The following is a 115343-nucleotide window of genomic DNA, read 5'->3' as shown; positions in this document are numbered from 1 at the left end:
ATCAACGGTTTTCGGTCATTCCCGAAGATATTCAAACGCTGGCTTATCCGGTATTACGTCACCGTATTTCCCTCAATTTCAGGGCTGAAGCGGAAAATATTACGACCGATGATGTTGTCGCGGAGTTGTTGAAAGGATAAGTATGCTCACGACCGAACTCATCAAATTGAACAACCTTCAAATCGCGGGCAAATTGGTCAGCGAGGAGTTGATGTTGGGAATTCATGGCAGCAAACGTTCGGGCATTGGCATCGAATTTGAACAATATCGGCACTATGAACCCGGCGATGATCCCAAACGCATTGACTGGAAACTCTACGCCCGTACACAAAAACATTTAGTGCGGGAATCAGCCACGGAAAGTAATTTCCACATTCGATTTGTGCTGGATCTGTCGGGGTCGATGAATTATACTGAGAAGGAAATCAGTCGGTTGAATTATTGCAAAATCTTGTTGGCGTCGCTGGCGTATTTGGGGTATCGTCAAAGCGATCAAATGAGCTTGTATGGCTTGCAAAACGGAGGTTTGGAAACGCTCGTTCCCGCAGGAAAACAGGCTTTTCAGCGGATTTTGTACGAATTGGAAAAAGCAGAAGCGGTTGGCGTGTGGCAGAATGAAAATCCCAAGTTTCCGGAGTTTCAGCAAAAGCAAAAAGAGTTATTGGTCTTGGCTTCCGATTTTTTGCAAGTGGGCGATGAATGGCTCAAACTTATTCAGAGTATAGCCAATCCTCGCCGAGAAGTGCTTATTTTTCAGGTACTTGGTGCTGAAGAGTTGAGCTTTAATCTTAACGGTTTTTACCGATTCAAAGATCTGGAAACCGGACACGAACTGGAGTTGGAGGCATCAACCATTAAAGAAGAGGTGCAAAAGAAGTCGCAGGCGTACTTGACCGGTTTGGAAGAAGCTTTGCGGATTCCACATGTGCATTTGATACGCACTACATTTCATGAACCCATTGCGCAGGTGATTTCGGAGGCGTTGCGAAAAAGAAATAGTTAACATTTCGGTGCTTTCCTGTGCTTTCGGTTTTGAGAAACCGAAAGTAGTGATTGTAAGATATGTTCATTGGGGTTTGAGAACCCCAAACGTCAGGTTTGAGAATCTGACGTCACATTTTGGTGGTGTTTTCGGTTTCTCAAAACCGAAAGAAATAACTTAAGAAACACGAAAAGGTAAAGTTAACCCTAAAATATAAAAAATGCAGTTTTTAAACCCTTTGATGCTTTGGGGCGCTTTGGCGGTGGCAATACCTATCGTCCTTCATTTTTGGCACCAAAAAAAAGGGCAATTGCTGAACTGGGCGGCTACACAATGGTTGACGGAAAAAGACCTGCAGCCCTCCAAAGGAATTCGTCTGGATAATGTATTGTTGTTGATAACCAGGTGTTTGCTTGTGCTGCTCGTTGCTTTTTTATTGGCCAAACCACTGGTTCATTGGGCAACGAATACTACCGATTGTCAAAAAATCCATTTGGTACAACCCAATGCATTAGTGGTTGAAAATTATAAGTTTGAACTGGAAGAAGCCTTGAAAAAAGGTGAAAAAATGTACGCGATAGGAGCAGGGACAAAGCCATTAGAGCGTATTTCAGCGATACCGACCGGAGGGAAATTTCAGGCGTTGGAATTGCAAACGTGTATTAATAAAGTATATGCATTGAATCACCAAACCGGTAAACTGCAATTTGAATTCTATGTTGTTAATAATCAGGTATTAAGTCAAGTGACAAACATTTTTGTGCCGAGTAAATTTACCTTACATTCTGTCATTGACACAATTCAGAAAGAACCTAAGCCCTACGTAGAATTTTCGGATCAACAGAAGCTTTTTGTAAACGCTGCCAATCGATTAACAGTTGCGCGCACATTGCCGGTTAATGAAAAATTTGAGAGCCAACCTGTGCATAAAGGGAGTATAAATGTTTTGATAGCTATCGAAGAAAAAGCCGAAAAACAAACCATTCAGGCTGCGTTGAAAGCAATGAATGATGTGTATAGTATCGAATTTTCAATTGACGAAAAGCAGAATGCGCAAAAACAATACGATTGGGTATTTACAGATAAAGCAATAGCAGCCGACAATAAAGCCTTTTCTGCAAAAACGTTATTTCTGTTTTCAGACGAAAATAAAATCCCTCTTCTATGGAAAGCAGAGGGGAAAGCACTAAGCTTTTCTTCCGAAACAGTCTCCAACGGTCAACTTCCCGAATGGTTGGGAGAGGTGTTAGTAAACCGGTTTCAACTAAATCCGTCGCAAATACCGTTAAGTAATCAACAGCTTCATGCGTTGTTTAAAGCAGCGCAAACGGGTAGTCAGGGAAGCGTAAATGCGTCGGAAGAAGCCTGGTCTTCGAAATTGCTGTTTTTGTTTTTTATCATTATGCTGGGTATTGAACGCCTGTTAGCCATCCGAAAAAACGCATGAATCAACTTCATAAAATCATCGCTTGGGTTAGTTACCAACTGTACGCCGGCGCATTGCTGACGAGCGGCTTAGTGGCCGGCTCCGCTTTTTTAGTGATTTCGTTGATCGCACCCACTGCCATCATTCCGATGCTTGCGGCCTTGGGTGCTTTTATGGCCGGTGCGTATTGGACAAAACTTTTTCAAAATAAGCGCACCGAAGCCATTCAACTCATTCACCAAAACCTTCATGACACCGAATATAGCCTTCAATTGCTTGAACTGGAACGTCCAAACATTGCCGAACAGTTACAGTTAGAACGATTGGTGGAGAAAATTCAGGATAGCAAAACGCCACGTGTTTTACCTTCCCAATTATGGATGTATTTAGCTTTATTTCTGGCTTGTTTGGGTTTACGTTTTGGAATACCGTTGCTCAAAAAAGCAAAAGATGAGCAGGCAAAGAGTGAAACAGTGAATGGTCGAACGATAGTAAATCAAGCCGCTGTGCCTTCTTTTGCTTCGGCGAAACTAACCATTACCCCGCCGCCGTATACAAAATTGCCCATCAAAGAAACCGCCGACCTGAATGCGTCTTCGATCAGCGGAGCAAGTCTTAAATGGCAGGTGTCTTTCAGCCATTCAGATCAATTAGTGGTGAAATTAAGCAACAATCGTGGAGAAGAATTGCCCTTCAAAAAAGCAGGCAGTCAATTTGAATACAGCGACCAATTGTACAATTCCGGGTTGTATGGCATCAAGGCTTATTGGAAAGATTCATTGGTCTATCAATCAGATTATTACAGACTGGAAGCAATCCCTGATTTGGCACCCAAAATTGAGCCGACCTCCAAAGAGCTATATCAATACCATTTCCTGAAAGACCCAAAAACGTTGCAAATCTCGGCCAAAATGTCGGATGATTTTTTGGTCAATCAAGCGTTTATTATTGCTACTGTGGCCCGTGGCGCGGGTGAAAATGTGAAATTCCGGGAAGTGAAATTACCCATTACCCAAGCCAATTTTAAAGAAACCAAGATCGTAAAAAACATAGATTTGAAAGCCCTGAATTTTACGCCGGGCGATGAGTTGTATTATTACTGGGCCGCCATTGACAATAAACGCCCTGAATCAAATTATTCTAAATCAGATACTTATTTCGTAGTTTATAAAGACACGGCCAACGTGGAAGAATCTGAATTGGCAACCATGGCGATGAATATCTTGCCTGAGTACTTTAGAAGTCAGCGGCAGATCATTATTGATACCGAGAAATTGATCGCTAAAAAGAAAAAGATAGCAACGAAAGAGTTCAACAGCACTTCCAACGAAATTGGGTTTGACCAAAAAGCACTTCGTTTGCGTTACGGCCAGTATTTAGGTGAAGAATTTGAAAATTCCATTGGTGGCGGAAATGCATTGCCCAAAGACAATCAGGGAGATGCTGTCGTAGGCTTTGCCCTACTGCACGGCTTTGTTCATGCGCATGATACCGGTGAGCCCGGCGGGGAGTCGGGTGGAGGTTCACATGAAGGGCATAATCATGGCGGAGACAAAAAAGTAGCCGACGACAAAGACCCGGTAGCCTCTATTTTGGAGGAATATGTCCACTCGCACGACGACGGCGAGGCCAATACTTTTTATGAACAATCGACGAAAACGCTGTTGAAAATGGCGTTGGAACAAATGTGGCAATCGGAGTTGCACCTGCGTTTATACGAACCCGAAAAAGCAATTCCGTTTGAACACAAAGCCTTAGAATACTTAAAATCAGCGCAGCAAAGAGCACGCACGTTCGTCAAAAAAACGAGTTTTGATCCACCCCCCATTAAAGAAAGAGAGAAGCGGTTGACGGGTGAATTGAAGAACTATAACGAAGCGTATCGAAGCGAAAAAATCTATTCGCAACAACAGCTTGAACGGTTGGTTTCTGAAGTAATGGGAGTGATTGAAACCCGGACAGAAAAGCAAAAATTGAGCGGATCACAAAAACAAAAAATTATTGAACTGGGCAGTTTTCTAACTCCCAAAGTGATGAACAGTAAATTATCTAACTGGTCGGTTTTGAGTTCGTTACAGAAATTAGTGAACGATAAAGAACTTTCAGACGCGGAAAAGCAAACATTAAAAACGAAGCTATATCAACTGATCGGTAGTTCGTTGCCTGTCAAAGAAAACGCGGCAAGTGCATCGTATACCGGTGACAAAAAGTTGGAAAAAGCCTTCTGGAAAAATCTGTAAAGAGACTTTTCATCCCGAAAACGCCTTGATTTTCAAGATGAAAAGTAACTCAATTATAAACTTGCTCTCACCAGCTTGGCACCATCGCACATGGCTTTCAACTTTTGTTTGGTAGCCCAGCGGGCAGTTTGACTCATGCCGCAGTCGGGCGCAACGGCCAACTTTTCGGCAGGAACGTAAGGCAACACCTTGCGAATACGCTCGGCTACATCTTCGGCGGTTTCGATGTAATAACTTTTTACGTCGATCACACCCACGGCAACGTCAACTTTCTCGGCGAATCGTTCCAATAGATGCACATCGGTAAAGTTTAGCACTGTCATTTCGGAATGAAGTTCATCCACAGTCATGTCCAAAAAGTCAGGCAACATGGGCGCAATGGTTTTCTTACCTACTGAACGTCCCTTATAATTGCCAAAGCAGAGGTGCATGGAAAGACGCGTTTTGCCCACGCCCGGCGCAACGGTACGGTTGAAAATATCCACAAAACGCTTAGTATCTTCGCGATAGGCATAGCAACTCATCGAAGGCTCGTCCACGCAGATTTCGGGTACACCAAGGGCAACAAGGTCTTCGATTTCTTTTCTTACCAACGGCAAAATGGCCTCCGTAACTTCCCATCGGTCTTTGTACAAACCGCCCGGGTTGAGCCGCCCCGAAAGCGTATACGGTCCGGGAATTGACATTTTAATTCGCTGTCCTTCAGGTGCAAGACGTTTGAGTCGTTTGTATTCTTCCACTACGCCTAAGCCTTTGGGTGCCGTTAATGGCTCAATAATACTGTTTTTGCCGCGTTGGTCATGGGCCGGTGGGCCGTATTTGCGGGTTTCGGTACCGTCGTTGACAATTCCTTTGATAAAACCGTAAAACGACAGGTTGAAATCTAAACGCGTTTGTTCGCCATCGGTAATGACGTCGAGTCCTGCGGCTACTTGGTCGTGAACGGCGGCAATGACGGCGTCGTCGATCATTTCTGCAATGTCGGCGGGGCCAAATTGGTTGAGGTTCATGCTCGCAAATTCAAGCCATCCGGGAAAAGGCATGGAACCGACAACGGTTGTTTTTATGGGAAGAGGTTGCATATTCTTGGGCGTTTTTTAGGGTGCTGTAAAATCAATGCGGTTTAAAACCGAAAAATGTAAAAGTTTCTTATGTGCTTGAGCATGAGTTTTAGGGAACTTGAAATAGTAAGTCGTTCTCCAATTAATGGTTGGACGGTATTCCGGTCGGGTTGTGAGCAACCCTCCGCACCAAGCGTGTGTCGGGTTGCTCACAACCCGACCGGAATACCGTCCAGAAGTGTATAGAACTTTAAAACTTTTGCTCTTCTACTTAATGCTTTTAATCCAGCCATTGGTACATTACATAAGCGTCGGTCAATCCTAATTCATTGTGCTGAAAGGCTTTGGGCACTGTGCCGATAATTTCAAAACCACATTTCTGCCAAAGACGAACTGCGACGGTATTGGTAGAAATGACGCAATTGAACTGCATGGCTTTGAAGCCTAATCTGCGGGCTTCTTCCAACGAAAACCTACATAATTGTTCCGCAATCCCCTGTCCTCGACACTCAGGATGAACCATATAGCCGGCATTGACCACATGAGAGCCCAGATCAGGTTGATTGGCTTTCAGAAAAAAAGTGCCGACCACTTGCCGTTCTTTTTCGGCGACGTAGGTATATTTTTCAGAATCAAACCAGAGATTCAGCATCTTTTCTTTCGAAGAGTCGGGCGCATACATGTAGGTATCACCCGCTCGAATAACAGGTTCGATAATAGCCCAAACGGCGTCTTGGTCTTCGGTAGTGGCTTTACGGATCGTCATGATGGTTATTTTAAAGCGGCTACGGCTTCAATTTCAATGAGAATATCGGGGCTGTATAAACCTTCTACAAACAGTAATGTACTGGCAGGAGGTTGTTGGGCGGGAATATATTCATCGCGAACTTCCCGAATGATGCGCAACGCGTTTTCCTGTTTTGACCGAACGTAAAAGGTTAATTTTACCAAATTGCTGAAATTGGCACCGCTTGCGGCCAGAACCGTTTTCAGGTTTTCGAAGACCTGCTTTGCCTGTGCTTTCAAGTCTCCTTTTCCGATAATTTCGCCCTTCGAATTGACAGAAACCTGACCCGAAATGAAGGCTGTTTTTCCTTCGTTGATGATCACAACCTGCGAATAATTAGAAACGGGCGGAAGTTCCTTTGGGTTGATGGTCGTTTTAGTTTGGGCAAAAAGTGCTCCTGAAATCAATAGAACAGGGAGCCACAAAAAAAGCTTTTTCATGCTGTTAATGTTAAAGTGAGCTGGCCTTGGAAAGTTTTTGAAACTTTCCAAGGCTATATTTATTCTGATTGATTTTTAGACACATAACTTGGGATTCCCACGTTCGCGTACATTTTTGCGATGCGATGCGCGTGCTCATCATAGGCCCCTTCAAATAGCTCAACGGCTCGTTGTGCGCCTACCACAACAGCCGCGCTTAACACTTTTGGAGGTTGCCCTGCTTCGGTCAGGAGGCGAGCCGTTTCTGCTTTCAAACAGTTGATAAGCGTTGCGCCACCGACAGTGCTGCCGGGAGCAACAGGCGTGTCGAGGTTGGGTACATACACCATAGCATCGCCCACGGGTGCGCCCGTGTCCAGAATCAGATCAGCAAAATCGGTGAGTTTTTTACCGTCAGCACGTTTGGAAACGCTGGCAGCGGAATGTTGAGTCGTGACCAATGCGACCACTTTAATGCCGCGTTGCTGAAAAATCTCGGCCATTTCAACGGGAACAATGTTAGTGCCTGATGAAGAAATAACCAACGCCGTATCAATTTTCGAAAGGTCAAAGTTTCGTAAAATACGTTCGGCAAAACCCGGTACATTTTCCAAAAACATGGCCTGTCGCTGCCCGTTGGCCCCGACTACAAGATTATGAAAGGTAAGTGAAAGCTCAACAATGGGATTGAATCCTGCAAACGAACCATAGCGCGGCCACATTTCCTCGACCATGATCCGACTGTGGCCGCTGCCAAAAACGTGAACCATGCGCCCCGCCAAAATAGAATCGGCAAACCATTTGGCCGCCTGCTGAATTTGAGGCTGTTGCGCTTCGATTGTATCTAATATTCCGCGCGATTTATTGATAAAGTCTTGAATTACTGACATATGTATGAGTTTTGTAGAGACGTAACAGTTGCGTTCCTACGGTTGAGTCTCTACAAATTTTTGATTTTTGATAATGCAAAACCTGCCGCGCCAATGGCTCCGGCCATGTCACCGAAATGGGCCTGTACGATAGGGGTTTGTTTCCCGCCGGGTCGCCACTCGTAGAGATCCATGTATTGTTTAAGAGGTTCAAAAAGTGCACCGTCGGCAAAGGTGATTCCGCCCGCCAAGACAATTAACTCGGGCGAAAAGGCATTGATCAAAGAACTGAGCGCCACGGCTAATTTTTGCAGGGAGGTTAACCAAACAAGCGTTGCCCATGCGTCACCTTTTCGGTAGGCTTCGACCAACTCCCAAGTCGATTCAAAACGTCCTTTAGACCGTTTGGCCACGGAATAATTACCGATGGCGTACTCCAAACTTCCCGGCATTCCTATGATGCTTACTTCGTCGTCGGTTGCATTGAGCGAAAAATGGCCCAAATGTCCGGCCATTTGGTTAAGTCCCTGATACAGTTGTCCGTTGATGAGTAAGCCGCCGCCAATTCCTGTACCCAGCGTTAACAAAACAACATTTTTATAGCCTTTCGCCACGCCGAAAGCTGCTTCAGCCATCAGTGCCGAATGAGCATCGTTCAAAACAAAACTTTTTTCACCCAAATAATGTGTCCAAATAAAATTTTCTAACCCGTTCAACCGATTGGGCAGGAAGGCAATGCAGCTGTTATGCTCATCAGGAAGCCCGGGCGCCGACATTCCGATGGCCGCTACCGGTCCCTGCAACCAACTTTTCAGATAGAGCACCATTTCCAGCACATTGACCCGCCAAGTGGTATCGCCCGTATCCTGCGTGGCTACGTAATGTTGTTTGAGAATGGTTCCGGTCTCGTCAATGACGATTCCTTTTACGTTGGTACCGCCAAGATCTATTCCAATGATATGCATAGTTAATATTGCCCTTCAGAAATGGACCAGCCGCCGTCGACCGATAAAATTTGTCCCGTGGTAAATTTGGAATAGTCAGACATAAAATAGACCGCAGCGCCGTCTAAGTCAGCAGGTTGCCCATTTCGACCGCCGTCCAACGGCTGTTTGGTTTTGACAAAATTCAGAATGACCTCATCGCGCGACGCCCGTTGACTCATAGGCGTTTCGACCAAAGCAGGCGCAAGCACATTGACACGAATATTGTTTTGGGCGTAATAGGCAGCAATGGATTTAGTAAAGCCAATAATGGCCGATTTGGTGGCGGCATAAGCATGCGTTACAAAGTATTGAGGAGAGGGCGAGTACCCCAATACGGAACCCATATTTAGGATAGTTCCGCTTGTTTTTTGCTTTAAAAACTGCCGAATGGCTGCCTGATTGGAAAGCATCAATGATGTAAGATTAAGTTCAAATGTTTTGTTCCAGCCTTCCAATGAAAGTTCGTGCAATGGTCCATCGCCGTATTTTCGGCCGCTTCCACCCGCTACGTGGTATAATCCATCAAAACTTCCGTAGTTCAGGACGGCCTGCTGAATGGCATTTTCGGCCGTAAGTGCGTCGGTGGCATCGCCTTGGAGTGCCGTCGCTCTTGTTTTTCCCAATATCGTTTCGGCTTCCTCGCAGCTTTCGGAATTTCTTCCCACAACCACTACGTTCGCGCCCTGTGTCACAAACGCTTTCGCGGCGGATAGCCCCAATCCCGTTGTTCCGCCAATGATAATAATTGTTTTATTTTCGAGCCACTTTTCAGAAACCATCGCTATTTTTGTCATAAACCCCTACCTTATTTTGACCTGTTGAGAGGGAAGTTTAGGGATAAAAGTATCAACTTATTATAAAAAGTTAAGGAACGTTTTATCTAACGTACAATCTTAAAAAATTAACCAATTTCTCTTTGGAACCGTACCCTTCGTTTGTTTTTGAAATAGCGAATTTGCTACATGCCCTGCCGGAGGTTTCTGCGACGTTTTTTGGAGTTAATATGCCTTTTTCATACTTCTTTCTTTCTGAGAAACGCCTTGTAATTCAATGCGTTCCGGTCCATTTTGATGCAATCGTTCATATGCCTGAAACCTTTGCGGCAATCTCAGACAGATGCGCTGAAAAGGATATAAAAGTGATTCATTTATGGGAGGATGTGTGGCGCACAAAAAAAAACGTTGTTACATCCAGATTGAGGGCACTGCTTGGCCAAACGTATCGCATTCCCGCCCGATTAACACAAGTACGTCGCATTGATAAACCGACGTTGGATTGGTTCTTATCGATCAATCATTTGCAGGGTTCTACCACGGCCAAATACAAGTACGGCCTGTTTTTGCCGCAGCGTTATTTCAGAGTATTGGAAAAATGGCAGCACAAACCTGAGCTCTCTCTTTCGGCTTCTGAACTTCTCGTTGCAGTGGCGTCTTTCAGTGGCGGAAAAAATATCCTTCGTGCAGAAAAAACATACCGTTCGTTTGAGTTGATTCGTTTTGCCAATGTGTTGGATGCGACGGTTGTGGGGGGACTCAATAAGTTGTTGAGTGCCTTTATTAAAGAAGTTCAACCTGACGACATCATGACCTATGCTGACCGCGATTGGTCGACGGGACAAAGTTATGAGCGATTGGGCTTTGAACGAATCGGCATTACACCTCCACAGGAATTTTGGGTGAATCCCGCTACGTTTGAACGCAAATACGCCTCCCCCAAAAACTTGCCTGAAAGCACTCTGAAAATTTACAACGCAGGCAATATAAAGTATTTACTTAACCTCCTGAAGAACCCTAAATGAAGCCACTTGTTGTCATTCTCGGACCCACGGCCTGTGGGAAAACCCACTTGGCCACGCATTTGGCGTATGAATTGGGTGGCGAGATCATCAGTGCTGATTCGCGACAGGTTTATAGTGGCATGGACATCGGTACGGGGAAAGACCTAAGTGAGTATGTGGTTCACGATCAACAGATTCCCTATCATTTGATTGACAATGTGGCGGCAGGAGAGATGTACAATGTGCATCGTTTTCAGCAGGATTGTTATGAAGCGATGGCTGATATTCAGGCGCGCGAACGACTCCCGATTGTATGTGGTGGAACGGGGCTTTACATTGAAGCCGTTTTGAAAGAACATCAATTCACGGCGATTCCCATTGATGAAAACCTGCGCGAAAAACTTCAACAATTATCGGACGAAAAGTTGCTGGAAAAATTTAAAGAAACACCTTCTGAATACACCGCGTTGGCAGATACATCGACACGAAAACGCCTCATCCGCGCCATCGAAATTGCCCTTTATTTAAAAGATAATCCTTTCCCTAAAACAGGCCAAGATAAAGATAGCTTTATTGCCGATTACCGTTTGTTTGGTCTTTCGCTTTCCGTGGAGGAGCGCCGCGAACGCATTACGCGCCGTTTGCACGAGCGGTTGAAGAATGGTATGATCGAAGAAGTGCAGGGACTGTTAACGAAAGGTATTTCCGGCGAACAATTGATTTATTACGGATTAGAATATAAATTTATTACCCAATATCTCCTTGGATTACTGGATTATGGTACGATGGTTGAACGCCTTAACGTGGCTATTCATCAATTTGCCAAACGCCAGATGACGTTTTTCAGAAAAATGGAGCGAGATGGATTGGAGATTCAATGGTTGGATGCGAAATTGCCAACTACAGCGTTGATAGCGCAGATGAGATCGAAAGTGTTTTTATGATAAAATCGATGGAAAATTTCAGGAAAAAAACGAAAAAGTCGAGGCAGTGGCGAGCCATTCAATTGTTCGCATTTTTGCTTGTGCTTACATCAGGAGGAATTTACAGCTGCGGGGAAGCCGAACCGGACCCCTCAACGCAACCTTTACCTGAAGTCTTTGCTCAAAAGATGGAAGATACGCTCAAAGATAGGGGCATAGGTTATGCATTTGCCATTTATGAAGGCACACAATTAATGGCAAAAGGCAGCGGTGGATTTCAATCGCGGTCCAACGATCCCGAGGGGCAAAAAGATTTTACCCCTGATACAAAGATGCACATTGCCAGCATGACCAAAACGCTTAGTGCGATGGCTTTTTTGAAAACAGCGAACCAAAAAGGAGTAAAAACAACCGACTTGATCGCGCCTTATTTGCCGCCGACCTGGCAGCTTGGGGCAGGTATCAGTCAAATTACGTTTGGCGATCTGTTAACGCATAAAAGCGGGATCAAAGGCCTGAGCGGTTCGTGCCTGAACGGGTCTGATAGTGAAAATAACTATGATGGTTTAAAAAAAATAATAGCATTGGGCGTTACTTCCCGGGGCACTTATTGCTATCAAAATGCCAATTTCGGATTGTTTAGGGTGCTGATTCCACGTATTTTAGGGTATACTTTTACGGGAAAGGATGCAACCGACGATGCCCAAACACAACAACGATATTTGGCTTTCCTACAACAGGAAATCTTTGAGAAAGCGGGAATACAAAATGTTGTCACAACCTTTCCCGCCAATAATCCCACGTATACCTACAATGTTCCTATCACTACCGCCCAAAAAGGATGGAATCCGGGAAATTTCAGTCAAGTATTTGGGGGTTATGGAATGTACTTAACGGCTACCGAAGCGGGTAAAATATACGCCTCTGCCTTATCATCAGGTACAAATGAAGTGCTGACTACAGCCTTGGCAGACTCGCTGATAGTGAAGAACTTAGGTTGCTATAAAGCTTCTTCCGGTTTGGGGACAATGGTCTACCATGACGGCTTATGGTTTGATTGGATCAATCCGGTCGGGCGAGGACTTCGTACATTATGGGTTAAATTTCCCAACAACATTACCTGCGTTTTGTTTGTCAACGCACTTCATTATCAAAACAATTCATTGGTTTTCCCTTTCAATAACGGAAATATTGTGAGTTTTATTTACAATGCCTACGCCAAAGCTGTTCAGGCTCGCGGTGCGCGGATCAGCGCGGAAGCAGCGTCGCTTTACATAGAACATCCTGAACCGCATTAAACTATTTTCTATGATCGCTGATTTTGATAGTTGGGAACTTTTGCCGGGGACAAAATGGTTTCCACACTATACATAATCAATCACTAATCGTACCGGCGACCCGGTCATAAATAATACAATGGGAAAGGCAGTCGAAATTACAGACGCAAACTTCAGCGACTTGGTCGCAGGTTCAGATAAACCGGTGTTGGTAGATTTTTGGGCAGAATGGTGTGGCCCATGCCGTATGGTTGGACCGGTAGTGGAAAAAATTGCGGAAGCGTATGAAGGCCAAGCAGTTGTAGGGAAAGTAGATGTAGATATGAATCCCGAAACAGCCATGAAATTTGGTATTCGCAGCATTCCAACGTTATTGTTTTTCAAAAATGGAGAGGTAGTAGACCGCGTAGTTGGTGCTGTACCACAGGTAGTGTTGGAAGACAAATTGAAAGCTCAATTGCCCGTAACGGCTTAATTCCGGTTACATTCGATATTGGTCTATAAAAGAGAAGCCCCGCAATTGCGGGGCTTCCTGTCTATTAGTCCTTTTATGGGGAAAGCTTAACGCTTATTTTAACGTACCGCGCAATGCCCGTGGGATTTCAACTCCCGCGATGGGTAAAGACGCATTGTTTACGATCTTAAATCCTTCAACTTTCAATTGACCTACTTTCACTGATTTACCCAGATCAAGGTCAGCTACCGGAACATCAACGTAATCAGGGATGTTTTTTGCCAACCCTATTACTTTGATCTTACGCAATTTTTGTACCAATTTCCCCCCTTTGGTCACGCCTACGGCAGTTCCAATGAAGCGAACAGGTACTTCAATTTTAATTTCTTTCTCATCATCAACAGCCAAAAAGTCAGCGTGCAGGATGATATCACTTACCGGGTGATACTGAACATCCTGAAGAATGCCGTAATAAATTTGACCTTCGATGTTTAACGTCACTTTGTAGACGTCCGGAGTGAAAAGAAGTTCACGGAATAGGTACATAGGTGCCGAGAAGTGTACTTGCTCAGGTCCACCGTATAATACACATGGAACCATCGCTTCAAGGCGCAGTTCGCGTGCTTCTTTTTTGCCGAGATTCGCTCTTTTAAACCCTACAATCTCTGTACTTTTCATAATTCTTGTATTTTAAAATGTTTGAAAAAAAATGATGGTAATAATGATCCCATCTACCCCTGCTAGGCAGGATTTATAAATAATGAACTAATAGATTCGTGGTCACGGATACGGCCGATGGCTTTGGCAAACAATTCTGACACCGACAATATCTTAATCTTTTCATTTTCTTCCCGCGATGGAATTGTATCGGTTATGATGAGCTCTTCCAAGACAGAAGCGCGAATACGCTCGTGGGCCGGTCCTGACATCACCGGGTGGGTACAAATGGCACGTACTGACTTTGCTCCTTTGCTCATGACCAACTCGGCTGCTTTACAGATCGTGCCTCCTGTGTCAATCAAGTCATCAATGAAGACCACGTTAGCATCTTTCACATCTCCGATTACCTGCATTGAGGCCACTTCGTTGGCACGTTTACGATACTTATCGCAAAGGATAATGTCGGCATTGAAGAATTTTGCAAAATTACGAGCGCGGGCAGCACCCCCCACGTCGGGAGAAGCTACTACCAGATTGTCTAAGTGTAAACTTTTAATGTAGGGTACAAATACACTTGAACCTTCCAAATGAACTACCGGAATATCGAAAAATCCCTGAATGGCGCCGGCGTGCAGATCAAGCGTCATGATTTGCTGGGCGCCTGCCGCTGTGAGCAAATTGGCTACTAATTTGGCGGCAATCGGTACTCTCGGTTTGTCCTTACGGTCTTGGCGTGCGTATCCAAAATAAGGAATGACCGCTGTGATCTGGTGAGCGGAAGCGCGTTTGGCGGCGTCGATCATCAACAACAACTCCATGAAATTTTCGGAAGAGTTAAACGTCGATTGTACCAAATAAACATCGCATCCCCGAATGGATTCTTCAAAGCTGGGAGACATTTCTCCATCACTGAACTTACGTAAACTATAGCCGCCCAAGTCTCTCCCGTAATGACGGGCGATCTTTTCTGCCAGATAATTTGACTGCGAGCCGGAAAATATTTTGATCGGATTAAATGAGGCCATGCCCTGAAAAAATTTCCGCAAAGGTACGGAATTTTCTTTGACTAAAGTCATGAATAGGAAGTTTTTTGAGTAATCTCAGTGCGAACTCTTTTTCAGCGCCAGTATTTTTTCCACACTTTTAACGGCGACAAAGGCCGCAACCACACCGATACAGGCGCCCGTAAGTACGTCAAATGGGTAATGTACACCCACATAAATACGACTGTACGACACGATGAATGCCCACGGAACAAAAAACCATACCACCCAAGGATACTGCTTGCCGACCAATAAATAGAGGGCAGCGGCAAGCCCTACGCTATTGGCGGCGTGCGATGAGGCAAATCCGTACGTGCCTCCGCAACCTTCCACTACCAAGTGTATTTTGTTCTGCAAGTACGTGACATAACAAGGCCGAAGGCGCTCAAAAAGGGGTTTGAGCAACGTAGAGGCCGTTTGGTCGGCGATAACAATGGTAAGTACAAGACTTGCGATCATGCCCGCCGCTCGTTGTTGATATTTCCAAATGAGCCAAATGATCAGTATGGCATAGAGCGGAATCCAGGTATTGCGTTGGGTCACCCAATACATAAACGTATCGGCCCAAGGTGCATGAATGCCATTGAGCGCTAAAAATATTCGGGTGTCTATTTCCTGAATTTGGTGCAACATACAGAAGCTCACTTCTTACTGAAGAGAACATTGAAATGAAATTATGAGAGGCCTATTTTCTCCCGAACAGCGGCAATTTTTTTTGCGGCAATAACACGTGCCTTTTCTTCGCCTTCCTCTAATTTTTGTTCTAAAGCGGCCGGGTTTTCGTGGTAATAATAGTTGAACAACTCACGTTCCTTGGAAAAACGACTTTTCATTACTTCAAACAACGCCTGCTTGGCGTGGCCGTAACCGTAGCCGCCTTTCAGGTAATTCTCACGCATCATTGCTATATCAGATTCGCCGGCGATGAGCGAAAAAAGCTTAAAGGTAATGTCAGTCTCCGGGTTTTTGGGTGCTTCCAACGGCGTGGAATCTGAGATGGTTTTCTTGATGACTTTCTGTAATTCTTTTTCGGGTAAGAAAATATCAATGTAGTTTCCGTACGACTTACTCATTTTTTGGCCGTCAATCCCCGGTATTACCATCAGGCGTTCATCAATGCGGGCTTCGGGAATCACAAAGGTGTCGCCGTAGATACGGTTAAAACGCTCGGCCATGTCGCGGGTCATTTCGAGGTGTTGTTTCTGATCTTTGCCAACGGGAACAAAATTGGCATCGTATAATAAGATGTCCGAAGCCATCAACACCGGATACAGAAACAGACCTGCATAAACATCAGCCAGACGATCAGACTTGTCTTTGAATGAATGGGCATTTGCCAACATTGGATAAGGCGTAACGCACGAAAGGTACCAGGTAAGTTCGGTATGATAAGCCGCCACCCGCGATTGCCGATAAAACACTACTTTTTGGGTATCCAAACCGCAGGCCAACCAAGCCGCTGCTACCGCCCGAATATTGTCTTTGAGCGTGTTCGCATCTTTCAGGCTGGTTAACGAATGCAAATCAGCAATGAACAAAAAGGATTCATTGCCTGATTGTTCGGAGAGTTGAATGGCGGGCAAAATAGCGCCCAAAATATTGCCAAGGTGCGGTTTGCCGCTGCTTTGAATACCGGTTAAGATTCGTGACATGTTTCTCAGTTTACAGGTTGCCATTGCAGGAAAAGAGAGTTTTTTAATCATTAACTCCTACGTTCTTTCCCCGAAGCGGTGCAAAATTGCTATTTTTAAGGCAAAATACGAAATACTATGCTGTCGCAGTCAACCTTAGATTTTTTAAAAGATTTAGCCGAAAACAATAACCGGGATTGGTTTGCCGAAAACCGTAAACGCTATGATACGTCAAAAAAAGACCTCGAAAAATTGGTCGCAGCCTTATTGAAAGGAGTGGGAGAGTTTGAGACATTGCCCAATACTGAAGTAAAAGACTGCATTTTCAGAATCAATCGGGATATTCGTTTTTCGAAGGATAAATCACCTTATAAACAATGGTTTAGCGCCGCCATTGGGCCCGGTGGTCGTCATTCGGGGCGTACTGATTTTTACCTGCATATCCAACCCGGTGAGTCATTTTTGGGCGCGGGAATGTGGGCTCCTACACCCAAGCATCTGGCCAAGTTTCGTCAGGAAATAGACTTTAATCCGCAGGAATTGAAAAGCATTATTGAAGCGCCCGAATTTAGAGATTATTTTCCCGAAATATGGGGAGAAAGTCTTCAGCGAATGCCTAAAGGTTATCCGGAAGATCACCCGGATATAGCGTTGTTAAAACGGAAGCAATTGTTTTTTATGCATAAGTACTCTGATGCCGATGTTACTTCGCCTCAATTTGCGTCAGAGATCATTAAGGGGTGTCGCCTCATTAAGCCCTATTGTGATTTTCTGAACTATTTATTTTTTGACGAGCAGGAAGAAACGTTCGAATTATAAGGAGCAGGAAGGGTAAAATGTGCTGTTTTTTGACAGGTATAAATGACTTTTATTGGCAAATAGTGCATAAAACAAATCACCACCCTTTAAGGTGGTGATTTGCAAAATATCCCGTACAAAAACCAAAATTCATGCGGATTTTATTTCAAAAACAACCACCAGTTGCCTGATGAGACAAATATTTCCTGTCTTAGTTTTGAAACCATCCGGAGATTTTTTGTGAATTTTTCGCGATTTTCTATCATTTCGCTACGCAGCTCACTGTTTTGAAGTACATTTTCTGCGATTGAAACCAACAGATTGTCACTTATGCTTGGGATGAAGTACTGAATGCCCCTGAAACTTTCATCGGGCTTTTTGTAGGGTAAAATCTCTAACCCCGTTATAGGGCAGAGTGATTTGTGTGTAAACATTATTTATGGTTTTTTAAGTAGGGTAATATCATCAAATATATATGCAATAGCGCATTTATTCAAAAAAATTAAGAATTAAATTTTTATTAAACAGAAAATTTCGGAACCCTTTACTTATGAAGTAGGCTCATTTCAGTATACCGAACTTTTTTATTACGTAGGCTTTTGAGTCATTTATTCAAATTCGACAACGGCTTTGATCACGCGTTCCTCCGGTAAATAGAGTTTTGTGAAGCTTTCATTCAGGGTTCCAAACGCCAAACGGTGTGTAATGTAGCCATCAATAGAAACCAAACCTGCTTTTAAGAGCCGAATCAGTTTCGTAAAGTCAGTCGCAACGGCATTTCTGGAAGCCTTCAAGGTGATTTCCTTGCGGTGAAAAAGCGGATCGTGAAAGACGATATCACCGATAAAAAGTCCGATGTAGACAATCGTTCCTCCGGGAGCTACGTATTCTAGGCATTTTTGCATGGATTCTTTATTGCCGGTAGCATCAAGAATAACCGTTGGCAAATCGCCGTTGAGTAAGGTTTTTAAAGAATCTATTACCACATCATTGAGTTGGATACAGGAAACCGACGGAAAATAGGTGTTGATGTAATCCAGTCGGTTTTGATTCATATCAAGCACCACTACTTTAGCGGCTTTCAGCAATGCCATGGCTATGGTCCCGATACCGATAGGCCCCGCACCAACCACCAAAACAATATCATCGGGCCGGATATCGGCTCTTTCTACGGCATGACTGCCAATAGCCAACGGTTCGATCATGGCGATTTGATCAAGCGATAATTCATTGGCCGGAAAAACCTGATCGGCGGGGTAAGTAATGTATTCCTGCATGGCGCCGTCTTCGTGTACTCCGAAAACGCTCAATGTACTGCCGCAATTGGTTTTTCCGCGTCGTACGGCTTGATCTACTTCTTTGTTTCGATAAGGCATTACGGCACATAGGTCACCGATCTTTAAATGATTTACCTGCTCGCCCAAAGCGACCACCTCAGCTGCAATTTCGTGCCCCAATATTCTTGGATAGGAAAAAAAAGGCTGTTTGCCGTTAAAAGCATGGAGGTCGGTTCCGCAGATACCCAGTCTTCTCATTTTCAGCAGAACTTCATTAGGCTGAGGTTGTTGAGGTTGTTCTTTTTGAATTTTTTTGAGAACTCCGGGTTCCTCTAAAACAATTGCGTTCATCTTAGTATTGGTTGTTGATACTATATTTTTATTTGTGGTTTCGGAAAATTTAGAGACAGCAGGAGCTTCTCAGTCGTTAATTTTGTACTGTTGTCTGTGCCAAATTTATTAAAAGCCTTGGCTTTAACATCTCTAATAGAAGGAAAAGTTAAAAAGGAGAAGCAGTTAAAGCGATTTTCTGCCGGAATTATGAAGGAAATTTGCGAAATTTCGGCCAACCAATGGAGTAGAATTGGCGCTATAAGCATTCTATAATAATAGAATCATAGACCAAAATTTAAAAGTGAATCGTCGATAAAAATTTATTCATAATTCAATAAAATCTATTCTAAAATGAAATACACTTTCACTAAAACAACATTTACGCTTCTTCTTTTATCTGTTTGCGGCGTTGGATTTAGCCAACAGGCACCCAATACCCTTTCTGCTGCGGAGAAAAAGCAAGGTGTAAAATTATTGTGGGACGGTAAAACAACAGAAGGTTGGAGAGGCGCGTCGCTTGATAAATTCCCCGAAAAAGGCTGGAAAATCAGCGATGGCGTGCTGAGTGTGGAGCCTTCGGAAGGCAAAGGCGGAGATATCGTGACCACCGAAGCATTCAGCAACTTTGAGCTGAGTGTGGATTTCAAACTCGTCGAAGGTGGCAACAGCGGCATTAAATACTTTATAGATCCCAACCTTCCCACATCAGGTTTAGGCTTGGAATTTCAATTGTTGGACGATGACAAACATCCCGACGCCAAGATGGGGCGCGACGGAAACCGAACCATTGGATCATTATATGACTTGATTCCTGCTGCTAAAAACAAGCCTGTTCGCAAGATCGGAGAGTGGAATACGGCCAAGATCGTTTCAAAAGGCAATCATACCGAGCATTGGCTCAATGGCGTAAAAGTAGTAGAATACGAACGCAACAGCGATGAGTACCGCCGCCTCATTGCCATGAGCAAATACAAAGACTATCCTAATTTCGGAACCGGTGAAAAAGGCAGAATATTACTTCAATACCATGGCGATCAGGTGTTTTTTAAAAACATTAAAATCAGACAGTTATAAGTTGAGAACGGTATAGATGGCCTGAAGTATTGAGCCAATTTTTTCTAAGTAAACTGCCCGGTCAATGAAGACTTTAGTGGACTATACAGCCCGAAAAATTGCGGAATCTATCAATGTGGACGGAGATGTTCGTAAAGACATATGGAAAAGTGCGCAATGGAGTAAGAGATTGGTAGATATGGTCACCGGCGATACCGGAATGTATAACACACAAACGGCAGTTCTTTGGAATGATACACATTTATATATTGCTTTCATTGCCGAAGAACCCCTTGTGGAGGCGTATCAAACTGAACGCGACAGCATTGTTTTTCTGGAAAATGATTTGGAAGTATTCATTGATGGTGGCGATTGTTATTATGAATTGGAAGTAAACGCAGCCAATACGGTTTATGAAGTGTTTTTTATCTGGAAAGATGCTTATACCCAAGGAAGTAAATTTGACATTCCCGAATTTGACGTCCATCAGTCGCAAGCCTACACCTTTGGCGGTGATTATGACCGCAGCGGAGCGTCTTTCTGGAAAGGTACACATCCTCGCGGGGTTCGTTGGGCCTTTACGAATTTTGATATGCCGGGCCTGCAAACGGCTGTTCAGGTGGATGGAACTTTAAACGACAATAGGGATATTGACAAAGGATGGAGTCTGGAAATTGCCATTCCCTGGAGCAGTTTGCAACTGTTGGCCAACGGCCGCTCATTACCTCCGGTCAATGGAGATGTCTGGACTCTTTTTTTAGGAAGATTTCAAAAACTCATGGTTGGCGGCAAAGAAGTGCAGCCTCATCCGGCCATGGCCCTGACCCCTCATGGGATTTATGATACCCATTTGCCCGAAAAATGGAGTCGGATTGAGTTTGTAGAGTAAATACGCTATATCTATATAAGTAGTTCATTAAAAATACTTTGCGTTATTTGTTTGACCCCGGATGGGGCGGTCGGCCGCTGCCGTCAAACAAATACGAAATACATCAAACTATTTTAGCCAATGTACTTATAGTATTTAAGTAAAAGCAAATCCGCATAAAAAAGTATGAAGATCTGATTCCGGGTTTTCTCACTGAAAAAGCCGCTATCACAGCGGCTTTTTCAGTGGAGAATAGATATCGATCAACTGTATAATCTCAAAATGTGGAGGATATAAGGTTCATATTCTTTTAAAGGCTTCAGCTGCCACCCGCGATCATAATTGACAACACAACCATTTGCCATTCCTTTGTCGCCTTCCCACATGCAGAGCTTCCAAACTTTTCCGTTGTTGATGCCAAGCTTTGAAGATTTAGTAAAGACATTTACTTCGAACCGATACTTTCCAATCTTTCCACCATGCCATCCTAGCGCTGCATTTATAGCCTGCTCAGCTTTTAAATTTAAAAAATACTCGCTGTTGATCCTCGAATGTACCACATACTCATGTTCAGCTCGCGAACTTACGAAGTATTCAATTGTAGCCATAATTTTAATAAATTTTTGGGTAGGGTAAATTTGGTAGATAAATCTACGAAAATATTCATTAGTAAATGCCTACAAAATTAATTAACGGTAAAAAAAATTTGGATTATACCAATATCAGTATCCTTTGAGCCGGGGAAAAAATGTAAAATAAGGCGAACCGGTCATGCGTTGGCGAATCGAAAAAAGATAAAATGGCAACAGGAAGGAAGTGTAATTGGTTGTGATGGGAATCAGGAAAGGCATCTAATAGACAAGAACAGCTCCGCCTTTGACCTGCGACTCGTAGATATTTTCGAGGATGGATGAGTAATAATTATTCACTTCTCTCTCATCAATGAACCAGCATGTGCTTATGCTGAAAGGATTTTCGTAGATCCTGCGTATAATTCGTTTTGCAGTTAAATTATTGACAGTACAAACTACTTTTATGGCTTCTTCTCCAAAACGTTCATGTTTGATGATTGCCAAGTCAAAATTTACCTGAGGTAAATACCTTTGGGTACTGTCAAAAATTTCTTCAAGTATCAAATCAGTAGTATTTACGTACAATGTACTGCTAATTCAGGAGAATTGATTGACTTCCGTAAGAATACTTAAAGAATATAAATTCAATAGCCGGTTTTGGCAGATAAATATATGAAAAGAAAAAATCAATCGAAGTGTTGGGTCGAAGGATAGGGGAATCAAAGAGTTTTATGCGACATAAAGAATAAGAGCAGTTTCTATTTGGTAATGCTCCCATTGCCGGGATAGCCGGAAATAAGGAAACTTTACGCCGGAGGAAATGAATTTGAATTTAGTGAAGAAGAAAAGAACCGGCCGTAAAACAAAATAACTGGAATACAGAGTACGACACAGAAAATAGAAAAAATACAGGCTAGCGTTAGGTAAAATGCTAAAAAAAGGCTGATTACAAATTTCATCGCTTTAAATTTATTGTCAGGTTTGGTCGGTTAGGAGATAATGGAGAAAATATAGTATATTTTCATGCGAATATACCAAAAATATAGCATATCAAAAAACTATTTTTTGGTATATTTATTTGCCAAAAACAGATAAATACAAAACCAAAATCACGTTGAATATACTTTCCTGAAAAGAGTGAAGCTCAGAATATGCAATGCTAAAGGCCATAGATTACAATACTTACTTGATAAAAGTCGGATATTTTTTGGTTCTTTTTATAAAAAATTTACAGAGCGGAAAACGAATCCGGATGTGTGGAAGGCTCTGAGAGGCGACCAAAGAACAGGATCAACGGCATAGAGATTATAACACAGCAAATAGAGAGAATACTTGCCAACGCAATGCAGATTGCTAAGAAGAGGTTGATTACGTATTTCATGGCCTTAAGTGTTATTCCTGCATGGCTTTTGTCGTGCGGGAGAATGATGGAAGGACTTTAACTTTATAAAGCAGACAAAAAGGCTGTGCCAATGGGCTAAATGGGGAATTTATTGCCCGTTATACTTCAAGATTTTTTAACGTTTATGGGTCGCATTGGCAAACATTTTTCCATAGCTTTTAACAAGGTAGTGAGAACCATATAGATACCAAAATGGATTTAGAATTTCATTCCGGATGAATAAAGTAAATTGAAGTTTCGAGGCTATTTCCGGACATTGGTTTTTTAGTTAATTTTACTGACATTCTTCACCTTTTCTACTTTTGGCAGTTATGAAATTAACGATCTGCTTTTTTTTAATGTTTAGCTCAAGCGTTTTGTGGGCTCAAATCTATGCACCTGATACTGCATTCAAATTTGAAAACGCCACCTTTGAACTGCCGGCTTATAAAATTCAAGCCATAATAGCGTTCAATTCCAAGACGATGATAGCCCGTGTTGAACGTCCTTTAAAAAACGTTATAGGTAAATACACCGTTGAGTCGGCTGTGATTGATACGGCGGGAAATATAAAAGGGAGTTTTTTAGGAACGTATATTCGTAACAGTCTTACCGAAGAGGGGTTTTGGTTTGTCCCATATTCAAACAGGTCGAGTGACAGTACTTTTAGCGTTAATTATTTTGATTTGAAAACCTTTGGTAAAATCTCACTGGACATCAAAGATCATGCAGTCACCAAGGTTGAGAATGATCGTATCATTACAAATGGTTCTGTCAATACTCAATACGGATATAAAGTACAGACAAATGTTTATAATTTACAGGGAAACAGGCAGTCATTGATTAATACAACTTTCCTCAGCCCGAAAATCACTACAGACAACAATGGCTTTTCTTTACAGGAAATCAGGGTTGATCCTGAAAAAAATGTATGGGTATTGGTCATTAAAGATAATGACAATCAGGCAGATGCGTTGCAATTGTACAAACTAAAACCTCATGAGCAATTGCTGACGACCAATAACTTAGTTTTTGAAAAATCAACTCTACAATTAGGTATGAGTGAAGAAGCTTTCCTATGGCAGCAGTGTACATTTCATGGGGATACTATACTTGTTAAAAGCACTAAAGAATTTGGCACTTTAAGAGAACTCTTAAAAATAGACTTTAAAGGGAATGTGCTTTCCTTTAAAGCGACCTTATCGCTGATCAACAACGATCCTAATACAAATTATATCTATCTGCAATCTACTGCTACTCGGTATGTAACTTTTAAAATTGAAAAGAAAGGCTTTGCTTTTTTGGATGAGCAGGGAAAGCTGTCAATTATACGAATTTCGGATGTAGATGAAGAGTCGATTCATGTTGAAAATAATTATTTATATTATGCCGACAAAGGCTTGAAAACGTACAGATTAGACATTAAAACGCTGGCAATAACTCCTATCAACAGAAAAATTCCAACAGACACGTTTCAGGAAGAAATAACTAATATTCAGTCACTTACAAACTCAGATTTTTGGGTTGGTTACAAAGACCCTTATCCCTATTCAAATATTCAACGTTTCGTAAAGTTTCGTCAAGGCGTAGAAGTATACCGTTTTTCGGAATCTGTAAACCGAATCTTTTATTTGGGAGGAAATCTTGTACTGTTGCAGACCTCGAATGCTGAAAAAGTGGTTATAGATGGTGCGAATAATCAAAACTACCTGACCGGCCTTTCAGGCCAGATAGTATATGTTGATACGCTTCGAAGGCATATTTATACCTCAAATAATGATAAAGTCAATCGGTATTTTTTTGATGGTAAAGCTGATGACGCATTCTTGTGGGAAGGAGGGAAACTTACCACCAATATTGTAGTAAACGATGACGGAAAAATTTATCATGCAGGCGGGCGATTTGAGGCCAATGGAAAGAGAGATAAGCAATTTATAGAAATTATCCTGCGCCAAAGATTCGGAATGGGTATGCCAATTGTGCACATTAAGAAAGTATGGAATAGCTTATTTTTATTTGATGGTGAATGCTTGGAAGGTTGTGGAGGTAGTGTTTATCGTTACGACCCGAGCAATGATAAATACCTTAAATTGGATCCGACATTCACTAGTTTTACGCATTATTACCAAAAATATGAAAGCATTGCAGGAAGGGATTCATTGCTTTTGGTAGGGTTTGATAAAATATTGCCTGATTTAACAAAAGACAGCAGTTTTACTGTTAAGGGAATGTTTCGAACCAGTTTCAATCAAGCGTTTTATACGCCAACCTTGAACAAATACGTGGATGTACTTCCTAATCATGATATATTGGCGGTTTTGGATAATAAAATATATCTGTACAGCACGAAAAATACGCGGTGGGTAGAGGTTAGAAACTTACCTTCAGAAATTATTCTTTCGGATAGTTTGAAGAAAAATGGGATAACATTCGAAACGTATAGTTCGGATGGCTCTGATGTAATTGTAAAAGTCAGAGCTGTGAAATATTCATACTCTGACGGTGGAGTGGAACCTTATTCGGTTGATGGAATTGCTCGTGTAGAAGGAAAGAAATTGGTTTTGGGAGGACAAGAAGGTTCCATAACGTTAACTGCCCAATCGGCAAATGGAGGTGATCTTTTTTATACCGATATACGTGTGGGGTTGCCGACATTACAGAGTTCTATCATTCGAGCTCGTCCTATTGATACCACAATGTATGTCGATTTTAAACCTTTCGCTTTTTCTTATTCGGTTAATATAAATAAAGCCTTAAATGTAACAACGCAAGGAGAGAGCGCTTTCATTAAAGATGGAGTGGTGTATCCAACCGGGAAACCGGGGCCTTTTGTTGTTACGATCAGTCATGAAGCTACCTCTACTCACTCGGCCAATACTCAACGGCTTTTTTGGAGGGTTGAACGCTACGCACAAACCATCACCCTTGAAGGATTAAATGCGAATGAGATAATGTACAATGTATCAACCCTTAGTTTTCCATTTAAGCTCCCTGTGCATGCTTCTTCCAAACTGCCTTTGACGTTTAAAGGTATTGACAACAATGAGATAACCGCCAAACTTTTTTATATCAGTAATGACACTGTCTATTTAAAACCGAATTACGAAAATATATTAAAAGAAGTCGGCTTGAATAAGGTAGGCATACCTATCACTTTGGTTATCAATGCGACACAACAGGGCAATGCAAATTATATTCCCATCAGTACTGATTTTAGTCTTGCATTCAATTATTGGATAGAAAATATAGAAGAGCCGACAGTTTCGGTTTTTCCTAACCCTTTTAAAGACCATCTGTATATAACGTCCGATAACTATAATGTGCCTGAGGCTTATCTGTTTGATGTATCAGGCAAAGAGCTAATGAAACTAAAAATAGAAAATCAGGTTTGGTTGGGTAAATCAGCTACCAAAAAAGAAAGAATTGGCAATTACTTTTCCATTTTTTCGGTTCCCCAAGGCAATTATATATTGGTATTTTTTATTGATGGCAAGCGATATGTGCAGAAAATAACAAAGTAAATCGAACTGTTGCACCAACAAAAAGCGCCGATTGATTCAAAACCAACCGGCGCTTTTTGTTGTATGATATTTATTATCAGACTCTTTCAGAAGTCAATTTTGCGCCCAGATACTCGCGGTTCAGGCGGGCAATATGCTCAAGTGAAATCTCTTTCGGGCATTCTGCCGAGCAGGCACCGGTGTTGGTACATGCCCCAAACCCTTCGTCGTCCATTTGTGCTACCATGCGTTCTACACGCATTTTGCGTTCCGGTTGACCTTGTGGGAGCAACGCGAGTTGCGAAACCTTCGCTGATACAAACAGCATAGCTGATGCGTTTTTACACGCAGCAACGCACGCTCCGCAACCGATACACGCGGCAGCTTCAAAAGCTTCATCAGCATTGTCTTTCGAGATCGGAATACTGTTGGCATCCTGCGCATTACCCGTATTTACCGAAATGTATCCTCCGGCCGATTGAATGCGGTCAAACGCAGAACGGTCTACCACCAAGTCTTTAATAACAGGAAAAGCTTTGGCGCGCCAAGGCTCAACAACAATGGTATCGCCATCGCTGAAACTGCGCATGTGAAGTTGGCACGTCGTAACGGCACCTTTAGGGCCGTGAGGGCGCCCGTTGATGTACATTGAGCATGCACCGCAGATCCCTTCGCGGCAGTCATGGTCAAACGCAACGGGTTCCTGCCCTTCGTTAATGAGTTGTTCGTTCAATACGTCGAACATTTCCAAAAACGACATGTCAGGTGAGATGCCTGTTAATTGATAGGTCGCCATACGACCTAAATCTTTTTTATTTTTCTGACGCCACACCTTGAGGGTCAGATTCATATTTCCTTCCATTTTGTGTTATTCGTTATTTGTTAACTGTTGTCCGTTAACTGTTATCTGTATCGATACTTTTACGCTTTCTAAGATAATTAATATAACCATTAATGAGAGCAAGACATTTTTCAGTCTGTGTATCAATTGATTGATATTCATCATTAGTTATATAGTTTTCTTCAAGAGCAATCAAAAAATGGTCTTGAATTTCTGTAAGAGAACCCCTGCTAATTCTGCAAAATTGAATGTTTTCCTGATAATGATATCTGCCAAACCCTTCAGCAATATTATTAGTAACAGAGCGCAAAGCCCTAATAAGTTGATTCGTTAATCGGTATTTTTCATCCGCCGGAAATCTGTCTAAAAGTGGTTTGGCCATTTTACGAAGATTAACCCCCTCTTTCCAACACTTTAAATCCCGGAAAGAACGAATTTCATCCATTTTTCGGATAACAGTTAACGGAAAACTTTTCTACTTATAACTCCGTTGCGCGATTTTGATGTTATCATAGATCAGATCCTCTTTGTGAAGCTCCCAGGCACTTTCGCCTTTGTGTTCCCACGCCGATACGAACATATAATTCTCGTCGTCACGAAGTGCTTCGCCTTCTTCGGTTTGATACTCCTCACGGAAGTGACCGCCGCAGGATTCGTTACGATTGAGGGCGTCGGTACACATCAACTCTCCTAATTCGATAAAGTCTGCTACGCGGCCGGCCTTGTCAAGTTCAGGATTGAATTCATCGGCATCGCCCATTACTTTTACATCTGACCAAAATTCTTTTTTCAGGGCCTGAATCTCCAGGATTGCTTCTTGTAAGCCTTTAGCATTACGGGCCATTCCGCATTTATCCCACATGATTTTGCCAAGACGTTTGTGGAATACTTCGGGAGAGGTTTTTCCCTTAATGGAAAGTAATTTAGTAATGCGCTCTTTTACTTTGTTTTCCGCATCTACAAACTCTGCCTGATCCGTCGAAATATGAGTTGTGCGTATCTCATTGGCTAAGTATGCCCCAATAGTATAAGGAATAACAAAGTACCCATCCGCTAATCCCTGCATCAATGCACTGGCTCCGAGGCGATTGGCGCCGTGGTCGGAGAAGTTGGCTTCGCCCAAAGCATATAAACCCGGTACAGTCGTCATCAGGTTATAATCTACCCAAAGGCCGCCCATTGTATAGTGGACTGCCGGATAGATACGCATCGGTACTTCATAAGGGTCTTCGCCGGTGATCTGCTGATACATATCAAACAGGTTACCGTATTTTTCTTTTACTACGCCTTTCCCAAGTTCGATGATTTTTTCAGGCGTAGCGTCGTGGATGTTGAGTTTATTCACCTCACCTTTGCCGTAACGCTCAATGGCCGCCGCATAATCAAGATAAACGGCCATTTTGGAAGTACCTACTCCGTAACCTGCATCGCAACGTTCTTTAGCAGCACGCGAGGCGATGTCGCGAGGAACCAAGTTTCCGAAGGCCGGATAACGGCGTTCCAGATAATAATCGCGCTCTTCTTCGGGAATCTGATTGGCAGGACGATTGTCATTTTGTTTTTTAGGAACCCAGATACGTCCGTCGTTCCGAAGTGATTCCGACATCAGCGTCAGTTTCGACTGGTGGTCGCCTGATACCGGTATACAGGTTGGGTGAATTTGCGTGAAGCAGGGGTTACCGAAGAAAGCCCCTTTTTTATGTGCTTTCCATGCGGCAGTAACGTTAGAACCCATTGCATTGGTGGAAAGATAAAAGACGTTTCCGTAGCCACCGCTGCAAAGCAATACAGCATGACCCGAATGGCGTTCGATTTCTCCGGTGACCAGGTTACGGGCAATGATTCCACGGCATTTGCCGTCGATGACCACTACGTCAAGCATTTCGTGGCGAGTATACATTTTGACAGCGCCCAGACCTACCTGACGTTGGAGGCCCGAATAAGCGCCCAATAACAATTGCTGACCGGTCTGTCCTGCCGCGTAAAATGTACGTTGAACCTGTGTTCCCCCGAAAGAACGGTTGGAAAGCAGACCGCCGTATTCGCGGGCAAAAGGTACTCCCTGCGCTACACATTGGTCAATGATACCTGCTGACACTTCGGCCAGACGGTACACATTTCCTTCACGGGCGCGGTAGTCACCTCCTTTGATGGTATCATAAAATAAACGATAAGTAGAGTCACCATCGTTTTGGTAGTTTTTAGCGGCATTGATTCCACCCTGTGCCGCAATGGAGTGTGCGCGGCGGGCAGAATCCTGAAAACAAAAAGCCTTGACGGAATAACCTAATTCGGCCAGAGTGGCTGCCGCCGAAGCACCTGCCAGCCCCGTTCCTATTACGATAATTTCCAGTTTTCGTTTGTTGGCCGGGTTGACGAGCGGAACGGTGGAGCGGTATTTGGTCCACTTCGTTTCCAACGGCCCGTCGGGAGTTTTGGCGTTCAATTTGGGGGAGGTTGCCATATAACAGTGAATTGTTAATTATTAGTCGTTAATGGGTTATTGAGCGCAGGAGAACAGCGCCGATAACCGATTCTTTACATACTTTTAAAGTAGAAATACAGTGGCATCAGTGCAAAACCGATAGGAATGATGATCCCAAATACGCCGATTCCCAGAAAATTAAGTAAGCCGTTGTATTTCAGGTGATTGATGCCCAGTGTTTGAAAAGCGCTTCTGAACCCGTGTACTAAGTGGAAAGAAACAGCAAACATCGAAAGCACATAGAAGAATACCAACAGTGGATTTTTGAAACCTTCCATTACGCTGCGGTACAGGTCTTTGGCAATGACTACGCGGGTGTTGGTGTCTTCACGGACAAATTCTTCCAGTTTATTTTTAATTTCACCTTCGTAAGGAGTTGCCGTCACCTCACCCGTGGCGAGATTTTGCTCATATTGGGTATAAGGGACATATCCAAACTTATATTCAAACCAGAAATTGGACATGTGTACCACGATAAATACCAAAAGTACGGTACCTAAAATGGCCATATTGCGTGAAAACCAAGTGCTGTTCGCTTTGCCGTTGTAAGACACATAGCGTTTTGCCCCGCGAGCCTGACGGTTTTGATACGCCAAATAAAGACCTTCAAAGGCATGAAGCAGAATAAAAGCGTATAGACCGTACGAGATGGTTTTAATAAGCGGGTTGGTCGTCATGAAAACGGCATAAACGTTGAACGCCAAGCCGTCGTCGTGTTTAAATAATTGCAGGTTTCCACTCATGTGAACAATTAAAAAAGAGCACAAAAACAAGCCTGTCAACGCCATGACCAGTTTTTTGCCGATGGAGCTTGTCAGTGTTTGGGTAAGCCAAGACATATCAAAATTTGTTAGATTAAAACGATATTTTATACTGTTTTCAGCGGTCAAAAGTAGGTCTCAATCAATTTAGAAACAATCTAAAGTGTAACTTTTTTTGCCGGATAACTGTCGCTGTTTGAGGGCTTATTTGTTAACCTCCCGTTCATTTTTTTTGTTTGATAAAAAAGCCTGAAATATGCCGGCGAAAAAAGGTCATTCATTTAAAAACAAATAATTTTTACACCATTTACGCAAATATTTCGTTTTTTAATTAATAATTGCGACGACCTAACCGCAAGGTATTTTTGACCCCATTTTATATTTTACTACCGATGAGGCAATTGACTCTACGTTCTCTATTTTTTCTGTTGTGCGCCTTCAGCACATACTATTCTTACGCAACGCACGTTCGCGCAGGTGAAATCACGGCCAAAAGATTATCGGACAAAGATTTAACCTACGAAATCAGACTTACCACGTATCATGACGAAATTGGTGGGCGCATGGCCAGTGACGGACAAAACGATGTTACTTTCTGTATTCGCCCGTTTAGCGGAGGTGTGGGATCTACCTTATTAGCCAAGAGGGGGACCAGAAAAGCCATTACCAATTCAACCTCTATTAATATTTTTACGGCGAACTTTACCTTCTCCTCTCCCGGTGTATATGTAATATCAGTAGGGATTGAAAACCGTAATGATGGGGTAGTCAATATGAGTAATTCACTCAATACCCCGTTTTATGTTGAAACAACCTTGGTGATCAATGCTTCTTTGGGCTTGAACAGAACGCCGGTGATGCTTAATCCTCCGCTTGATTCGGCACGTGTCGGTCAAAAATTCTGCCACAATCCTGCCGCTTTTGATGCCGATGGCGATAGCTTGGCCTATCGTCTGTCGATTCCAAAGCAAGGAACCCAGGCAACTTGTATCAACCGAAACGTTGATGGCTATCGTGATCCTGCTCTGGGACTTGATCCTGCTGCACAAACTGAATTAAAAAACGCCCCCGCTACATTTAGTATCAATCCTATCACCGGCGATCTATGTTGGGATGCTCCCGCAGTAGTCGGTATTTATAACGTTGCCTTTATCATTGAAGAGTGGCGAGACGGAGTCAAGATAGGAGAAGTAGTGCGGGATATGCAGATCGTTGTGGCTGACAGTCCTAACCGGAGGCCGTTGATCGACCCTATTGCGAACACCTGTGTAGAAGCAGGACAAACAGTCACCCAAAATATACGCGCAACTGATCCTGATAATAACAGGATGATCCTGTCGGCTTATGGAGGAGTATTTAACATTGATCCTGACGGAAATGCGTTTGCTCCACCTTTGATCTCCCCGGCGTATGCTACGTTTGCGCCTTCAGTCACTACACCGCTGAGTTCACCAGCAATCGGAACTTTCCAATGGCTGACCAATTGCAACCACATTCGTACTGCAATGTATGATGTTGTATTTAAGGTGGAAGATTTACCGGGGCGTACCAGTTTGCAGTTGGCTTCATTAGAGTCTTTTTCTATACGGGTCGTTGCCCCAAAACCGGTTGGACTTGCCGCAAGGGTTTCTACCGGAGCGGTGCCGGGCTTTGTATTGAATTGGACGTCTTACCGTTGCCAGTTGCCGGGAGCGCAGATCGCCATTTATCGTAAAGAAGGTTGTACGGGTGGAACATTCAGCGGATGTACCAATCCCGGAGACCCGGTAGCGTTGGGATATACCGAAATCGGTCGCGTGCCGGTGGCTACCACGACCTTCACGGATGATAATAACGGAATAGGCCTGCGTCGTGGCGGAGTTCAGTACAGTTATCGGATTCGGGTTATTTATGCTTTGCCACAAGGAGGCAACAGCCCGCTTTCGGATGAAACCTGTTTGGACCTGCCTGCTCAAATTCCGGTGCTGACCAATGTAACGGTTGATACAACAAGTGCCACTCGCGGCGTAATTACGGTGAAATGGACTCGCCCGCCGTTTGCTCCGGGTGATGTGCCCGGTCCATATCAGTATCGCCTTTCCAGAGCAACGGGACTAAACGGAACAACGTACACCGTCATTGCTACCATTAATACAACTCTTGGTAACAACGCCGATACAATTTATGTGGACCGAGGGTTGAATACCGTTCAGAACGGGTATCGCTATCGACTTGAATTTTTTCATACGCTCAACGGTACACTGACAAGTCTGGGAACCACCGAACCTGCCAGCAGCGTTCGGTTGGATGTATCGCCGGCTTCGCAGGGATTGCGATTGAATTGGCAGGCTATTGTACCTTGGCGCAATGAAAATCAACGCCATCGAGTGTATCGCGAAAATCGCGGACGTCCCGGAACATTTAACCTGATCGCCGAAGTAGCTGTTCAGGGGCCGACTACCTTTACATACATTGACGACGGAACCGACCGCTTTTTAGCTGATGGAGATGCTTCAATGAAATTATCGACCGATTCTAACTACTGTTACCGGGTTGAAACTGTTGGTACGTACGACAGCCCGCGGATTCGGGTAGGTCAATTGTTCAATTTCTCCCAAATTGCCTGCGGCGTTCCTTCTGACAGCACCAAACCGTGCCCGCCGGAGTTGAAACTTGATGTGTTGGATTGTGCAACGGTAGCAACGGGCAGTTGCCCTGAAACCGTCAGCAACACCTTGAATTGGACTTCGCCGTCTACCAATGCCGCCAACCAACCGTGCGCAGCCGTCGCAAGTTATAATATCTATTTTGCCCGTTATCCTGAAGATGTTTACAAACGTGTCGGTCAAACGACAGTGCCTGTTACCACTTTCAAACATAACGGATTGGATTCATATGCAGGTTGTTATTACGTAACAGCGATATCAAGGTTTGGAACGGAAAGTGCCAAAAGCAACGTGGTTTGTAATAATAACTGCGAGGCCTTTCAGGTACCTAATGTCTTTACTCCCAACGGCGACGGAAAAAATGACCTTTTCATTCCTTTGACCTGTTCACTTTTTATAGAAGGAATTACCTTTGAAGTATACAACCGTTGGGGAACAAAAGTATTTGAAACCAATACGCCCGGCATTAATTGGGATGGTAAAACAACCGACGGACAGGAACTTCCGACAGGAACGTATTTCTATCAGGCAAAAGTAACGTTTAAAACCTTAGCTCATGAGAGTGAGCCGGTTACGAGCAAAGGGTGGATTCAACTCATCCGATAGATTTGATACAACTGATTAATGAAGAGGGGCTGCGGTCCCTCTTTTTTTGATTATCGTGCCTTCGGTTGCTCACAACCGAAGAAATGACGCAAAGTAGAAAAATGAACAGAAAAACCGTAAAATGTAAAACCGAAAATCTTTGGTTGTGCCTTCGGTTGCTCATAACCGAAGAAATGACGCAAAGTAGAAAAATGAACAGAAAAACCGTAAAATGTAAAACTGCAAAATGTAAAACCGAAAATCTTTGGTTGTGCCTTCGGTTGCTCACAACCGAAGAAAAGGAGGGCGATTCAGGAAGAAAATTGGCGTAAATCAAAAGTAGTAATTGGGCCTGTTCAGCCTTATTATGTTTTAAACCTTAATCAATAAAGAATCATGAAAAAAGTTTTGTCTTTCAGTATACTGATGGTTTTGCTGGCCGTAAGTGTAAGTTTTGCACAAAAAAAGAATAAAGATGGATGGATTTCCATTTTTGACGGTAAATCACTGGATGGCTGGAAAGTGGGAGAAAATGCCTCTTCGTTCAGCATTGATAATGGAACAATTATGGTGGCAGGCCCCCGGGCGCATATCTTTTATGACGGAAAAATCGGAGACCATAACTTTAAAAATTTTGAATTTAAAGCACAGGTAATGACTACACCGGGCTCCAACTCCGGTATCTATTTTCATACGCAATACCAGGAAGGTGGATGGCCGTCAAAAGGTTATGAAGTGCAGGTTAACAACTCACACACCGATTGGCGCAGAACCGGAAGCCTTTACGGTGTTCAGGATGTGAAGGATGTGTTTGTAGAGGATAACGTATGGTATACAGAACACATCATTGTGCAGGGCAAACACATAACCATAAAGATCAACGATAAAACAGTAGTGGACTATGTCGAACCCGACGAAGTTGGAGAAAAAGTAAAAGATCCGGGTCGGAAGATCAGCAACGGAACGTTTGCATTACAAGGCCACGATCCTAAAAGTAAAGTATATTATAAAGACATAATGGTGAAGCCTTTGGGAGAATAAGTCTTATCGACATTTCTTAAAAGTAAAAGCCGCGTCTCCTCTTCAGAGATGCGGCTTTTAGTATCTTTCCTGTCTGTTTATACATTCCAATCCTGCTCGTCCAATAAATTCTCTAAATGAGCGTCGGGCTGTGGCTCGGGGATGGTAGGATGCTCTTCCAAAACAGGTATTTCAGCGTAGAGGTCGTTACTCCAAATGGCTTCTACCGTTTCTATCGGCTCATTTTCAGGCGTTTCTACGGTTTCGATTACTTCTGCCACTTCAAGAGAAGCCTCAATGGGAGGCGCGTTGGGGTCGAGAAACGTGGCATAAAAAGTATCGTTACGGTAGGAGAGCGGTTCACCGCCCGAGAATCGTTCAAACGATGCCGCGACTGTATCCCAATCTTCATTCAATACCGCTTCGGTCAAGGTAGGAAACTTGCTTAATCCCGGATTATAGGCAAAGTCAAACAGAATGTGTTTTTGCTTTTCAGAGAGATTTTCCCACGAGATCATATCATGGGTCACATTCTCATTTTCATCGGCAAATTGAACCAACTGTGACCGTAACCGTCGTTCATATTCATCGACCAACACATGGTCAAACAGCGCCTGCTGTTGTTCATCCGTTATGTAAAGTTCATGATGATGTTCATTCACCCAAGTTTGCGCTTCATCGCCTGTTTTTGAGGCCGCATCCATGAACTTCTGCGCTGTTTGAGGTGGAATGCCTGCTTTCGTTAAATCTTCGTAAATCTCCATGGGAGTGCGGCTTCCCATGTCATAGCCGGGGCCGATGGTGACGCCCGACAAACCGCCCGGAAAATGAGGCACCAGACTTTGGCCTTGATGACCTATTTCCTGCTGATACGTAAATGCATATCTGGACATTTGACACTTCTATTATGGTTATGACAAAATTAATATGCTTTACAGGACAAACCCTAACCGAATACTAAAAAGGTTAAATATCGTTAATTCTTGCAGTAAGTCCATTGGTAATTCGTTGAAAGCCAGTAGGTATTCCGGTTATTAAGAAGTGAATATGGAGTTAGGAGAGTGAACGACTAAAAACTTATATTACCTTTGCGCTGTGAAAAAGTGGCTATACATTGTTTTTTGCGGTTTTTGTTCCGTGGCGGCTCACGGCCAGATTCGGATGCCAACGGGCGGTTCATTGGGCTCCGGTCAGCAGGGAGGTTTCGGATCAGGCGGGCAAGCCAAGATCGATGATTCTACCAAGGTTATTTATGGGCCAAGTACTGCGCGTTACTTTTTGGAAGAGGATATTTTTAATAATCACAAAACCCTCTACCGAATAGATACTTCCTACAACGCGTTCCATCGGTATAATTTCGTACAACGGTCTGATTTTCAATTGGTCGATCTCGGTAATTTCGGGACCGCTTCGCGCAATGTATTCTTTCGGCCCATTGAGCAATTAGGCGCACAGTTTGGCTATGAAGCTTATACCCCTTATGCCTACGCAATCAACGACGTAAAATATTACGATACCAAATCTCCGTACACCAACTTATACCTTGCCTTGGGCGGCTCCGGGCAAAATATAGTTCGTTTCGATCATAGCCAGAACCTAAGTCCCCGACTGAATTTAGGCATCAATGTGCAGCGTTTTACTACTAATAAGCAATTTGGGACGAGTGGGCAAGCTGATAATCAAACGAATTTAACCCAAAACTGGGGATTTGTTTTTCACGGAAATTACCGTTCGGCAAACGACAAATACACCATTTTAGGCCAGTTCAATCACCTGAACCACAATGTACTGGAACAGGGTGGAATGTCGCCCGACAGCCTTAATTTTGCTACAAGCCGAGGAACCGAATACGACAACCCTTCCGCGACCTTTCGAACGGCTCAATCGTGGGAACGGCGCAATAATGTTCATATTTATCAACAATACGTATTGGCGCAGGGTTTTCAGGTATATCATGTGTTTGATTACAAACGCAACATTGATTTTTTTACCGACAGCGACCTGACCAATGCGCGTCTGTACGGATTTTACAATAACTACTATTACGATACCACCCGAACCCATCAGGAGGTAAAGTTCCGCTTATTTGAAAACAAATTCGGCATCAAAGGACGTTATCAGGGGTTTAATTACCGCGCGCATTACCGACAACGGATCGCCAATATGCGCGGAGTCTATTCCAAGATTGACAGCACGACAGGTACTTATCGCCTCAATCGTTTTGAGAATTTTGTGGGATTATGGCTTGCCTACTACCTCAAAGACAGCACCCAACGAGCCACTGCCGAGTTTGAATACCTTTTGGGGCGTGATTTTAAGATCAAAGGAGAAGTGGTGAGCAAATGGTTTACTGCCGGCTATCTTTCCACATTTACTTCGCCTACCTTCCTCCAACTGTTATACGACAGCAATAACCTGCGTTGGTCCAATTCTACACGATTGGTCAACTCGAATAACATTTACGGACAAATAAACATCAATACCAAAAGTATTCGATTTAGCCCGCGACTGGATTATCATTTGATCAATAACTATTTTTATTACGATACAGCCGCCATAGCGCGTCAATACACAAGCGCGTTCAGCGTAGTGCGTATCGGAGGAGAGGCCGAGTTTCGTCCGGGTAAGTTTCAATTCCTGACCCATACGTATTATACATTGGTTTCCAACGATGCCGTTCTGCGCATTCCTCGCTTTTTTGCCAATTTCCGCGCCAGCTTTGACTTCGTATATGCGAAAGTTTTATACTTACAGGTAGGAGCTGAGCTGCACTATAAATCGCCGTACTACGCAGATGCTTATATGCCTCTGACCCAGCAGTTTCATCTTCAAAATCGGATCAAAACCGAGGGGGTTGTCTATACAGAAGTGTTCTTGAATGCACGCATAAATCGCGTTCGATTGTTCGTAAAAATGGCCAATGCCGCGCAGGGCACTTATCAGGGAGCCTTGAATGCCGGTTATTTCTCTACACCTTTTTATCCCGTTGTGGGCCGCACGTTGGGTTTTGGCGTCAATTGGCCCTTATTTGACTGATTTAAGTTCGTCTATGTTTTCCCCCCATTTAGTCGTTTAGACCTTGTATTTGGTCGTTTTTATCCAATTCCTAACTCTTTAGGAGCAACATTTGTGTAGTTTTTATTGTCTGAATGGATAGACATATTATTATAATCAATTTCATAATGAAAAAATATTTTTACGTACTGACAGCCGTTTTAGGAATTTCTTACGCTTCTCAAGCCCAGTTTCCCGGAGGAGGAGGAGGTTTTGGTGGAGGTGGCGGACGTGGAGGAGACCGTGGCCCGGGTGGAATGGGTCAACAACAGCAACAGGCTTTGCCCGACCTGCCCAAAGGGAATGGCCGGGTGTCCGGTTTTATCATTGATTCTGCTTCAGGAAAACCCGTTGAATATGCTACCGTTGCCCTTTTTGAGATCAAGACCGGCAAGCCCGTTGACGGCTCGGTTACTGACCTGAAGGGAGGCTTTTTATTAAAAGGAGTACCCGACGGAGACTTTAAATTTGTAGCCAGTTTTATCGGATATAAAAACTTCGAAATTGCCAAACTGACCATTGGCAAAGGAAGCAAAGAGCAAAATTTAGGAAACGTTAACCTTCCTCCGGATGTACGTACGTTGGCGGAAGTGACCGTAACGGGCGAAAAAGCCATTATTGAAGACAAAGTAGACCGCTTGGTGTATAACGCCGAAAAAGACATTTCAAATGCCGGCGGGGATGCAGGAGACGTACTTCGTAAAGTGCCCTTGCTTTCGGTGGACCTGGACGGAAACGTGTCGATGCGCGGTAGTGAAAATATTCGGGTGCTGATCAACGGTAAACCTTCGACCATTGTTGCCAACAGCGTGGCGGATGCCTTGAAGATGATTCCGTCAGACCAGATCAAAACCGTTGAAGTAATTACTTCTCCTTCGGCAAAATACGATGCGGAAGGCTCGGCCGGGATCATTAACATCATCACGAAGAAAAATACGTTACAGGGTATCACCGGTTCGGTAGATATAGCCGGAGGAAACCGTTCAAGTAACCTATTCGGAAACGTAAACCTTAGAACCAAAAAATTAGGTATTTCCATCAATGCCGGCGGTCGTATGATGTATCCGCCTACGGGAGGCTATATTGACATTAGCCGCCAGTTGACCAACGGAGATGTTGTAAGAACCCGCCAGGAAAATGACGGAAATCAATTGGGTGGTTTTGGAAATGCTCAATTGAGTTTGGATTATTCTCCTACGGCAAAAGATAACATTACGCTGAGTGTACGTAACAGCCGCCGTGCTCAGAATCAATACAATACCCAACAATCGTACAGCTTTTTCGGGGCTACTTCCACGAAAACATTTGCCAATAAGATCGACTCCAAAAACATTGGTAATAACCTTGACATAAACCTTGATTATACGCGTAAGTTCGACAAGGAAAACAAGGAATTCAGCGTTCTGGCGCAGTTAAGCCAAAATAACGGTGATAACAGCTACACACGTGACCAATACCGTGGCTCTACAGATGGAGGAATTTCGTACCGTGAAAATAACCCAAACAAAAGCTTTACGAAGGAACATACATTACAGGTTGACTACCAAGACCCACTGAGCAAATATGTTCAGGTGGAAACAGGTGCCAAGATGATCCTGCGCCATATTGAAAGTGATTATCGCTTCAATTACGATAGTACCGGAAAGGGAGCTTACATTCCGAATCCGCTTCGGACCAATGTATTTAGCTATGATCAAAACGTTTTTGCCGGGTATTTATCGTTCCTGTTTCAAACGCAGAATAAATGGGGTTTCAAACCGGGTTTGCGTTATGAATACACCCAGTTAGGGGCTAAATACCAAGATGCTCCGGCGGTAAATCTGCCGAATTTCTCAACCTTGGTACCAAGCATAACGATCTCAAAAAGCCTGAAAGGAAATAAAACGATTCGTTTCAGCTACAACCGCCGTATTCAACGTCCTTCGATTCAGTTCCTGAACCCGAACGTTTCGCAGAGTGATCCGTTTAATGTATCATTTGGAAACCCGAACCTTAATCCGGAATACACCAACAACTTTGAGGTTAACCTAAGCACATTCATCAAAACAACAACGTTGAATTTCTCAGCTTATACCCGTTTGACAGATGGATCAATTGAAACGGTTCGTTACCGTGGCGGACAGGAATTGTTTAACCAATTGACCAGCCAACAGGGAGTGAACGTAGGAAGTGTGGTTGTAAACAGCAATACATTATTGACTACCTTCCAAAACATAGGAAGCAATCGCGCTTACGGATTGAACGTTTTTGCGATGGTAAAACCGGCCAAAGGCTTGACAATCAACGGTAACGTTGATGTACGTTACATCATGTTGAACAGCCCATCGTTGGGTGTTAAAAACGAAAACTGGACGTTTAACCTTTTCGGGCAAATTCAATACCAACTTGGAAAGGATTGGAGCGCACAGATGTTCGGTTTTGGCCGGGCGCGTGAGATACAGTTGCAGGGTACAAGAGGCGGTTTTATGGGATACAGTTTCAATATCCTGAAAGAATTTAAAAAGAAACAGGCCAGCTTAGGTTTTGGAGCTGAAAACTTCCTGCAAAATGCGTTTCGCCAACGTACCAATTTGAGCAGCAATACGCCCGGAAACGTATTTACCCAAGAGCAGGTCAATTACATGTATAACCGCGGTTTCCGACTTACTTTCCGCAAACGTTTTGGAAAAATGACCTTTGACGGTAACTTCTTCCAACGCAAGAAAAGTGTTAACAATGATGACACTAAACAGGGGGAAAGTTCAGGTGACAACGCAACCCAGGGCCAAGGCCAGGGAGGTGGCGGCGGTGGTCGTCGTCCGGGAAATTAATACCACTGAATAGCTTTTTGATCTATATTCTCACCATGAAAAAAAGTCCCTTCCAAGCAAATGGAAGGGACTTTTTATTGAAAATAGGTTAAGTGTCTGTTCAAAATTTCTTTATTTGCCGGCTGTTTGACCCCGGATGGGGTCACATATTTGTAGCAAGCAATTACTTTTACCTACAAACATGTGACCCCATCCGGGGTCAAACACTACAAGATATAAGAACTCCTTATTTCAGTTTTTTATTAAATAACCCAATGGTTCGTTCCCACGCCAATTTAGCGACAGCTTCGTTGTAGCGCGTTGGGGCTGTATCGTTATTGAAAGCGTGTTGTGCCCCTTCATATACGTAAAGCTCATAATTGACTCCTGCCTTTTTAAGGGCTTCTTCGTATGCCGGAATGCCTGCATTGATACGCTCATCCTGCGCACCATAGTGCAACATGAGGGATGCTTTAATATTAGGCACATCAGCAGCGTCAGCTTGCCGACCGTAATACGCTACTGCTGCATTGAGTGTAGGAACATTGACCGCCAGTTGATTGACCATGCCACCACCCCAACAAAAGCCTACACAGCCCGTTTTACCTGTACAATCGGGGCGAGATTTTAGGTAGTCAAAGGCTTTAATAAAATTGTTCAGGTTCTTTTTGGCGTCCAATTGCCCGAAGTATGTACGTACTTGGTCTGCATCGGTCGGAGTACCGCCAAAAGGCGAAAGTGCATCGGGGGCAAGAGCTATAAAGCCCGCTAATGCCACTCGCCGCGTTACGTCTTCGATGTGTGGATTGATTCCCCGATTTTCATGAATTACTACCACGGCAGGATATTTGCCCGGTGCAACAGGTTTTGCCAGATACCCTTTCATTTGGGTATCATCTCCCTGGTAAGTGATGTTTTCGATGGTCAGCCGTTCGTCTTTGGGTTTGACGGTTGCGGCGTTGGCGTAGTTGATTTCTAACAAAGGAAGCACCGCCATTGCTGCTGCGGTGCTTCCGGTAAGTTTGGTCAATTGCCCGAGAAAATCTTCCCTTTTGAGCGGTTTATGCGTGTATTCGTCAAAAAGATTAATAATGCGCTGGTCCATGTTTGTCAGGAGTGAGAAGTGATTAAGAATAAAGTTTGTAAACAGCTAAAGCTATTTAACGATCTAAACTACTCACTTCCGACTCCTCGCACCTGACTCCGGAAAAACTATCCTCCCGCCAATTTCAAACAATCTTCCAGCGTTAGCGTGGTCGGATCGGTGTCTTTCGGAATCTTTATATTTCTTTTTCCAACAGCTATGTATGGGCCATACGGACCGCGTAATACTTTCACGGTTGTATTTTCAGGAAACTCACGAATGACCTTATTGCTCTCCGCTTCCCGCTTTTTCTGAATGATTTCGAGGGCTTCTTCACGCGTTACGCGTTGCAGACTCATGCCTTTGGGAAGCGAATAGTATTTGTCGTCGTGTTTAAGGAACGGCCCGTATTTCCCCATGCCGGTCGTGATGGGTTTTTCTTCCAAGAAACCTAATCCTTCTCCCTCGCCGGCTAAGTCGCCGCGTTTGAGACGAATGGCTGCAATGCATTGTTCGGCTTCGATGGTATAAGGGTCGTCGCCACGGTCGAGCGAGTAAAATTTGTCGTCGTGTTTGACGTAGGGACCGTATTTACCAACACCTACCACCATTGGTTTGTCTTCAAAGAAACCTACTTCACGAGGCAACGAAAATAGTTCAAGTGCTTCTTCCAAGGTTATGGTCTCAACGAGCTGGCCTTTTTTCAGGTTGGCGTACTGAGGTTTGGCGTCTTCAGTAGCTTCACCGACCTGAACATAAGGTCCAAACTTACCGATCTTGGCAAAAATGGGTTTACCTGATTTAGGATCAAGGCCAAGCTCGCGGGCTTCGGCTTTTTTCAGCACTTTTGACCCTTCTACTTCTCCGATCTTTTGGTGAAAACCTTGGTAAAAGCCATCGATCATTTGTTGCCAAGGCAGTTTTCCTTCCGCAATTTCGTCAAACTCTTTCTCTACATTAGCTGTAAAGGAGAAATCAACGACATTTGGGAATAATTCAACGAGAAAGTCATTGACAACCATTCCTGTATTTGTCGGAAACAGTTTGGCCTTCTCCGCGCCATAGGTCTCTTTGCCTTTGAATTCTTTGATCTCGTTTTGCTTGAGGGTCAATTCTTTATAATCACGTTCCAACCCTTTTTTATCCTGCTTGACAACGTATTCACGCTTGATGATGGTCGAAAGCGTTGGTGCGTACGTTGAAGGTCGTCCAATACCCATTTCTTCCAATTGCTTCACCAAACTTGCCTCGGTAAAGCGTGGTTTGGGGCGTGAGAATTTTTCCGTTGCTTTCAGAATATCCAATAATAATATCTGCCCGATGTTCAACGGTGGCAACATCCCCTTTGTATCTTCTTCCTCGTCGTCTTTGGACTCCAGGTAAACTTTCAAAAATCCGTCAAACTTGATAACCTCGCCTTGGGCAACCAATTCTTCACTTGTGGTAGAGATATTGATCGTGGCAATGGTACGTTCCAACTGTGCATCAGCCATTTGAGAAGCAATGGAGCGCTTCCAGATCAACTCATACAGGCGTTGCTCATTGCGGTCGGTGCTGGCTTTGAGTTCACCAAAATTGGTCGGACGGATGGCTTCGTGGGCTTCCTGTGCCGATTCTGATTTGGTCTTATAAACGCGTTGGTGATGGTATTTATCACCGTATTCCGTCACAATTTGGTCTTTCGCTTTTTGCAATGCCTCTTCCGAAAGATTGGTGGAGTCGGTACGCATGTAAGATATCTTACCTGCTTCGTAGAGTTTTTGAGCAACGGTCATTGTCTGAGAGACCGAAAAACTCAATTTACGAGAGGCTTCCTGTTGTAAAGTAGAAGTGGTGAATGGCGGTGCAGGTGATTTTTTAGCAGGTTTAACTTCAAGGTTTTTGATCTTAAAGGTGGCTCCGATGCATTTCTCCAGAAAAGCACGCGCCTGCGCTTCGGTTTCAAAGTTTTTGGCAAGCTCGGCTTCCAGTACTTTTCCGCCTTCCAGATCAAAACGGGCAGTGACCTTAAAAGACGATTTGGAGTCGTGGGCTTCCACGTCGCGTTCCCGTTCAACGATCAGTCGTACAGCTACTGACTGCACACGCCCTGCTGACAGGGCACTATTATTGCCAATTTTTATTTTACGCCACAAAACAGGCGATAATTCATACCCTACCAGTCGGTCGAGTACACGGCGTGCCTGTTGTGCATTGACCAAATCCATGTCGATAGCGCGTGGATTTTGAATGGCCTTTTGCAGCGCCGTTTTGGTAATTTCCCGAAAAACGATCCGTTTTGTATCTTTCGATAAGCCCAGCGCTTCTTTCAAATGCCACGAAATCGCTTCTCCTTCGCGGTCATCGTCAGTCGCCAGCCAAACCTCATCAGAAGCTTTTGCTAATTTCTTTAACTCACTGATTACCTTGGTTTTCTCCGGAGAAACTTCGTATGCCGGTTGGTATCCATTTTTAACATCTACGCCTAAATCTTTGTCGGGAAGATCGCGTACGTGCCCAAAACTGGATTTAACCGTGAAATCTTTTCCGAGGTACCCTTCGATGGTTTTGGCCTTAGCCGGTGACTCAACTATAACTAAGTTTTTTGACATGGTGGGTGTGTTTAGTCCCAATATTACCGTCAAATATAGGGGGGAATCTAAGTGGAAACAAAATCGAAGCGAAGGGAAGTGACTTTATTTTTTGTAAAATGAGGGTATAATTACTGAAAAATAAAACCTCATTCCTATCTTTACTCGCTTGAATTAACCAAGTACTAACCTACACTAGAGTTATCTTAAACACTTCATGGAACGTTTTACAGGACTTATTGGGATCGTATTGATTTTAGGCATTGCCTATGCATTGTCCAACAACCGCAAGGCCATCAACTATCGAACGGTGGGTGTGGGGTTGGGATTGCAATTTGGATTAGCTGTTTTTATTCTTAAAACCACCATTGGACAAAGAATGTTTGATTGGTTGGGAAAAGGCGTTCAAAAAGTGTTGAGCTTTTCGGATCAAGGAGCCGAATTTGTCTTTAGTCCATTGGTAAAACCCTCGGTCCTGACCAAAGCCTTTGGAGAGGGCAATAACTTTATCTTCTTCTTCAGTATTGTTCCGACAATCATATTTGTAGCAGTCCTTGTTAATATATTGTACCACATCGGTCTGATGCAACGCATTGTAGCGGTGTTGGCTCGTTTGATGAAATGGCTGATGGGTGTCAGCGGAGCCGAAGCCTTGTCTAACGTAGCGTCGGCATTTGTGGGACAGGTAGAAGCCCAGATCATGATCAAGCCTTATTTGAAAGGCATGACCAATTCGGAACTGTTGGCGTCGATGACCGGAAGCTTTGCCTGTATTGCGGGAGGAGTAATGGCTACGTATATTAAATTAGGGGTGCCGGCCTCTTACCTGATCGCGGCAAGCTTGATGGCTGCGCCGGGTGCATTAGTAATTGCTAAAATTGTTTTTCCTGAAACCGAAACCTCAGAAACCAAAGGTGTGGTGAAATTGGAGATCAAAAAATCACACGCCAATTTGTTGGATGCCATAGCCGCCGGAGCAAGTGAAGGGCTCAAAGTAGGTTTTAACGTAGTTGCGATGTTGATCGGTTTTATTGCTCTGATCGGTTTATTGGATTTTCTGTTGGGAAAAGCGGGCGGTCTTTTTGCATTCCCTACTTTAAGTCTTAACTTTTTGCTCGGGAAAATTTTCTCAGTATTTGCCTGGGCCATGGGTGTTCCGTCCAAAGATGTAGAAGTTGCCGGTGCTTTGATGGGCACAAAAATGGTGATCAATGAATTTGTGGCGTATTTGGATCTGGTACATATTAAAGATACGCTGGATGCCAAGACAATTGCCATTACGAGTTTTGCGTTATGTGGTTTCGCCAACTTCAGTTCCATTGCCATTCAGGTAGGCGGTATCAGTGAATTGGCTCCCAGCCGACGTTCCGATTTGGCACGTTTGGGGTTCAAAGCACTTATTTGCGGTACATTGGCTTCGTATATGTCGGCTACGTTGGCAGGGTTACTTTTATAATTTTTATTTGTTTAAAGTAAGAAATGGAAAATAGGAGGCATGATTTTTTACCTATTTTCACTTGCTCATAGTGTGCAAAGTCTCCTTCCCGAAGGAGACGTCTTTTATCACTAAATTCCCCTTCGGGGCGGGGATTTTTTAACTATGGAACGTTCGCGCATTGGTGGGCGGTTGCTGATCGGATTGATCATGGCTGTTGTTGCGTTGTTTGGGTACTTTAATAAGTCGCAGGTGAATCCCATTACCGGCAAAACCCAACATGTAAGCCTTACGCCTGAAGAAGAAATAACCTTAGGCCTGCAAAGTGCACCTCAGATGGCTGCTGAATTTGGTGGATTGTATGAGGATCAAAAAGTACAGGCATTGGTCAAAAAAGTAGGGCAGGGGATCGTGCAGAACACCGAAGTAAAGAACGGCCCTTACCAATTTGATTTTCACGTGCTTGCCGACCCCGAAACGATCAATGCCTTTGCCGTACCGGGGGGGCAGGTCTTTATTACAATGGGGTTGCTCAAACGTCTCAAAAGTGAGGATCAACTGGCGGGTGTATTGGGACATGAAATCGGCCACGTGGTAGGACGGCATTCGGCGCAGCAGATCGCCAAACAGGAATTGGTCGGTGGCTTGGCAGGTGCAGCTTCGATTGCGCTGTCAGACCCTAATTCTCCCAACGGAAGTGCGTATATTGCCCAATATGTGGCTAATTTAGTGAATCTTAAATACGGTCGTGAGGATGAATTGGAGTCAGATGATTTTGGCGTAAAATTCATGGTGGAAACGGGCAGAAACCCCGAAGCGATGGTGGAAGTAATGGAGATACTCGCCGAAGCGGGCGGGCCTGATCGCCCTGCTGAATTTCAAAGTACGCACCCAAGCCCCGAAAATCGTATCGCAAAGATCAAAGCCGCAATGGCAAAATACCGAAACCCGTAGGGGCAGGCCTCGCGTCTGCCCGGTTGCGCCCAAGATATGCCGACAAAATGGGCAGACGCGAGGCCTGCCCCTACGGAAAATATACCTACTCTTTTTACCTCAACAAATTAATAACCTTTTGGAATGAAACGCATCCATTTCGTACTCCTTTTAGTTTTAACACAATTATCGCTTCATGCGCAGTCCAACCGAGGTATCGTGTGGACCGAAGACGGAAATGGTTATCGGCGCATTGAAAACAAAGAGATCGTTCAGTATGCGCTGCCTGATTTACAGAAAACCGTGTTGGTCACGAGTAAACAATTAACTCCTGCGGGACGAAATGAGCCGTTGAATGTTAGAAGCTATGCCTTTTCGGAAGATGGTCGCAAGGCATTGATCTACACCAATACTGCCCGCGTATGGCGTTACGACACGCGTGGTGACTATTGGGTGCTGGACTTGGATAAAAATACCTTGACCCAGATAGGAAAAGCCCGCCCCGTTTCCTCATTGATGTTTGCCAAGTTTTCGCCTGACGGAAAGAAAGCAGCTTATGTCAGTGAGCGCAATATTTTTTCTGAAGACCTGGCAACAGGCAAAGTGACTCAATTGACCAAAGACGGTACGACGCGCCTTATTAACGGTACTTTTGATTGGGTGTATGAAGAAGAATTTGATTGTCGTGATGGATTTCGTTGGAGCCCGGATAGTAAGAATATTGCCTTTTGGCAAATTGATGCGACCAAAATCCGCAATTTTTTGATGATCAATAACACCGATTCAACCTATGCCTTCAACGTACCCGTAGAATATCCCAAGGTAGGAGAGCGCCCTTCACCTTATAAGATCGGTGTAGTAAGCGCCGCCGGTGGAGCTACTAAATGGATGAGTACTCCCGGTGACCCGGGCAATACATATATTCCTCGAATGGAATGGGCGAATGCCAATGAATTGGTGATGGAGCAATTGAATCGGAAACAGAACCAAGCCAAATGCCTGTATGCAGACATAAAAACAGGGAAAATTACCGAATTCTATACTGACAACGACGACGCTTGGGTAGAAACCAAAAGCAGTTATTCATGGGCCGACAGCCCTGCCGGTTGGGATTGGCTCAATGGCGGCAAAGAGTTTTTGTGGGTGGGTGAAAAAGACGGATGGCGCCATCTGTACCGCGTTTCCCGAGATGGAAAAACCGAAAAATGCATTACTGCCGGGGATTATGACGTGATCGGCATTGTACAGATCGACGAAAAAAATAATTACGTTTACTTTATGGCTTCGCCCGATAACGCCACACAAACGTACCTTTTTCGGGCAAAGTTAGATGGAAGCAGCAAAGCAGAGCGGATGTCACCGGCAGGTCAGGTCGGCTCGCATCGGTACGACATTTCACCGAATGGTGCATGGGCATCGCATTCATTCTCGAATGCCAATACGGCTCCCATGAATGAATGGCTACGCCTTCCCGAACACAAAGCGTTGAAAGAAACGGAGGATATTTCAAAGAAATTAGCCGCCCAAACGTCACCAAAAAAGAAAGTAGAATTCTTTAAAGTAAAAACCGAGGATGGCATCGAACTCGACGGTTGGATGGTCAAGCCCGAAAACTTTGATCCAACCAAAAAATACCCAATTGTTTTTTCGGTCTACGGAGAACCGGCCAGTTCGACTGTCATGGATCGTTGGGGTACGGGCCGTAATGGTCTTTACATCGGCGATATGGCCAAAGACGGTTATATTTATGCTTCTGTAGACAATCGCGGGACACCATCACCACGCGGCAGAGCATGGCGGAAAGCAATTTACCGGAAGATAGGTCTTGTAAATATCCGTGACTTAGCCATGGGTGCAAAAGCCCTCTTTGCTCAAAATTCATTCATTGATACGAGTCGTGTAGCGGTTCATGGTTGGAGTGGGGGAGGCTCTTCCACTTTAAATCTTTTGTTTCAATATCCTGATCTGTTCAAAACGGGTATCGCCGTAGCAGCCGTGGCAGATCAGCTGAGTTATGACAATATTTATCAGGAACGTTACATGGGTATTCCACAGGAAAATCGAGAAGATTTTATCAGCGGTTCACCCATCAACCATGCCAAAAACTTACGCTCAACTCAAAATCTACTGTACATTCACGGAACGGGTGATGACAATGTGCATTACCAAAATGCCGAAAAATTGGTGAATGAATTGATAAAATACAACAAGCAATTCCAATTCATGGCGTATCCCAACCGTTCGCACGGCATTTATGAAGGAGAAGGTACTTCTCGTCATTTGAATACATTGTTCACTAAGTTTTTAAAAGAACATTGCCCGCCGGGCGCGAAGTAGAGTGCGATAGGCAATTATTCGTTCATTGGGGTTTGAGAACCCCAAACGTCAGGTTTGAGAACCTGACGGCACGCTTTGTGCTTTCGGTTTCTCAAAACCGAAAGAGTCGGGACGATGAATTTGTGTTTTTGGTTTCTCAAAACCGAAAGAGTCGGGACGATGAATTTGTGTTTTCGGTTTCTCAAAACCGAAAACGCCGAAACGATGAAGTGATTTCTTAAAACCACAAAAAAAACAGGCTAGACCTTCCCGAGTGCGGTTAAACAACGCGTTCGGGATTTTTTGTATTTTTACCAAACCAAAACCTGCATCATTATGGGGCAGCCTGAATACCATCCGCGTTTAAGCATTGAAGAATACCTTACGCTGGAAAAAGAAACAGAAACAAAATACGAATACCACGATGGCGAAGTATATGCCATGACTGGTGGGACACCTACGCACAGCCTGATCGCTAATAACGCAGGGCGTAGTTTAGGAAATGCATTTTTAGGAGAACGTTGTTTTACATACAACAGCGATTTGCGGGTAGCTACCTCCCGTAATAAATATGTCTATCCGGATGTTTCAGTTGTTTGTGGAAAAGTTTCTTTTTTTGACGAACTTAAAAATGCGGCAAACAACCCTGTTTTAATGGTAGAAGTATTATCGGAAGAAACGCAAGCGTATGATTCCTAACTCTCCCCGGTAAGGAGGGAGTTTATTAAACCCATGACTTTAGCCCCGACAAAGCGTACTCCAAAAACTGCCCGGTGTAAATAATATAATCCTTCCGCTTCTTGAAAAAATAAATTTTCCTGCTATTTTTGTTTAGCTATATCAACACTGCTTGCTACCCGTTCGTGAAAGAGTAATTTTCTGTAGATGAAGGGCTTATTGTTTGAAAGGAACGGTGATTCTGCGTGTTGACAACAGAACCTGCAAACCCCCAACGGACTTCATGAAAACTTGGTATCTGTTCTCCCTTCTCTTGGCACTGACTGCGAAAAGCTTTGCCAATTCGCTCCTTATTCCAATGGACGAAACCCAGTCCAACCACCTCAAAGCCTACGGCGTAGCCTATTGGGTATTGAAAGAAGATTTGGAAGTAGACTGGCTCCTTAATTACCGTGGCGGTAGTTTTATGATCAAGTATACCGCTGCCGTAGAAAAGGAATGCCGGCTGAGAGGCGTCTCGTATGATGTTATCTCCGATGCGGCCGTCAATACGTTGATGAGTCAGATCACCAGCCCTGACGTCAACATGGATGCCGTGAAACTGCACAAAGCCGCCAAGATCGTGGTATACAGCCCCATCAAGGTAAGCCATGCCACTTTTGAGGATACCGATGCGGTGTTATTGGTGCTCAAATACGCCGAAATTCCGTTTGAGATCGTGTACGATGAAGAAATTATGAAGGGCGATTTGGCCAAATATGATTGGCTCCACCTGCACCATGAAGACTTTACCGGACAGTTTGGTCGCAATCGCCGCCGCATGAGCCTCGAAGACATTCAGGCGCAGGAAAACATCGCTAAAAAGTTTGGTTATAAAAAGGTATCACAGCTGAAGCTCGACGTGGCACGCACCATCAAAGGTTTTTGTGCGGGCGGCGGCTACCTGTTTGCTATGTGTTCGGGGGCTGAATCGTTGGATGTAGCTTTGGCGGCCGAAGGTGTTGACATCGTCCCTTCCATTTTCGACGGTGACGGCATCGACCCCAATGCCCAATCTAAGCTTGATTTCAGCAAAACGTTGGCATTTGAAGATTTTAAATTGGAACTCAATGACGACGAATACCGGGGCGGAATGTCTTTTTCCACCATCAATTCTTCCTCCGGCCAGGGATGGGGCGGAGATGAATCTAACAGCTTTTTCTCATTGTTTGATTTTTCTGCCAAATGGGACGTGATTCCCGCGATGCTCGTCCAAAACCACGAATCAATGATTCGGGAGTTTTTTGGGCAGACAACGGCTTTCAATAAAAAAACGGTCAAATCCAGTGTGTTGGTCATGGGGCAAAGTAAGTCCTCGGACCGCTACATTTACGGAGAATTAGGGCGTGGACAATGGACATTCTACGGTGGACACGACCCCGAAGGACAACGCGGATTTCACCGTATGCCTACTGACCTTAACCTTCACCCGCACTCGCCGGGCTATCGTCTGATTCTGAACAATGTGCTGTTCCCTTCGGCTAAGAAGAAAAAACGAAAAACGTAGGAGTGAGTATTGGGCATTTAACATTGATCATTCAACATTTTGCCGTTGGTGGAGTTTTTCCCTGGTGTGAAGATGATTCACGCAGAGACGCTAAGAGGCGGTTCGCCGTTGCGGCAAAGTTTTCTGAATTCGTATATTCGTTTTCTTCATGTGGGCATGATTCACGCAGAGGCAACAAGTTGCAACATTTTTTTTGTTTACGGAAACGGCTTTTCTCGAAGTAATTCTTCTGATTCCCGTAATTGTTTTAGTAGAATATCATCAACATCCTCATTTAAACCGGTAAAGTACTGCTCAAATTTTTGCTTATTGTTTAAATAGTAAGCAATGGGATTAAATGTCGCTTCTTCGTGCCGAACAAACTCTCGACACAGGTTCCCTTTTACGCTTTTTTCGGTCAATGCCTTTATTTGAGCTAAATGAGGATAATAGGATTGGCCTTTCCCTTTGTAAAGGAGAAATCGTTCATTGTCTGTCAGAGAAGGCTCAAGCGCTGAAAACCCTCGATGGTCTTTGCGGAGCGAATGCCCCTTGTGTTTGGCAGATATATACGTATTGGTTAGCACAATGGCAATAAATTCTTCAATAGTGTGGTAAAAGAATCCGTCTACTGTAAGCATACCTCGTTGATAGTTGCCGCTCACTATTGAAAGCGCATGAATTAGCTCATGTAAAAGAACTTCATCGGCGCCTGAGCCAGGTCCGTGCTGAACACTGTTGACAAAAGAAGGTGCAATGGCAATTTTGATTCCTCCATTCCATCCCGGAGCGCTTCTTCGGTCTTCTGCGCAAGTTCCCTCTTGAGTGCTGACAGGAACAATATAAATCGGCTTGCCGATTTCTCTTATGTATTGAATAATGCCAAAGCCCGTCCAATTGTATTTCATAATTTCGAGGAGTGCATTCAATACCCCTTTCTCAAACCGTTCCCAATCGCCGGATGCATTGAAAACGTGCTCTTCTCCAATGGCTACAAATATATTCTTGGCATATTTAAAAGGCGTGATCGTAGACATGGCATACCTATTAATTGAGTGGTGGAATAATGTAAAATATTTTTCAAAGGTGCAGTATAATTTTGTAGGATTTATAGCTTATTATTAAGCGGTTTCAGCCTATAATCAGTGGAAAATAATTGACTGCCGTTGGTTGAGTTTTCCCCGCCAACTTTTTTACATTAGGTCAATTCACGCAGAGTCGCTGAGAGGCAAGATTTTGAAAATATTGCCTGTATGATGATTATAATCTTTTCGTTCAAATTTGTTTAATTTATACTATATATATACTGTAGGATTACAGAATTAAAGGGGAGGAATTGAATAAATATCACAAATATGATTTTGGAGGATATTTTTATTGCAAACACGGAAAAAAAGTAGGAATTTCATAGCATTTTTGTAATACTTACCAAATCGTTATGAAATTCACTGCTTTATGCTTCGGCTATTTCTGTATTTTCTTTCATCAAATAGCCTTATGTAGACCTCTTGATTCCTTACAGTCAATTAGAAGTGAGACTTTCCGCATTTTGCCCGAGAACTGGAACCCTAAGCTGGCAGGTGACGACGTTATGAGTAAATTGGTTAAGGTCACCGACCCGGCAGTAAAAGGAGCACATGATGCCGAAATGGTGATCGTAGACGATTTCGCTTATATTGTTGCCGAAGTCAATGAGCAACAAGCGGGAGAAAACGCAAGTTGGCCATTCGTATATTCAGCCATGTCAATTGTCAACTTAAAAACATTACAAGTTGAAAAGATAATTCCGATTGCAAAATCCGGTCAGATATTCCTAAATGGAATTCTTCCACTTGGTTCCTGTTTCGTCCCCCGCATTCTGCGAAAAGATAACAATAATCTTCGATGTTTTTTTGCCAGTGAAAACCCGGGTATACGTCAATCACAAACATGGTACATGGATTTTGACCTCAATAAACAACAGTTTACGAATTTAATTTTCCGTGCAAAAATTAAAACTGCTTCAGGGGTGGAAGATATGATACCTGTAAATTTCTATAGAGATGCAGTTAAGCAGGGTTTTAGGAAGAACCCTGTGGACCATGGTTTTTACATAATAGATTCTTTTAAAGAAATGGACGGGGTAATTTATGTCGCAATAAATAACTATGTTGGGCGGCAAAATGCTCTTTCAAAATTAAATGACGAGAAGGACACATTTGAAATCATCGGACATTTTAACGATCCTCAGGAAATGCAACTGTGTGAATCGGCAGTTAATCGCTTGCCGGATGGTACTTGGATGGCAATTATAAGACAGGATGCAGGTAATTATGTTTTTTCCAAAAGTAATGACGGGAAAGTATGGGGATATGCGGGATACAGTGAGTTGATACCTAACGGTTCTCCATCCAAGCCAACTTTTAATAAATTTAATAATATGTATTACTTAGGTTGGCAGGAAGCACCGGGCCGTTTTATATTTAATATAGATGTTTCAATTGATGGAGTTAATTGGGAACGTAAGTATCGGTTCGAGGCAAGAGGAAGAGGTTCTTTTCAATATCCTTCATTTCACGAATATAAAGGTAGCATCTGGCTGTGTGTTACCCAAGGGGGTACAGAAAGAATCATGTTTGGAAAACTGGAAGACTGCAATTCTAATTTTGCGATCTCCACTTCGGCTTCTTCACAGGTTTGTCCGGGGACGAGTGTTACTTTGTCGACTTCCAATTGCAATGGTTCTGTAAGTTGGAATGTAGGAGCAATAGGCAGTAGTATATCCGTTTCACCAAGTACTACGACTACATATACGGCTACCTGTACTGAAAACAATTGTATCACTGATAAAATCATCACAGTGCCGGTTAGTTCCAATTCATTGATATTAACCGGAACCGCAATCGCGGGAGCTTATAAATCAACCCAAACTCTTATATCTACTCAAGTTATTCCTTTGGGAACTGTTGTTTCATATCAGACAGGTGAAAGTATTACTTTACAACCCAGTTTTCAGATACAAGCCGGCAGTTTGTTTCAGACTGAAATAAAAAGATGTAATTGATTTAAACGATACCTAAAATTTAATTCTCTTGAGATTTTGATGATTAACTATATGGTTATATCGACAATAAGTAGAGAATTTTGCTATTAATAGGGCTCTATTCGCTGGATTTTCTTCATAAAAAGATAATTCACACCTCTTTTCCGGAATGTGGCTTGTTAGATAAAATATCTTCTATCTGTTTATATAATCAGTTGTCTGTCTAAAATAAGTAGGATTTCAGGGGTATTTATGCCAAAAAATATCTTTTTTTAGAATCAGTCTCTACTTTATTGGCTTTAAAAGTAGCATTCTCATCCATTTATCGGTTAATTTTGTGGACTTTTTGCCATTGGTGTGTTATCACAAAATGGCATACGCTAACAACATCGTAAATCCAACATAAAAAATGTCAACAGCAACCGGAACGTACGTACCGTACAAAGTAAAAGACATCACCCTGGCCGACTGGGGCCGCAAAGAAATTCGTTTGGCCGAAGCAGAAATGCCGGGCCTGATGGCTCTTCGTGTAGAATATGGCGAATCAAAGCCGCTGAAAGGTGCCCGCATCGCTGGATGTTTGCACATGACCATCCAAACGGCCGTGTTGATCGAAACCCTTACGGCTTTGGGTGCAGAAGTGACTTGGTCATCGTGTAATATCTTCTCTACGCAGGACCACGCCGCTGCGGCCATCGCCGCTGCCGGTATTTCTGTTTACGCATGGAAAGGCATGACTGCCGAAGAGTTTGACTGGTGTATTGAGCAAACATTGTTCTTCGGTGAAGATCGTCAGCCCCTCACGATGATTTTGGACGATGGCGGTGATTTGACCAACATGGTGTTTGACCTTTATCCTGAATTGATCGCCGGTATCGGTGGGTTGTCAGAAGAAACGACAACGGGTGTTCATCGTTTGTACGAGCGTATGAAAAACGGTACCTTGTATCTTCCGGCCATCAACGTGAACGATTCCGTAACCAAATCGAAATTTGACAATAAGTACGGTTGTAAAGAGTCATTGGTAGATGCGATACGTCGTGCGACTGACTTGATGTTGGCAGGTAAAGTGGCTGTTGTTGCCGGTTACGGTGACGTAGGTAAAGGCTCGGCCGAATCATTGCGTGGCGCAGGTTGCCGCGTATTGGTGACCGAGATCGACCCTATCTGCGCGCTGCAAGCTGCAATGGATGGCTTTGAAGTCGTAACAATGGACGAGGCTGCTACGCGCGCCAACATCTTCGTTACTGCCACCGGTAATATCAATATCATCAAAGACCGTCACTTCAAAACCATGCGCGACAAAGCTGTGGTGTGTAACATCGGCCACTTTGACAACGAGATCGACATGGCTTGGTTGAATACTAACTATGGTCAGACCAAGATTCAGATCAAACCACAGGTGGACCTGTACGAAATAGAAGGGAAAGAGATCATCGTATTGGCCGAAGGACGTTTGGTAAACTTAGGTTGCGCCATGGGTCACCCTTCGTTTGTAATGTCAAACTCCTTCTGTAACCAAACTTTGGCACAGATCGAATTGTACACCAACCCCGGTAAGTACGACAAACAGGTATACATCTTACCAAAACACCTCGACGAAAAAGTGGCAAAACTACACTTGGGTCATATCGGTGCCAAACTTGAGATCTTAGACGAAGAGCAGGCTTCTTACATCGGTGTGACCGTAGAAGGACCGTTTAAGTCTGATTTGTATCGTTATTAGACGGTTAAAAGTAGAACACTTTCATTTACAATACTTCGTTGCGATTCATAAAAACAGGGCCGATTCCTTAGAATCGACCCTGTTTAGTATATTAGTGTAAATACTTCTAATCACATCCTTTTAAATTTGTCTTAAAAGATGCTCCGGCATTCACTGAAAAACCCCGGATCCACTGAATGAACTCCTCTGATAGGTTACTATGATTTGCATGACTGAGAAAGCTCAGACTAAAATAAGTATTACTAAAGCGGGAGCACGTTAAACTACTACTAATTAAGCAGTAAAAAAGATTAAAAACTTGGAGAATGAGTTACGGGTTCTAATGAGTTGGGTTTCTTAAGTTGGTCATAATGGATGATACAAGCGCAAAAGTTTAAAAGAAAAAATACGGCAACTGTACCAACTTACAATTTGTTTCATCTTGCTTTAAGACAAAGTATCAATAATAAAAGAAGACCTGGAATAGCAAAATGTTTTTATTTTTGAAAATTATTGACAACTGAAAAAATAATACAAAAATGCCCTCAAAAAGAGCTCTAATGTGTCTGGAAGCTCTTTTTAAGGGCATTTTTGTATTTTGGCTACGGTACTCTTTGTATACTGTTTTGTAAATTTTTTAAAGATTTTTGGAATAGTTGCTTAACATAAGCGTATATTTGTCCATATTTGTTTTTTACTATTAAGTACTTCTATTCTTGTTATGGTAAAATTAAACGTTATGAATAATATTGTCAGCCCATCGACCCTTGTCTTTTATAATAAAAATACCTTCCCTACTTTCCGCGTTAAAATAATTAATTTGTTTTTTTGGATTATTTTGAAACGTTCTTTTGTGAAAAGAAAAGAAATGTAATAAAAATTAGTCTTTTGGGGCTAATAATGTTATTTTTTATCTAGACTACCCATGGCAAAGCAATTAGAATGCTATCCTTCAGCGGGTAGGGGTTGTTTTAAGTGTTTTGGCTTGCAATGTCCTAATAAGCCATCAAATTGTTAGTGAAAATTATTGAAATAATACAAACTATACATGCATCAATTCTTAAAAAAACTAGGTATTTGGAGTATAACTCTCTGTTTGTTGGGGACAACTTTTTTTTCATCCTGCGTAACCGTTGATACCCGAAAGATCACTTATTTTCAAAGCGCGGATACGCTCCCATATCAGGTGCTGCCACCCATTACCCCGCATGTTACGCGCATTATGCAGGACGACATTCTGGCTGTGCCGGTGAGCAGTTTGAGTGAGGAATCCAATGTAGTTTTTAACTTCCCCAATATAAATGCCCTCAACACAAGTGTTTATCCGGGAGTGGTGGGAGGCGCACAAATGGGGCGCCAACCCTTAGGATATTTGGTTGACCCTTCAGGTCAAATTGAAATGCCTTTGATAGGGAAAGTGAAAGTGGGAGGTTTAACTTTGGAACAGGCAGGAGATACTATCAAAGCAAAATTGCTGAATTTCCTTAAGGAACCTACCGTCAATGTGCGTTACCTAAACCATAAATTTACGGTTATCGGCGAAGTGAACCGCCCGGCTGTTTTTAACCTTTTGGATGATCATACCTCTTTGCCCGAAGCCCTTGGCATGGCAGGAGATTTAACTATCTACGGGATGCGTAAAAATGTCATGTTGATTCGGACAGAAAAAGACAAACGGGAAGTAGTGCGTATCGACTTGACCTCACGTGATTTTTTCAATTCCCCCTATTACTACTTACGTAATAATGACGTGATATATATTGATGTAAGCAAAGGAAAAGTGACCTTTACCGATCAACGTGTGCAACAATTACAACTCATTCCCATTTTCACAGGCATTGCAACAACTGTTGTTGTAATTCTGAATTTATTAAAATAAGTGAAAAGAGTTATGATCTCCCACACAGGGCCGTTTATCAAAAGTGGGATTAAAAAGATATAAAAGCCAAAAAAGATATACAAATGACGAATAATGATTCGCTATTCAGAGAAGAGCAGGAAGAAGATTTCAACTTGAAACTATTCATTGGAAGGTATTTACGCTATTGGTACTGGTTTATTATATCACTGGCAGTTACTCTGATAGGTGCTTTTTTTTATCTGCGGTATGCCACCCCCGTCTACAGCAGCAGCGCCGTTCTACTTATTAAAGATGAAAAAAAAGGCGGCGTAGGCGGTATTGATGCGCTCAAAGACCTGGAACTTTTCTCAGGAAATAAGTTGGTGGAAAATGAAGTGGAAGTGCTGAAATCGCGTGCATTGTTGGAACGCGTAGTGAATGACTTAAACCTGACTGTTTATTATTTTCAGAAAGGCAGTATCAGACCCGTAGAAGAAATATTTGGAACGTCGCCGATTTGGGTTCAGGCGGGAGAATTGAACGAAGCTGCCTATGAAGAGCCAATTTGGATCAGGGTCATTAATAAGAATAGTTATGAACTTCAGAGTGAGGATGGGAAACCTAAAGGACAATTTACGTTTAGTCAAAATGTAAAGATGGATGCGGGTACTTTTCGGGTTTTTATGGTGGACTCTCTCTACAGAAAGGACAACGATCTTATTCAGGTACGTTTTGCCCATAAAGAATCGTTGATTCAGAAATATCAGGAACTGTTACAGGTTGATTTGCTTAACCAAAAGAGCACGGTATTAAAATTGACAATAGAAGATCCCTTGCCTAACAAAGGAAGAGCTATTTTGGCTAAATTGTTGGATGCCTATACCTATTCGGCACTAACCGACAAAAACCGTGAAGCTACCAATACAATGCAGTTCATTGATGACCGTTTGCGCTTAATTACGGGTGAATTGGGAGATGTTGAAAAAGATGTAGAAACGTATAAAAGCAGCCAGGGTATCACTGATTTGAGTGCTGAGGCGAATCTTTTTCTGGAAAAAGTCAAAGACAATGACGGAAAATTGAATGAAGTGGATATCCAACTCAAAATCTTAGACGGAGTTGAAGCTTATCTTCGCAGCAGCCAATTGGGGATTGCACCTGCTACACTCATGGTGACTGACCCGGTGCTGACCGGCTTACTGGGCAAGTTAAATGAATTGGATAACCAACGTGAAAAATATGCTCGTACAACCCAAGCTAATAACCCTTTATTGGAGACCGTCAATACACAAATTTCGAATACTAAAGCTGCTATTCGGGAAAATGTCGCCAATCAAAAACAGGGATTGATCATTACTCGTAACAGCCTGCAAAATCTCAATAATCGTTTTGAGGCATCTATTCGCACCATCCCGCGAAAAGAACGTGAATTCGTGAACATTAAACGCCAGCAAGGGATCAAAGAAAGCCTTTACTTATTATTATTGGAAAAACGCGAAGAAACAGCCATTTCCTATGCTTCAACCGTTACCGATAGTCGCATAGTAGATGAGCCATATAGTACACCTCAGCCTGTGAAGCCGAAAGGGAACATCGTTTATTTAATTGCCTTACTCGCAGGATTAGGATTACCTTTTGCATTTATCAACGTGCGCAGTCTGCTCAATGACAAAATTGAGTCGCGTCTTGAAATTGAAGAGCGGGTAAAAGGAATTCCGATTTTAGGTGAGGTGGGTCAGAAACCTAAAAATGTTGAAGGGCCGCTTTTGGATACCAATAGTCGAAATTTTATTGTGGAGCAATTCCGAATTTTGCGAACTAATTTGACCTATTTACTTAAAACGGAAAAACCTACGAAAAAAATACTCATAACTTCCACCGTCACGGGAGAAGGTAAAAGTTTTGTATCTCTTAATCTGGCCTCCAGCTTGGCTAAAGCAGGACACAAGGTGGTGTTGGTCAACACCGATATTCGTAAGCCTAAATTGCATGAATATCTGGGGATACCCAACGAGGTGGGGGTCGTTAATTACCTTATTGGTAAAAAGAAGTTAGACGAAGTCATTTTGCCTACCAAAGTAGAAAATTTGAGTTTTATTTCCAGTGGACCTGTTCCTCCAAATCCGGCAGAGTTGTTGGGAAGTCCTCAAATGGCTGATCTGGTATTGGAGTTGGAAAGTCGTTTTGAATACATTTTTATCGACTGTTCTCCTAACGGTTTGGTGACAGATGCTTTATTGATTGCTCCTTTAGTAGATGCGACTTTATATATGGTTAGACATGAGGTTACTCCAAAATCAGCCTTAGGGCCTTTGTCTATGCTTTACAAGGAGCAAAAAATGCCTTCAATGGCCATTATTTATAATGGTATAAAGGGAACAGGTAGTTATGGATACGGGTATGGATACGGATATGGGTATGGGTACGGGTACGGGTACTACGGCGATACGCCTAAACCGCTGTGGAAAAGAGTTCTGAACAAAGCATAACGTTGTAGTCAATACTTTGACTCTATAAATAGTAATGCTTTTAAAGTCTGAAAAAATGCCCGGCACAATCGTTGCTGTTAATTAACTAAATATTAAAAAAATACAATTTAATCTTATCTAGTTTTACTTTATACTCTGCAAGATTAAAAATTTGTAATTTTTTTAGAATTTATCTTGACCTTATTACTTTTTTATGTATTTTAGTACAAAAAATAGAGTGAATGAACTTGAAAAAGTACTAATTGGATTCTTAACAACAGTAATATTGTATTATTTTAAGCAGGTGATAATTGCTCAAAAATAACACGAAAAATAATCGAAAATTGCGATAATTTGTATATTAATATCCCAATTAATAAGATAAATAGTTCCTCAATTCTTTCATTACTCTACGTATTTTAGGATTTGTATACTCAAAAAATCCAAAATAAGTTTTAGTAAAAAACGTAAAACGTTATGAAAAATAAAATAGCCCTCATTACGGGTGTCACAGGCCAAGATGGTGCCTATTTGTCTGAACTTTTATTAAGTAAAGGCTATACTGTTCACGGTATTAAGCGGAGAAGTTCCCTGTTTAACACAGATCGCATAGATCACCTCTACGAAGATCCGCACGTTGAAAACCCTCGTTTCATTCTACATTATGGTGATCTGACTGACTCCATGAACCTGACCCGTATCATACAGGAAGTTCAGCCCGATGAAATCTACAACCTTGCAGCTATGAGCCACGTAAAAGTGAGCTTTGACGAGCCTGAATACACGGCCAATGCTGACGGTATCGGGACATTACGTATTTTGGAAGCTGTACGTTTATTGGGGTTAACAAAAAAGACAAGAATATATCAGGCCTCTACTTCCGAATTATATGGACTGGTACAAGCCGTTCCACAGTCTGAAACTACACCGTTCTACCCGCGTTCTCCGTATGCGGTAGCCAAACTGTATGCTTATTGGATTACGGTAAATTACCGTGAAGCTTACGGGATGTATGCCACCAATGGTATTCTGTTTAACCATGAATCTCCTTTACGTGGAGAAACTTTTGTAACTCGTAAAATTACCCGGGCGGCGGCTAAAATTGTATTAGGCTTGCAGGATGCTCTTTATATGGGCAATATTGATGCCCAACGAGATTGGGGACATGCCAAAGATTATGTAGAGGCAATGTATTTGATCCTGCAACAGGAACAACCTGAAGATTTTGTCATTGCGACGGGAGTTACCACACGGGTTCGGGAGTTTATTCGCAAAACATTCGCTTTTCTGGGAGTAGAAGTAGCATTCTCAGGTACGGAAGAAAATGAAATCGGAGCAATTGCCTCAATTGATGCCGCAAGATTGCAGGAATTGGGAATTCCCATCGGCGAACATCTAACAGAAGGTACTGTTATTGTAAAAATTGATCCTCGGTACTACCGGCCAACAGAAGTAGAACTTCTTATCGGCGACCCTACAAAATCAATGGAAAAATTAGGTTGGAAGCCTAAACATACCCTTGACATGCTGATTGAAGATATGGCAACAGCCGATCTGAAGCTCTTCCAAAAAGATCAGTTGTTGTTAAAAGAAGGTTTTGGGGTCTTAAATTATTTTGAATAAAATTGACAAAGTAAAACTCACAGTTCCCTGAATTTTGCTATGTGAATTTTCAAATATTAACTATTTACATTAATGTTTAAAATATTAGACTGTACTCTACGTGACGGTGGATATTATACTAACTGGGATTTTGACAAATCTTTAGTAAAAGAATATATTTCTTCAATGAATAAACTTCCTGTAGACTACCTTGAAGTTGGCTACAGAAGTATTCCAATGAAGGGGTATTTGGGTAAATATTTCTATTGCCCTGTATACGAATTGGAAGATATGAAAAAGAATTCTTCCAAAAAGCTCGTCATTATTTTAAATGAGAAAGATATTAGAGCTGAACATACAGACGCATTATTGTCACCCATTAAAGGATTAGTGGATATGGTTCGCATAGCTATTGATCCGGAGCATCTGGGCAGAGCACTTATATTGGCTGAGAGTGTGAAGAAACTGGGGTTTGAAGTAGGTTTCAATGTAATGTATATGTCTAAGTGGAAGCAATATGGAGACTTTATTAATGAATTAAAAAATGTTGACGGTATAGCTGATTACTTTTACATGGTTGATTCATATGGAGGAGTATATCCTTCAGATGTGATTGATACCATTCAATTAGTACGGGAGAATACAGCATGTAAGTTGGGCTTTCACGGACACAATAACCTGGAATTGGCCTTAATAAATTCATTAACGGCCATTGAACACGGAGTAGACATGATTGATGCTACGGTTTGGGGAATGGGTCGTGGAGCAGGAAATGTTAAAACCGAACTTTTGTTAACAGCACTTAATTCCAAAGAAGGATTAGAAGTTGATTTTAATGCTCTGGGTACAATTGTTAGCGCATTTGATAAATTATTGGAAAAATATCAATGGGGTACTAATTTGCCTTATATGATTTCAGGCTCTAATTCATTACCTCAAAAGGATGTAATGGATTGGGTTACTACACGATTCTATTCGTTTAATAGTATAATTCGAGCACTGCAAAACCAAAAAGCAAAAATTAAAGACAACGAAAGGCTCCCTGTATTTGAAGCAGATGGAAATTCTGATGAAGTACTGATTATTGGTGGAGGTAAAAACGCGCAGGAGCATTCACAAGGAATTATTGAATTTATTAAAAGTAAAAAGGATTTAACAGTTATTCACGCAAGTGCAAAAAACGCATCTTTTTATAAAGATATTCCTAATAAACAAATCTTTTGTTTGGTTGGCAGTGAAGGGTATCGAATGGAAAAAGTATTTGAGAATATAGGCGATTTTAATGGAGTCTGTGTATTGCCGCCTTTTCCTCGTAAAATGGGAACCTATATCCCGACATCAGTGTATAACAAAAGTTTTGAGCTTCCTTCGATTGATTTTACAAATAAATTTAAGGATTCTCATACCGCTTTGGCATTGCAGACTTCAATTGCATTAAAAGCCCAAAAAATATATATAGTAGGATATGATGGGTATCAGGAAGAACAAATTACTCAAAAAGAAAGAGATTTGACTGAAGAGAATGAATCAATGTTCAAGTCGTTTGTGGATTCCTATAAAGTTGACATTGAATCCCTGACAACAACAAAGTATAAAAACTTAATAGTTAAATCTATTTATTCATTATAATGAAAAATGAATTTGTTTTTTTTCTCCCTACCAGAAAAGGAAGTGAGAGGGTTATAAATAAAAATACCCGTTTGTTCTCCGGACAGGAAGGAGGGATTTTATCTATTAAAATTAAACAATTATTAGAAGTTGAATTGGTAGACAAAATTATTGTTTCTACTAATGACCCGGCTACAAAAGAGATAGCCGAGTCATTTAATTCAGAAAGAATTGTAATAATTGACAGACCTGAATATCTCTGCCTTTCTTCCACTGTAATTGAAGATTTTATCAATTATATCCCGACAATAGTGGATGCCGAGCATGTTTTTTGGGTTCATGCCACGGCTCCTTTTGTTACAGCAAGTGACTATACAGAAGCAATTGCGAAGTATAAAGAAGTATTATCAAATGGTACTCACGATAGTCTTTTAAGTGTAACGAAAATACAGCAGTTTCTTTGGGATATAGATACAAAAAACTTTATAAATCACGACCGAACAGTAGTAAAATGGCCTCGTACTCAGGATTTAAAACCTATATTTGAAATTAACCATGCGTTTTATATCAATAGTGTAGAGAATTATGTAAAATACAATGACAGGATAGGGGTAAATCCTTACCTATTTGAATTAAATAGAATTAAATCGTTTGATATTGATTGGGAAGATGACTTTTTTATCGCAGAAATGATCTATGAAAAATATTTCAAAATATAAGGTTATTCTATGGGATTTCGATGGAGTAATCATGGACTCTATGCCTGTAAGAGATAAAGGGTTTGCTGAGGTATTGAAGCTCTATCCTTCGTATCAGGTAGATGAATTATTAGACTATCATAATTTAAATGGGGGGCTGTCTCGCTATGTAAAATTTCGATATTTTTTTGAAAATATTCGAAAAGAACCCATAACAGATACACAGGTTCAAGAACTGGCAAATAAATTTTCAGAGATTATGCTATCTTTATTAATCAATGAAAATTTGCTGATTAAAGATAGCGTATCATTTATTAAAAACAGTTGGATGAACCATGAAATGCATATAGTCTCAGGGTCTGATGGAAATGAACTCAGAGTGATTTGCAAAGAATTAGGCCTTTCCAACTACTTTAGAACTATTAACGGATCACCTACTCCAAAGAATCAATTGGTGTATCAAATATTAAATGAGTATAAGTACAATAAAGATGACGTGGCTCTAATTGGAGATTCAATAAACGATTTAGAAGCAACGGTCAAAAACAATATTGACTTTTTTGGATATAATAATACTGCTTTAAAAGAGAGGACAAAAAATTACGTAGAATTTTTGTCTTCTTAACTGAAAGATGCGGATGGTTAATTTGAAAAAATATGACATTTGGAATTCTTCTACATTGATGACTTGGTTGAGTTATTCGACAAAGTCATTGAGTCTTTTAGGGGTTCTTCCTTTAATTTTACAAAAGTTTTCACCGGGAGACGTAGTATTGTGGTATTTATTTTCTACTTTAATATCTCTGCAATCATTAGCTGACTTTGGCTTCAGACAAACATTTACTCGAATAATCTCTTTCGCTTTTGGTGGTGCTGAAAATATTGACGTCATAGCTTATAACAAAGAGGATAACAGTCAAAAGAATAATTCCTGCAATAATGAACTATTAGCGGCGATTATTGCCTCAATGATCTATATTTATAAAAGATTGACAATTATTGCCTTTTTTTTAATGTTGATCTTTGGTACTTGGGCAATGATTAAACCAATCTCAAATACCGGTTCGCCGACCCAGGCTTGGATATCATGGGGAATTATTTTGTTTACTACCTGTATTAGTTTCTTTTTGAAAATTTATACGAATTTTTTAGAAGGATTAAATAAAATCGCATTAGTTAGAAGAGTTGAAACTTTTACATCGCTTGGAGCGATAATATCCAGTATTGCAGTGCTGATTTGGGCACCAACTTTGCTTAATGTAGTAATTACTAATCAAATATGGGTTCTGATTTCATCAGCTCGTGATTATATATTATGTAATAAGGTAGAAGGCGGCCTATTTAAAAGTGTCAATAAGAATTTAGCGGTTGATAAATATATTTTAAAGAAAATATGGGCGCCCGCTTGGCGAAGCGGTATAGGCGGGGTGATGTCTGCCGGAGTCACAAATATAATATCAGTCCTCTATGCTCAATTTGGAAGTACTGATTCTGTTGCATCCTATTTACTTGCTATACGCATTATAACCCAAATCAGAGAAGTTTCAATGGCCCCATTTTACAGCAAACTTCCTTTACTCGCAGTATATAGAGTCAGGAATGATGTAAAATCCTTGATTGAGACAATAAGAAAAGGGATGAGACTGAGTCATTCTGTATTTTTTGCAGGGTTTATTTTGGTTGCTGTTTTTATTGATCCGTTGCTACAGATAATTCATTCAGAGGTAAAATTTGTTCCGATGCAATTGTGGGCATTATTAGGTTGGGCATTTTTTATTCATCGGTTTGGGGCAATGCACATACAGGTTTACCTTTCCACAAACCATATCATCTCTCACATAGCAGATGGTATTTCAGGCGTTTTATTTATCGTATCGGCCTTCCTGCTAAGTAGCTATTTAAATGTATATGCTATTCCGGTCAGTATGTTAATTGGGTATGGAACATTTTATATTTGGTATACATCTAAATATTCATATCGTTCTTTAGGGATTAAATCATTTTGGCAATTTGAGAAAAAAGTAAGCTTTCCATCAGCTATTGGATTTACCATTTTTTCTATTGTAACGTTATTTCTGTATTAAATAATAAATAAAAATGGTAGTCCTGTTTTTTAAAAATAATGTTGAGTTTGTAAAAAAATATGTTAATTCACATAGTAACTGTGTGGCTTTTTGGTATTCAGATGGGTTGAGTTCTTATCTTTTGCTTAGCGAAATAATTAAAATAGAAAAAATACTGATTGAAGAAAAAATAAGCGAAGCATTTAAAAAACAGTATGCTGATGTATTTTCCAGTATTCATTACGAAATATTTCCTTCAAAACTTCAAACTAAAACAGAAAACACAGGCAAAATTGCATTTATAGCTTCGAATGATACTCACATTCATCTTTTTAAAAACATATTAAAAAGAATAGGAGGTAGTAAATACAGTTTATATTGTCGTACAGGTGAAAATGCGCCCAAAGAAGCATCAAAATTAGGTTTTGATAATTCCGGAGATTCATTTGACTGCATGGATTCGAGGCACCAAATGAATCTTTTAGTTTTGGGAAATGATTGGGGATTAATTGAATATATGACAGTTAATAAATATCATAGCTTAGGAGTAAATACTGTTTGTATTCAAGAATCGATTTTAGATTTGAATTTGAAAGACAGGCGTTTACAGAATTGCTCATTCCCGGTTTTTCAAGGACTTAACACTCTGGAAAGTGTGAATCTTGAAAATAAAATTGCTGCTATTATTGGTAATCCAAGATTTGAAGAGTTACAATTAACGCCAATTCCCAATTTGCCTAAAGTATTTATAAATGTAAATTTTACCTACGGTATTTTTGAAGATATTCGAGATAAATGGATTGGGGATGTAGTGAACTGTTGTGCAACTTTAAAAATTGATTACATTATTTCTCAACATCCCAGGGATAACGGGAAATTAGATGGACTAAAAGTCCTAAAATCAAATGCCGGAGTTGTTCATGATGCAATCAAAGAGTCTAGTATTGTAGTTTCACGCTTTAGCGCTATCCTTCTTGAAGCTATTGCCTTGGGGAGGCCGGCTATATACTATAACCCCCACGGTGAAGTTATGCAATACAGGTTTGAGCCGGACAATAAGTCATTATTTTTTGCAAGAGACCATGATTCACTATTAGAGATAATAGCGTATTTGATTTCAGATAAATTTACATTTTCAGGAAACACGTTTTTGAATTTACATTTAGGTAATACTTATGAGGGGACATCATCAAAATTTATTTCTACACTATTGGAAGATATTAAAGGAGCAACCCTTATAAAGAAAAATTCAATTTTGCAGATAATAAAGGTGAAATTAAGATTTATTAAATTTATTGTTTTTAATAAATTAAAGAAATAGCTTACTATGTCATTACTTGATGTTATTAGAAAAGATTTAGAAGTAAATAAAAATAACAGAAAAGGGCAATTTATTGTGTTTTGTTATCGAGTCTCAAGTTATATTGTTAAAAGTAAAAACCCTTTTATACGTATTTTAGGGTTTCCTTTTGTGAAATTTTATGATTGGACAGTTAACTGGGTTATGGGAGTGGAAATACCTACAAAAACGCTTGTTGGCCCCGGTTTACAAGTTTGGCATGGCGTTGGTTTAATTATTAATCCACATGCAATTATTGGCAAGAATGTTCTGTTGAGGCATAGCACTACGATTGGAAATAAATACGAGGGGTCTAAATGCCCCGTTATTGGAGATAATGTAAACATAGGAGCACATTGTGTTATTATTGGTGATGTAATGATTGGAGATAACGTTATAATTGGAGCAGGGACAATTGTAACAAAATCAATACCGGCAAATACTATTGCCTATGGAAATCCAATGATTTTAAAACCAAGTTTTCCGGTTAATAGTTACCAACAACTATAAAAAATTAAAGACTAATTTTGATTGATTTTTGCGAACCATGTTTTGCCTCTTTGCTAATCCATGACATAATACAAAGAGGTATTTAATTGTTGCACCGTTTTTTATTGGGAAAGTTTGAGGAGTTAGTAGTTTATTCTAGCTCAGAAAGTACAGTAAGATTCAATTTCCACAAATCCGGTTATTGAATATCTTATTGAATGTATAATTTAAAATTATATTAACTTTTATAAACTCTACTTTACCAAATGAAAACTAACATTTACCTGGCTATGCTTTTTATTATTAGTGCCTTATTTTTATCCTGTGCGAAATTATATGACGTTAATAAAGAGAACATTGTTGTAAAAGAGCAAGATATTTATTCAAGCCTTTCAGCAGATACTTCTGCCAACGTTTTATTTATGTATAATGCTACATTAAATCCAAATGCTAAAATCCGAGGGTTTCAGGGCATTACCTCTGTTGGATATAACGCAGGGATTTATTATATAGCAATGATGTGCGGTGTGAAAGGAGAAGAACCCGGGGGATATATCTCGGTGGCATCAAGCAATGATGAAGGAGCTACATGGAAACTGAACCGATTGATCATTGCCCCTTCGAAGGATAGTTTAAGACACTTTGATCCAAGTTTTTGGAATGATAAATCCGGAGACCTGCATATGTCTTGGACATTATCAGATGGTATGTGGGATGGGGCAAAAGGAGGAGTATGGCATGTAAAAATGAAAGAACGTGATGATAAATTGGTCATAACCAAACCTAAAAGATTGTTTAGTGGCGTTATGAATGTAAAGCCCCTTCAAATGGATTCTACTGTATTATTCCCTGTTTCAGGTTGGAATTTCTGGGATGCAGTATATGGAGGGCATCAATATATTAGGACACCGGACGAGATTAATGGCCCGGTTGTTTACAAATCTACTTTTGATAAAAGTGAGACCGGATTTACCCCTCCTGCTAAATTGTATATGATACCAACCGTTTTGCCAAGGACTTTTGACGAATTTATGCTTGTAAATTTTGGAAAGGATAGTTTAATTGCAATGCTTAGGACAAATCTTAATATGGGAATCAGTAAAAGTTTTGACGGAGGCAAAACGTGGGGGCGCCAAGAAGAATTTAAAGGGGTAGGGCAGACAACTTCAAGCAGATTTTATTTTGGTAAGCTAAAATCAGGAAATCTATTACTTATCTTAAATAATAGTACAGGAAGAAAAAATATGACTGCATATCTTTCGAAAGATAAAGGTAAAACGTGGCCTTATAAATTGGTAATTGATGAACGTGATAACTCTTATCCTGATGTTGTACTTAATAGTAATAATGAGATATGTGTAGTATATGACAGAAGAAGAGGAGATACAGGCGAAATATATTTTTGTAAAATATCCGAAAATGATATTGTTGGAGGGGATTCTAAGAGTATTAACTTGATAACAGTTACTAAGCTTAAATAAAAATATTGTAAAATACTCAATTACTTGGGGCAATATTTTTTTACTGCCTGATAATATTTGAAATTGAAAATTGGTTACAGATGGAGAAAAAAAATAAGACCCTAAAGGTACAAAACAAAGATGTTTATATACTTCTTTTCTTTCTGCCGAGTATTTCCTGTTTATATTTCTGGTTAAGAATAGTAACAGGAATAAATGTTCAGATAGGATCTTATTTTAATTTTTTTCTGACGTTATACCTGTTTTTTCTAATATACAAGCAAAATTTAGAACTGATTCTTTATATTGTTTTGTCTATATGTATTATTGCCTCCTCATATAATATTATATTGGGTACAAAAATAAACGAAAGTTTTTCGTATTTATTTACTCTGGCTAATATTATCTTTGCTTTCTTTATTTTTCCTGAATTTGATTTCTCAGAGATAAAAATTGCTAAACTTAAGAACGGATTTATTTGGTTTTCTATATTATTCGTAATTGTTTATGAATTTTCAAGTGTATATGCTTTGTCAAGAAATAACTCAAGTGAATACTATCAGGTTGAGAGGATATACAAAGAAGGCTTTGTGATTTCTCACTTGGCTTGCTATTATTTAGGAGTAATGGGATATTTTCTGTATCTGATGAGACAGCGTATTTTGGCAATTGCATTATTTGGGTATGTTATAACACTGGGTGCCAGAATTGGGTTGATTTATTTAGCTATTGCAGTTGCTCTACTGATTCTTAGAAATTTTCCTGTTTTGTGGAAGAGTATATTTAGATGGCGGTATATTATTCTGTTAATAATTGCTATTGGACTAACTATAGCAACTACCATTGCATTACAGAAAATTGGCCCTGAAGGCCTTATGGTATTTACATCCGGTAGAAGTATATTTTGGATGAATGCCATCTCAAAAATAAAAACAGATGGGTATAGCTTAATTAATTTTTTTGGCAGAGGACCCAAAGCGTCTTTTACATTTAACGAAGCAACCTTTGGTCTGAAGATATGGATGCATAATGATTACTTAGATTTACTCTTTAATATCGGAGTATGGGGATTGTGCCTATATTTATATTCTCTGGTCTATTTTTTTAATCGAGTAAAAGCGCTATACCTTTTTTTAGTTTTTATTTTTGCTTCTTTATTTAATGGGTTCTTATATTACGACGCTATATTTGTGATTTTATTAAATACTGTTTTTGTTCGTTTGAAAATAGCTTAGCAGAATAGTTATACTTCTATCAGTTTATACTTTTATTGTCAATTTAGCAATGAAACCAACACCTCTTGTTTCTGTTTTAATGCCAACATACAATGTTTCAGAATTTGTTGAAGAAGCAGTTGATAGTATTTTAAAGCAGACTTACAAAAATATTGAATTTGTAATTGTCGATGATTGCTCTATTGATGGCACTTATGAAAAATTACAGTTATTGGCGAAATCAGACCCGAGAATTAAGTTATATCGAAATCCAAAGAATCTTAAAATAGCTGAAACATTAAATTTTGCTTTGAGTAAAGCAAATGGCGAATACATAGCCCGGATGGACGGAGATGATATTAGTTTGCCGGACCGCATCAGCAAACAAATTGATTTTTTAATAGAAAATAAGCACATTGATTTAGTAGGATTAAATGTAATCGTAATAAATGAAGAAGGGCAGGAAGTAAAAAGATTAAAGTTTAGTGCAAGTACTGAAAATGTGAAAAAACTGGTTGAGTATTTTTCCCCTGTACCACATTTTTGGGTTGCCAAAACTGAAACTTATAATAAAGTTGGAAACTATAGAATAGCCACTGTTGAAGATTACGACTTTTTATTAAGAATGGCTTCAATGAATTTAAAGTTTTGTAATCTACAGGAATATCTTTATAAACAGAGAATCAGACAAGGCAATACTATCACTGCAAGTGGATTGATTCAACGAAAGTACGTTGAATATATTCATAAACTTTATAAAGAAAGAGTAGCCAGCGGATTAAAAACAGATTCTTACACAGAAGAACAATTAGAAGACTATAAAAAAATTGGTAAACTCGAAAAGTACTTTTTTGATCTTTCCAATAAATATATGTATAATTTTTCGCTGTTTGTTCAAAGTAATAAATTGAGAGCGTTATATAATCTCTTTTTTATGCTATTATTTAGCCCTATTCACCAAGGTAGGTATTTCTTTAGGAAATACAAGTATAATAAAATATTGAAAAACGAATTTGAATAGGTTAATATATTTTGTAAAAGATTACAAATTCTGAATTTAAAGTTTAAAATGAAAAAAATAAAAATATTGGTCGTAGGGCAAACTCCCCCGCCTTATGGAGGACAAGCTCTTATGATTGAATATATGTTAAAGGCTGACTTTGATAATATTAAATTGTATCATGTAAGAATGTGCTTCTCCAGAGAAATGAATGAAAGGGGAAAGATGTCACTTTATAAAATTACACATTTGATCAGTATTATAATTAATACAATTTATTTAAGATTTAGATACCAAATACCTACTTTGTATTATCCTCCCAGCAATTCTCCACATGTTAGTGTATTAAGAGATTTGATATTTTTAGCTACAACAAGATTTTTTTTTAAAAAAACTATTTTTCATTTTCATGCAGCCGGTATTTCCGAATATATTCCAAAGATGAATTTTCTGCTGAGAAGAGTTGCTTTTTTTATTTTAAAGGAGCCTGATCTGGCAATTACAAGCTCTGTTTATAATCCTAAAGATGCAGAATATTTAAAAGCAAAGAAAATAGAAGTTATTCCACTGGGGATTCCGGACATGAATAATGAACAGAAACGATCTTTCAAAAATAGAGATACCAAAGAGCTGACAATTTTATTTGTTGGATTGTTGAATTCTACAAAAGGTGAAGGTTATCTAATTGATGCTATTGCAAAGCTTAACGGGAAAGGATATAAGATAAAACTGAAAATTGCCGGTAAATTTGAAACCGATAATTATAAAGAGGAATTTTTTGCAAAAATTTCAAATAATCAACTTGAAAATGAAGTTGATTATTTAGGTGTTGTTGTTGGAGCAAAAAAAGAACAGGCATTTATGGATGCAGACCTATTCTGCTTTCCAAGTTTCTTTGTATCTGAATCTTTTGGATTGGTATTATTAGAAGCAATGCAATTTAGCTTGCCTATAATTGCTACTAAATGGCGTGGAATTCAAAGTATAGTTGAAGACGGGAAAAATGGATTTCTTGTAGATATTAAAAATGCAGATCAAATTTCTGACAAAATCAAACTGTTTTTAGAAGATACTGAACTCCGTAAGAACATGGGAGAACAATCTCGTAGGCTATATCTTGAAAAATTCACATTATTTTCTTATATAAAAAACATGGAAAAAGCTTTCCTTAAAATTTAACGTTATGACAGTACTTATTACCGGTGGTTCAGGTTTTATTGGAACAAACCTAATTGACTTACTGATAGAACAGAAATATGGTAAAATTATAAACTATGATAAGAACCCTCCTATCAATCCAAAGCAGAAAAAACTGTGGGTGGAAGGAAATATAATGGATGAAAACCAATTAGAAAGGGTTTTTGCGGATCATAAGCCGGAGATCATCATACATTTGGCCGCTCGTACAGATACGTTAAGCGATGTGTTGGAAGACTATGTGGAAAACCATGTCGGTACGCAGCATGTGCTTAATGTAATTAAGAAATCCCCATTTGTTAAACACGTAATAGTGACTTCCACTCAGTATGTTTATAAATCCGAAGAAGCACCGTTACCAACAAAAATGGATGATTTCAAACCACATACTATCTATGGACAAAGCAAAGTTCTGACAGAACAATATACGCATAATGCAAATTTAACCTGTAAGTGGACAATAGTGCGCCCCACCAATATTTGGGGCCCCTGGCATATGCGTTACCCGAATGAATTATGGAAAGTGATAGATAAGGGTATGTATTTTCATCCGGTTGAGCATGAAGTGATAAGAACATACGGCTATGTTAAAAATATAGTACATCAGATCTATCAAATACTCATTGCGCCCACAGAAAAGGTAAATCACAAGATGTTTTACATTGGCGATGAACCGATTGATTCTTATATCTGGCTAAACGAGCTTTCGCTTCAGCTTACAGGTAAAAAGATAAAAAGAATTCCCAAATTTATCTTTCAGGGTGCGGCATTGGCAGGAGACATTTTACGAAAAGTAAAAATCCCATTTCCTCTTTATACCAAAAGGTTTAATAATATGATTGAGGATTATCCTGCGCCAACCAAAAAGACAATTGACCTTTTTGGTCCGACTGATTCTGACATTAAAAAAAATGTAGAAGAAACAATTCGTTGGATTAAAACAGAAGGGAAAGATTACTTTGAATATTGGAAAAGTAAATAACAAAGCCCGAATACAAAAAGTCTTTATGACAAATTGCACCCGTAAAAGTTTGTTATAAAGACTTTTTTATGTAATTTATACCGGTAAAATTCTTGAGATATTTTATTAGATAGTATATAAGTTCAAATGGTTGCGAAGCAATAATACACCCTTCCGGCGGTTTAAATTGGTGATTGGATAATAAAAAGAAAGATTTGTTGTTTTTGAATAGTATTTTTAGCTTCTTCCGTTTTGTTGAAAATTTTAGTATTTTATTTACTGAACAGCTATGTTTATTTAATAAATATTTGTATGTTTGTTTAATTGTTTAAGATTGTGACGTCCGTTTACAGTCCTCTTTAGAATACTCAACGTTCAATTTACGAGATTATGAAATTTATCTCCTCGCAGCATAGCAAATCATCCTATTCGCCTTTATGTATAAATATTATCCTTTCTGTGGGATAGGCTAAGACCTGTTTAACAGAATGAATGGTATATGGCTGAATACATTTTTGTGCTGAAAAATTGCCCTTAGTATTCTATCGTTAATTCAGAGTAAAATATAATCTAATTTCCTGATTTTTAAATATTTAAATAATACAAGGGAAGGGAGCTATGACAGGATAGAGGAGGAGTTGATACAGACTGGATATACGAAAGAAAATTTTATTGAGTTACAGTTACATTATAATATCTCAACGTGCTATGAAAAAGACTAACCTGCTCCATGCCCGTATTACCACGGGTTCATTTGAAGAATTTATAAAAGAGATGATGATGCTTGGACAAAAACGTATTTCAAGTACAGTTTTTGTTGCAAACGTACACATGACGATAGAAAGCAAAATTGACCGTCATTTCCGTCGGCTTTTTAACCAGGCAGATATAGTTACTCCTGACGGGAAACCGTTGTGTGCTGCTTTGAATTTTCTGTACGGGGTTAAACAGGAACGGGTATCCGGGATGGACCTAATGCCTTTATTATTGGAAGAAGCGGCAAAAAAGGATGTCAGTGTCTATTTTTATGGATCGACAGCAGATATTTTGGACCGGATAAGACAAAAATGCGCAGAACTATATCCTTCGCTTAAAATAGCGGGAATGCACTCGCCACCTTTTCGTAAGCTTTCTGAAGATGAAGAACAGGTTATTGTTGATAATATCAATGAGTCGGGAGCCGGAATGGTGTTGGTTGCGTTGGGATGCCCTAAGCAGGAAAAGTGGATTTCAAGCATGAAAGGCCGTATTTCGTCTGTGATGGTAGGATTGGGTGGCGCTTTTCCTGTGTTTGCAGGCGCTCAGAAGCGAGCACCTAAATGGATGCAGGAGGCAAGCCTTGAATGGTTATATCGGTTTATTCAAGAGCCTCGTCGTTTATTTAAGCGGTATTTTGTCACTAATTCGCTTTTCCTTTACTTGATCTTTAAAGAAAAAGCCCGTTTAGTTTTTATGAAAAAGCTTTCTGAAAAGTCACTTTCCTTACCTAAAGTAGAAGAATTAGTGTGAAAAAACCTTGAGAATATGTATTAATTTAAAAAGAAAATTTTGTTATTTTTAAATATTAAAATCTGTAACTAATTGAAATATTGAGAGTTGGAAGTATTTATTTAAAGAATAGTGTGTATTTTTGATTTTTTTTTTGTAAATTTGTTTTGTAATAAAATAAATAATTACTCAACGTACAAATACATGAAAAATCGCTACACTCGCCTTCTATAAGAAGGATCCGCCGGGAAGTTCATAGCTCAGGTTTTTAGGTGACAAACCTTTGGGCTCTTTTCGAAAAATACTCCCAACAAAAGCACTTATTTTTTTGTGAATTCATAAAATGATTTTTACAAAAACTATTAATGAGTTTTGTGCATCTCTTGCAGCGTATACTGCATAGCGTTAGCGGTTGGTGCTTAAAAGAAGTATTTTGGAATATACACAAAATAATGTAAACAAAAATTCTACACTTAGCAAGTAATTACAATGAAAAAACAACGATCAATCTCTCTCTTCGTATTTGGACTGGCGCTGACGCTGGTCATGTACAATTGCAAAAAATCAGATCCACTGGAGCCGGATCAAACAATTGTAGACAAACTCAATGATATTAAAGTTGCACAGGTAACTATTGCTCCACCGGCTGCGGTAACAACTACTCCTTCATCAATTACGGCCTCGGCGAAAGCTACTGAGACAGCAACGGGTATCGCAAGTATTTCCGCTACGGGCGTTGTGCCGGCCAGTGTGACAACTTCTGCCACCCAAGTTTCTGCGGCTCTTTCTCCCACAGAGGTGGCCACCATGGCGGCTGTTACTCCCGCTACGTTTGCTGCAGTTGCAGCAGGTGGAGCACTTCCTGCTGATTTGAAAAGTGTTTTGGATAAAGCAAGCGCTGATCCGGCATTGAAAGCATTTTTGCCCAGTTTTACGTTGCCTACGGTTAACGGTAAAGCAGTACCGGGACGTCAGGGGGCTTCTGTTCCTCAAACCATTGCGCAATCGGAAGGGTTAGAAGTATCAGATGAGTGTATTGCAAAAGCTGAGGCAGCTTTTGCTACGGCGAAAGTGAATTTGGATGCCTCTAAAGCTACACAAATAGCCGCAGTGGAAAAGGCTTATCAAGATGCCATTGCCCCCATTTCGGCAGCACAGGCAACCTGTACGGGAGGAATACCGGCTAAATATGCAGCGTTGGATGCAGCAGCTAAAACCACTTATGATGCGACTAATGCAGCATTGGATGCAAATCAAGCTTTGTTAGGGTCAAACTATGCGCTATTAAAAGCATTGAATTCGATCAGTTATTTGGGATATTTGAGCAGTTCAAATACATTGCAGGCGGCTGATGTAGCTGCTTGTACAGCGGCAGGGGCTGCTTCCACTACGGCGGCACAAGCAGCCAGAACGGCAAATACTGCAGCAGTAGAAGCAGCTTACCAAACGGCACTTGCAGCTGCAAATACAGTAAAAACAGATTTGATTAAAAGCTGTCACAACCAAGGTGGTGGTAACTAGTTTTCTACTATATCGTATTAACAAAAAGGGTAGCTTCGTACTACCCTTTTTGTTGCTTTTTACTTTTTTAGTAAAGGCACAAACGAACCTTTCGGGCAAGCCCGGCTTATTGTATGTCCCTTCAGCAGTAGCTACGGACGAAGGAATGTTTAAATTTGGCTATAATTATAATCCAAAACAGTATGCTTTAAGGGGAAGTAAATTGAATGCTGAACGTATCTTATTTGCAAACCTTACGCTCCTTCCTCGGTTAGAGATCAATATCAATCTTTTGCAAAAAATCAGTACGCCTTCTCATAAGACCAGAGAAGCAATTGGGGATCGCCAATTGGATATCCGTTACCTGATTTTGAAAGAGACGAAAAAACGCCCTTCGTTGGCAATGATCCTATCTACCCCTTTTACTCGGGATGCAGCCCTGTTAACCCATGTGCTCGTAGCGACTAAAAATTTTGAACTGAGTAAGGCGCTGATTGTCGAGGCCAGTGTAGGATACGGGAGCCCTTATTTTTTATACCGTGACGTAGATTTGATTGGCACGGAAAGTGTACTGTCCGGTTTTAAGTGGCAGCAAAAAAGTACCTATTTGTTCAATAATCATTATTTAGTAGGGCCTTTTGGAGGAGTTATTATGCATTATCGTAAGAAAGCAGGAGTAATGTTGGAGTACGATTCAAAGCACCTTAACGTGGGAGCGTATGCTACACTCTTCAAGCGTTGGACCGTGCAGGCGGGTTTATTGAATGGAGATCAAATCATGTTTGGGACCTCGTTTGGCGCCAATTTGTTGAAATTGCCTAAGCAGATCAGGAAAAAGTAGGAGTGAAAATAATTTCCTTTGTCATTCTGAAAGGATCTATTGCCGGTAACTGTTTTTAAGGTTTTAACTATACATTCAATCATACAAAATTTGAAAATAAGGGTTTCATTATATAGAATCTCAGGCACTTTTTATGCTTTTTTGTTACTCACTTTGGTGAGTATACAGGATGTATGGGCACAGGAAAAACTGCGAAAAAATTTTGAAAATGTGCAGATAGACGGGCAACGGGTGTACTATGAACAACGTTTGTACCGAAACCCGTTCATCGGGCTGTACGAAATTAAAAAGTCAGTGCGGGATTCAGCAGATGTGTTGACCTATATCCCCTTGATTCAGGGAATACCCGTCAGTAAAATTCATTTAGGGAAATCCTTAGAAATGAGTTCATTGCTTCCCGAAGAACAAAAACGATACTATGCTAAGCTTCGCTTTCCATTACAACGAAATAATTATAAATTTGACTTTTGGTTGCAGCCGGTCTTTACGGCAATTTTTGGCAATTTTACGAAACCGGTTGAAAGCAATACAAGTCTTTTATTGCAGAGCCAAGTGTACTTATGGCCGGGGATGGTACTGAATTGGGGGATATTGTTTCCTATTGTCAACGATTTGGACGGCAGGCCTAAGATCATCCGCCCTGCTCCCCTTTTTCTGAATCAATTTTATGCTTCAGGCAATCATTTTGTAAGTGCTTCGGCGGGCTTTTTTATGAATGACCAATACGGCATCAACGTCCAATACCGCCATACAGATTTGAGTAAACCGTGGTCGTATGGGTTGGAGGCAGGGTACACCGGTTTTTATTATTATCCACGTGGGGGAATTTACTTTGAAGATCTAAAACAATTGTTGCTGTTGGCTGACGTAGCCTACCGTTTTCCAACCCATGATGTAACGTTAAAGTTATCGGGAGGACAGTTTTTGTGGCAGGATAAAGGCGTTCGGTTTGATTTTATTCGACAATTTACCAATGTTGAAGTTGGATTGTACATCACTAAAACGCAAAATGGCTCTACGGCAGGTTTTAACTTTGCCGTTCCGATCCCTCCCGGAAAGATAGCACAAGGGCAGCATGTACGGCTTCGCACTACGGATGAGTTTCGTTGGGAGTATACGTATACTCGAGGCTACAAGATCGGTGAGCGTTACCGCTTGGGTTATCAATTGGATCAACGATTGCGGCAATACCATCGTAATTATCTGAATCGGCAATATTTGGAATCGAAGTAATCTTAACCTCACCCCGGCCCTCTCCTTAAAACAAGGAGAGGGGGATTTTTTTATTCATTTAAAAAAGTTTAATTATGAAGAAGGCGGTTTGGCTTATTTGTTTCTTCGCTTTGGGAAAAGCGTACGCTTCGGGCGATTCGGCGGTGCGGTGGTGGCCAAGTGCCATAGGGATTCAGGCAGGAATTACGGGTGTGGGCGTGCAGTGGGCCTGGAAACTTCGTACAAAACCTCGCTTGGTGTTACGGGTAGGAGCCAGTTATGTGGCTTATAAGAAAAAAATACAGATCGATCTGGGAGACAATTCTCTTATTGAGTTTCGCCCTGATTTTGTCATCGGCATTGTACACAGTTCCGTTAAATGGCACCCGTTTCCACGGCGTGCCTTTTTTTTGACGGGAGGACTGGGGTATACCTGGCGCCCTGATGTACGATTGCAATTGAGTGCTCTGAGTTCCATTGATCTGGGTGGGATAAAAATGAAACCCGATGAATTTGGAACGATTGGCTTAAATATAAAATGGTCACCCATTTTGGGATATGCAGGGTTTGGGGTAGGGCGTTCGATTCCTAAACGTCGTTGGGGCGTGGGATTTGAAATGGGTTGCTATTATTTGGGACCGCCTAAAATAAAGATGGATTTTGATGGTTTTCTGGAAACGACCACACTGGAGGAGCAGATTCCGCTCATACAACGCAACATGACCGGGTATCGCTTCTTACCCAATCTGCAATTGGTGATTACGTACGCATTAGTCAAAAAATCATTACGCTGATGAAACGGATTTTACTATTTTTAGGAGTGTGGTTGGGGGTAGTAAGTGCCTGTAAAAACCCGTTGGATGGCTTGGAGTTACGGTTTAAGAAGCCATATCCCGTGGCATTGGATGTGCAGTATTATACTAATTCGGGCGATAATGTTCCGTCGGATGTTCAGGTAATATTGACGGGACCCGATGCCAACCGATTGATCACAACAGTAAACACCAAGAAATTCAGGGTGTCGTCGGACGGAACGCTGTTTTTATCCATAGATTCCCTCGGCCCTCAACCCACGGCACAAAATCCGCTGCGGTTTACGGTCGTGGCCAAGTCTGCGGGTTTTGTGGATGCGGTATTGCCTATCGAAATGAAAAGCGGCGATCAGCGATCGGTAACCTTGGTGTTGCAACCTTCCGGAACGAGTTCTGCTATTCGGGTAGCTCAAAGTACTGCGAGTAAGCAGGGAACCGTTGACCGAGACTGGAGTGTCGAGACTCCAACTCCGGTTCTGGCAGATCAATCTGCGGCACAGGCTACAGTGATCAAAGGGGCTCAACTGAAAGATGTTGCGGGTATGGACGTAGGCGGAACGCTTACTGCACGGTTTCAGGCGGTTGATATCAATAAGCCCAATGCTACGTTTCTGATCAATCCTATCACAAATCAAACCATTCCCAAACCTGCCCTGATCGGTGGAAGCGGCGTAGCGGCAAATCAACAATTGACGCAGGTAGTGGGAGCTTTCCTTTTGCAGATCCATAATGAGCAGTACCAATTGGTAAAGACCGTATCGCAACCCATACAGGTTCGATTCAGTCTGTCTCCCCAAGTGTATAATCCGTTGGAGCGTCGGGTCATTCAGGCAGGAGATGCCATTCCGCTGTTTAGTTTTGACGCCGCTACGGAGCAATGGCAGACCGAAACAGCGGGTAAAGTACAAAAATCGGCGAGTGGAGGCTTAGAATATGTGGCGGAATTGTCACACTTATCACTTTGGGTAGCGGGTTTTACCAAGCAAAAATGCGATACGGGACCGAGTTTCAAAATTAAAAGTTCGTTGCCCGCCACAACCCTGCAATACCAGTGTGAAGTGGTCAATGAGGCAACGGGAGGACGTTTGCAGGTATTTAAATCTACGGTCAATAATGGAGAAGTTCTGAAAATCAGCGGCTTGGAAAGTGATCAATTTGTGCGCCTACGCATCACAGATGCGTTGGGAACGGCGGTGGTGACTTCGACCTTGGTCAACGGATGCAGCGGTGAAGTGCAGGAGATGGATCTGTCGTCGTTCAAAAAACAGATTCAAAAATGTGCCAACGGGCCGGGTTTCAGAATAAAAAGCTCCTTACCCAACAGTGACTACCGGTATCAATGCGTGGTCTTCAATGACGAGACCAAGGTGCAGCTGCAAAGTTTTCAGACGACGGCCAATAACGGTGAGGTGATTCGTCTCAGCGGACTGGACAGCGACCAAAAGGTGCGCCTGAAGATATCAGACGTGGTAAGTTCGGCGAGTGTGACATCGGAGGCGGTAGATGCCTGTGTGACCGATATACAGACGTTGGATATCGCTTCGTTTAAAGTGCCGCCGCAGCGATGTGTCAATTCGCCCAGCTTCCGCATCAGCAGTCCCCTGCCCAACAGCGACCGCAGCTATACGTTTGAAGTCATTAATTCCACTACCAAAGCACGTATTCAGATTTTTCAGTCCTCAGCCAACAACGGAGACGTGATCCGGCTGGGTGGGCTTTACGAAAACACAGGCATGGTTCAATTACGGGTATTTGATTTTCTCAGTTCTGCCCAGGTTACCTCAAGTGCCATAGAAGCGTGCAGCGGCGTTACTACGACGTTAGCATTGGAAAACTTTAAAGTTCCCGCTCCAAAATGTGCTTCTCCGCTCGGCTTCAGGGTAAAAAGTATCCTTCCTAACAGTGGATTGACCTATAAGTGTGAGGTGATCAATGTCGCTACCAACGGTGTTATGCAGACCTTTACGACGACGATCAATAACGGAGAGATAATCCGGATCAACGGGTTGTACAGTGACGAAACGGTACGACTTAGAATTACAGACAATGCGAGTGCAGCGGTGGCGATCTCGGCGCCGGCAGGCGCCTGTACGGCGGCGGTTCAGGAAATTGACGTTACGGCCTTTAAGAAACCGATCACAAAATGCCCTTCTCCGTTGACTTTCACCGTAAAAAGTAATTTGCCTACCAGCGACAGAGCCTATAACTGTGAGATAATCAACGAAACCACTAAGGTGAAATTACAGGAGTTCCAGTCAACATTGAATAATGGCAACGTTATCCGGATCACCGGTTTAGATGCCGACCAGCAGGTTCGGTTAAAAGTATATGACAGTCAAAGTTCGGTTACTGTTACTTCTAACGCTGTAGATGCGTGTGCTACGCAAGCTCAGGTGATTGATGTAACGTCGTTTAAAACGCCGCCGAACATTAAACCGGGTGAAGTTCGCATTACGCTTCAGTTCCCCTGTAAAGCATTGGACGAAGATAAATTGCCTACCCGCGAGTTGTTTGGGCGTTTCAGGGAAACAGGAACATTGCAGTGGAAAAATCTGCCGAGCATGAAATACGTATCCGGCCAAACTGCTTTCAGCATCGTGACCGATCTGTTGGAAGTGGGCAAAACGTATGACTTCCAGGTAGGCCCGGCACCGGGGTATTATTCATTCAGCGAATCCGCCTACAAACTTAGAAAGGCCGATTGGGTGATTGAAATCGAAACGACGGAATATTGTAAATAAGAATCGCCTCAACTAAGGGATATAATTTATGTAAAAAATGGCTTGAATTATATCCCTTCAGTTATATTTTTTACAGTTTATAGAAAAAACTGCACCTTGCCGGATTTTTCTGCAAACTGCAGGCTATTGAAAAGAGGATTTTCAGTATGTAAATGGTAGGGGTTATTTTAGAAATTTTTGTACTTTATATAGATAGGTAATAGCTAAGATGATGCTGATTTATGCAGTAGAGGCGTTTTCTGAATAGATGGTATACTGACCGTTCGATAATATTTTTTAAAAAAAAGTAAAATATTATGATTTATTTTCGTGAATTCGGCTATATTTGATATACCAAAACAAAATAGCATAAATCATATAAGTACCCAAGATATTTTATGATTTTACCTAGATTTTGTTTTTTTACGTTATGAAATAAAAGTATACAGTTAAATGCTTTGGTAGAGTATTTACCATTGAAAAATCAACGTTATGTCACAACACTCGTTACTACCGTCTACGGTCACGTATCAGATCAATCGACGAAAAAATCACCCTCGTTTTTTGGCCGACGTCATGTTGGTCACGATGTCTTACCTTTTAGCGGCAAATTTTACTGACCGTAAATTGCAGGAAGTTGATGTTTTGATCATTTCCGGAATGGGAATGGGTTGGTATTTCTCTTCCAAAATTACAGATCTGTACAATGAATTTCGCACGGTGACATTCATTGATGAGATTTTGGCATTGCTGCCCAATTTGCTCACGCAATTTCTTGTGCTGGTCGTATCACTCTTCTTCCTAAAAGATTATGATTACACACGCAGTTTTACCATTGCTTACGTGGTTGTGTTGGCTTCGACGGTTTCTCTTAAAATGTACAGTACCCGGAAGTTATTAATGTTCTGGAATGCTAAGGGAGTAAATCAACGTAATTTGGTTATTGTGGGTGAAATGGCCCAAGTGGATGGCTTTCGTGATCTGGTGCTGCGCAACCCACAGTTTGGGTATCAGATACTGGGAGCTTGGGGATATAAGGAAGCAGGCAGAAAAACACCGCCGCTTTACGAAACCATTGACTTCCTGAATGAGACCGCGATGGGGAAAGTCATTGATGAATTGGTGATTGCTCCGAGCCAATTTGAAGAAAGTTACGTGAAGAGCATTATTAGTTGGGCGGATAAAAAAGGAATTTTGGTTCGTTTTACACCGGGCTTTTTCCAATTCAGTGCTTCTCGTTACTCATTGGAATTGTTTGGCAATTATCCATTGATCACTGTACGCAGTACGCCGCTGGAAATGGATTCATGGTGGATGTTGAAACGCGCATTTGATTTGATTTTCAGCGCGTTGTTTTTGGTGTTGGTTGCTTCGTGGTTATTCCCGTTGATCGCCCTTGCCATTGTGATTGATTCTCGTGGCCCGGTATTTTTTATACAGGACCGTTGGGGACAACGCGGCCGGGATATTGCCGTTTGGAAATTCAGAACAATGAAGCATAAAGCGTCTACAGTGCGGGAAGATGGCGGTTTTAACCAAACCACGGAAAATGACCCACGCATTACAAAAGTGGGTAGTTTTCTACGGAAGACCAACTTAGATGAGTTACCGCAATTTATCAATGTACTTCTGGGATCTATGTCGGTGGTAGGACCTCGTCCGCACGCAGTGAAGCATAGCTTGGAAACACTTCCCAAAATAGAGAATTATATGATTCGTCACCGCTTGAAGCCCGGGATTACGGGTTGGGCGCAAGTAAACGGTTTCAGAGGCGAAACGCAGGAAATCGGACTAATGCGCAAGCGAGTTGACTATGATATTTGGTACATTGAGAACTGGAGCTTAATGCTTGATTTTCAAATCGTATTGCGCACGGCTTATAATATGATCAAAGGAGATCCGAAGGCATTTTAATTTTGACCTCACCCCCCAGCCCCCTCTCCTTGTTTAAGGAGAGGGGTTTTTGTTTTATTTTTCTTTTGTGTAGCGGTTGCGTCCCTGCTTGATGATATAGATCAATAGTACTTCGGCGTCGTGGCGGTGGGCTATGGAATCGGTGTAACCTGCGGGAATCTTTAGGGTCATTGATTCAAATTGAAATCCTTTTGTAAATTTTGCGGCCGCCGCTGCGGTCTTTTTCATATCAGTTCAAGATTAATGGAATTCCTCTAGTTTTAAACGCTCTGTCTCATAGGGGTACTTACAAAGGGAGCCGCTGAATTTTTGGAGATGTTGAACCCCGCAGGATTGATTTCTGCTTGCTCTTTGGCCATTTCTTTCTTAATTTTAGAGGCTTTTCATTGACAACCTTTTGGAATGACGTCTGTATCCACTTTGCTTAGCCTTTTTTCTTCGTTGATGCCGCTTGATTGGCTGGTCTATGCCGCTTTGTTGGCTTTATTGTTGTTCCTGCTTTGGGTAACTCTACGAACAAAATCAGTTTCAAAAAAACGAATGCAGGTACGTTTAGGGTTGACCCTGTTGCTGTGGACGGTGCTGGTTTTGTATGCCATTCAACCGCAATGGAACAGCTCGCACAATACCCATCGTGTATTATTGGTAAGCGAAAATATTCCTTCGGCTGTTCTTCAAAAAGCGAAAGACAGCCTGAAAATAACTGAATCTTTTTCACTCAGAGAGTTTGACCGTCGCAGTTCGAAAGACCCGAGTTTTGCGGATCGGTTAGGAATCGTTTATCTGCTGGGACAGAGCATCGGCTCGCAAACGTTGAGCCAATTGAGTGGCAAAGAAATACATTGGATTCCTTCGTTTAAAAACGACGAACTGCAATCTATCCAATGGAAAGCCATGCTCCGAAAAGGAGAACTTCAGGAGGTAGCGGGGAAAATTGAGTTGAATGAGCCTAAGGTACTCAAAATCAAGTACGCCAACCAAGTGATAGACAGTGCTTTATTGGATAAAGGCTTGCAGTCGTTTCGTTTGCGTTTTCCGGCGTTCGCTATTGGTCGAACCGAAACAATGTTGGAATTGGGCGACCAACCACTGCAAAAAATAGCTTTTTATTCGCGCAAACCACAACCTTCGAAGGTATTTTTTATATTGGAAAATCCTGATTTTGAAAGTAAAACATTGGCAGAATGGCTTGGTAAAAATGGGAATCGCGTCGAGATGTTAACCACCGTTGCCAAGAATACCCAAAGTAAAGTATCCATTAATCAGTCAAAAAATCAAAAACCTATTACACCGGATATTATTATCACTGATCCAACCAATGCATCACATCCATTGGTTAAAAAAGCCGTTGCCGATGGCAAAAGCGTTCTTTTTTTCAACATAACCAACCCTGAACAAGCTGCAAAAAATGTAAATGCTGCATTGGGAACCAAGTGGCGTTTGAAGAAAATATCCAATGAAGAAACTGTTTCGGTAGGAAACAACGTGACTGCCTTGCCGTATCGGTTGGAAGAGAATCGTAATCAAAGGAATATTTTCGGTTATCCGGTAGCCGTCCAAAAAACGGGCGGAAGCGTAGGTTTAAGTCTATTGAACGAGACATTCTCGTTAAAACTTAGCGGCGATAGTCTTGCTTACGGTAAGATCTGGTCGGGTATTTTGCGGGCGCTGAATCCCGCCTTAGAAGGTAACATTTCTGCCGAAGCACCGTTGTGGCAAGATACCCGTTCGACGTTTGCGCTAAATAAATTTCCACAGATAATCAATGACTTATCGGTTTCTCAAGATACTGTTTTTGCAAAACCCTCTTCACTGAATACAATCACTTCCTCTGCTGATTATATCTTTAGAAAATCAGGTTGGCAGCCTTTTCAGGATTCATTGGAGATATATGTAGAAGAGGGGGGAAGCGCGGTGTCGAAAGCGGCTCAGATAGCCGAAGCGCTCCGGGCGCATTCGCTTATGGAGACGAATCAGACTACAACGGCTTCACAGGTATTTGCTAATCAATTGCCTGATTGGGCGTGGATGTTGCTCTTGCTGCTCTGCCTGACGGCCTTGTGGGTGGAGCCCAAATTGCGGTATTGATTTTTATTTTAACCATATAAGACATAGAAGGAAATATAAGTTTATATGCCTTAAGTATCTGCTCGAAATTAGTTTAAATTATTGGCGGGTTGTTTGACCCCGGATGGGGTCAAACAAAATAATGCAAACAAATTATTATGGCTTACTTATATGGTTAAAATTGGCTGTTAATAGAGTGATTATTTCTTGAAGAAAAATTTGCTTGGCGCAATCTCGGCCTTGACCGAATCAATCAGCGTTCCGTTGGGTTGATAGCGCAATACATATCCCGCTTGTTTGAACGAAGGAACCACGCCGGCATAAATAGTGCCCGTTTGTGGGTCAACACCTAAACCTCCTGAAAAGAGACGATTGATGAAAGGCTTGTCAGCTGCTACCGCTGCTGCATCAACGGAAAAGCTATAGGTTTCACCTCTTTGCACGTAATCTGCGGCGGCATCGTAATATGAGTTTGTAAAATAAAATGTCTTTTTATCGGCACTCAATGTGAACGAACTCGGTGATTTTGAGGCGTTGGGCGAGGTGATCTTGAAGCGTGTTTCGACGGTTTTGGTTTGTGTGTTCAACCGTACCATTTCTCCACCCGCGTAAAGCCAAAGTTTGCTGTTGGCATCCACTCCTAAAAGTGCAGGATTCTTCCCGATCTCAATCGTTTGTTTGACCGCATCGGTGGCAATATCGATGACAGTGATCTTTGTTGTGCCTGTTCCCGTATTTCCGACAAATGCTTCGGTGCCAATTACCGTAATGCTTTCTGCGCCGTTTTGTACGGTGATTTTTTTAGCCAATTTGTTGGTGGTCAAATCAATAACGGCTACGTAACCGGGGCTTTTGTAAAAATTAGAATAGTCGCCGGTAGCATCCCAGCAAGTCACATATGCTTTGGTATCAGTTGCTTTGACCGCTACACGAGGGTTTTCGATGTCGCTTGAAGGAATGGTAGACAGGCTTTTGAAGGTGCGCGCATCCACGATCTCGATGATGTCTTTTCCCGCCGTCGAGTTGTCGACAAGGATAATTCCTTTTGAGTTGACTTCCGTGTAATCGGCCAAACCACCCGCCAATGTACGGCTATTCTCTTTTTGAAAAATATCGAAAGAAGCAGTGGTAGAAGTGCGCTGTACTAATGAAATAGAGCCGTTATTGTCTAAAAAATTTCCTGCATTTAGAATAAGAACACCGTTGTCGTAAGGCTGTGACGGTTCAGGGTCAGAAGTGTTACAGGCAGAAAAACCAAGTGATAAAAGGCTGATAATAAGCAGAGAATTACGATTCATTTGACTTTTGTTTTGATTGAAAATAGATGATAACATTGAGCGATACCGTGCGCAACGGCATCGCATTTTTCTTTAGATTGGGATAAACTGTATTGGTGAGATTATTGCCCTGAAGCGCCAGATCGGTACGGAATTTCCTCTTTTGGAGTTGATAATTCAACACGGCATTCAGCAAATAATAAGGCGCAAAAGGCCTCCCCGAATGATCAAAGGTGCTGTATCGTTCTGAATTGTATTGTTGTTGAATCGTGAGTGATGCCTTGCCGCGACTTGCCGTAAGCGTACCGCCAAACGCATGGCGCGGAACGTAAATAAGCTGTTTGCCAATGAGATCCTGCGTATAAGGGCCGTACATTTTTTGTTGAGAGGCGTTCGTGAGTCCATAATTCAGGTTGGCTTCCAACAGGATTTTATTCCACTTTGTTTTAAGAATACCTGTGATCTCAAGGCCCTTGGTAAGTACTTGCTGAATGTTTTCGACCCGATAATTGCGGTCCGGATTCCAGTACGTCCAATCGTCGATCAGGTTATGGAATGCCGTGGCAGAGAGTTGAAATTGGCTGTTTTCGGTCAGACGTTGTTTCCAAACCAAACCGATCTCTTTATTGAAACCGCGCTCAGGGCGAAGGTCAGGATTGCCCAAATTGACCCAATAGCGCTCGTTAAGCGTTGGTACGCGATAACTGAGCGATGTATTTCCGTTGAGAATGAGTTTCGTAAATGAACGCGTCAAAAGGGTATATTCAACGCCCAGCGAAGGACTGAAGGGAGGGTTATAGCGCGTGACCAATGCCTGACGCAAATTGAGCGAAGCACTGAGTTTGCCACTGAACTGATGCCGAAGCAACGCGTAAAAATCGGCGCGATTTTCCTGTTTGATTTCTTCACCATAGCCATCTACACGGGCGTTGTAATGCACCAATTCGGCTCCGACCTTTAGGTTTGTACCTTTGTCGCAGCTTTGGATCCACGAAAAATCGTGCTCGGTACGGAGAATAAAACGGTCTATTTCGGTGTGACTTGGGGTAAGGTTTTCACCCTTGCCATAATCGGTAATATCACGAATGAAACCCGTACGTATCAGGGTCTTACCGATCTGATACGAGCCTAATACACGGTAGGCCTGTGTACGGGTGACCTCACGAAGCGGAATTTGTTGGGGCTGTATGGTGAGATTATTGTCGGTCAGCCAGAGATTCAGCGAAAACAGATTACCTTTTTGATGTTGCCAATACACATCCTGAACAATTCCCTTTTGAGAGGTTCGGGCCGGTTCAAACGAATAGCTTTCCCCGTTGGAAGTACGCCGTGGCTCAGTACCGAAATTATTATTAAAACGGCTTCCGTAAAGCAACGTTTTGCCTGAAAGTTTCCAATTCTTGCCGACGTTTTGGTGAAAACGCAGACCTACCTGCCCGGTATAATTTTCCGAGCTTTCAACCCGAAAAGCGGTGAGTGTTTGAAAGCCTTTTTGTTTAAAATCGGGAACGGAGCGTAATTGAATACTTCCGCCTACGGCGTCAGTGCCAACGCAACTTGCAGCGGAGCCATATTGTACGCTCATTTCGTCGAATCCCGCCAACGGGACGGTCGAAAAGTCAGTTTGCCCCAAGGAAGGAAAATTGATATTTATACCGTTCCAAAGCACCGCCGTATGGTTGGCGGATGTGCCCCGAAACGCAATGCTCGTGGCCTGTCCTGCACCGTAGCTTTTGAAGGCCGCCGAACTTTGGAATTGCAGAAAATCAGCCAATGTGCTGTAGCGAAAGCGCGCCAATTGAACCGAATCAATTTCCTGCACTTTTTGACCAACCATGAACCGTTCGGGCCTGACTCCGCGCACGGTCACTTCGCAAAGACTTTGTTCTTTTTGGGCGTACAACCACGACGCTGTGAATAACAACAGCACGAAAGGTATGTAATTGACAAACCGTAAAAGTTTGTGAATCAAGGTAGTTGAATGACAGAGTGAATATGAAATCGAACGCTCAACGTCTCCTCATTACCCGTAAGGACTCGTCAAGAATGATTGTTGGCAGGTCTCCTGGCTTGTTTCATTGTTGCGGGTCTTCCCATTCATTTTACAGAACAGTGACTAAAAGGTGAGCAACAACTTGCTGAAACGTACAGTTGCGGGAACAGCCCCCGAGTTGAACGGGATTCCCTATTAAGCCATTCGGCACACACAGAGGCGGCATCAGGCACCAATAACTTTTGCAAAGGTATAGTAAAAACGGACGTTTCTCCAAATAGATATACCATTCAGGGGCGATTTTAGGGCTTTGTTTTTACTATTATTTTCAAAAAAATGAGGCAATTGTTTGGATTGAATCTAAATAGGCTCTTACTTTGGCCATTATTTAAAATTAATCTAAATAATCATTGAGTAACTAAGCAGAAGTAAATGAGACTTTCCAAGTTTGTGATTCCGTTGATTATTAACAGCTTGATAAATAAAACTTGGAAAGTCTATTTTGTATAACTGCTCATTGCTTCCTAAAGAGACGAGCGCATAGAGGCGAGTCGAAAACGACTCAAATTCCACATCATAGACAGTAGATATACATCAAATAATAACGATTATGACCCATCAACATCCGTTCAAAACACTTCTTGAAAAAGACTATGGATACGTAGGCGTGTGTGAAAGCTGTAAAATGTATCACATTGCTTACAAAAATTTTATGTTTTGTTTGGATGAAACCGAATTTGAGTGGTTTCGGCAGTTATTGGTCGAAAAAAAGATGGTAGAAACGTTTTCTACGCCTCACGGAAAAGAACTCATTCATTATACGCCGCTGTCAAATTTTTATCTTCTTTTTTCTTATTCTGAAATGGATGAATTGCTTACCCTGATGAATGAGATATCCATGACGGTGGAGGCACGTAAGATGCTTAAAAATATCAATTAAAAGCTTCACTTGTTTGCCGAAAAGGGTGGTAAATGATTGAAAATGAATGTGTAATGTTTTGCCCTTTAGATTTTTAACTAATTATATTTTTTAATGAATCGTCTCTTTTTACCCACCAAAACAATGAGAACTCGGTTAGCGATAGCGCTATCATTTTTGACGTTTTGGGCAATGGCCCAAAACGCAACCATCAAAGGCAGTATTACTACCAACGACGGCAAAGCGGCAGAATTTGTCAATATTATTTTAAAAGGCGCCAATAAAGGAGCTGTGGCAGACACCAACGGTCGTTATGAAATTACCAATATCAAACCGGGAAGCTACACATTGCAGGCAAGTTTTGTAGGCTTAGCAACGTTGTCAAAAAAAATTACCCTGACGGCAGGGCAGGTAGTGGAAGAAAATTTGGAATTGACGTCTAACAGCCAACAACTTCAGGAAGTATTGGTAACGGCTAATCCCGGCAAATACGTTTCTGATTATCCTTCTATTTCTTTACGTTTAAGAACTCCGCTGCTCGAACTTCCCCAGAATATTCAGGTAATTACTCGCCAAATACTCCAGGATCAACAGATCTTTGACATGCAGGAAGGAGTGATTCGCAACGTGAGCGGTGCCACCCGTTCTGAACACTGGGAGAACTATGCACGTATTGTAATGCGAGGTTCCAGAATTGCCGCTTTCAGAAACGGTATGAACGTCACCGAAACATGGGGGCCGCTCAACGAGGACATGAGTATGGTAGAGCGAATTGAGTTTGTAAAAGGCCCTGCCGGATTTATGCTTGCCGGCGGCGAACCGAGCGGTTTTTATAATGTGGTGACTAAAAAACCTACGGGCATTACCAAATCAGAAGTCGGTATGACAATCGGGAGTTTTGGCACCTACCGCAATACGCTTGATTTTGACGGTAAGTTGAGTAAAGATGGCAAGGTGCTTTACAGACTTAACCTGATGGGACAAATGAAAGGCACGCAACGCAATTTTGAATATAACAATCGCGTGTCTATCGCTCCGGTGCTTAAATTTCAGATCAATCCCAAAACATCACTGACAACGGAATATACCTATCAGTACGTTAATATGTCGCCGTTGGGCTCTGCGTATGGGTATTCTTCTACCGGCATCGGCAAACTTCCCGCCGAATTTTCGACGCTGGAGTCAAACATGGCCCCTACCAAAATCCATGACCAATCGCTCTTTGTGACCTTGTCACACAGTATTAATGACAATTGGAAATTTACCGGCCAGTTGGCCTACCTGCACTTTGCGCAAGTTGGTTCAAGCTTGTGGCCATCCGGCATCAAGGGTGACACCTTGACGAGGGCTATGTCGGTATGGGACATTCTCGGCCAAATCCGTGTCGGTCAGTTCTTTGTCAACGGCGATGTCAATACGGGTAACATTAAGCACCGCCTGTTGGCAGGTGTTGACATGGGTGATAAAGATTTTTACCATGATTGGAGCCAGGGGGGAGATTTTAAGGGTGCAACTCCCTTCTTGGTCAATAACCCGGTGTATGGTCAGGTTCCGGTATCAGCTTATCCCGTTTTCGATCGTAGCAAGAGCGTGCAGGAAAGAGGGGTGCATTACAATAACCTTTATACCGCTTTCTACGCCCAGGATGAACTCAGATTATTCAACGAAAAACTGCGCCTGACGCTCGCCGGCAGATATACTTCTACGGGAGATGAAGACCCGTATTCCGGCAAGGTAAATGCCGGTAAGTTTACCCCGAGAATAGGTTTAAGTTATTCCATTACTAAAAATATGAGCGTGTATGCGGTACTTGACCAATCGTTCATTCCACAGGCCGGAGCTACTTTTGAAGGAAAGAAATTTGATCCGGTGACCGGAAATAACAAAGAGATCGGTCTGAAACGCGAATGGTTGGATGGTCGCTGGACAGCCTCTGTAGCGGGGTATCAGATCACCAAAAATAATGTATTGACACCCGACCCCGCCCATCAATATTTCTCTGTCCAGTTAGGACAAACCAAAACATCAGGATTGGAATTTGACGTGCGGGGGCAGTTGTTTTCCGGCTTGGATGTGACCATGAACTACGCCTACACAGATGCGAAAGTAACGAAAGACACGGAAAATAAGCAGTTGAACAAACAATTGGCCGGTACAGACAGGCACATTGCCAATGCATGGTTGAGCTACCGCGTACCGGAAGGAAATGTGAAGGGACTGGGGCTTTCATTGGGTATTTCACACGCGGCGGGTCGTACGGCCTGGTATGCTGAATATGATAAAACGATTGATCCAAGTATGCCAAGCTATACTCGTTTTGACGCCGCTGCTTCCTATCAATTCGGAAAATTCGGTATAGCACTGAATGTGAATAACCTGTTTAATACTACTATTGTATCCGGAGCCTATTATTCCTGGAGCCAATTCTATTATTGGCAGGCAGAGGCAATGCGAAATGCCCGCCTTTCCATCAACTATAAATTCTAACTGCGTTGAAATTTAAAAAGATCATCGGCTTACTTCACCTCTGGCTCGGACTAACGTCCGGGCTGGTTGTGCTTATTGTCAGTATTACGGGCTGTTTGTATGCTTTTCAGGAAGAAATTCTGGATGCTACCGAAGACTTTCGGTACGTTAAACCGCGCGCATCGGCCGTTTTACCGCCTTCCGTTTTAAAAACAATTGCCGTCAAACAACTCCCGGGTAAGCACATCCATGCCGTGATGTACTCAGAAGAGGGGAGAGCTGCCCAAGCTATTTTCTTTCACTTTGACCCCTCTTACTACTATACCGTTTACCTCGATCCGTACACCGGAGAAGTGTTGAAGGTAAAAGACATGGATGCTGACTTTTTCAGGATCGTGTTGCAGGGGCATTTTTACCTGTGGCTTCCTGCCGAAATAGGTCAACCTGTCGTTGCTTCTTTTACGCTGATCTTTGTGTTTATGCTCTTCTCAGGCATTGTTTTGTGGTGGCCTAAAAATAAGGCAGCGGCCAAACAACGCGTGTGGTTTAGGTGGAAACAGGGAATGCAATGGAAACGTAAAAACTACGATCTGCACAACATTTTGGGTTTTTACGCTTCTTTTTTCATTTTAATATTGGCCGGCACGGGCTTGGTTTGGGGATTTCAGTGGTTTGCCAATTCGGTTTATTGGAAATTTGGAGGAGAAAAATCACTGTTGTTTGAAGAGACGTATTCCAAGGCGGTTCAACCGGCTTTTGCCACTTCCCAAGTTCCTGCGATTGATCGAATTTGGTACCAAATGCAGCGCGAACACCCCAATGCCAAAACGTTGGAAGTTCACGTCCCTGAATCGGATTCCTCTACGCTCGCGGTGAATATCAATGAAGAGGTCGGAACATTTTGGAAGATAGACTATCGTTATTTTGACCAATATACATTGAAAGAATTGTCGGTCAATCACATTTACGGACGGATTCAGGAGGCCAAGTTGGCCGATAAAATAATCCGAATGAACTACGACATTCACGTGGGAGCCATTGGAGGATTGCCCGGAAAAGTGCTTGCCTTCTTGGTTAGTCTGGTTGCGGCGAGTCTTCCCATCACGGGTTTTTATATTTGGTGGGGCCGCCGTGGATACGGAAGGCGGAAAAAACAACCGCTAAATAAGCCTCAGACTATGGGGCGTAAACTGCCGCTGACTAAATTGTCATAAAAAATGCAGACTCTTCAATGAGAACCTACTCGCATTCATGAGCATAAATTGTAGAGTATTTGAAAAAGTAGGTCATTCTCCAACCCGACCTGCCCGCTCGCCGGAGTAATATCTATGCGTGTAAAAACTCTAAAACTTGCTCGACTACTTAACGTAAATGTTTTTCAGAAGGCCCGTGTTACTTTTACCTTCTTTTTTTTGCTGAGGATCGAAAGGTTTTTTGAATAAAAGGACTAAGGTGTTACCGGTATATCTATTCAGAGTCTCAACTATAAAGCATAAAAACTGTTGATGCTTTGGTTGTGTTGATAAGCCGATGAAGAATAGCTACACCTTTTTCTTACTGTTTCTGCCCTTGAGCGCATTGGCTCAAATTTCAGTATTTCGCTCTGACACCCTAAAAAAACCATCCAAAGACACTACCCTTCCTGCTGTCGAAACCGCCCCTGATCAATTGTTGCGTGGCTTGTCGGTGGCTTCTCCCAATGTGGCCGGTTTGGGGAAATTTGCCGATATACCCGTCAATTTCAATAATGGGCTTCCCCAAATTTCCATCCCCATTGCTATCGTTTCCGAAGGAAATGTACAGCTTCCCATTTCATTGCAATACCACACAGGGGGTGTTCGGGTGTCAGACGTGGCAAGTTGGGTGGGGCTCAATTGGGTCTTAAACGCAGGGGGTGTCATTAGTCGGCAGGTGCGCGGCGGCCCGGATGAAAGTTGGAGTGGAGGCAACAAAGGTTCTGTACCTGCAACGGCTTACTACGGAACCCTCACGGGCTATTATCAAAATTATGGTTACCCCACTTTTCCTGTTGTGGCCGGCAGTACCTCCTCCACCGATGCCCTGCGCGCTTCTGACCAACTGTTGGCCGCTGCTTTGGGTATCAATGATACCGAACCCGACCTGTTTAACTACAACTTGGGGGGATTAACGGGGAAGTTTTTCTTTGATGCCCAACGCAAACCTCATTTTATTCCTCAACAGGACATCACAGTAGAAGTCATTTTCAATGCAGTTACGTATCAGTTCGATACATTTATTCTGACAACTCCCAACGGAACACGCTACTATTTTGGTCAAAACAATGCCTTTGAAGTCTCCAAAACCGCCACAGGAACCTCAATTTTAGCCGGTACTGCGGCTTTTCGCTCCGCTTGGTACTTAACCCAAATCGAAAGTGCCGACCGCCAAAAGCACATCTATCTGACCTATACCCCCGAAACGACCACTTTCCGAAACATCAACGGCGAAAAACGTATTTTTTGTACGACAGATAATGCCTACAACGGCCCTGCTTCCAATGAACGCATCAGCACTACGGAAATCACCGGCCAACGACTTTTAAAAATCTACAGCCGCCAACAGGAAGTAAATTTTGGGGCAAACACCACCCGTGAAGATGTAGAAGGGGACAGTAAACGATTGGACCACATTGAGGTCAGCGCCATAGGCGATGCCGGTTCCTGCCTTCGGTTCAATCTTACGTACGATTATTTCCAAAGTGCTGCTACTCCGGAGATTGACATGGCTGCCGGCGTTGGCGGGGATGCCGGAACCACCGACTTGAAAAGATTAAGACTGCTGTCGATACAGGAAAAGAGCTGCAACAACACCCTGACCAAACCTGCCTATAGCTTTGCGTATGAATCGACGGCATTGCCACGTCGATTGTCTTATCAGCGTGACCATTGGGGCTATTACAACGGTCAAAGCCAAAATAACAGCCTGATTCCTCCTGACCAAGCCGCAACCACGCTCACAAACGGGAATCGAACACCTAATTGGGCATTTATGCAAGCGGCGCATTTGCAGAAGATCACTTACCCAACGGGGGGCTATACCCTTTTTACCTTTGAACCCCACTACGAGACGAATCCGCTTACTTACAAAGGCGGATTACGGATTCAGAAAATAGAAGATTTTGCTGCCACAGGGGTTGCCGAAACCCGAACATTCACTTACAACAGCCCCTTTGAAGCTTTTCCGGCCACAAGCTATCGCCGTACTATCAATTCAAGCGAATGGGGCATGTTTGTCCAAAGCGGCCTGCCCCTGACGGGAGCCTTGCAAACGTTTAATGCAAGCTGTTTACAAAACAGCCCCAGCCTCGCGGGCAGCGATCTATACAGCGATATTGCTGCCATGGGCGGCTCGGCCATTGCCTACGGCCGGGTAAGCGTAGCGCGGGCGGGCGGTGGTCGCAGTGACTACTATTATTTGGCTGCCGGCTACACGAGTACATTCAGCAGTATCAGTGCAGGGGTGTATCCTATCCCTGCGAGTTCGGCGCTGTATTATGCGGTCAACGGCAAATTGGATCACGAAGAACATTACAACGAAAGCGGCCGGATCCAACGCAAAACCGAATACACCTACCAAAGTTTGACAGGTACCCCTGCCTTGACCAACGCGCCGGCCATTCAGCTTGTGCAGGATGTTTGTCCGCTTTGCGCTCAGGTGCCCAATCAGTCCACGGTTTCGGTGGCTTTTACAGCGTATAACCTGTACGAATACCGCCTGTTGTTGCTGGAGAAAAAGGAATACCAATACAACTTCGACGGTACGCAGGAATTGAGCCTGCCCACCCGCTACCGGTATACCGCCAATCACACCCAACCCATTCGCACGGCTACCGTCGACAGCAAAGGCGACAGTTTGATCACCACAAGCCGATTTGTGTTGGACTATGACCTCAGCGGGAGCCTCTCGGGCACGGCAGCGGTACTCAAAACCATGAAAGACCGCAACCAAAATGCCGAAATTGAGCGCCTGACGTACCTCAAAAAAGCAGGAGAAACCGACGCGACCATGTTGGCAACGGGCGGCACCCTGACCCACTACGGTTCCTTTTTGGTCGGCAGTAACTTTCTGGCGGCGTTGCCCTCGGCCGTTTGGATCCTGAAAGTACCGCAGCGCATGAGCGTAAATCCGTCGTATGTGGCGGGGGATATAGTGTTTGATAACCAATACGAACGACGGGCTGCCTTTACTTACAACGGCCTCGCCGAACTTTCCGAGGAACAATTGGAGCGCGGCCCCGTGACCCACTATGAATATTATGCCAATCACCTGCTGCAAAGCAGCACCCAAGCCTACGGCAGCAATCAGTCGCAGTACACGTCCTATGTACATAATTCACTGTTTGGCCTGACCCAAACCACCCATCCGCGCGGGGTGCAGAGCAGCTACGAATACGACGCCCTCGGGCGGCTTCTGCACCGCAAAGATCATCAGGGGAATATTGTACAGGCGTATCGGTACGGCTATGCTCCCAACGTGGTAAAACAGTACGTGCCGCGCGTTGCATCGGCATCATTGCCAGAGGATTATACCCAACGCGTCGGGCAGTTTGCGTACGTGGACGGGCTGGGCCGACCCCTGCAAACGGTGCTGCACCGCGCCGCCGGCGATGCCTCCGCCGACATCGTGACCAACGCCCAAACCTACGATCTCATCGGCCGACCCAAGCGAACCTACCTGCCCTTTGCCTACGCCGGCGACGGCGCGTTGGCCCCTCTGCCCGGCAGTGTGCAGGGCGACGCTTACCCCTATACCGAGCATCAGGATTTTGACGGCTCGCCCTTCGACCGTATCCGTACCACCTACGGCCCCGGACAGGCATGGCGCACCGCCGGCCGACTCACCGATACGCAGTACGGCTTGGGTGGCGCACAGGCGCGGCGCTACGAGCTGACACCCACGGGGGCGGCTGCCACCGGCGGGTATGCCTTTTATACCCTGACCGAAAACCTGACCATCGACGAACAGGGCCACTATACCGCTGTCTATACCGATAAACAGGGTCGCGTAGTGCAGCGAAGCACCCAAAAAGACGTGACCGCCGGCGGAGCACCCACGTTTTATTATACCGCCTACGTTTACGATGAGTTGGGGCGATTGCGCTACGTGGTGCCGCCCAAAGCCCACGAGGCACAAACGGGTTTCGTGGAAGACAGCGATTATTTCCGCGAAGGCATCTACGCATATCGCTATGACGCCCGGGGGCGCATCACCGAAAAACACCTGCCCGGTGCGGGATGGGCGTACACGGTGTACGATGTGCTCGACCGCCCCGTGCTGACGCAGGACGAAAATGAACGCCTCCAAAACCAATGGCAATTTACGCAATACGATATTCACGGGCGCGTATGCAGAACGGGAGTATTGACCAACACCGCCGACCGCTCAACCCTACAGGCGCAGTTTGACAACATCCCCACGCCGTATGAGACCGCCGGCACATCTTCTTTTCCTTTTGCGATCACGGCCGGCGATCTCCAAACCGAAAACTACTACGATACCTACGACGCGTGGCGACCTGCCGATCACGCCTATACCGCGCAGGGCGGCTACGGCGGCGACTTCGGCAATGCCACGGGCCTGCTGACGGGCAAAAAGGTGCGGTATTTGGAAAATAATACCTTCCTGACGGGCACCTTTTACTACGACGACAAAGCGCGGATGGTGCAGAGCCACCAACAAAACCACTTGGGCGGGACTGATCGCGTGGACAATGCCTACCTGCACGCGGGAGAAATTGAAAAGACGCAAACCACTCACAACCGCTCGGGAGCGTCCAACCAAGTGACGCGCCATCGTTACCTCTACGACCACATAGGCCGTAAAACCACGTATTTTCATAGCCTCAACGGCGTAGAAAAAGAGATCGCCAACTACCGCTATAACGAGCGTGGGCAGTTGATCCAAAAGAAGATTCAACCCACGGGCACCTATCAAACGACGGGAACGGGCCTCAGTGCCATTGCGCGCCCCGCCAACCCGGCACCTGCTGCTACCGACGAAGCCACGCGGCAAATAGAACTCACCAACGGCACCCTCATCAACGCTGCCCAACTCGGCAGCTACCTGGCGCAGATCGTGCCCGGTGGCGGCACCGGCACCACCGACGCCCTGCAAACCATTGACTACGACTACCACCTGCGCGGTTGGCTGACGGGCATCAACGCGCCCAACGGCGTAGCCTCGCTCAATGCCGCCCAAAACGACCTGTTTGCTCTCTCGTTACAGTATGAAAACGATGGGACATATTTTGATGGCAGCCTCAGAAAACAACTTTGGCTGACCCAAAGCCCCGCCCAACCCCTTGCCGCGCGGCATTTTACCTATACCTACAACCACGCCAACCGCCTCACCGGGGCGAAATACGGCGGTGGAAAAGAGGATTTCAGCTTGGATAAAGCCGAGTACGATGCCAACGGCAATCTAACGCAATTGTGGCGCAATGGATTGAAGAATAACGGTTTGTATGGAAGAACAGATGATTTGCAATATACTTACCCCAATTATTCCAATAAGCCTCAATCGGTTACGGATATTTCGGGAGAACCAGCCGGTTTTCAGGACAATCCAAACAATCAGGATTATACCTATTGGCCTGATGGAAATCTAAAAACGGATGCCAATAAAGGGATTGAAAACATCTCCTATAATTTCATAGATTTGGTGGCTGAAATCCAACTTTCGGGTAGCCGATGGGTAGGTTATCATTATGATGCCACGGGAACGAAACGTAAAAAAGTAACCTCCACGGGGAAAACAGTAGATTATGTAGGTGAGTACATTTATGAAAATAATGCGCTTTATCAGATAGCCCACGATGAAGGGCGCATAGTGCCAAGCGGCAGTAATTTTGTGTACGAATACAATTATACTGACCAATTGGGAAATTTGCGGCTGAGTTTTAGAGACAGTCTTACCGCAGGTGCACCGCCTGTAGTTACGCAGGAAAGTCATTTAGGCCCTTGGGGCGAAACCTTGTCTGCGTTAAGCTACCAAAACGTACCCCAACGCAATTTCTTTGATTTTACAAATCACGAACGGCAGACGGATTTTAATTTAGAAATCATTGATGCCAAAGCGCGGATGTATGATCCGCTCGTGCCCAGAATGTGGGGTATTGACCCATTAGCGGAGAAATTTTATGCTTGGTCGCCGTACAATTATGCCTTTAATAACCCCGTTAGATTCATAGACCCAACTGGCATGGGACCAGACGACCCAATAACCCATACCATAAAAAAAGGAGAAACTTTAACATCAATTTCAAAGCAATATGGTGTTAGTATACAAGATTTAGCAAGTTTAAATGGTCTGCAAAATGCTGACAAAATTAGAGCGGGGACAACATTAAAAGTAAATCCAGAGATGGACTTTTCAAATAATCCTCACGGAGGCTACCAAAACTCCAATAATTCAACGGGTGAAGTTGTCAGCATGAATAACATTGCTAATGTAGGAGTTGGTTTTGTTGTAGGTGCTGGGAGTGAGAATGTCGTTGTTGCAGGTGGTAAAGCATTAGAATCAGTACGAAACTGGGATAAAGTAAAAGATTTAGTTTCAGCAGGTACAACAGCTCTAACTGCCGATGGTAAACTATCAAAAGGAGAAACATTTTCAGGAAGTTATAGCCCAGGTTCTTTAATGTCTTACTTAGGACGAGTTTTGATAGGAGAAGAAAAACTCGTTAGCCCTGTCCATGTTGTCGGCTCATTTGGTTTTTCAATGCGAGTAAATGCTGATGGTAATACGGCAACGATTGCTGTATATGATTCAAAAACTAATTCGTCTTTCTCTGACCATAAACTTGGCACATCCTCAGATAGAGCCAGAGACCCATCAAAATCAGGAAATCAACCATTAACAACTCAATATTTTAGATTTATATGGAATCAATCAATAAAATAACAAAATACCGCATATGTATTTTGCTGTTAACTTTTATACAGGGTTGCTGGACTTCTGAAAGCGACACTACTGAGGTAGATAAATTATTAGGTAATTTTAAAGTAATCTATAACCAAAATGATACAAAGGCGGGGCATATATTAAGTCTTAATTCCAAGCAAGGCTCATATCAACACATTGAAAAACGCTGTGAACAAATTTATTTTGATTCAACTGAAATACTCGTAAAGTATACGTGGCATGACGCTGATACAACTCATCATTATAGTAGAGTAAAAATACTGACAAATGAAAAAATCTCTTATCAAAAACACGAACTAAGTAGCAAGGAGTTTTATAAGAGAGTCGAGTCTTGCAAGGATTGTGTAGAAAAAAAATATAAATAAAGCCCCGAATAGGGGCTTTATTAAACGAAAAAAAGAAATGAAAAAATCAATAATATATTTTTGATATGGTCTCTTTGCAATGGTTTTTGTTACCTATTTTTTGGGGATGATGCTTTCCGTAAAACAGGAATATGGTATAAAGACACATTAAGCTCAGTAATATATTATTTTACTTGGGTGTTACCTTATTGGTGGATAATAATACTTATTGGTTCGGTCTTATTGAGAGCTATATTTTATGGAATAAAAATTGGATTGAATAAATTAAAATAAGGATCAACTGTCGTTTGTATACAGCGCCGGCAATAAACTCTCCTACACAAGCGATGCCATCAGTGGCAACCAAGACGTGGGCGATTTCAGAGACCGAAATACGGGTACGGATGATTATGACTATTGGCCCAATGGTGACCTGAAAAAAGACGGCAACAAAGACATTACCCAAATTGATTACAACTTTCTGCGATTGCCCAACGAATTGACATTGACCAATTCGCGTTGGGTAAAGTATCACTATGGTGCCGATGGTCAAAAACTACGCAAGCAAAATTCTACGGGTGAAACATGGGACTATGCCGGCGAATTTATTTACAAAAACGGCTCGCTTTATCAAATCGCCCACGAAGAGGGGCGGATTGCCAATGGCAAGTATGAGTACAATTACACTGACCATCTGGGGAATTTGAGGTTAAGCTTTCGTGATAGCCTTACGGTGGGTGCTCCACCTGTAATTACACAGCAGAATCATTATTCGCCTTTTGGGTTGAGTCTGCAAGGGGTTGATTTCCAGAGCGTAACTTCTGATTTGTATAAGTACAGTCAAAATGAGCAGCAAAACGATTTTGGGGCAAGGTTCTCCGACCCAACTATCGGTAATCGTTTTTGGCAGCAAGATCCTTTGGCGGAAATATCACGTCGTTTTTCTCCCTATATTTATGCCAATGCGAATCCCATGCGATTTATTGACCCCGATGGGTTGAGTGCTCAAGATGTGGATACGTATACTCTTAGTGATGGTACAACCGTAAGTTATGATGTCAATACGCAGAAAACATTGGGCTATGATACTTCCACGCAGAGAGAAGGAGATAACCCACCCGGTAAAAAACAGGAAAATGGGAAAGCAGAAGCACCTGCGAGTCAACTGCTCCCTCAAACGTTTGGCGATAAGTGGGAAAAGCAACAGGATAGGCAATTGGTTAAAAATGGGGAGTTGGACGTTGATACTTATAACCTAAAAGCCCACAGTATTGTTGATCCGTTGGCGGAGGCAGCATATAGTTCGGTATTCTTTGAGTTGGCCTTTGCCAAGCTGGCCGGTTGGATTAAAGGATTATATATGGCTGAAACTGCCGCTAAGGGGGGAAAGACAGTTTTAGAAGGAGCTGTTAAGAGTAATTATAGCCGATTTGTAAGCAAAATTCCTGCAAATTCAAAAGCAAGTGCTTCTTTTGAGTTACTTGAAGATGGTAATTATTTGTTTAAAGCCACATCGCCGGGAAAAGTACCGGGTTCAAGTGCGTTGTATCAAAAGTGGGTAAATCCACAAGGGGAAACTTTTAAAATGTTGAAAACAACATTTGCCCCTGATGGTAGTATCATTCACATTAAACCTAAAATGTAATATGAGAAACAGAAAAGATATTTTAACAGATTTAGTTTTTTTAAGAAGTAATTTATTTGAATTGCAAAATGAATTATCTGAATACCCTTGGGATATTGGAGAGCCTAGTTTAACAATAAATAAACTTGATTTTTCTAATGTTTTAAAAAGGTGTATCAGAGGTGAGGTCAACTTTGAAGATATAGTGAATTGGGCTAATGCTATAGAATGTAGGGATGATTTAGATTTTGAAGTAGAAGAAATTCAAGAAATAGTTTTTGAGTTAGCCAACCCCGAAATTAATGGAGAAATAACAAAGGAACGATTACAGGAAATTATTGACGAATTAGAAGCATAAAGTCCGCTATAGGAGGGATTTTAAAAATATTATGAAATGAGCAAAAGTAAAACAATCATTGCAAAACTGGGTAGTATTCCAAAGGAGCAATTCACTCTATTAGATAGCTCACGAGGAAGGGCGAATACAGCCAAGGGGCAGTAGAGTACAATTATACCGATCATTTAGGGAATTTAAAGCTGAGTTTCCATTATAGCAGTACGGTGGGCGCACCGTCCGTGATTACGCAGGAGAATCATTATTCGGGCTTTGGGTTGAGCCTGCAAGGGATTGATTTTCAAAATACTTCACCTGATTTGTATAGATACAGTCAAAATGAGCAGCAAAACGATTTTGGCCTAAATCTCTATGATTTTGGGGCAAGGTTCTCCGACCCCACTATTGGTAATCGTTTTTGGCAAATTGACCCGTTGGCCGAAATCGCAAGGCGATTTTCTCCCTATCTTTACGCCAATGCCAATCCCATGCGGTTTGTGGATCCGGATGGCATGAGCAGTCAGCAAATTCAGGATTTTGAGGGTAACATGTTCTCCATCAATGAGGGGGATATGGTAAGTATTTACAAAGCTCCCGAGGGAGCGGATGGGGGAGACGAAAAGCAAAAACAGGGATATTATCCCAGTGGGGTCATGCGGCCCGCATCACAGCAAAATGCCGTTATTAAACCCACAGAGCCAAAGGAGTTTGGAGCGCATTTTACTCCGGAAGAAAAAGCAGCGCAGTTAGGAGTTGACATTTTTGGATTTGTAGAAGGAGGTTTTGGGCTTTTTAAAATTGTGAAATGGGCCAAATCTTTGTTTAAATTGTCGGATGAGATAGCAGGGGCCGCTAAGGAAGGATTTAGAGTTTTTTCCGGAACAGAAAAGGCTTGGCAATCAGGTGCAACCCCCAATTCAATTTATACTTATTTAAGTAGTGATGGTAAAGCTGTTTCAAATTATATTTATAATGCGGAAGGGAAAGTCATTTATCAAGTTGATTTTGGTAAACATGGAAAATTCTTATCTGGACATGGGCATGAAATGACTACCCCAGGTAACCTTGGGAGTGGTCACACTAATCACATACCTTGGAACCAAGTTCCCCCTGAATATTTAAAAATTCCCAACGGGGTACAGTATTCAACTCTTCCAGGTCAATAAAACAAAAAGATATGCTTGCTGAAATAATAAATAAATATGAAAATTTTTCTGATGCTCTAATTTCAGAAATCATATATCGTGTGTTTGAAAACTCAAAAAGCGTTGAATTAGTCGTCAGCTGTATGAATAGCTTGAACGATTATAAGTTTGAAACAATTAAACTTACTTTTATGGATATAGTCTCTATCCGTTTTAATGAAAACGCGAACCAATCCAGTACTTTAATTAATTCAGCCCTTTTAGTAAATGATGACGGAATTATTATTGCTGATTTCTTTCCATTAATATACGCAGGTGGTAATTTGAAGGAAAATGAAAACTCGGACTTTAAAATTAAATGCAGGAAATTGAGTTATGCTAAAATATAAAATAGTAGTTTAGGTAAGAATCTATTTAACTAAAATAGCTTCTCAGCAAAATGCTGTTATAAAACCTACAGAGCCAAAGGAATTTGGGGCACACTTTACCCCGGAAGAAAAAGCGGCGCAGTTAGGGGTTGACATTTTTGGATTTGTAGAAGGAGGTTTCGGGCTTTTTAAAATTGTGAAATGGGCCAAATCTTTGTTTAAATTGTCGGATGATGTAGCTAAAGTATCTCAAGAAGTTATACAACTGACAAAATCAAAATTTGGACATACATTTATAAATCATGGTGAAGAAATGACAAATTTTCTGATAAATCGTGCAAAAGGATCAGGAATGGCTCAAGGCCAGTTTTTAGATGATCAAGTTGCCGCAAAATTTATCATGGATAACCTGGATAAGCTTAATAACGGAGCAATACCCCTGCCAATACCGAAAAATTTTCCTGCCCGAATGATTCTTCCAGATGGTTCGTATGGTATTCCAAGTAAAATTAGACTTGTTCCGGGCGGTAAAGGCGTTAAAACGGCTTATCCTGAATTTTAACAATACTCTTATGATAATTCATAAATCAACAATTGCGCAAGTAAATAGACTTTTAAATCTACCTGCATTGGGGGATGAGCAAGACTGGCCTGTAGAATTAGCCAATAAATTACGGGTTGGGGAGTTTATAAAGTTTATATTAGAACAACCCCTTTCATTAGAGTTAAGAAAAGCTGTTATGGCACTCATATTAACTTCATATGAAGATTTATCCTTTTCTGATGAAGATAAGAATTTAGAGGTTTGGAAAAAAGTTGTGGAAGTATTAAACATTTTCAAAGGTCAGTTTGACCATCTTTTAACCTATTGGGCATTATGGGATGAGGAATCTCAAGAAAATTGGTTTAGCATCACGCCCCTTGTAAGAGGTTATTTGGGAAAACAGCAAAATAAAGAATTGTAATAACTGGCAGCGTTATTGAGTTGAACGGCTTTAATGGTTGGGCTCCCACGAAGAAGGGTGCATTGCCTATTCCTCCCCTACAGGGGGAGGTCAGGTGGGGGTTTATGAGTATAACTACACTGACCATCTGGGGAATTTGAGGTTAAGCTTTCGTGATAGCCTCACGGCGGGCGCACCGCCTGTAATTACGCAGCAGAATCATTATTCGCCTTTTGGTCTTAGCCTGCAAGGTCTTGATTTTCAAAACGTAACTCCAGACAATTTCAAATACAGTCAAAACGAACAGCAGAGTGATTTTGGCCTAAATTTGTATGATTTTGGGGCAAGGTTCTCCGACCCAACTATCGGTAATCGTTTTTGGCAGCAAGATCCTTTGGCGGAAATATCAAGGCGTTTTTCTCCCTATCTTTACGCTAATGCCAACCCCATGCGATTTATTGACCCCGATGGGTTGAGTGCACAGGATGTGGATACGTATACCCTGAGTGATGGCACAACCGTAAGTGTAAGTATCCCGTTTTCCGGAAATCAGTACATGAAAGAAGAATTATGCAGGATTACTTTTAAGGATGGTGATGGGATTTTTATCCTCATCAATGGCCACAAACGTAAATGTGCCTTCAATGGCTTTTTCGCGGTGTTCTTCGTACATCTGTTCTACGTATACTTCTACCGTCACCTGCATACTCGTACGACCTATGTGATGAACGAAGCCGATCAACTCAACGATGGTGCCGTGAGGAATTGCTTTCTTGAAATCGATCTTGTCGGAAGAAACCGTTACGAAACGCTGACGACTGAACCGCGTTGCTGTAATAAAAGCCACTTCGTCCATCCATTGCATGGCCGTGCCGCCGAATAGCGTGTCATAATGGTTGGTTGTATTGGGAAAAATTGCCTTGAAAACATGCGTTTCGGCTTTTTTGATTTGTTCTTCGTAAGTCATGGGAATAATGGTTGGGTACGTGGGCGTTCGGCTTCTTGGCAAAACCGTTTGTTTCTCCAAGAAGCAATTACGTCAAAGGTATAGTAAATTTACAACACAAATGCGTGTTTGGAAGGTGGGAGAGATTTGGAAAGTTTTTTAAAACTTTCCAAATCATATATGAATAGTTAAAATCGGTATTACGATTCCTGAGCGATACCTTTACGTATTTTGCCGGCGGCTTTTACCATATTTTTGAGCGCGATCTCGGTTTCCGGCCATTTGCGGGTTTTGAGCCCGCAGTCGGGATTTACCCACACATTTTGGGCGGGAAGCACCGTCAGGGCTTTTTCCAACAAACTCACCATTTCTTCCACCGTAGGCACACGGGGACTGTGAATGTCGTACACCCCCGGCCCGATCTCATTTGGATAATTGAAATCCGCGAATGCATCCGGCAATTCCATCTGCGAACGGGACGTTTCAATGCTAATGACATCGGCATCCATCGCGGCAATGCTTTCAATAATATCATTGAACTCCGAATAACACATGTGCGTATGGATTTGGGTTTCATCCCGCACCGACGACGATGCCACCCGAAAAGCTTTCACAGCATTGTCCAAGTATGCTTTCCGGTCGCTTCGGCGCAATGGCAAGCCCTCTCTGAGGGCTGCTTCGTCAATTTGAATGATCTTGATACCTGCCTGTTCCAGATCAGAAACCTCATCGCGAATTGCCAACGCCAGTTGAAGCATGGTTGCGCTGCGAGGTTGGTCATCACGCACAAACGACCATTGCAGAATGGTGATCGGTCCCGTTAACATCCCTTTCATGTACTTCTGCGTAAGCGATTGGGCATAGGTAGCCCATCGCACGGTCATGGGATGCAAACGCTCAATGTCGCCGTAAATAATGGGCGGCTTGACGCAACGCGAACCGTAACTTTGCACCCAACCGTTTTGACTGAATACGTATCCTTCCAACAATTCGCCGAAGTATTCGACCATGTCGTTTCGTTCAAATTCGCCATGAACCAATACGTCCAGTCCGAGTTCTTCCTGCCACAAAACGGCTTTTTGAATATAGGTTTCAATGGCCGATTCGTACCGGTCCTGCGTTATCAGACCCTTTTTGTAGTCAGCACGAAGCACACGTACGTCGTCAGTTTGGGGAAAAGACCCAATCGTCGTTGTTGGAAACAAGGGTAAATTCAGCAATGCTTTTTGCTTGCTTTGTCTTATCTCAAATGGGCTTTGGCGTTGCGTGTCAGCTTCGCTCAATGCGGTTATTCGTTGTTTTACCTGTGGTTTATGGATCAAAGGAGACGACTGTCGACTTTTAACGGCAAGCTGATTTTGAGCCAACAATGCAGGGTTCCCGATTATCGAAATTTCGTGTAACTCGTTTATTTCCTGCAGTTTTTGTTTGGCAAAAGCCAGCCAATTTTTGATCTCGGCGGGTAGTTGCGTTTCTTCTTTTTCAAGTTCCAGATCACAAGGAGAATGCAGTAACGAGCAGGAAGGTGCGATCATCATGCGTTCAATACCTAATTTAGACACCGCTTTTTGAATGAACGCCAGCGATTTGGCATAATCATTTTTCCAGATATTTCGCCCGTCAACCAAGCCTATTGACAACGACATGGGTTCTTTGATGGCTGTTAACAGGTCGTCAAATTGGCTTGGAAAACGAACTGCATCTACGTGCAACGCACAAACAGGCAAATGTGAAACGGTCAGAATATTATCACGCAAACCGTCAAAATAGGTTGTCAGCAAGGTTTTTAATTGCGGAAATTTGCTGCGGATAGTTCCGTAGGCCAAGCGTAACGCGTCTTTTTCTTTATAGGTTAGATCCAACGCCAGACAGGGTTCGTCAAATTGAATCCAAACTGCGCCCGCCTTTTGGAGGCGTTCCAAGATTTCGTAGTAAACGGGCAATAATTGGGGTAATAATTCCAAACGGTGGAACCCTTCTTCCTTCTCTTTACCAAGCAACAAATAAGAAATTGGCCCTATCAAAACAGGTTTTGTTACAATGCCCAATTGAAGCGCTTCTTCAAATTCATTGAAAATCTTATCAGACGAAAGCGTAAAGGTTTGGTCTTTGGTAAATTCAGGAACTATATAATGGTAGTTGGTATCAAACCACTTGGTCATTTCCATCGCTTTGATATCAAGGCCGTCTTTTTGATAACCGCGCGCCATGGCAAAATACAGATCAAGCGCATTGTTTTGCGGATTGGCCGACAGTACCGCTTGATAACGACGCGGGATTGCGCCCAATGTCAAACTCAGATCAAGCACATGGTCATAAAGCGAAAAATCGTTGGAAGGAATAAGGTCAATCCCCGTTTCCTGTTGTAATTGCCAATTATGGCGACGAATGGCAGCGCCCGTTTCGAGCAACGTTTGTTGTGAAATGTTGCCTACCCAATAAGATTCACAGGCTTTTTTGAGTTCACGGCGGCCACCGATGCGGGGATAGCCAAGATTGTTTTTAAGCATACGCGTAAAAGGATGTTGGTGTAACAATAAATTTTGAAAAACTTATTGTCCTTTCCTTTTGCCTGACAATTGCTTCAGGTCGTGAAAGCATTGGTCAATTCGTTAGGAGGCAAGTATCTCGGCTTGCAGCTATTCGTAGCTGCTTACGGTTGCACGTCAGCTCGTGATTTACACACGATTCCTTTTTAATGTTGAAGTCATCAACAACCCCAAAACGGCAATAACTTGAAAGAACTGAGGCAAAGATAAAGTGAGTAATTTTTAAAAGATATAATAACTGCTTTAACTGCTATAAATTGGATATTATATCTTTTAAATTAATTATTAACGATTAATATTTAACTATAGCAATATATAATTGATAAAATATCTTCTGGTGAAATGGCCCGATTGGCCGATTTTACTCAAACGGTTCTTGCGTTTTTGAAAGAAATTGAAAATCGCTGCGCAGATCAGGCAACAGAATTTTGTATATTGTCATTTTGTGAAATGGGTTGACTGTTAGGTGTTTTCCATGCCCAACGGGCCAAAAATAATCTCAATACGTCCGTAAATAGCCACGAAATATCCGTTTCTGCAATGGAATTTTGGCCATTGATGAGCGTTTTCCAGAACCAATCTTCCGTTTGAAAACCGTTGACCAACGGAACCAAAATAGAAAGCACTTCGCCGATATAAAGGTAATTGCGCGTCAGCTTTGCGTCAGTTTCCCAAAAAAGCCCTGCGATGGTCAATAAAAGGAAACGGCTTAAAAAAAGTTAAAAATAAAATTTTACTATTTATTTATAATTGGTCTAAATAAAATATTTATCTTTGTGTCATCATTCATTTGTGATGTGCAAGGCGGTCGAGGAGAGTTTCATTACTGCATAAACCGGTAAACAGGCAGGGAGTAAGGAAACGAAAAGGAAAGGGATTGCGGCAAGTTTTTGACGAAAATTCAATCGAATGAATAAAAGATTTTAGAGTTCATGTTCAAGGAGGTTGTAGAGGTGAGTCACTTCATTTCTACATAGATCAACGGTACTCGTGCTGAAAATTTTCAGCACGAGCCTTATCTCAACCTGAAAAAAAGCTTTTAAATGTGTATGTGAAATTGATGATTGACTGAATTCATTATTCTTTTTGAAGACCTGAATTTTACAATTTTCTCCCCTTCGTCGGCTAAATTGATTTGATTGTGTTTGGTTCTGCAAAAGGAGGATATTAAAACAATAAATAGCCCAAAAGCATCTCTATTGATAACCAGTTAAGCCCTTAGCCAAGCTTCGTTTCCTGAAGAATCGGAGCTTGGCTAAGGCACAACGCATTGCCGCATCAACAAGACGAAGTTATGGATCCATCAGAGAAAGAATGTACATTTGAGATCAGTGCAGAAAGCCGATTGGGTCGCGTATATCGTTGCCGTTTTCACGGTCATTTTCAAATCGAGTTCGGGCAAATGTTACTTACCTATTTTGACATTTGGTCGCTTGAATTCTTTGCGGATGAAATTGGAAGCATTGACTCAAAAGATGAAAGCAATTACTGCACTTACCTTCGACGTAAAATCATCTTCCAACCCATCGGCAGTGCATGCGTATATGGATTCATGCCGCACGAGATCAATGATTTGCAGGGACTGATGGCGCAGGCAACGAGCTTTTTGGATCTGGAAGCCTATTTGCAGCGTAAGGGTATTTCTTTTCGGAAAGAAAAGGAATGACTGTATACATCTAATCATACAATTTAATTGTATTTATTCTAAATAAAATTAACTTTGTGGCGTCGATACATCAGTTAGTTTTATTCATTTGAATATGCAAAATTCACATCTCCAGGCAGCTACGCTGCGACTTGACCAGTTTTTGGAGTTGAAAGGCTACCGCCGCACTCAGGAACGCTACACCATATTGGAGGAAATATATTCGCATCAAGATCATCATCATTTTGACGCTCACCAACTTCGGGAAATACTGTTAAGCAAAGGGTTCCATCTCAGCATGGCTACCATTTACAATACACTGGAGCTTTTTGCCGATGCAGGCTTGATCAAAAAACATCAATTCGGTACTACTGCTTCCTCGAACTATGAACGTACACTCGGCAGCCGTCAGCACGATCATGTAGTGTGTCTGGATTGCCATCATGTGAAAGAGTTTTGTGATCCGCGTATGGCTACCATTGAAAACACCGTGGGAGATTGGTTTCAGACGCGGGTTTTACAGCACTCTTTGGTTTTTTATGGTCATTGTACCGACGAGTTATGTTGCCATAAAATAGAGAAGAATACTAATTAATTTTGCCGATGCCGTATTTTATCCTATTCTCCCGTTATTAAAGCAGCATTGGCAATTAGGTGTTAAGTGCAACAATATCTGCCACCAAAAAGGGAGCCACAACGGCTCCCTTTTTGGTGGCAGATATTGTTAGTGTGGGTGATTTTTCATCCATTCATCCATCGAGAATTTGCCCGAACCAATGACCAGAAAGATCATCAATAGAATGAGAGTGGTCAACGAAAGCCAAAGCTCAGAATTGAGGTAAGAAAAGCCCCGCGTTAGGTTGACAAAGAATACCGCTACGAATAAAATCGGCAATTGAAAAATGATCGCCAATCGGGTTTGACATCCCAACGCAATCAAAAAACCTCCCATTAAGTGCGCAAAAGCGACGTAATGTACCGCAATGACCGAACTCAACGTAAAATTAATGTCATTGACCAATTCGGAAATCTGTGAGGTATCACTGATAAAACTCACTCCTTTCATAAAAAGAAGCAGACCGAGGGCAATTCGGAGGACGTCCATCCAGGCAGGATGATGCGTATCGCCCCAATGTTCGATGCGTTGAATCGTGTTCATGGTTTCGGAAATGTTTGATTTTAAGAAAGTTACAAATAAAAAATGACTTTGTCAAGACTTGTTTGTACTTTTTCGTTATCCATTATTTCCGAACCGCTATTTCCCCATCCATTTCTTAAAATCGCTTACTTTTTCGCGACTTACAATGGCTTCTTTGTCAAAAACGGGATGAAGTACCAATGACAACCGATTGCCAAAATAGGGTTGAATTTGTTCAACGGCTTGGTGCGTGACTTTGACACTGCGGCTGATTCGGAAAAACTGCTGCGGGTCCAGGTTATCCGACAATTCATCGAGGGTGTAATCCACCAGAAATTTCTGATTGCTGTGGGTTCGAAAAAAGCTAAAGCGTTCGTCGGTAAAAAAGTAGGAAATATCGCCGGTTTCAATGGACAATAAACGCTGGCCTTGACGCACTAAAAAACGTTTTCGATAGCCAACGGGTTGCTGTTGGAGTTGAAGTTCTTTGATCAACTTTTCGATGCTGAAAGCCGGTACTCTACGCCCAGCACTTCTATTTGACTCATCACCCAAAGTACCCCGAATGCTGCGACGGTCGATACCATTCCTGTAAGAAAAAGCATCAGTAAAATACGGTAGAGCGTTTGACGTAAATGAGGAAACGTACGAATGGCCAAACGTACCGAGAGTGTCAGCAACATTGCGCAGGGCATGTAAAGCATCACCACTACTGCCGAGCCAAGAGTTAATAAAAGATGGTCGTTCCAGTAGTGAGGCCGAATGAAAAGATAGTTGGCCAACGGTACAAAGACCAACAGCGCTAACCCATGAAATCCCCACTCCAAAGGACTTACTCCCGACCACCACCCTTGGTAATTAAGCGACAGACGGCTTGCAATGGCGGGTGCAACGGGTGTAAAAGCTGAAATGGTCTTTTCCTGCTCTTCTTTCCATTTGGAATAACCATAGAATAAACTTAGTGCCACGTAGATAAAAATATCAAAAACAAATCCTAAGAGCCAGATAGGTTGCACTTTAGACCAACTGAACATTATTTTCAGCCCGGAACATGTATATCCATACATCAAACACTGCCTGTAGGCTGGTGAGCAATCCCACCACGAGCAGCATGACGATGATGCGCTTTATAATAAATGCTTCCGGAATAAGGGCAAGTACTTTACGTACGGCCATCGTCAATACAATGATGGAAAGCCAATAAAGCCCGAAAACAACGCCTGTACCGATGAGAAAAATGGAAAGATGACGGAAATAATGCATTCCGATGAAATAATAATTGCCGACCGGAAACAGCAACGGCATCATCAATAAATGATAACGCCACTCGGCGGAAGAAAAAAAAGAGGGTCGAAGCGGGCTTTGATTCATGACACCACGTTGCCAAAATGCATTGATGATTTGAAGATAATGCACATTTGAACACCACAGGTGCCGATCCATTTTTATTTGAGCAAATTCATGCATGAATTGAGAAAAACAACGCATGAATTGTAGTTATGCTTACAGTTAAGGAAGAGAATTGCTTAACTGTAAGCATAACGATTATCGTATTGCAATTAACTAAAGGACTGCCGGTACTGCTTTGAACTTGGCAGAGGCTGAAAACGGTGAGGTTCCCCGAAAGAACGTTCCCGAAATTTTGCCGATCATTGGGCGTTCTTTTCCTTTGTAATTGGAAATGGTGACCGTTGCCTTCCCCGAAATCCATTCGGCGCGGTCGTTATAATATCCGTGCGTTCCTATGGTAAACTGTGAGATACGCGCTATAATTTGACTGCCGCCGTTAGGCCCGAAACCATAGACTCCATCCCCGTGAAAGCCTTCGATGCTGAAACTTATCATTTTCAAACCCGTTGAGTCGGTAATGGCACCTTGTAATTTATTTCCATTGACGGTCAGCATCACATTGGGATTGGCGTCGTAAGAACCATTGATCGAGAGATTAGCACCTGATTCGACCCGAACATTCTTCACTAAAATGATGTGACCTAACTGTTTAAGATCAATTTCTGCGCCAATGGCTACGGGATTATTGTCCGGTTCACGGGCGGGGGCGGTGTAAGTAGCTTTAGCGAGAGAGCGATCTTCAGTAATTTGACCAACGTTTGCATAGTTATCGCCTTCCTTGCTGCCGTCGGTCACTCCATTGATGGTCCGGCGCACTACTCGGGAAGCCGAGATGATTTGATGTGGACTCAAAGGCATCAGGTCGCCATAAGGATCACCCGGTTTAGCGTCGGTGCGTCTTTCCGGAAATTTTACTACGAATTTTACCTGCTCGACGGATGCCACTTCCTTTTTATCACATTCAATGAAAAATTGCTCATAAAAAGCCCAATGGGCCAAGTGGCTGACGGGGGCTTTTACGGTTTTGTTAACCTTATCTACTTTTACATCAACACGGCTTTGCCAAATACCCTCTTGGTCCTGATGAGCAATTCCCAATACTTCCGGAGCAGCGCCTTCTACGTCTTCAGGAGTGTAGTGGAGGGTCATCTCCGCATTTTTGTTCAATTTCGTATCAGGAGCGGTGATGTTATAGGTGAGTCCAATACCGACAAACGCCTTGTTTTCAACGGGTTGAATGGTAATTGGCGTCGGCTTGCTGACCGCACCCGCAGGGAACGTAAACGTGATCTTATTGTCAGGCGTGGAAATACTACCGCCTTCGGGACCGATGGTTTGGGAAAAAGCTGCTCCTACGGGTTGACCTACTTCGGTTGGTGTCCCTTTTTCTGAAGCCGGCTGTTCGGCATTAGGATCATTAGGATCAATGTCTTGGGGAGTTTGACAGGCGAAAACGCCTAAGAATAGAAATGGAATAAGTTTTAAAACTTTCATGGCTGTATATGATTAATGTTTTTACGAATAAATGAACGATCCAAAATTCAGCTTCAAGACGTCTGATTTCAACTAAGTCATGTATTGAATGAGAAATAGAATGAATGAATTGTAAGTAGTGATGCTTGAATTGAAGACCGGGAATAGTAGTAGGTAAAGCGGTTAGTTGTACTTTTACGGCCAAAATCATTTCTCCTTTATATCTATTTATGTCAACACTCACTCAACCTGTACGCGTTCTGGTCGTTGGATGCGGAAACATGGGCGCATCGCATGCTACAGCTTATCATACCTCCGAAGGCTTTGAAATTTGCGGCATTGTTTCTACCGGAAAAAGCAAAGAAGTTTTAAATGACAAATTGGGTGGCGGTTATCCGCTGTATTCCGATTATGCAGAAGCGCTGAAAGCCACGCAGCCCGATGCGGTTTGCATTTCAACTTACCCCGATACCCACGAGGCCTTTGCCATCATGGCATTTGAACACGGTGCGCATGTTTTTATTGAAAAACCCATTGCCGATACCGTCGAAGGAGCCAAACGGGTAGTGGAAGCTGCCGTAAAAGCGAATAAGAAATTGGTTGTAGGTTACATTTTGCGTCATCAT

The 115343-nt window shown here is 42.3% G+C and carries 93 protein-coding genes, 1 pseudogene and 2 riboswitches (2 of these 96 running past the window's edge); of the genes and pseudogenes, 61 read left to right on the top strand and 33 right to left on the bottom strand.

Annotated elements, in window-relative coordinates; genetic code table 11:
- The 4 genes from ACQY73_RS03575 to ACQY73_RS03560 form a co-directional block, all read left to right on the top strand.
- Positions 1-140 carry the 3' portion of an AAA family ATPase gene (locus tag ACQY73_RS03575; protein WP_428661557.1) on the top strand. 841 nt of this gene lie to the left of the window's left edge, so only the last 140 of its 981 coding nucleotides appear in the window; its start codon lies off the left edge, out of view; it ends in the stop codon at positions 138-140.
- Positions 141-142: 2 nt separating this feature from the next.
- Positions 143-1003, top strand: a complete 861-nt coding sequence (locus ACQY73_RS03570) for a DUF58 domain-containing protein (RefSeq protein WP_428661554.1) — start codon at positions 143-145, stop codon at positions 1001-1003.
- A 199-nt stretch (positions 1004-1202) separates the two neighbouring features.
- The gene (locus ACQY73_RS03565; protein WP_428661551.1) at positions 1203-2429 is read left to right on the top strand and encodes a BatA domain-containing protein; all 1227 of its coding nucleotides are present in this window, start codon (positions 1203-1205) and stop codon (positions 2427-2429) included.
- Complete coding sequence (locus ACQY73_RS03560; RefSeq protein WP_428661548.1) at positions 2426-4648, top strand: hypothetical protein; 2223 nt, start codon at positions 2426-2428, stop codon at positions 4646-4648. Before ACQY73_RS03565 ends, ACQY73_RS03560 begins: the two co-directional genes overlap by 4 nt.
- A gap of 53 nt (positions 4649-4701) precedes the next feature.
- Here the strand turns inward: ACQY73_RS03560 and ACQY73_RS03555 are convergent, their stop codons facing one another.
- From ACQY73_RS03555 to ACQY73_RS03530, 6 genes are all read right to left on the bottom strand, one after another.
- The gene (locus ACQY73_RS03555; RefSeq protein WP_428661545.1) at positions 4702-5730 is read right to left on the bottom strand and encodes a methionine synthase; all 1029 of its coding nucleotides are present in this window, start codon (positions 5728-5730) and stop codon (positions 4702-4704) included.
- A gap of 259 nt (positions 5731-5989) precedes the next feature.
- Positions 5990-6475 (bottom strand): N-acetyltransferase family protein, encoded by a 486-nt coding sequence (locus tag ACQY73_RS03550; RefSeq protein WP_428661542.1) that lies wholly within the window; start codon positions 6473-6475, stop codon positions 5990-5992.
- A gap of 5 nt (positions 6476-6480) precedes the next feature.
- On the bottom strand, positions 6481-6936 hold the full coding sequence (locus ACQY73_RS03545) for a RidA family protein (RefSeq protein WP_428661539.1): 456 nt from the start codon (positions 6934-6936) through the stop codon (positions 6481-6483).
- A gap of 59 nt (positions 6937-6995) precedes the next feature.
- Positions 6996-7805, bottom strand: a complete 810-nt coding sequence (locus ACQY73_RS03540; protein WP_428661536.1) for a sugar isomerase domain-containing protein — start codon at positions 7803-7805, stop codon at positions 6996-6998.
- 50 nt (positions 7806-7855) lie between these two features.
- Positions 7856-8749 (bottom strand): ROK family protein, encoded by an 894-nt coding sequence (locus ACQY73_RS03535; protein WP_428661533.1) that lies wholly within the window; start codon positions 8747-8749, stop codon positions 7856-7858.
- Between the two features lie 2 nt (positions 8750-8751).
- Positions 8752-9564, bottom strand: a complete 813-nt coding sequence (locus ACQY73_RS03530) for an SDR family NAD(P)-dependent oxidoreductase (RefSeq protein WP_428661531.1) — start codon at positions 9562-9564, stop codon at positions 8752-8754.
- Between the two features lie 122 nt (positions 9565-9686).
- Here ACQY73_RS03530 and ACQY73_RS03525 point away from each other — a divergent pair, with 122 nt between their 5' ends.
- The 4 genes from ACQY73_RS03525 (at position 9687) to trxA (ending at position 13222) form a co-directional block, all read left to right on the top strand.
- Complete coding sequence (locus ACQY73_RS03525; RefSeq protein ID WP_428661528.1) at positions 9687-10568, top strand: hypothetical protein; 882 nt, start codon at positions 9687-9689, stop codon at positions 10566-10568.
- Positions 10565-11491 carry a tRNA (adenosine(37)-N6)-dimethylallyltransferase MiaA gene (gene miaA / locus ACQY73_RS03520; protein ID WP_428661525.1) on the top strand — a complete coding sequence of 309 codons (927 nt, stop codon included), beginning with the start codon at positions 10565-10567 and terminating at the stop codon, positions 11489-11491. Before ACQY73_RS03525 ends, miaA begins: the two co-directional genes overlap by 4 nt.
- On the top strand, positions 11425-12768 hold the full coding sequence (locus ACQY73_RS03515) for a serine hydrolase domain-containing protein (RefSeq protein WP_428661522.1): 1344 nt from the start codon (positions 11425-11427) through the stop codon (positions 12766-12768). The genes miaA and ACQY73_RS03515 overlap by 67 nt, the downstream gene beginning before the upstream one ends.
- A 118-nt stretch (positions 12769-12886) precedes the next feature.
- Entirely contained in the window at positions 12887-13222 is a 336-nt protein-coding gene (gene trxA / locus ACQY73_RS03510; protein ID WP_428661519.1) for a thioredoxin, read from the top strand.
- A gap of 93 nt (positions 13223-13315) precedes the next feature.
- Here trxA and ACQY73_RS03505 read toward each other — a convergent pair whose 3' ends face one another.
- The 4 genes from ACQY73_RS03505 to trpS all read right to left on the bottom strand — a co-directional run bounded on the left by ACQY73_RS03505 (position 13316) and on the right by trpS (position 16556).
- Positions 13316-13879, bottom strand: coding sequence for a 50S ribosomal protein L25/general stress protein Ctc (locus tag ACQY73_RS03505; RefSeq protein WP_428661516.1), 564 nt, complete (start codon positions 13877-13879; stop codon positions 13316-13318).
- Positions 13880-13941: 62 nt separating this feature from the next.
- On the bottom strand, positions 13942-14886 hold the full coding sequence (locus ACQY73_RS03500; protein WP_428668410.1) for a ribose-phosphate pyrophosphokinase: 945 nt from the start codon (positions 14884-14886) through the stop codon (positions 13942-13944).
- A 75-nt stretch (positions 14887-14961) separates the two neighbouring features.
- A complete protein-coding gene (locus ACQY73_RS03495) occupies positions 14962-15537 on the bottom strand; it encodes a phosphatase PAP2 family protein (protein ID WP_428661513.1) in 576 nt (191 codons plus the stop codon).
- Between the two features lie 41 nt (positions 15538-15578).
- A complete protein-coding gene (gene trpS / locus ACQY73_RS03490; RefSeq protein WP_428661510.1) occupies positions 15579-16556 on the bottom strand; it encodes a tryptophan--tRNA ligase in 978 nt (325 codons plus the stop codon).
- A 117-nt stretch (positions 16557-16673) separates the two neighbouring features.
- Between trpS and ACQY73_RS03485 the strand changes: the two genes are divergently transcribed.
- Positions 16674-17354: a DUF2461 domain-containing protein gene (locus ACQY73_RS03485; protein WP_428661507.1), complete on the top strand. Its 681-nt coding sequence runs from the start codon at positions 16674-16676 to the stop codon at positions 17352-17354.
- 587 nt (positions 17355-17941) lie between these two features.
- Here ACQY73_RS03485 and ACQY73_RS03480 read toward each other — a convergent pair.
- Positions 17942-18961 (bottom strand): zinc-binding alcohol dehydrogenase family protein, encoded by a 1020-nt coding sequence (locus ACQY73_RS03480; protein WP_428661504.1) that lies wholly within the window; start codon positions 18959-18961, stop codon positions 17942-17944.
- 333 nt (positions 18962-19294) lie between these two features.
- Here ACQY73_RS03480 and ACQY73_RS03475 point away from each other — a divergent pair, with 333 nt between their 5' ends.
- Positions 19295-20017, top strand: a complete 723-nt coding sequence (locus ACQY73_RS03475; protein ID WP_428661502.1) for a 3-keto-disaccharide hydrolase — start codon at positions 19295-19297, stop codon at positions 20015-20017.
- Between the two features lie 64 nt (positions 20018-20081).
- Positions 20082-20885, top strand: coding sequence for a carbohydrate-binding family 9-like protein (locus ACQY73_RS03470; RefSeq protein ID WP_428661499.1), 804 nt, complete (start codon positions 20082-20084; stop codon positions 20883-20885).
- A gap of 242 nt (positions 20886-21127) precedes the next feature.
- Here the strand turns inward: ACQY73_RS03470 and ACQY73_RS03465 are convergent, their stop codons facing one another.
- The 3 genes from ACQY73_RS03465 to ACQY73_RS03455 all read right to left on the bottom strand — a co-directional run bounded on the left by ACQY73_RS03465 (position 21128) and on the right by ACQY73_RS03455 (position 22817).
- A complete protein-coding gene (locus ACQY73_RS03465) occupies positions 21128-21472 on the bottom strand; it encodes a DUF7678 domain-containing protein (protein WP_428661497.1) in 345 nt (114 codons plus the stop codon).
- A 243-nt stretch (positions 21473-21715) separates the two neighbouring features.
- Positions 21716-22000 (bottom strand): hypothetical protein, encoded by a 285-nt coding sequence (locus ACQY73_RS03460; protein WP_428661494.1) that lies wholly within the window; start codon positions 21998-22000, stop codon positions 21716-21718.
- Positions 22001-22664: 664 nt separating this feature from the next.
- Positions 22665-22817 (bottom strand): hypothetical protein, encoded by a 153-nt coding sequence (locus ACQY73_RS03455; RefSeq protein ID WP_428661491.1) that lies wholly within the window; start codon positions 22815-22817, stop codon positions 22665-22667.
- A gap of 332 nt (positions 22818-23149) precedes the next feature.
- Between ACQY73_RS03455 and ACQY73_RS03450 the strand changes: the two genes are divergently transcribed.
- Positions 23150-26338, top strand: coding sequence for a T9SS type A sorting domain-containing protein (locus ACQY73_RS03450; protein ID WP_428661488.1), 3189 nt, complete (start codon positions 23150-23152; stop codon positions 26336-26338).
- A gap of 76 nt (positions 26339-26414) precedes the next feature.
- Here ACQY73_RS03450 and ACQY73_RS03445 read toward each other — a convergent pair whose 3' ends face one another.
- The 4 genes from ACQY73_RS03445 to ACQY73_RS03430 all read right to left on the bottom strand — a co-directional run bounded on the left by ACQY73_RS03445 (position 26415) and on the right by ACQY73_RS03430 (position 30482).
- The gene (locus ACQY73_RS03445; protein ID WP_428661485.1) at positions 26415-27167 is read right to left on the bottom strand and encodes a succinate dehydrogenase/fumarate reductase iron-sulfur subunit; all 753 of its coding nucleotides are present in this window, start codon (positions 27165-27167) and stop codon (positions 26415-26417) included.
- Between the two features lie 46 nt (positions 27168-27213).
- A complete protein-coding gene (locus ACQY73_RS03440) occupies positions 27214-27603 on the bottom strand; it encodes a four helix bundle protein (RefSeq protein ID WP_428661482.1) in 390 nt (129 codons plus the stop codon).
- Between the two features lie 30 nt (positions 27604-27633).
- Positions 27634-29622 (bottom strand): fumarate reductase/succinate dehydrogenase flavoprotein subunit, encoded by a 1989-nt coding sequence (locus ACQY73_RS03435; RefSeq protein ID WP_428661479.1) that lies wholly within the window; start codon positions 29620-29622, stop codon positions 27634-27636.
- A gap of 74 nt (positions 29623-29696) precedes the next feature.
- Complete coding sequence (locus tag ACQY73_RS03430) at positions 29697-30482, bottom strand: succinate dehydrogenase cytochrome b subunit (protein WP_428661476.1); 786 nt, start codon at positions 30480-30482, stop codon at positions 29697-29699.
- A gap of 314 nt (positions 30483-30796) precedes the next feature.
- Between ACQY73_RS03430 and ACQY73_RS03425 the strand changes: the two genes are divergently transcribed.
- Together ACQY73_RS03425 and ACQY73_RS03420 are read left to right on the top strand one after the other, a co-directional pair.
- Complete coding sequence (locus ACQY73_RS03425) at positions 30797-33655, top strand: gliding motility-associated C-terminal domain-containing protein (protein ID WP_428661473.1); 2859 nt, start codon at positions 30797-30799, stop codon at positions 33653-33655.
- 375 nt (positions 33656-34030) lie between these two features.
- The gene (locus ACQY73_RS03420) at positions 34031-34675 is read left to right on the top strand and encodes a 3-keto-disaccharide hydrolase (protein ID WP_428661470.1); all 645 of its coding nucleotides are present in this window, start codon (positions 34031-34033) and stop codon (positions 34673-34675) included.
- A gap of 77 nt (positions 34676-34752) precedes the next feature.
- On the opposite strand, the gene ACQY73_RS03415 is transcribed toward ACQY73_RS03420, so the two are convergent.
- Complete coding sequence (locus ACQY73_RS03415; protein WP_428661467.1) at positions 34753-35547, bottom strand: pesticin C-terminus-like muramidase; 795 nt, start codon at positions 35545-35547, stop codon at positions 34753-34755.
- Between the two features lie 202 nt (positions 35548-35749).
- On the opposite strand from ACQY73_RS03415, the gene ACQY73_RS03410 reads away from it, so the two are divergent.
- Both ACQY73_RS03410 and ACQY73_RS03405 read left to right on the top strand, forming a co-directional pair.
- Positions 35750-37690 (top strand): putative porin, encoded by a 1941-nt coding sequence (locus ACQY73_RS03410; RefSeq protein ID WP_428661464.1) that lies wholly within the window; start codon positions 35750-35752, stop codon positions 37688-37690.
- Between the two features lie 146 nt (positions 37691-37836).
- Positions 37837-40518 (top strand): TonB-dependent receptor domain-containing protein, encoded by a 2682-nt coding sequence (locus ACQY73_RS03405; RefSeq protein WP_428661461.1) that lies wholly within the window; start codon positions 37837-37839, stop codon positions 40516-40518.
- Between the two features lie 226 nt (positions 40519-40744).
- Here ACQY73_RS03405 and ACQY73_RS03400 read toward each other — a convergent pair whose 3' ends face one another.
- Positions 40745-41602: a dienelactone hydrolase family protein gene (locus tag ACQY73_RS03400; RefSeq protein ID WP_428661458.1), complete on the bottom strand. Its 858-nt coding sequence runs from the start codon at positions 41600-41602 to the stop codon at positions 40745-40747.
- Between the two features lie 107 nt (positions 41603-41709).
- Positions 41710-44172: a type I DNA topoisomerase gene (topA, locus tag ACQY73_RS03395; RefSeq protein WP_428661455.1), complete on the bottom strand. Its 2463-nt coding sequence runs from the start codon at positions 44170-44172 to the stop codon at positions 41710-41712.
- A gap of 196 nt (positions 44173-44368) precedes the next feature.
- Here topA and ACQY73_RS03390 point away from each other — a divergent pair, with 196 nt between their 5' ends.
- From ACQY73_RS03390 to ACQY73_RS03365, 6 genes are all read left to right on the top strand, one after another.
- A complete protein-coding gene (locus ACQY73_RS03390) occupies positions 44369-45607 on the top strand; it encodes a NupC/NupG family nucleoside CNT transporter (RefSeq protein WP_428661452.1) in 1239 nt (412 codons plus the stop codon).
- Positions 45608-45751: 144 nt separating this feature from the next.
- Entirely contained in the window at positions 45752-46540 is a 789-nt protein-coding gene (locus ACQY73_RS03385) for a M48 family metalloprotease (protein WP_428661449.1), read from the top strand.
- 123 nt (positions 46541-46663) lie between these two features.
- Positions 46664-48856: a DPP IV N-terminal domain-containing protein gene (locus ACQY73_RS03380; protein WP_428661448.1), complete on the top strand. Its 2193-nt coding sequence runs from the start codon at positions 46664-46666 to the stop codon at positions 48854-48856.
- Between the two features lie 32 nt (positions 48857-48888).
- On the top strand, positions 48889-49077 hold the full coding sequence (locus ACQY73_RS03375) for a hypothetical protein (RefSeq protein WP_428661446.1): 189 nt from the start codon (positions 48889-48891) through the stop codon (positions 49075-49077).
- A 94-nt stretch (positions 49078-49171) separates the two neighbouring features.
- Positions 49172-49534 carry a Uma2 family endonuclease gene (locus ACQY73_RS03370; RefSeq protein ID WP_428661443.1) on the top strand — a complete coding sequence of 121 codons (363 nt, stop codon included), beginning with the start codon at positions 49172-49174 and terminating at the stop codon, positions 49532-49534.
- A gap of 262 nt (positions 49535-49796) precedes the next feature.
- The gene (locus tag ACQY73_RS03365) at positions 49797-51059 is read left to right on the top strand and encodes an asparagine synthetase B (RefSeq protein ID WP_428661441.1); all 1263 of its coding nucleotides are present in this window, start codon (positions 49797-49799) and stop codon (positions 51057-51059) included.
- 197 nt (positions 51060-51256) lie between these two features.
- Here ACQY73_RS03365 and ACQY73_RS03360 read toward each other — a convergent pair whose 3' ends face one another.
- Positions 51257-52075, bottom strand: a complete 819-nt coding sequence (locus ACQY73_RS03360) for a hypothetical protein (RefSeq protein WP_428661438.1) — start codon at positions 52073-52075, stop codon at positions 51257-51259.
- A 401-nt stretch (positions 52076-52476) separates the two neighbouring features.
- Between ACQY73_RS03360 and ACQY73_RS03355 the strand changes: the two genes are divergently transcribed.
- The 23 genes from ACQY73_RS03355 (at position 52477) to ACQY73_RS03245 (ending at position 84191) form a co-directional block, all read left to right on the top strand.
- Positions 52477-54081: a 3-coathanger stack domain-containing protein gene (locus ACQY73_RS03355; protein WP_428661435.1), complete on the top strand. Its 1605-nt coding sequence runs from the start codon at positions 52477-52479 to the stop codon at positions 54079-54081.
- A gap of 388 nt (positions 54082-54469) precedes the next feature.
- Positions 54470-55786 carry an adenosylhomocysteinase gene (ahcY, locus tag ACQY73_RS03350; protein ID WP_428661432.1) on the top strand — a complete coding sequence of 439 codons (1317 nt, stop codon included), beginning with the start codon at positions 54470-54472 and terminating at the stop codon, positions 55784-55786.
- Between the two features lie 1078 nt (positions 55787-56864).
- On the top strand, positions 56865-57644 hold the full coding sequence (locus ACQY73_RS03345) for a polysaccharide biosynthesis/export family protein (RefSeq protein ID WP_428661429.1): 780 nt from the start codon (positions 56865-56867) through the stop codon (positions 57642-57644).
- Between the two features lie 83 nt (positions 57645-57727).
- The gene (locus ACQY73_RS03340) at positions 57728-60094 is read left to right on the top strand and encodes a GumC family protein (protein WP_428661427.1); all 2367 of its coding nucleotides are present in this window, start codon (positions 57728-57730) and stop codon (positions 60092-60094) included.
- A 456-nt stretch (positions 60095-60550) separates the two neighbouring features.
- Entirely contained in the window at positions 60551-61696 is a 1146-nt protein-coding gene (gene gmd / locus ACQY73_RS03335) for a GDP-mannose 4,6-dehydratase (RefSeq protein ID WP_428661424.1), read from the top strand.
- A gap of 72 nt (positions 61697-61768) precedes the next feature.
- Positions 61769-63304: an aldolase catalytic domain-containing protein gene (locus tag ACQY73_RS03330; protein ID WP_428661422.1), complete on the top strand. Its 1536-nt coding sequence runs from the start codon at positions 61769-61771 to the stop codon at positions 63302-63304.
- Positions 63304-64002, top strand: a complete 699-nt coding sequence (locus tag ACQY73_RS03325; RefSeq protein ID WP_428661419.1) for a cytidylyltransferase domain-containing protein — start codon at positions 63304-63306, stop codon at positions 64000-64002. Before ACQY73_RS03330 ends, ACQY73_RS03325 begins: the two co-directional genes overlap by 1 nt.
- On the top strand, positions 63980-64606 hold the full coding sequence (locus ACQY73_RS03320; RefSeq protein WP_428661417.1) for an HAD family hydrolase: 627 nt from the start codon (positions 63980-63982) through the stop codon (positions 64604-64606). The genes ACQY73_RS03325 and ACQY73_RS03320 overlap by 23 nt, the downstream gene beginning before the upstream one ends.
- A gap of 13 nt (positions 64607-64619) precedes the next feature.
- A complete protein-coding gene (locus tag ACQY73_RS03315) occupies positions 64620-66065 on the top strand; it encodes a hypothetical protein (protein WP_428661414.1) in 1446 nt (481 codons plus the stop codon).
- Positions 66066-66078: 13 nt separating this feature from the next.
- Positions 66079-67365 (top strand): hypothetical protein, encoded by a 1287-nt coding sequence (locus tag ACQY73_RS03310; RefSeq protein WP_428661411.1) that lies wholly within the window; start codon positions 66079-66081, stop codon positions 67363-67365.
- Between the two features lie 6 nt (positions 67366-67371).
- Entirely contained in the window at positions 67372-67893 is a 522-nt protein-coding gene (locus ACQY73_RS03305; protein ID WP_428661408.1) for a serine acetyltransferase, read from the top strand.
- 245 nt (positions 67894-68138) lie between these two features.
- The gene (locus ACQY73_RS03300) at positions 68139-69353 is read left to right on the top strand and encodes a sialidase family protein (protein WP_428661405.1); all 1215 of its coding nucleotides are present in this window, start codon (positions 68139-68141) and stop codon (positions 69351-69353) included.
- Between the two features lie 80 nt (positions 69354-69433).
- Positions 69434-70567: a hypothetical protein gene (locus ACQY73_RS03295; protein ID WP_428661403.1), complete on the top strand. Its 1134-nt coding sequence runs from the start codon at positions 69434-69436 to the stop codon at positions 70565-70567.
- Between the two features lie 49 nt (positions 70568-70616).
- Complete coding sequence (locus ACQY73_RS03290; RefSeq protein ID WP_428661401.1) at positions 70617-71567, top strand: glycosyltransferase family 2 protein; 951 nt, start codon at positions 70617-70619, stop codon at positions 71565-71567.
- A gap of 48 nt (positions 71568-71615) precedes the next feature.
- Complete coding sequence (locus ACQY73_RS03285) at positions 71616-72725, top strand: glycosyltransferase family 4 protein (RefSeq protein ID WP_428661398.1); 1110 nt, start codon at positions 71616-71618, stop codon at positions 72723-72725.
- 4 nt (positions 72726-72729) lie between these two features.
- A complete protein-coding gene (locus tag ACQY73_RS03280) occupies positions 72730-73725 on the top strand; it encodes an NAD-dependent epimerase/dehydratase family protein (protein ID WP_428661396.1) in 996 nt (331 codons plus the stop codon).
- A gap of 687 nt (positions 73726-74412) precedes the next feature.
- Complete coding sequence (locus ACQY73_RS03275; RefSeq protein WP_428661394.1) at positions 74413-75213, top strand: WecB/TagA/CpsF family glycosyltransferase; 801 nt, start codon at positions 74413-74415, stop codon at positions 75211-75213.
- A gap of 468 nt (positions 75214-75681) precedes the next feature.
- Complete coding sequence (locus tag ACQY73_RS03270; RefSeq protein ID WP_428661392.1) at positions 75682-76713, top strand: hypothetical protein; 1032 nt, start codon at positions 75682-75684, stop codon at positions 76711-76713.
- Between the two features lie 49 nt (positions 76714-76762).
- The gene (locus tag ACQY73_RS03265; RefSeq protein WP_428661389.1) at positions 76763-77533 is read left to right on the top strand and encodes a YjbH domain-containing protein; all 771 of its coding nucleotides are present in this window, start codon (positions 76763-76765) and stop codon (positions 77531-77533) included.
- A 90-nt stretch (positions 77534-77623) separates the two neighbouring features.
- A complete protein-coding gene (locus tag ACQY73_RS03260; protein ID WP_428661386.1) occupies positions 77624-78766 on the top strand; it encodes a YjbH domain-containing protein in 1143 nt (380 codons plus the stop codon).
- 74 nt (positions 78767-78840) lie between these two features.
- The gene (locus tag ACQY73_RS03255) at positions 78841-79539 is read left to right on the top strand and encodes a hypothetical protein (RefSeq protein WP_428661383.1); all 699 of its coding nucleotides are present in this window, start codon (positions 78841-78843) and stop codon (positions 79537-79539) included.
- Positions 79539-82298, top strand: a complete 2760-nt coding sequence (locus tag ACQY73_RS03250; protein ID WP_428661380.1) for a hypothetical protein — start codon at positions 79539-79541, stop codon at positions 82296-82298. The genes ACQY73_RS03255 and ACQY73_RS03250 overlap by 1 nt, the downstream gene beginning before the upstream one ends.
- A 471-nt stretch (positions 82299-82769) precedes the next feature.
- Positions 82770-84191 carry an exopolysaccharide biosynthesis polyprenyl glycosylphosphotransferase gene (locus ACQY73_RS03245; RefSeq protein ID WP_428661377.1) on the top strand — a complete coding sequence of 474 codons (1422 nt, stop codon included), beginning with the start codon at positions 82770-82772 and terminating at the stop codon, positions 84189-84191.
- Between the two features lie 54 nt (positions 84192-84245).
- Here the strand turns inward: ACQY73_RS03245 and ACQY73_RS03240 are convergent, their stop codons facing one another.
- Positions 84246-84419 carry a hypothetical protein gene (locus ACQY73_RS03240; protein WP_428661373.1) on the bottom strand — a complete coding sequence of 58 codons (174 nt, stop codon included), beginning with the start codon at positions 84417-84419 and terminating at the stop codon, positions 84246-84248.
- A gap of 174 nt (positions 84420-84593) precedes the next feature.
- Here ACQY73_RS03240 and ACQY73_RS03235 point away from each other — a divergent pair, with 174 nt between their 5' ends.
- Positions 84594-86279 (top strand): hypothetical protein, encoded by a 1686-nt coding sequence (locus ACQY73_RS03235; protein WP_428661371.1) that lies wholly within the window; start codon positions 84594-84596, stop codon positions 86277-86279.
- A gap of 179 nt (positions 86280-86458) precedes the next feature.
- Here the strand turns inward: ACQY73_RS03235 and ACQY73_RS03230 are convergent, their stop codons facing one another.
- Positions 86459-87556 carry a YncE family protein gene (locus ACQY73_RS03230; RefSeq protein ID WP_428661368.1) on the bottom strand — a complete coding sequence of 366 codons (1098 nt, stop codon included), beginning with the start codon at positions 87554-87556 and terminating at the stop codon, positions 86459-86461.
- Positions 87546-89465: a TonB-dependent receptor plug domain-containing protein gene (locus ACQY73_RS03225; RefSeq protein ID WP_428661365.1), complete on the bottom strand. Its 1920-nt coding sequence runs from the start codon at positions 89463-89465 to the stop codon at positions 87546-87548. The genes ACQY73_RS03230 and ACQY73_RS03225 overlap by 11 nt, the downstream gene beginning before the upstream one ends.
- A gap of 108 nt (positions 89466-89573) precedes the next feature.
- Positions 89574-89780, bottom strand: a riboswitch (cobalamin riboswitch).
- 358 nt (positions 89781-90138) lie between these two features.
- Here ACQY73_RS03225 and ACQY73_RS03220 point away from each other — a divergent pair.
- The 12 genes and pseudogenes from ACQY73_RS03220 to ACQY73_RS03165 all read left to right on the top strand — a co-directional run.
- Entirely contained in the window at positions 90139-90468 is a 330-nt protein-coding gene (locus ACQY73_RS03220) for a DUF6686 family protein (RefSeq protein WP_428661362.1), read from the top strand.
- A 123-nt stretch (positions 90469-90591) separates the two neighbouring features.
- A complete protein-coding gene (locus ACQY73_RS03215; protein WP_428661359.1) occupies positions 90592-92934 on the top strand; it encodes a TonB-dependent siderophore receptor in 2343 nt (780 codons plus the stop codon).
- Positions 92935-92939: 5 nt separating this feature from the next.
- Complete coding sequence (locus tag ACQY73_RS03210) at positions 92940-94127, top strand: PepSY-associated TM helix domain-containing protein (protein WP_428661357.1); 1188 nt, start codon at positions 92940-92942, stop codon at positions 94125-94127.
- 316 nt (positions 94128-94443) lie between these two features.
- Complete coding sequence (locus ACQY73_RS03205; RefSeq protein WP_428661354.1) at positions 94444-100836, top strand: DUF6443 domain-containing protein; 6393 nt, start codon at positions 94444-94446, stop codon at positions 100834-100836.
- A complete protein-coding gene (locus ACQY73_RS03200; protein ID WP_428661351.1) occupies positions 100815-101222 on the top strand; it encodes a hypothetical protein in 408 nt (135 codons plus the stop codon). Before ACQY73_RS03205 ends, ACQY73_RS03200 begins: the two co-directional genes overlap by 22 nt.
- Before the next feature lie 349 nt (positions 101223-101571).
- Positions 101572-102846 (top strand): RHS repeat domain-containing protein, encoded by a 1275-nt coding sequence (locus tag ACQY73_RS03195; RefSeq protein ID WP_428661348.1) that lies wholly within the window; start codon positions 101572-101574, stop codon positions 102844-102846.
- A gap of 1 nt (position 102847) precedes the next feature.
- Positions 102848-103183 carry a hypothetical protein gene (locus ACQY73_RS03190; RefSeq protein ID WP_428661345.1) on the top strand — a complete coding sequence of 112 codons (336 nt, stop codon included), beginning with the start codon at positions 102848-102850 and terminating at the stop codon, positions 103181-103183.
- 203 nt (positions 103184-103386) lie between these two features.
- Positions 103387-104325, top strand: coding sequence for an RHS repeat domain-containing protein (locus ACQY73_RS03185; protein ID WP_428661343.1), 939 nt, complete (start codon positions 103387-103389; stop codon positions 104323-104325).
- 11 nt (positions 104326-104336) lie between these two features.
- A complete protein-coding gene (locus tag ACQY73_RS03180) occupies positions 104337-104693 on the top strand; it encodes a hypothetical protein (protein ID WP_428661340.1) in 357 nt (118 codons plus the stop codon).
- Between the two features lie 175 nt (positions 104694-104868).
- A complete protein-coding gene (locus ACQY73_RS03175; protein WP_428661337.1) occupies positions 104869-105234 on the top strand; it encodes a hypothetical protein in 366 nt (121 codons plus the stop codon).
- A 10-nt stretch (positions 105235-105244) separates the two neighbouring features.
- Entirely contained in the window at positions 105245-105637 is a 393-nt protein-coding gene (locus tag ACQY73_RS03170) for a hypothetical protein (RefSeq protein WP_428661335.1), read from the top strand.
- A 94-nt stretch (positions 105638-105731) separates the two neighbouring features.
- Positions 105732-106079 (top strand): annotated as a pseudogene (locus ACQY73_RS03165) (RHS repeat domain-containing protein); the annotation flags it as partial.
- A 105-nt stretch (positions 106080-106184) separates the two neighbouring features.
- Here ACQY73_RS03165 and ACQY73_RS03160 read toward each other — a convergent pair.
- From ACQY73_RS03160 to ACQY73_RS03150, 3 genes are all read right to left on the bottom strand, one after another.
- Complete coding sequence (locus ACQY73_RS03160) at positions 106185-106583, bottom strand: acyl-CoA thioesterase (protein WP_428661332.1); 399 nt, start codon at positions 106581-106583, stop codon at positions 106185-106187.
- A gap of 179 nt (positions 106584-106762) precedes the next feature.
- Positions 106763-109072 carry a 5-methyltetrahydropteroyltriglutamate--homocysteine S-methyltransferase gene (gene metE / locus ACQY73_RS03155; protein ID WP_428661329.1) on the bottom strand — a complete coding sequence of 770 codons (2310 nt, stop codon included), beginning with the start codon at positions 109070-109072 and terminating at the stop codon, positions 106763-106765.
- Positions 109073-109163: 91 nt separating this feature from the next.
- Positions 109164-109299, bottom strand: a riboswitch (cobalamin riboswitch).
- Positions 109300-109524: 225 nt separating this feature from the next.
- Positions 109525-109806: a hypothetical protein gene (locus tag ACQY73_RS03150; protein ID WP_428661326.1), complete on the bottom strand. Its 282-nt coding sequence runs from the start codon at positions 109804-109806 to the stop codon at positions 109525-109527.
- A 599-nt stretch (positions 109807-110405) separates the two neighbouring features.
- Between ACQY73_RS03150 and ACQY73_RS03145 the strand changes: the two genes are divergently transcribed.
- Both ACQY73_RS03145 and ACQY73_RS03140 read left to right on the top strand, forming a co-directional pair.
- Positions 110406-110777, top strand: coding sequence for a DUF6686 family protein (locus ACQY73_RS03145; RefSeq protein ID WP_428661324.1), 372 nt, complete (start codon positions 110406-110408; stop codon positions 110775-110777).
- Between the two features lie 94 nt (positions 110778-110871).
- On the top strand, positions 110872-111351 hold the full coding sequence (locus tag ACQY73_RS03140) for a Fur family transcriptional regulator (protein ID WP_428661321.1): 480 nt from the start codon (positions 110872-110874) through the stop codon (positions 111349-111351).
- 129 nt (positions 111352-111480) lie between these two features.
- On the opposite strand, the gene ACQY73_RS03135 is transcribed toward ACQY73_RS03140, so the two are convergent.
- The 5 genes from ACQY73_RS03135 to ACQY73_RS03115 form a co-directional block, all read right to left on the bottom strand.
- Positions 111481-111915: a DoxX family protein gene (locus ACQY73_RS03135; protein ID WP_428661318.1), complete on the bottom strand. Its 435-nt coding sequence runs from the start codon at positions 111913-111915 to the stop codon at positions 111481-111483.
- Between the two features lie 96 nt (positions 111916-112011).
- A complete protein-coding gene (locus tag ACQY73_RS03130; protein WP_428661316.1) occupies positions 112012-112389 on the bottom strand; it encodes a LytR/AlgR family response regulator transcription factor in 378 nt (125 codons plus the stop codon).
- The gene (locus tag ACQY73_RS03125) at positions 112386-112928 is read right to left on the bottom strand and encodes a hypothetical protein (protein WP_428661313.1); all 543 of its coding nucleotides are present in this window, start codon (positions 112926-112928) and stop codon (positions 112386-112388) included. The genes ACQY73_RS03130 and ACQY73_RS03125 overlap by 4 nt, the downstream gene beginning before the upstream one ends.
- A complete protein-coding gene (locus ACQY73_RS03120; protein WP_428661310.1) occupies positions 112912-113382 on the bottom strand; it encodes a hypothetical protein in 471 nt (156 codons plus the stop codon). The genes ACQY73_RS03125 and ACQY73_RS03120 overlap by 17 nt, the downstream gene beginning before the upstream one ends.
- Before the next feature lie 75 nt (positions 113383-113457).
- Positions 113458-114738 (bottom strand): hypothetical protein, encoded by a 1281-nt coding sequence (locus tag ACQY73_RS03115; protein WP_428661307.1) that lies wholly within the window; start codon positions 114736-114738, stop codon positions 113458-113460.
- Between the two features lie 209 nt (positions 114739-114947).
- On the opposite strand from ACQY73_RS03115, the gene ACQY73_RS03110 reads away from it, so the two are divergent.
- Positions 114948-115343 carry the 5' portion of a Gfo/Idh/MocA family protein gene (locus tag ACQY73_RS03110; RefSeq protein WP_428661304.1) on the top strand. It continues 687 nt past the right edge of the window, so the window shows 396 of its 1083 coding nt (coding positions 1-396); its start codon is at positions 114948-114950; the stop codon falls past the right edge of the window.

It is taken from the genome of Runella sp. (assembly GCF_965279615.1).
GTDB lineage: Bacteria > Bacteroidota > Bacteroidia > Cytophagales > Spirosomataceae > Runella.
The sequence above is the reverse complement of the archived record's forward strand: the minus strand, read 5'-3'. Positions and strand labels throughout refer to the sequence as shown.

Coding starts and splice junctions, on each gene's coding strand:
- metE (WP_428661329.1), bottom strand. CDS start 109,072: ATGCTTAAAAACAATCTTGGCTATCCCCGCATCGGTGGCCGCCGTGAA.
- ACQY73_RS03390 (WP_428661452.1), top strand. CDS start 44,369: ATGGAACGTTTTACAGGACTTATTGGGATCGTATTGATTTTAGGCATT.
- ACQY73_RS03270 (WP_428661392.1), top strand. CDS start 75,682: ATGAAAAAACAACGATCAATCTCTCTCTTCGTATTTGGACTGGCGCTG.
- ACQY73_RS03535 (WP_428661533.1), bottom strand. CDS start 8,749: ATGCATATCATTGGAATAGATCTTGGCGGTACCAACGTAAAAGGAATC.
- ACQY73_RS03415 (WP_428661467.1), bottom strand. CDS start 35,547: ATGTCCAGATATGCATTTACGTATCAGCAGGAAATAGGTCATCAAGGC.
- ACQY73_RS03475 (WP_428661502.1), top strand. CDS start 19,295: ATGAAATACACTTTCACTAAAACAACATTTACGCTTCTTCTTTTATCT.
- ACQY73_RS03550 (WP_428661542.1), bottom strand. CDS start 6,475: ATGACGATCCGTAAAGCCACTACCGAAGACCAAGACGCCGTTTGGGCT.
- ACQY73_RS03555 (WP_428661545.1), bottom strand. CDS start 5,730: ATGCAACCTCTTCCCATAAAAACAACCGTTGTCGGTTCCATGCCTTTT.
- ACQY73_RS03425 (WP_428661473.1), top strand. CDS start 30,797: ATGAGGCAATTGACTCTACGTTCTCTATTTTTTCTGTTGTGCGCCTTC.
- ACQY73_RS03385 (WP_428661449.1), top strand. CDS start 45,752: ATGGAACGTTCGCGCATTGGTGGGCGGTTGCTGATCGGATTGATCATG.
- ACQY73_RS03445 (WP_428661485.1), bottom strand. CDS start 27,167: ATGAATCTGACCCTCAAGGTGTGGCGTCAGAAAAATAAAAAAGATTTA.
- ACQY73_RS03125 (WP_428661313.1), bottom strand. CDS start 112,928: ATGTTCAGTTGGTCTAAAGTGCAACCTATCTGGCTCTTAGGATTTGTT.
- ACQY73_RS03380 (WP_428661448.1), top strand. CDS start 46,664: ATGAAACGCATCCATTTCGTACTCCTTTTAGTTTTAACACAATTATCG.
- ACQY73_RS03495 (WP_428661513.1), bottom strand. CDS start 15,537: ATGTTGCACCAAATTCAGGAAATAGACACCCGAATATTTTTAGCGCTC.
- ACQY73_RS03180 (WP_428661340.1), top strand. CDS start 104,337: ATGCTTGCTGAAATAATAAATAAATATGAAAATTTTTCTGATGCTCTA.
- ACQY73_RS03435 (WP_428661479.1), bottom strand. CDS start 29,622: ATGGCAACCTCCCCCAAATTGAACGCCAAAACTCCCGACGGGCCGTTG.
- ACQY73_RS03320 (WP_428661417.1), top strand. CDS start 63,980: ATGAAAAATATTTCAAAATATAAGGTTATTCTATGGGATTTCGATGGA.
- ACQY73_RS03400 (WP_428661458.1), bottom strand. CDS start 41,602: ATGGACCAGCGCATTATTAATCTTTTTGACGAATACACGCATAAACCG.
- ACQY73_RS03500 (WP_428668410.1), bottom strand. CDS start 14,886: ATGGCCTCATTTAATCCGATCAAAATATTTTCCGGCTCGCAGTCAAAT.
- ACQY73_RS03120 (WP_428661310.1), bottom strand. CDS start 113,382: ATGCGTTGTTTTTCTCAATTCATGCATGAATTTGCTCAAATAAAAATG.
- ACQY73_RS03570 (WP_428661554.1), top strand. CDS start 143: ATGCTCACGACCGAACTCATCAAATTGAACAACCTTCAAATCGCGGGC.
- gmd (WP_428661424.1), top strand. CDS start 60,551: ATGAAAAATAAAATAGCCCTCATTACGGGTGTCACAGGCCAAGATGGT.
- ACQY73_RS03565 (WP_428661551.1), top strand. CDS start 1,203: ATGCAGTTTTTAAACCCTTTGATGCTTTGGGGCGCTTTGGCGGTGGCA.
- ACQY73_RS03290 (WP_428661401.1), top strand. CDS start 70,617: ATGAAACCAACACCTCTTGTTTCTGTTTTAATGCCAACATACAATGTT.
- ACQY73_RS03450 (WP_428661488.1), top strand. CDS start 23,150: ATGAAATTAACGATCTGCTTTTTTTTAATGTTTAGCTCAAGCGTTTTG.
- ACQY73_RS03230 (WP_428661368.1), bottom strand. CDS start 87,556: ATGAATCGTAATTCTCTGCTTATTATCAGCCTTTTATCACTTGGTTTT.
- ACQY73_RS03560 (WP_428661548.1), top strand. CDS start 2,426: ATGAATCAACTTCATAAAATCATCGCTTGGGTTAGTTACCAACTGTAC.
- ACQY73_RS03305 (WP_428661408.1), top strand. CDS start 67,372: ATGTCATTACTTGATGTTATTAGAAAAGATTTAGAAGTAAATAAAAAT.
- ACQY73_RS03365 (WP_428661441.1), top strand. CDS start 49,797: ATGAAAACTTGGTATCTGTTCTCCCTTCTCTTGGCACTGACTGCGAAA.
- ACQY73_RS03280 (WP_428661396.1), top strand. CDS start 72,730: ATGACAGTACTTATTACCGGTGGTTCAGGTTTTATTGGAACAAACCTA.
- ACQY73_RS03235 (WP_428661371.1), top strand. CDS start 84,594: ATGACGTCTGTATCCACTTTGCTTAGCCTTTTTTCTTCGTTGATGCCG.
- ACQY73_RS03530 (WP_428661531.1), bottom strand. CDS start 9,564: ATGACAAAAATAGCGATGGTTTCTGAAAAGTGGCTCGAAAATAAAACA.
- ACQY73_RS03135 (WP_428661318.1), bottom strand. CDS start 111,915: ATGAACACGATTCAACGCATCGAACATTGGGGCGATACGCATCATCCT.
- ACQY73_RS03405 (WP_428661461.1), top strand. CDS start 37,837: ATGAAAAAATATTTTTACGTACTGACAGCCGTTTTAGGAATTTCTTAC.
- ACQY73_RS03465 (WP_428661497.1), bottom strand. CDS start 21,472: ATGGCTACAATTGAATACTTCGTAAGTTCGCGAGCTGAACATGAGTAT.
- ACQY73_RS03355 (WP_428661435.1), top strand. CDS start 52,477: ATGAAATTCACTGCTTTATGCTTCGGCTATTTCTGTATTTTCTTTCAT.
- ACQY73_RS03285 (WP_428661398.1), top strand. CDS start 71,616: ATGAAAAAAATAAAAATATTGGTCGTAGGGCAAACTCCCCCGCCTTAT.
- ACQY73_RS03205 (WP_428661354.1), top strand. CDS start 94,444: ATGAAGAATAGCTACACCTTTTTCTTACTGTTTCTGCCCTTGAGCGCA.
- ACQY73_RS03300 (WP_428661405.1), top strand. CDS start 68,139: ATGAAAACTAACATTTACCTGGCTATGCTTTTTATTATTAGTGCCTTA.
- miaA (WP_428661525.1), top strand. CDS start 10,565: ATGAAGCCACTTGTTGTCATTCTCGGACCCACGGCCTGTGGGAAAACC.
- ACQY73_RS03275 (WP_428661394.1), top strand. CDS start 74,413: ATGAAAAAGACTAACCTGCTCCATGCCCGTATTACCACGGGTTCATTT.
- ACQY73_RS03515 (WP_428661522.1), top strand. CDS start 11,425: ATGGTTGGATGCGAAATTGCCAACTACAGCGTTGATAGCGCAGATGAG.
- ACQY73_RS03540 (WP_428661536.1), bottom strand. CDS start 7,805: ATGTCAGTAATTCAAGACTTTATCAATAAATCGCGCGGAATATTAGAT.
- ACQY73_RS03215 (WP_428661359.1), top strand. CDS start 90,592: ATGAGAACTCGGTTAGCGATAGCGCTATCATTTTTGACGTTTTGGGCA.
- ahcY (WP_428661432.1), top strand. CDS start 54,470: ATGTCAACAGCAACCGGAACGTACGTACCGTACAAAGTAAAAGACATC.
- ACQY73_RS03370 (WP_428661443.1), top strand. CDS start 49,172: ATGGGGCAGCCTGAATACCATCCGCGTTTAAGCATTGAAGAATACCTT.
- ACQY73_RS03255 (WP_428661383.1), top strand. CDS start 78,841: ATGAAGAAGGCGGTTTGGCTTATTTGTTTCTTCGCTTTGGGAAAAGCG.
- ACQY73_RS03190 (WP_428661345.1), top strand. CDS start 102,848: ATGAGAAACAGAAAAGATATTTTAACAGATTTAGTTTTTTTAAGAAGT.
- ACQY73_RS03200 (WP_428661351.1), top strand. CDS start 100,815: ATGGAATCAATCAATAAAATAACAAAATACCGCATATGTATTTTGCTG.
- ACQY73_RS03420 (WP_428661470.1), top strand. CDS start 34,031: ATGAAAAAAGTTTTGTCTTTCAGTATACTGATGGTTTTGCTGGCCGTA.
- ACQY73_RS03485 (WP_428661507.1), top strand. CDS start 16,674: ATGCTGTCGCAGTCAACCTTAGATTTTTTAAAAGATTTAGCCGAAAAC.
- ACQY73_RS03470 (WP_428661499.1), top strand. CDS start 20,082: ATGAAGACTTTAGTGGACTATACAGCCCGAAAAATTGCGGAATCTATC.
- ACQY73_RS03250 (WP_428661380.1), top strand. CDS start 79,539: ATGAAACGGATTTTACTATTTTTAGGAGTGTGGTTGGGGGTAGTAAGT.
- ACQY73_RS03170 (WP_428661335.1), top strand. CDS start 105,245: ATGATAATTCATAAATCAACAATTGCGCAAGTAAATAGACTTTTAAAT.
- ACQY73_RS03145 (WP_428661324.1), top strand. CDS start 110,406: ATGGATCCATCAGAGAAAGAATGTACATTTGAGATCAGTGCAGAAAGC.
- ACQY73_RS03310 (WP_428661411.1), top strand. CDS start 66,079: ATGGTAGTCCTGTTTTTTAAAAATAATGTTGAGTTTGTAAAAAAATAT.
- ACQY73_RS03240 (WP_428661373.1), bottom strand. CDS start 84,419: ATGAAAAAGACCGCAGCGGCGGCCGCAAAATTTACAAAAGGATTTCAA.
- ACQY73_RS03440 (WP_428661482.1), bottom strand. CDS start 27,603: ATGGATGAAATTCGTTCTTTCCGGGATTTAAAGTGTTGGAAAGAGGGG.
- ACQY73_RS03325 (WP_428661419.1), top strand. CDS start 63,304: ATGAAAAATGAATTTGTTTTTTTTCTCCCTACCAGAAAAGGAAGTGAG.
- ACQY73_RS03430 (WP_428661476.1), bottom strand. CDS start 30,482: ATGTCTTGGCTTACCCAAACACTGACAAGCTCCATCGGCAAAAAACTG.
- ACQY73_RS03315 (WP_428661414.1), top strand. CDS start 64,620: ATGGTTAATTTGAAAAAATATGACATTTGGAATTCTTCTACATTGATG.
- ACQY73_RS03480 (WP_428661504.1), bottom strand. CDS start 18,961: ATGAACGCAATTGTTTTAGAGGAACCCGGAGTTCTCAAAAAAATTCAA.
- ACQY73_RS03330 (WP_428661422.1), top strand. CDS start 61,769: ATGTTTAAAATATTAGACTGTACTCTACGTGACGGTGGATATTATACT.
- ACQY73_RS03505 (WP_428661516.1), bottom strand. CDS start 13,879: ATGAAAAGTACAGAGATTGTAGGGTTTAAAAGAGCGAATCTCGGCAAA.
- topA (WP_428661455.1), bottom strand. CDS start 44,172: ATGTCAAAAAACTTAGTTATAGTTGAGTCACCGGCTAAGGCCAAAACC.
- ACQY73_RS03340 (WP_428661427.1), top strand. CDS start 57,728: ATGACGAATAATGATTCGCTATTCAGAGAAGAGCAGGAAGAAGATTTC.
- ACQY73_RS03140 (WP_428661321.1), top strand. CDS start 110,872: ATGCAAAATTCACATCTCCAGGCAGCTACGCTGCGACTTGACCAGTTT.
- trxA (WP_428661519.1), top strand. CDS start 12,887: ATGGGAAAGGCAGTCGAAATTACAGACGCAAACTTCAGCGACTTGGTC.
- ACQY73_RS03245 (WP_428661377.1), top strand. CDS start 82,770: ATGTCACAACACTCGTTACTACCGTCTACGGTCACGTATCAGATCAAT.
- trpS (WP_428661510.1), bottom strand. CDS start 16,556: ATGTCACGAATCTTAACCGGTATTCAAAGCAGCGGCAAACCGCACCTT.
- ACQY73_RS03115 (WP_428661307.1), bottom strand. CDS start 114,738: ATGAAAGTTTTAAAACTTATTCCATTTCTATTCTTAGGCGTTTTCGCC.
- ACQY73_RS03220 (WP_428661362.1), top strand. CDS start 90,139: ATGACCCATCAACATCCGTTCAAAACACTTCTTGAAAAAGACTATGGA.
- ACQY73_RS03545 (WP_428661539.1), bottom strand. CDS start 6,936: ATGAAAAAGCTTTTTTTGTGGCTCCCTGTTCTATTGATTTCAGGAGCA.
- ACQY73_RS03455 (WP_428661491.1), bottom strand. CDS start 22,817: ATGAAATACGTAATCAACCTCTTCTTAGCAATCTGCATTGCGTTGGCA.
- ACQY73_RS03160 (WP_428661332.1), bottom strand. CDS start 106,583: ATGACTTACGAAGAACAAATCAAAAAAGCCGAAACGCATGTTTTCAAG.
- ACQY73_RS03360 (WP_428661438.1), bottom strand. CDS start 52,075: ATGTCTACGATCACGCCTTTTAAATATGCCAAGAATATATTTGTAGCC.
- ACQY73_RS03295 (WP_428661403.1), top strand. CDS start 69,434: ATGGAGAAAAAAAATAAGACCCTAAAGGTACAAAACAAAGATGTTTAT.